At 56.2% G+C, this 115,343-nt stretch carries 92 protein-coding genes, 1 tRNA gene and 1 pseudogene (1 of these 94 running past the window's edge); 58 read left to right on the top strand and 36 right to left on the bottom strand.

The genetic code is table 11. The annotated features are described in order from the left end of the window. The first annotated feature begins 55 nt into the window (after positions 1–55). The 9 genes from ABD890_RS22495 to ABD890_RS22535 all read left to right on the top strand — a co-directional run bounded on the left by ABD890_RS22495 (position 56) and on the right by ABD890_RS22535 (position 15,762). The gene (locus tag ABD890_RS22495) at positions 56–829 is read left to right on the top strand and encodes an NTP transferase domain-containing protein (protein ID WP_345094783.1); all 774 of its coding nucleotides are present in this window, start codon (positions 56–58) and stop codon (positions 827–829) included. A gap of 190 nt (positions 830–1,019) precedes the next feature. Beyond that, complete coding sequence (locus ABD890_RS22500) at positions 1,020–1,253, top strand: hypothetical protein (RefSeq protein ID WP_345094785.1); 234 nt, start codon at positions 1,020–1,022, stop codon at positions 1,251–1,253. A gap of 148 nt (positions 1,254–1,401) precedes the next feature. Continuing rightward, positions 1,402–3,135, top strand: a complete 1,734-nt coding sequence (locus ABD890_RS22505) for an Nramp family divalent metal transporter (protein ID WP_345094787.1) — start codon at positions 1,402–1,404, stop codon at positions 3,133–3,135. Positions 3,136–3,276: 141 nt separating this feature from the next. Continuing rightward, positions 3,277–4,446, top strand: a complete 1,170-nt coding sequence (locus tag ABD890_RS22510; RefSeq protein ID WP_345094789.1) for a glycosyltransferase family 4 protein — start codon at positions 3,277–3,279, stop codon at positions 4,444–4,446. Positions 4,447–4,580: 134 nt separating this feature from the next. Further along, positions 4,581–7,385: a PD-(D/E)XK nuclease family protein gene (locus tag ABD890_RS22515; protein WP_345094791.1), complete on the top strand. Its 2,805-nt coding sequence runs from the start codon at positions 4,581–4,583 to the stop codon at positions 7,383–7,385. Continuing rightward, positions 7,382–10,549 carry a UvrD-helicase domain-containing protein gene (locus tag ABD890_RS22520; RefSeq protein ID WP_345094793.1) on the top strand — a complete coding sequence of 1,056 codons (3,168 nt, stop codon included), beginning with the start codon at positions 7,382–7,384 and terminating at the stop codon, positions 10,547–10,549. Before ABD890_RS22515 ends, ABD890_RS22520 begins: the two co-directional genes overlap by 4 nt. Next, positions 10,546–11,805, top strand: coding sequence for a metallophosphoesterase family protein (locus ABD890_RS22525; RefSeq protein ID WP_345094795.1), 1,260 nt, complete (start codon positions 10,546–10,548; stop codon positions 11,803–11,805). The genes ABD890_RS22520 and ABD890_RS22525 overlap by 4 nt, the downstream gene beginning before the upstream one ends. Beyond that, a complete protein-coding gene (locus ABD890_RS22530; protein ID WP_345094797.1) occupies positions 11,802–15,350 on the top strand; it encodes an AAA family ATPase in 3,549 nt (1,182 codons plus the stop codon). The genes ABD890_RS22525 and ABD890_RS22530 overlap by 4 nt, the downstream gene beginning before the upstream one ends. Position 15,351: 1 nt before the next feature. Then, a complete protein-coding gene (locus tag ABD890_RS22535; protein WP_345094798.1) occupies positions 15,352–15,762 on the top strand; it encodes a gamma-glutamylcyclotransferase family protein in 411 nt (136 codons plus the stop codon). On the opposite strand, the gene ABD890_RS22540 is transcribed toward ABD890_RS22535, so the two are convergent. From ABD890_RS22540 to ABD890_RS22550, 3 genes are all read right to left on the bottom strand, one after another. After that, complete coding sequence (locus ABD890_RS22540; RefSeq protein ID WP_345094799.1) at positions 15,747–16,769, bottom strand: helix-turn-helix transcriptional regulator; 1,023 nt, start codon at positions 16,767–16,769, stop codon at positions 15,747–15,749. The two genes, ABD890_RS22535 and ABD890_RS22540, sit on opposite strands and share 16 nt — an antisense overlap. 125 nt (positions 16,770–16,894) lie before the next feature. Continuing rightward, on the bottom strand, positions 16,895–18,280 hold the full coding sequence (locus ABD890_RS22545; protein WP_345094801.1) for an excinuclease ABC subunit UvrC: 1,386 nt from the start codon (positions 18,278–18,280) through the stop codon (positions 16,895–16,897). 146 nt (positions 18,281–18,426) lie between these two features. Continuing rightward, complete coding sequence (locus ABD890_RS22550) at positions 18,427–20,244, bottom strand: phospho-sugar mutase (RefSeq protein ID WP_345094803.1); 1,818 nt, start codon at positions 20,242–20,244, stop codon at positions 18,427–18,429. A 219-nt stretch (positions 20,245–20,463) separates the two neighbouring features. On the opposite strand from ABD890_RS22550, the gene glmM reads away from it, so the two are divergent. After that, complete coding sequence (gene glmM, locus ABD890_RS22555; protein ID WP_345094805.1) at positions 20,464–21,810, top strand: phosphoglucosamine mutase; 1,347 nt, start codon at positions 20,464–20,466, stop codon at positions 21,808–21,810. Here glmM and ABD890_RS22560 read toward each other — a convergent pair. The 3 genes from ABD890_RS22560 to ABD890_RS22570 are packed head-to-tail and all read right to left on the bottom strand — an operon-like array spanning position 21,807 to position 25,095. Continuing rightward, positions 21,807–22,391 (bottom strand): hypothetical protein, encoded by a 585-nt coding sequence (locus tag ABD890_RS22560; RefSeq protein ID WP_345094807.1) that lies wholly within the window; start codon positions 22,389–22,391, stop codon positions 21,807–21,809. The genes glmM and ABD890_RS22560 overlap by 4 nt on opposite strands. A 28-nt stretch (positions 22,392–22,419) precedes the next feature. Continuing rightward, positions 22,420–23,700: a serine--tRNA ligase gene (gene serS / locus ABD890_RS22565; RefSeq protein WP_345094809.1), complete on the bottom strand. Its 1,281-nt coding sequence runs from the start codon at positions 23,698–23,700 to the stop codon at positions 22,420–22,422. A gap of 24 nt (positions 23,701–23,724) precedes the next feature. After that, positions 23,725–25,095, bottom strand: coding sequence for a dipeptidase (locus ABD890_RS22570; RefSeq protein ID WP_345094811.1), 1,371 nt, complete (start codon positions 25,093–25,095; stop codon positions 23,725–23,727). A gap of 185 nt (positions 25,096–25,280) precedes the next feature. On the opposite strand from ABD890_RS22570, the gene ABD890_RS22575 reads away from it, so the two are divergent. The 8 genes from ABD890_RS22575 to ABD890_RS22610 all read left to right on the top strand — a co-directional run bounded on the left by ABD890_RS22575 (position 25,281) and on the right by ABD890_RS22610 (position 32,673). Continuing rightward, positions 25,281–25,640 (top strand): ATP-dependent Clp protease adaptor ClpS, encoded by a 360-nt coding sequence (locus tag ABD890_RS22575; RefSeq protein ID WP_345094813.1) that lies wholly within the window; start codon positions 25,281–25,283, stop codon positions 25,638–25,640. Between the two features lie 66 nt (positions 25,641–25,706). Further along, positions 25,707–26,987: a tRNA (N(6)-L-threonylcarbamoyladenosine(37)-C(2))-methylthiotransferase MtaB gene (mtaB, locus tag ABD890_RS22580; protein ID WP_345094815.1), complete on the top strand. Its 1,281-nt coding sequence runs from the start codon at positions 25,707–25,709 to the stop codon at positions 26,985–26,987. 137 nt (positions 26,988–27,124) lie between these two features. Continuing rightward, complete coding sequence (locus ABD890_RS22585) at positions 27,125–28,072, top strand: chemotaxis protein (protein ID WP_345094817.1); 948 nt, start codon at positions 27,125–27,127, stop codon at positions 28,070–28,072. 249 nt (positions 28,073–28,321) lie between these two features. After that, positions 28,322–29,443, top strand: coding sequence for a hypothetical protein (locus ABD890_RS22590; protein WP_345094819.1), 1,122 nt, complete (start codon positions 28,322–28,324; stop codon positions 29,441–29,443). A gap of 170 nt (positions 29,444–29,613) precedes the next feature. Then, positions 29,614–30,255, top strand: a complete 642-nt coding sequence (gene rdgB, locus ABD890_RS22595) for an RdgB/HAM1 family non-canonical purine NTP pyrophosphatase (RefSeq protein ID WP_345094821.1) — start codon at positions 29,614–29,616, stop codon at positions 30,253–30,255. A 134-nt stretch (positions 30,256–30,389) separates the two neighbouring features. Continuing rightward, a complete protein-coding gene (locus tag ABD890_RS22600; RefSeq protein ID WP_345094823.1) occupies positions 30,390–31,745 on the top strand; it encodes a M20 metallopeptidase family protein in 1,356 nt (451 codons plus the stop codon). Continuing rightward, entirely contained in the window at positions 31,745–32,116 is a 372-nt protein-coding gene (locus ABD890_RS22605) for a hypothetical protein (protein WP_345094825.1), read from the top strand. The genes ABD890_RS22600 and ABD890_RS22605 overlap by 1 nt, the downstream gene beginning before the upstream one ends. A gap of 50 nt (positions 32,117–32,166) precedes the next feature. After that, a complete protein-coding gene (locus tag ABD890_RS22610; protein WP_345094827.1) occupies positions 32,167–32,673 on the top strand; it encodes a hypothetical protein in 507 nt (168 codons plus the stop codon). On the opposite strand, the gene ABD890_RS22615 is transcribed toward ABD890_RS22610, so the two are convergent. The 5 genes from ABD890_RS22615 to ABD890_RS22635 are packed head-to-tail and all read right to left on the bottom strand — an operon-like array spanning position 32,670 to position 38,877. Then, positions 32,670–33,671, bottom strand: coding sequence for an ABC transporter ATP-binding protein (locus ABD890_RS22615; RefSeq protein WP_345094828.1), 1,002 nt, complete (start codon positions 33,669–33,671; stop codon positions 32,670–32,672). The two genes, ABD890_RS22610 and ABD890_RS22615, sit on opposite strands and share 4 nt — an antisense overlap. A 24-nt stretch (positions 33,672–33,695) precedes the next feature. Then, positions 33,696–34,751 carry an ABC transporter ATP-binding protein gene (locus ABD890_RS22620; RefSeq protein WP_345094830.1) on the bottom strand — a complete coding sequence of 352 codons (1,056 nt, stop codon included), beginning with the start codon at positions 34,749–34,751 and terminating at the stop codon, positions 33,696–33,698. 8 nt (positions 34,752–34,759) lie between these two features. Beyond that, a complete protein-coding gene (locus ABD890_RS22625) occupies positions 34,760–35,932 on the bottom strand; it encodes an ABC transporter permease (RefSeq protein WP_345094832.1) in 1,173 nt (390 codons plus the stop codon). A 24-nt stretch (positions 35,933–35,956) separates the two neighbouring features. Further along, positions 35,957–36,880 (bottom strand): ABC transporter permease, encoded by a 924-nt coding sequence (locus tag ABD890_RS22630; protein ID WP_345094834.1) that lies wholly within the window; start codon positions 36,878–36,880, stop codon positions 35,957–35,959. Beyond that, complete coding sequence (locus ABD890_RS22635; RefSeq protein WP_345094836.1) at positions 36,877–38,877, bottom strand: peptide ABC transporter substrate-binding protein; 2,001 nt, start codon at positions 38,875–38,877, stop codon at positions 36,877–36,879. The genes ABD890_RS22630 and ABD890_RS22635 overlap by 4 nt, the downstream gene beginning before the upstream one ends. 500 nt (positions 38,878–39,377) lie before the next feature. Between ABD890_RS22635 and ABD890_RS22640 the strand changes: the two genes are divergently transcribed. After that, positions 39,378–39,869: an ArsR/SmtB family transcription factor gene (locus tag ABD890_RS22640; protein WP_345094838.1), complete on the top strand. Its 492-nt coding sequence runs from the start codon at positions 39,378–39,380 to the stop codon at positions 39,867–39,869. A gap of 89 nt (positions 39,870–39,958) precedes the next feature. Here ABD890_RS22640 and ABD890_RS22645 read toward each other — a convergent pair whose 3' ends face one another. Further along, positions 39,959–40,549, bottom strand: coding sequence for a TlpA family protein disulfide reductase (locus tag ABD890_RS22645; RefSeq protein WP_345094840.1), 591 nt, complete (start codon positions 40,547–40,549; stop codon positions 39,959–39,961). A 127-nt stretch (positions 40,550–40,676) separates the two neighbouring features. Here ABD890_RS22645 and ABD890_RS22650 point away from each other — a divergent pair, with 127 nt between their 5' ends. Next, positions 40,677–41,180: a TrmH family RNA methyltransferase gene (locus tag ABD890_RS22650; RefSeq protein ID WP_345094842.1), complete on the top strand. Its 504-nt coding sequence runs from the start codon at positions 40,677–40,679 to the stop codon at positions 41,178–41,180. Here ABD890_RS22650 and ABD890_RS22655 read toward each other — a convergent pair. Next, on the bottom strand, positions 41,177–41,944 hold the full coding sequence (locus ABD890_RS22655) for an SDR family NAD(P)-dependent oxidoreductase (protein WP_345094844.1): 768 nt from the start codon (positions 41,942–41,944) through the stop codon (positions 41,177–41,179). The genes ABD890_RS22650 and ABD890_RS22655 overlap by 4 nt on opposite strands. Before the next feature lie 249 nt (positions 41,945–42,193). Between ABD890_RS22655 and ABD890_RS22660 the strand changes: the two genes are divergently transcribed. The 3 genes from ABD890_RS22660 to ABD890_RS22670 all read left to right on the top strand — a co-directional run bounded on the left by ABD890_RS22660 (position 42,194) and on the right by ABD890_RS22670 (position 44,351). Next, a complete protein-coding gene (locus tag ABD890_RS22660; protein WP_345094846.1) occupies positions 42,194–43,609 on the top strand; it encodes an ABC transporter substrate-binding protein in 1,416 nt (471 codons plus the stop codon). 70 nt (positions 43,610–43,679) lie between these two features. Then, a tRNA-Ala gene (locus ABD890_RS22665) sits at positions 43,680–43,752 on the top strand. Positions 43,753–43,970: 218 nt separating this feature from the next. Further along, a complete protein-coding gene (locus ABD890_RS22670; protein WP_345094848.1) occupies positions 43,971–44,351 on the top strand; it encodes a phage integrase SAM-like domain-containing protein in 381 nt (126 codons plus the stop codon). Positions 44,352–44,940: 589 nt separating this feature from the next. Here ABD890_RS22670 and ABD890_RS25570 read toward each other — a convergent pair. After that, a pseudogene (locus ABD890_RS25570) lies at positions 44,941–45,108 on the bottom strand (transposase); the annotation flags it as partial. 843 nt (positions 45,109–45,951) lie between these two features. On the opposite strand from ABD890_RS25570, the gene ABD890_RS22680 reads away from it, so the two are divergent. After that, positions 45,952–46,878 carry a hypothetical protein gene (locus ABD890_RS22680; protein ID WP_345094852.1) on the top strand — a complete coding sequence of 309 codons (927 nt, stop codon included), beginning with the start codon at positions 45,952–45,954 and terminating at the stop codon, positions 46,876–46,878. Between the two features lie 15 nt (positions 46,879–46,893). On the opposite strand, the gene ABD890_RS22685 is transcribed toward ABD890_RS22680, so the two are convergent. After that, positions 46,894–47,961 carry a polysaccharide pyruvyl transferase family protein gene (locus ABD890_RS22685; protein ID WP_345094854.1) on the bottom strand — a complete coding sequence of 356 codons (1,068 nt, stop codon included), beginning with the start codon at positions 47,959–47,961 and terminating at the stop codon, positions 46,894–46,896. Between the two features lie 616 nt (positions 47,962–48,577). Between ABD890_RS22685 and ABD890_RS22690 the strand changes: the two genes are divergently transcribed. Further along, positions 48,578–51,196, top strand: a complete 2,619-nt coding sequence (locus tag ABD890_RS22690; protein WP_345094856.1) for a glycosyltransferase family 4 protein — start codon at positions 48,578–48,580, stop codon at positions 51,194–51,196. 1 nt (position 51,197) lies between these two features. After that, positions 51,198–53,201: an FkbM family methyltransferase gene (locus ABD890_RS22695; RefSeq protein WP_345094857.1), complete on the top strand. Its 2,004-nt coding sequence runs from the start codon at positions 51,198–51,200 to the stop codon at positions 53,199–53,201. A 77-nt stretch (positions 53,202–53,278) separates the two neighbouring features. Here ABD890_RS22695 and ABD890_RS22700 read toward each other — a convergent pair whose 3' ends face one another. The 3 genes from ABD890_RS22700 to ABD890_RS22710 all read right to left on the bottom strand — a co-directional run bounded on the left by ABD890_RS22700 (position 53,279) and on the right by ABD890_RS22710 (position 58,864). Then, a complete protein-coding gene (locus tag ABD890_RS22700; RefSeq protein ID WP_345094859.1) occupies positions 53,279–55,921 on the bottom strand; it encodes a M1 family metallopeptidase in 2,643 nt (880 codons plus the stop codon). A gap of 104 nt (positions 55,922–56,025) precedes the next feature. Next, complete coding sequence (locus ABD890_RS22705; RefSeq protein WP_345094861.1) at positions 56,026–57,444, bottom strand: sigma-54-dependent transcriptional regulator; 1,419 nt, start codon at positions 57,442–57,444, stop codon at positions 56,026–56,028. A gap of 10 nt (positions 57,445–57,454) precedes the next feature. Then, a complete protein-coding gene (locus ABD890_RS22710) occupies positions 57,455–58,864 on the bottom strand; it encodes a sensor histidine kinase (protein WP_345094863.1) in 1,410 nt (469 codons plus the stop codon). A gap of 130 nt (positions 58,865–58,994) precedes the next feature. Between ABD890_RS22710 and ABD890_RS22715 the strand changes: the two genes are divergently transcribed. Together ABD890_RS22715 and ABD890_RS22720 are read left to right on the top strand one after the other, a co-directional pair. Further along, a complete protein-coding gene (locus tag ABD890_RS22715) occupies positions 58,995–59,258 on the top strand; it encodes a MoaD/ThiS family protein (protein ID WP_345094865.1) in 264 nt (87 codons plus the stop codon). A 47-nt stretch (positions 59,259–59,305) separates the two neighbouring features. Continuing rightward, entirely contained in the window at positions 59,306–60,457 is a 1,152-nt protein-coding gene (locus ABD890_RS22720; protein ID WP_345094867.1) for an FG-GAP repeat domain-containing protein, read from the top strand. Between the two features lie 38 nt (positions 60,458–60,495). Here the strand turns inward: ABD890_RS22720 and ABD890_RS22725 are convergent, their stop codons facing one another. Together ABD890_RS22725 and ABD890_RS22730 are read right to left on the bottom strand one after the other, a co-directional pair. After that, positions 60,496–62,337 carry a UbiD family decarboxylase gene (locus tag ABD890_RS22725; protein ID WP_345094869.1) on the bottom strand — a complete coding sequence of 614 codons (1,842 nt, stop codon included), beginning with the start codon at positions 62,335–62,337 and terminating at the stop codon, positions 60,496–60,498. Between the two features lie 139 nt (positions 62,338–62,476). After that, positions 62,477–62,971, bottom strand: coding sequence for an FKBP-type peptidyl-prolyl cis-trans isomerase (locus tag ABD890_RS22730; protein ID WP_345094871.1), 495 nt, complete (start codon positions 62,969–62,971; stop codon positions 62,477–62,479). A gap of 146 nt (positions 62,972–63,117) precedes the next feature. Between ABD890_RS22730 and ABD890_RS22735 the strand changes: the two genes are divergently transcribed. Continuing rightward, entirely contained in the window at positions 63,118–63,903 is a 786-nt protein-coding gene (locus ABD890_RS22735) for a VOC family protein (protein ID WP_345094873.1), read from the top strand. Here the strand turns inward: ABD890_RS22735 and ABD890_RS22740 are convergent. After that, positions 63,872–64,597: a CE1 family esterase gene (locus ABD890_RS22740; protein WP_345094875.1), complete on the bottom strand. Its 726-nt coding sequence runs from the start codon at positions 64,595–64,597 to the stop codon at positions 63,872–63,874. The genes ABD890_RS22735 and ABD890_RS22740 overlap by 32 nt on opposite strands. A gap of 541 nt (positions 64,598–65,138) precedes the next feature. On the opposite strand from ABD890_RS22740, the gene ABD890_RS22745 reads away from it, so the two are divergent. Continuing rightward, positions 65,139–66,425 carry a hypothetical protein gene (locus tag ABD890_RS22745; protein ID WP_345094877.1) on the top strand — a complete coding sequence of 429 codons (1,287 nt, stop codon included), beginning with the start codon at positions 65,139–65,141 and terminating at the stop codon, positions 66,423–66,425. Positions 66,426–66,597: 172 nt separating this feature from the next. Here the strand turns inward: ABD890_RS22745 and ABD890_RS22750 are convergent, their stop codons facing one another. From ABD890_RS22750 to ABD890_RS22760, 3 genes are all read right to left on the bottom strand, one after another. Beyond that, entirely contained in the window at positions 66,598–68,061 is a 1,464-nt protein-coding gene (locus tag ABD890_RS22750) for a DUF1501 domain-containing protein (protein ID WP_345094879.1), read from the bottom strand. Positions 68,062–68,095: 34 nt separating this feature from the next. After that, positions 68,096–71,191, bottom strand: coding sequence for a PSD1 and planctomycete cytochrome C domain-containing protein (locus ABD890_RS22755; RefSeq protein ID WP_345094881.1), 3,096 nt, complete (start codon positions 71,189–71,191; stop codon positions 68,096–68,098). Positions 71,192–71,409: 218 nt separating this feature from the next. Next, a complete protein-coding gene (locus ABD890_RS22760; RefSeq protein WP_345094883.1) occupies positions 71,410–72,984 on the bottom strand; it encodes a C25 family cysteine peptidase in 1,575 nt (524 codons plus the stop codon). A gap of 259 nt (positions 72,985–73,243) precedes the next feature. Here ABD890_RS22760 and ABD890_RS22765 point away from each other — a divergent pair, with 259 nt between their 5' ends. From ABD890_RS22765 to fliM, 14 genes are all read left to right on the top strand, one after another. Beyond that, a complete protein-coding gene (locus ABD890_RS22765) occupies positions 73,244–74,554 on the top strand; it encodes an adenylosuccinate synthase (protein ID WP_345094885.1) in 1,311 nt (436 codons plus the stop codon). A 96-nt stretch (positions 74,555–74,650) separates the two neighbouring features. After that, complete coding sequence (gene uppS, locus ABD890_RS22770; protein ID WP_345094887.1) at positions 74,651–75,445, top strand: undecaprenyl pyrophosphate synthase; 795 nt, start codon at positions 74,651–74,653, stop codon at positions 75,443–75,445. Beyond that, positions 75,427–76,344: a phosphatidate cytidylyltransferase gene (locus ABD890_RS22775; RefSeq protein WP_345094888.1), complete on the top strand. Its 918-nt coding sequence runs from the start codon at positions 75,427–75,429 to the stop codon at positions 76,342–76,344. Before uppS ends, ABD890_RS22775 begins: the two co-directional genes overlap by 19 nt. Positions 76,345–76,529: 185 nt before the next feature. Further along, complete coding sequence (locus tag ABD890_RS22780; RefSeq protein WP_345094890.1) at positions 76,530–77,492, top strand: PhoH family protein; 963 nt, start codon at positions 76,530–76,532, stop codon at positions 77,490–77,492. A gap of 84 nt (positions 77,493–77,576) precedes the next feature. Beyond that, positions 77,577–79,781: an HD family phosphohydrolase gene (locus ABD890_RS22785; RefSeq protein WP_345094892.1), complete on the top strand. Its 2,205-nt coding sequence runs from the start codon at positions 77,577–77,579 to the stop codon at positions 79,779–79,781. A gap of 10 nt (positions 79,782–79,791) precedes the next feature. Next, positions 79,792–80,274, top strand: a complete 483-nt coding sequence (ybeY, locus tag ABD890_RS22790; RefSeq protein WP_345094894.1) for an rRNA maturation RNase YbeY — start codon at positions 79,792–79,794, stop codon at positions 80,272–80,274. Between the two features lie 3 nt (positions 80,275–80,277). Next, a complete protein-coding gene (locus tag ABD890_RS22795; protein ID WP_345094895.1) occupies positions 80,278–81,567 on the top strand; it encodes a hemolysin family protein in 1,290 nt (429 codons plus the stop codon). A gap of 56 nt (positions 81,568–81,623) precedes the next feature. Continuing rightward, on the top strand, positions 81,624–82,376 hold the full coding sequence (gene recO / locus ABD890_RS22800; protein WP_345094897.1) for a DNA repair protein RecO: 753 nt from the start codon (positions 81,624–81,626) through the stop codon (positions 82,374–82,376). Between the two features lie 38 nt (positions 82,377–82,414). Then, complete coding sequence (locus ABD890_RS22805) at positions 82,415–83,698, top strand: tetratricopeptide repeat protein (RefSeq protein ID WP_345094899.1); 1,284 nt, start codon at positions 82,415–82,417, stop codon at positions 83,696–83,698. A 24-nt stretch (positions 83,699–83,722) separates the two neighbouring features. Continuing rightward, entirely contained in the window at positions 83,723–84,274 is a 552-nt protein-coding gene (gene lptE / locus ABD890_RS22810) for an LPS assembly lipoprotein LptE (protein WP_345094900.1), read from the top strand. A gap of 48 nt (positions 84,275–84,322) precedes the next feature. Further along, on the top strand, positions 84,323–85,237 hold the full coding sequence (gene folP, locus ABD890_RS22815) for a dihydropteroate synthase (RefSeq protein WP_345094902.1): 915 nt from the start codon (positions 84,323–84,325) through the stop codon (positions 85,235–85,237). Positions 85,238–85,288: 51 nt separating this feature from the next. Beyond that, entirely contained in the window at positions 85,289–85,753 is a 465-nt protein-coding gene (locus ABD890_RS22820; RefSeq protein WP_345094904.1) for a hypothetical protein, read from the top strand. A gap of 250 nt (positions 85,754–86,003) precedes the next feature. Then, a complete protein-coding gene (locus tag ABD890_RS22825) occupies positions 86,004–87,278 on the top strand; it encodes a glutamate-5-semialdehyde dehydrogenase (protein ID WP_345094906.1) in 1,275 nt (424 codons plus the stop codon). A 45-nt stretch (positions 87,279–87,323) separates the two neighbouring features. After that, positions 87,324–88,352: a flagellar motor switch protein FliM gene (gene fliM / locus ABD890_RS22830; protein WP_345094908.1), complete on the top strand. Its 1,029-nt coding sequence runs from the start codon at positions 87,324–87,326 to the stop codon at positions 88,350–88,352. Positions 88,353–88,354: 2 nt separating this feature from the next. Here the strand turns inward: fliM and ABD890_RS22835 are convergent, their stop codons facing one another. The 4 genes from ABD890_RS22835 to ABD890_RS22850 are packed head-to-tail and all read right to left on the bottom strand — an operon-like array spanning position 88,355 to position 92,670. Next, entirely contained in the window at positions 88,355–89,605 is a 1,251-nt protein-coding gene (locus ABD890_RS22835; RefSeq protein WP_345094910.1) for a GAP1-N2 domain-containing protein, read from the bottom strand. Between the two features lie 14 nt (positions 89,606–89,619). Next, positions 89,620–90,525: a TRAFAC clade GTPase domain-containing protein gene (locus ABD890_RS22840; RefSeq protein WP_345094911.1), complete on the bottom strand. Its 906-nt coding sequence runs from the start codon at positions 90,523–90,525 to the stop codon at positions 89,620–89,622. Further along, positions 90,522–91,739, bottom strand: coding sequence for a formylglycine-generating enzyme family protein (locus tag ABD890_RS22845; protein WP_345094913.1), 1,218 nt, complete (start codon positions 91,737–91,739; stop codon positions 90,522–90,524). Before ABD890_RS22845 ends, ABD890_RS22840 begins: the two co-directional genes overlap by 4 nt. A gap of 40 nt (positions 91,740–91,779) precedes the next feature. Further along, positions 91,780–92,670: a hypothetical protein gene (locus ABD890_RS22850; protein WP_345094914.1), complete on the bottom strand. Its 891-nt coding sequence runs from the start codon at positions 92,668–92,670 to the stop codon at positions 91,780–91,782. Positions 92,671–93,080: 410 nt separating this feature from the next. Between ABD890_RS22850 and ABD890_RS22855 the strand changes: the two genes are divergently transcribed. From ABD890_RS22855 to ABD890_RS22865, 3 genes are all read left to right on the top strand, one after another. Next, positions 93,081–93,506, top strand: coding sequence for a hypothetical protein (locus ABD890_RS22855; RefSeq protein WP_345094916.1), 426 nt, complete (start codon positions 93,081–93,083; stop codon positions 93,504–93,506). A 200-nt stretch (positions 93,507–93,706) separates the two neighbouring features. Continuing rightward, on the top strand, positions 93,707–94,087 hold the full coding sequence (locus ABD890_RS22860) for a hypothetical protein (protein ID WP_345094918.1): 381 nt from the start codon (positions 93,707–93,709) through the stop codon (positions 94,085–94,087). A 78-nt stretch (positions 94,088–94,165) separates the two neighbouring features. Continuing rightward, positions 94,166–95,293 (top strand): aminopeptidase, encoded by a 1,128-nt coding sequence (locus tag ABD890_RS22865; protein ID WP_345094920.1) that lies wholly within the window; start codon positions 94,166–94,168, stop codon positions 95,291–95,293. 4 nt (positions 95,294–95,297) lie between these two features. Here ABD890_RS22865 and ABD890_RS22870 read toward each other — a convergent pair whose 3' ends face one another. Continuing rightward, positions 95,298–96,317, bottom strand: a complete 1,020-nt coding sequence (locus ABD890_RS22870) for an SDR family oxidoreductase (RefSeq protein ID WP_345094921.1) — start codon at positions 96,315–96,317, stop codon at positions 95,298–95,300. A gap of 413 nt (positions 96,318–96,730) precedes the next feature. Here ABD890_RS22870 and ABD890_RS22875 point away from each other — a divergent pair, with 413 nt between their 5' ends. Beyond that, positions 96,731–98,365 carry an HD-GYP domain-containing protein gene (locus ABD890_RS22875; RefSeq protein WP_345094923.1) on the top strand — a complete coding sequence of 545 codons (1,635 nt, stop codon included), beginning with the start codon at positions 96,731–96,733 and terminating at the stop codon, positions 98,363–98,365. Here the strand turns inward: ABD890_RS22875 and ygfZ are convergent. The 3 genes from ygfZ to ABD890_RS22890 form a co-directional block, all read right to left on the bottom strand. Further along, positions 98,362–99,261, bottom strand: a complete 900-nt coding sequence (ygfZ, locus tag ABD890_RS22880; RefSeq protein ID WP_345094925.1) for a CAF17-like 4Fe-4S cluster assembly/insertion protein YgfZ — start codon at positions 99,259–99,261, stop codon at positions 98,362–98,364. The genes ABD890_RS22875 and ygfZ overlap by 4 nt on opposite strands. 22 nt (positions 99,262–99,283) lie before the next feature. Next, positions 99,284–100,513: a nickel-dependent lactate racemase family protein gene (locus ABD890_RS22885; RefSeq protein WP_345094927.1), complete on the bottom strand. Its 1,230-nt coding sequence runs from the start codon at positions 100,511–100,513 to the stop codon at positions 99,284–99,286. Between the two features lie 85 nt (positions 100,514–100,598). Continuing rightward, complete coding sequence (locus tag ABD890_RS22890; protein WP_345094929.1) at positions 100,599–100,928, bottom strand: Hpt domain-containing protein; 330 nt, start codon at positions 100,926–100,928, stop codon at positions 100,599–100,601. Between the two features lie 403 nt (positions 100,929–101,331). Here ABD890_RS22890 and ABD890_RS22895 point away from each other — a divergent pair, with 403 nt between their 5' ends. Both ABD890_RS22895 and ABD890_RS22900 read left to right on the top strand, forming a co-directional pair. Then, positions 101,332–101,811, top strand: coding sequence for a hypothetical protein (locus ABD890_RS22895; RefSeq protein ID WP_345094931.1), 480 nt, complete (start codon positions 101,332–101,334; stop codon positions 101,809–101,811). Positions 101,812–102,084: 273 nt separating this feature from the next. Further along, entirely contained in the window at positions 102,085–103,791 is a 1,707-nt protein-coding gene (locus ABD890_RS22900) for a DUF1598 domain-containing protein (RefSeq protein ID WP_345094933.1), read from the top strand. 14 nt (positions 103,792–103,805) lie between these two features. Here the strand turns inward: ABD890_RS22900 and ABD890_RS22905 are convergent, their stop codons facing one another. Then, a complete protein-coding gene (locus ABD890_RS22905; RefSeq protein ID WP_345094935.1) occupies positions 103,806–104,897 on the bottom strand; it encodes an FAD:protein FMN transferase in 1,092 nt (363 codons plus the stop codon). A 110-nt stretch (positions 104,898–105,007) separates the two neighbouring features. Between ABD890_RS22905 and ABD890_RS22910 the strand changes: the two genes are divergently transcribed. After that, complete coding sequence (locus tag ABD890_RS22910) at positions 105,008–105,982, top strand: cytochrome c (RefSeq protein WP_345094937.1); 975 nt, start codon at positions 105,008–105,010, stop codon at positions 105,980–105,982. A 44-nt stretch (positions 105,983–106,026) separates the two neighbouring features. On the opposite strand, the gene ABD890_RS22915 is transcribed toward ABD890_RS22910, so the two are convergent. Both ABD890_RS22915 and ABD890_RS22920 read right to left on the bottom strand, forming a co-directional pair. Beyond that, positions 106,027–107,352 carry a hypothetical protein gene (locus ABD890_RS22915; RefSeq protein WP_345094938.1) on the bottom strand — a complete coding sequence of 442 codons (1,326 nt, stop codon included), beginning with the start codon at positions 107,350–107,352 and terminating at the stop codon, positions 106,027–106,029. Between the two features lie 65 nt (positions 107,353–107,417). Continuing rightward, the gene (locus tag ABD890_RS22920) at positions 107,418–107,963 is read right to left on the bottom strand and encodes an ATP-dependent Clp protease proteolytic subunit (protein WP_345094940.1); all 546 of its coding nucleotides are present in this window, start codon (positions 107,961–107,963) and stop codon (positions 107,418–107,420) included. A 270-nt stretch (positions 107,964–108,233) separates the two neighbouring features. Here ABD890_RS22920 and ABD890_RS22925 point away from each other — a divergent pair, with 270 nt between their 5' ends. The 7 genes from ABD890_RS22925 (at position 108,234) to ABD890_RS22955 (ending at position 115,144) form a co-directional block, all read left to right on the top strand. Continuing rightward, the gene (locus ABD890_RS22925; protein ID WP_345094942.1) at positions 108,234–108,788 is read left to right on the top strand and encodes a hypothetical protein; all 555 of its coding nucleotides are present in this window, start codon (positions 108,234–108,236) and stop codon (positions 108,786–108,788) included. A 236-nt stretch (positions 108,789–109,024) separates the two neighbouring features. After that, complete coding sequence (locus ABD890_RS22930) at positions 109,025–110,524, top strand: hypothetical protein (protein ID WP_345094943.1); 1,500 nt, start codon at positions 109,025–109,027, stop codon at positions 110,522–110,524. A 127-nt stretch (positions 110,525–110,651) separates the two neighbouring features. Continuing rightward, positions 110,652–111,296 (top strand): hypothetical protein, encoded by a 645-nt coding sequence (locus tag ABD890_RS22935; RefSeq protein ID WP_345094945.1) that lies wholly within the window; start codon positions 110,652–110,654, stop codon positions 111,294–111,296. A gap of 444 nt (positions 111,297–111,740) precedes the next feature. Beyond that, positions 111,741–112,235, top strand: a complete 495-nt coding sequence (locus ABD890_RS22940) for a hypothetical protein (protein WP_345094947.1) — start codon at positions 111,741–111,743, stop codon at positions 112,233–112,235. A gap of 272 nt (positions 112,236–112,507) precedes the next feature. Beyond that, positions 112,508–113,176 carry a hypothetical protein gene (locus ABD890_RS22945; protein ID WP_345094949.1) on the top strand — a complete coding sequence of 223 codons (669 nt, stop codon included), beginning with the start codon at positions 112,508–112,510 and terminating at the stop codon, positions 113,174–113,176. A 19-nt stretch (positions 113,177–113,195) separates the two neighbouring features. Further along, positions 113,196–114,188 carry a hypothetical protein gene (locus tag ABD890_RS22950; protein WP_345094950.1) on the top strand — a complete coding sequence of 331 codons (993 nt, stop codon included), beginning with the start codon at positions 113,196–113,198 and terminating at the stop codon, positions 114,186–114,188. 47 nt (positions 114,189–114,235) lie between these two features. Further along, positions 114,236–115,144: a sugar phosphate isomerase/epimerase family protein gene (locus ABD890_RS22955; RefSeq protein WP_345094951.1), complete on the top strand. Its 909-nt coding sequence runs from the start codon at positions 114,236–114,238 to the stop codon at positions 115,142–115,144. Here ABD890_RS22955 and polX read toward each other — a convergent pair. After that, positions 115,141–115,343, bottom strand: partial view of a DNA polymerase/3'-5' exonuclease PolX gene (polX, locus tag ABD890_RS22960; RefSeq protein WP_345094952.1) — the end only. The gene runs 1,531 nt beyond the window's last position; the window shows 203 of its 1,734 coding nt (coding positions 1,532–1,734); the start codon falls outside the window, past its right edge — the gene reads right to left on this strand; its stop codon occupies positions 115,141–115,143. The genes ABD890_RS22955 and polX overlap by 4 nt on opposite strands.

A 115,343-nucleotide genomic window follows, 5' to 3' on the forward strand; every position in this document is an offset into this window, starting at 1 on the left:
CCCACCAATGCACAGTGTCGGACACTGCTCCCCCCGCAACAAAAGGATTGTCGCGATGAAGAATCTCGCCATCGTCCAAATCGACGACGAACTCTCTCCGCTACCGGCGACGAATAATTCTGCCGGTTTACTTCCTAGTAAGCTTGCCGGTCGCAAGCTGAACGCGGCCCCGCTGATCGAATGGCTGGTTCGCCGAATCTCAGAAGCGGAACTCATTGATGGCATTGTGGTCGTCATGCCCGATGCCCCGCAATATCGCGAACTCGCCTCGCTGGTTCCTCTGGATATTCCTTGCCATTTCAGTAACAAGAAGACACCTCTGGCACGTCTGGCCGATGCCTCGAAGGAATACCCTTCGGAAGCGATCGTTCGCGTTCCACTGGAAACGCCATTCTGCGATCCAATCTTGATCGATCGTTTGCTGACGACCGCCCAGGGACAGCCTGGTGCCGACTACATCGGCTTCTGCCTGGAAGGTGGTTGCCCGGCATCGCAGTCGAGCATCGGTTTGTTCACCGAATGGATCCGCCCCGCCGCCTTGGCGAAGGCCAACCGCGAGCTGAAATCGAAGAGCGATTCGTATCGCATCGATAGCTCGTTTTTGAACTATCCCGATCTGTTCCAGCTGGAAATGCTGCCGGTTCCACAGTCGCTCAATCGCGATGACCTGCGGTTCTCGGTCGTCGATGATGAAGACTGGGAACACCTGTTGGCGATTGTCGATGCCCTGGGAGCCGAAATGTTGCAGTGGCAAGATGTCGTCCGCATCATCGACACGCAGCCGACGATCCGTCATCGCATGGCTCAGCGTAATAAGCTGATTGCCTGATACCCTCCCCTCACAAGGTGCCGACACACCAGGGACGCTCCGGCGTCCCTATTTTTATGCTAGCGGGCCAAGGCCACAAAACCGACACAATCGTCAAATTCGGCTCAATTTAACAAGCGGCGATGGGCGATAAGAATTCTGAAACGACTCACTGAATCGATTGGGCCCCCTTTGTAAGGCCACCATAACCATGAAAAAGCTGCTTTCTGTTGTCGCTACGCTGATGCTTCTGGCCAATGTGGGATGCACCATGTGCAGCCATCCATTCGACTACGAATATGCAGCCTTCGACGAAGCGCAACTGAGCGGCCAGCGTGCCGGCTCGGCCTTCGCTCCGTACAGCTCGCAGTCGGTCGTAACCGAAGTCGGTCCCACGGAAGCTGCCATCGAAGAAGAAGTGATGTACTACGAGACCACCAACTAGGCTGGCTCTGGTTCTGAACCTCTCGCTCTCCCCACCTCCCAGTGGCAGGCATCTTCTTTTCAAGCCTGTCAAAATGGGGTAGTTTGTACCCCGACCTCCTCCATCATCCCCTGGGACACCCAGTCCCCACACCTCTGTATGCCCCTTCATGAGCGAAGCGACGCCTCCGTCCGGTGATGCGCCGGACGATATCGACATCACCGTCGAACCACCAACCCGTTTCTGGCAAACACTCTCGTGGTTAGGCCCTGGCCTGATCGTGGCAGGCTCGATCGTTGGCTCCGGCGAACTGATCGCCACCACGAAAACCGGTGCCGAGGCTGGCTTCAGTTTGCTGTGGCTCATCATCCTGGGTTGCATCATCAAGGTGTTCGTTCAGGTCGAATTTGGCCGTTATACCATCACCTCAGGCAAGACCGCCTTGGATGGTTTGAACGAGATCCCTGGCCCGGCCGTCAAGTTTCGTGCGTGGGGACAACCTTACCGGGTCAACTGGCTGATGATCTATTGGCTGGTGATGACGATCGCCAGCCTCGCTCAGCTCGGGGGAATCGTCGGCGCCGTCGGCCAGGCCCTGCAGATCAGCATTCCTATTACTGAGACAGGGCGAATCAGCAACGAATTCGCCAAAGCCCAGGCCGACTTTCAATTCCAAGAGACTCTCGCTCGACTAGCTGAGAATCGTGGCGATGCCGAAGCGGTCGTCCAGGCCCAGAACCATCTCAAAGAACTAGAAGCGAACCAAAGCCCAGAAGCTCTCGAGTATTTGAAACTGCGTCGCCAGGTACAAGCCCTTCAGCAAATCCCCACAACCGACGAAGTGGCCGCGACGGAATCGAAGGCGAAGATAGTCGAGATGCAAGCTTCCATGCAATCGATCCAAAGTCAGTTCTCCAGCAACGACGACAAAATATGGGCGGGCATCATCGCCGTGCTGACTGCCGGTTTACTCTACATGGGGCGTTACCATTTCATCCAGAACTTCTCGACGATCCTGGTCGCCGGCTTCACGTTGGTAACAATCGGCAACCTGGTCGCGTTACAGTTCTCGCCTGACTGGGCGATTTCGGGAAGTGAAGTCCTAAAAGGGCTCAGCTTCTCGCTGCCTGGCAATACACTGGCCGGGACCAATCCGGTAGTCACCGCCTTGGCGACCTTCGGCATTATTGGCGTCGGTGCGGCCGAGTTGATTGCGTATCCCTATTGGTGTGTCGAGAAGGGTTACGCTCGCTTCACCGGCAAGCGAGACGAAAGCGAAGGCTGGGCACGTCGCGCCACCGGCTGGTTGAAAGTGATGCAGTGGGATGCCTGGGGATCGATGCTGGTCTATACATTCGCCACGATTGCCTTCTACTTGCTGGGCGCCGCAATCCTGGGCCGATCTGGCCTCAATCCTGAGAAGTCGGAACTGATCCGCACGTTAAGCGTGATGTACGAACCAGTCTTCGGATCGATCGCTCCAACGCTCTTTCTGTTTGGTGCCTTCGCCGTGTTGTACTCGACCTTCTTCGTTGCCAACGCAGGGCATGCCCGCGTCGATGCCGATGGCATCCGATTGTTTGGCATCATCCCTCCGACGAATCGTGCGCTGCACAATACAGTCTCGGTGTTCAACATCGCATTTCCATTGTTCTGCCTGACCGTTTATGTGCTGATTCCTCACCCCGCGCAGCTCGTGCTGCTCAGCGGTGTGATGCAGGCGATCATGCTGCCGATGCTTTCGGTCGCGGCGCTGTTCTACCGCTATCGCCGCATCGACATGCGTCTGCGGCCAGGCCTTTTGTGGGACATCGGCCTTTGGGGCTCGTCGCTGGGAATGACGATCGCCGGTGGTTACCTGTTCTACTCGGAAGTCTCGAAGGTGATTGCGAAGTTGGGGTAAGCCAATGTGCCCGGCATAATCGCTACGACCTGAAAAACAGCTCCGACGAATCGCTATTGCCCAGCAATTGATTGCCGCTGGGCAGCGGCCTGTCACGTAGGTTTGAGAAACCATTTTGCTCAATCCTTCGAGGCCCCTCTCATGTCCGATACGGCCGTCAGCTCCTCATCCCAGCCATCGACCGCTTCCACCGACCAGGCTCCGCCAACGCTGGCCAAGGTGGTGCATGTGATCAATGGCGAACATTATTCTGGAGCGGAACGGGTTCAAGACCTTCTCGGAAAGTGCCTCCCGAAATTCGGCTACGACGCCAGCTTCGTCTGCGTGAAGCCTGGCAAGTTCGCCGAAGCTCGCTCGGCCAGCACCAGCCCGATCCACGACTTGCCAATGAAACACAAGTTCGATCTGTGGCAAGCCAAACGGTTGGCAGACCTCGTGAAGCAAGAGAACTTCGCAGTCATTCATGCCCATACCCCTCGGACCGCATTGATCGGCATGGGTGCCTCGCACCTGACCGGTGTGCCGTTTGTGTATCATGTACATAGTCCGACCTCGCGAGACTCCACGCGTCCCTGGCACAACTGGATGAACCAACGTATCGAACAGATGTCGATCGCGCGAGCCGTTCAGTTGGTCTGTGTTTCCAACAGCCTCGCCGGACACATGCGAACCCTCGGCGTCAAAGAAGACCGCATCACGGTCGTTCATAACGGTGTTCCTCAGGTCGACCATGTCGTCGATCGCGAACTGCCGAGCGGAACGTGGACCCTGGGGACCGTGGCCCTCTTCCGGCCTCGCAAAGGTCTGGAAGTTCTGCTGGAGGCGATGGCCCAGCTTCGTGACCGGGGACATATGATCCGCCTGCGTGCGGTCGGCCCATTCGAGACCCCCGAGTATGAAGCAGGCATTCACGCCCTAGTCGAAAAGCTGAACCTGGGCGATGCCATCGACTGGGTTGGATTTGCCCGCGACGTGAATGCTCAGTTCACCCAGATGGATCTGTTCGTTTTGCCAAGCCTGTTTGGTGAAGGCCTGCCAATGGTGGTCCTCGAATCGATGGCGGCCGGTACGCCGGTGGTGGCGACCGACGTCGAAGGAGTGACCGAGGCGATCGTTGATGGCGAAAGTGGCATTATTGCCAAGCCAAACGATCCAGAGCACCTCGCTCAACGAATCGAAGCGGTTCTGACCGGTCGCGAAGACTGGCGTGAAATCCGCAAGACCGCCTTGAAACGCCATGCTGATTTGTTCTCAGACGTCGCAATGGCCCGCGGTGTCGCAAGCGTTTACGACAAGATCCTGCAGAAATAGCTCTCAATTCGCGTCCGTGGACCAAACGTGTCACCGGGCTGTCCGAAAGTAAGAAGGCGTTGCCAATCGGTGGGGTGACTTCTCTTCCAGCGCGAGGAGTTGTATCCTACCAATGGCATGAACACGACCTTCCCATGGACGGCCTGATGGCGATTTCACGCGAGTTTTTATCTTGGGACCGACCCATTCTCCATTCGGCAGCCGAGTGGCTGATCGCGCGTGGAGCGGAGTCGACAGAAGACCTCCCCCTGGTCGACCTTTCGCAATGCCTGGTCGTCGTACCGGGTGGTCTGGCGGGTCGTAGGCTGCTGGAAATTCTGGTTCAACGAGTCGAAGGCACCGGCCGCTCGTTAATTCCGCCAGAAGTCATCACCGTTGGCTATCTGCCGGAACACCTTTACGACGCCAAGCTACCCTTCGCGTCGGAGCTGACACAGCAGTTTGCTTGGGGTGATACGCTGCGAAGTTTCTCGGCGGAAGTCCTCAAGCCGCTGATTCCCTTCCCGCCGGAGCCGTCCGATTTTGGCTCCTGGCGTGACTATGGCGATACGATTCGCCGCGTCTATCGCGAACTTGTTTCTGAATCACTCGACTTTTCGGAAGTCGCCCAGACGGCTCACTCGCTAGACGATTTCACCGAGCAACCTCGCTGGGATGTTCTGGCCAAGCTGCAGGAAGCCTATCTCCACAAGCTCGATACTCTCGAGATGTGGGACAAGCAGTCGGCTCGACTTTATGCCGTGAAGCATGGCGAGTGCCACTGCGATGCGCACATCGTTCTGCTCGGTACGGTCGACTTGAATCGCGTCACGCGGCAGATGCTCGACCAGGTTTCGGAAAAACAAGGTCAGGTCACTTCCCTTGTCGGTGCGCCAGCTGATTGGCAGACGCATTTCGATTCGCATGGCTGTTTGTTGGCCGATGCCTGGGCGGAAGAACAGATCGACATCGACTGGCACGACGTGGCGATCGTCGACGGCCCGACGCAGCAAGCCGATCACACGGCCGGGGCGATTGCCTCGGTCGCTCGCGATTACACCGCCAAGCAAATCATCATTGGATTGCCGGACGACTCGCTGCTGGGCGAAATCCGCCGGATCTTTCAACAGCACGGGCTCAACTGCCGTTATGGTCCCGGAACGCCGGTGGTCAGCACCCTTCCCTTCCGCCTGTTGGAATCGGTCGTGGAGCTCGCCCAGTCGCGGCAATACCACGCCTTGGCTTCTGCCATGCGTCATCCCGACTTGTTCGCGACCTTGCACCTTGATCAGTTGGGGATCGCGTCGCTCGATGCATGGTTCAATCGCCGAATGCCGAACGAAGTCGACAGTTCCATCAGCGACGAGAAGCTGCTCGATGCCATCCAACGACTGACCGAACTAACAGCACCCTTTGCCCGAGAAACGCATCCACTCCCAGAGTGGTCGAACCAGGTGCGCGACTTGCTGTTGATTGTGTATGGCGAACAGTGGGTCGACCTCGATACCTCGGCGAACTATACCCTGGCCCGGCCGCTGCAAGCGATCAACGACGCGATGGCCCAGTGGAACGAGATTCCAGCCTCGCTGCTTCAGCCCTGCACCGCTTCCGAAATGATGCGAATCTTGCGGAACCAATTGAGCAGTGCGATGGTTCCCGCAGAGCACGAACCTGATGCGATCGAAGCGTTGGGTTGGCTGGAGTTGCCGTTGATGGACGCTCCGGTTTGTGTCGTCACCAGCTTCAACGACGGCTTGATCCCCAGTGCCAACTCGGCCGACCTGTTTCTACCAAACACACTCCGCAAACTGCTGGGCCTGGAAGACGACTCGCTGCGGTATGCTCGAGACGCGTACCAGGTTCAAGTGATCCAGCACACGCGGGAGAAGGCCACCTGGATCGTTCCGAAACGAAGTGCAGACGGCGATCCACTGGCGCCAAGTCGGTTGCTTTTCACCGGTTCAACCGAAGACCTCCCGCAACGCGTGCAGAAGTTTTTCGGCACGCCCGAAGATCCAATCAATGCCGCCAAGTCGATCGGGGAAGACACACGCGATCATCGACAGCAAATCGAGATCCCGGTGCCTGAGTCGTTGAAGATTGAACGTTATCCCAGCTGGGAAAAGTTCTCCGCCACGGCAATCAACTTGTACCTGAAGTGCCCTTATCGATTCTTTCTGCGGTATGTGATGCAGCTTCGAGGCGACGACGACATTGCGACGGAGCTGCATGGTGGCGCCTTCGGGAATCTGGCCCACGATACGCTTCAAGCCTTCGGCACCAGCGACATCAAGAACTCGTCCGACGAGAAGGTGATCTTCGATTTCCTTTCATCGAAGCTGAGCGAGATCGCAGGCGGTAGCTACGGCAGTAGTCCGCTGGCCACCATCAAGCTGCAGATCGAACAGTTACGGCTTCGCATGCGTGCCTTCGCCACCGCCCAGTCCCGCCATCGCCAAGAAGGATGGGTGATCCATAAGTGCGAAATTGATGTCGCCGATCCAACGCGCACGCTGGATGTCGACGGCACGCCAGTCATTTTGGAAGGACGTATCGACCGCATCGACCACAATCCGCAAACAGGTGAATGGGCCGTTTGGGATTACAAGACGGGCGACAGTGTGAGCGATCCGGAGAAGGATCACCAGAAAGGGCCTCGCGGCGACAAAAAGTGGATCGGCGTGCAGTTGCCGTTCTATCGCCACCTGGTCCAAAGCGTTGGCGTGCGTGGCGAGGTTTCGCTGGGCTACATCACGTTGGCCAAGCTTGGCGAAGAGGTTCGTTTTCGTGCGGCTGGTTGGACCGACGAAGATCTCGACCAGGCCGACGCCACCATCGTTCAGGCCATTCGTGACATTCGCGAAGGCAAGTTCTTTCCTTCCGCCAACGTGCCTTACGAAGACGAATTCTCGCGAATCTGCCAGGACTCGGTCCTGGGCAAATGGGAGCCTGCCACATGAGCCCAACTTCAAGCCCTTTCCCCAACACTCTCATTCGGGCCTCGGCAGGTAGCGGAAAGACCTATCGGCTGTCGAGTCGTTATTTAGGCCTGGTCGCCCACAGCGGTCGCCCTGACGAAATCCTGGCGACCACCTTCACGCGAAAAGCAGCCGGTGAAATCCTCGACCGCATCATGATGCGTCTGGCCGCCGCCGCTGCGGACCCAAAACGTCTTAAGGAACTAAATGATTCGCTAGAAGGGACGCCGGTCACGCAAGAGGATTGCTTGCGAGCGCTGCACCAGATTCCGCAGCAGATGCATCGGCTGCAGGTCAAAACGCTCGATAGTCACTTCATCCGACTCGCTCAGTGCTTCAGCTTCGAGCTTGGCTTGCCGCCAGATTGGACGATTCTAGACGACGTCGACGACCAGCGAATCCGCATGGACGCCGTCAATCGTGTCCTGGCCCATCCCGAGACAAACGAAGTCATTCAGCTTCTGCACTTGCTGAGCAAAGGAAGTTCCGAGCGTAGCGTATCGCGTCTGGTGATGACATTGGTGAATGACCTGTATGGCATCTACCTCGACTCAGACGAGCAGTCGTGGCAGGTACTGACCGTCGCTGCCGCGCCGTCGGAACGGGAAGTCGAAGATGCGATTCATTTCCTCGACAGCTATCCGCCTGATTCCAAAGCCTTGAAGAAGGCCATGACCGCCGACGTCGATCGTTTTCGCGGTTCGCAGTGGGCCAAGTTTCTCGACACCGGTCTTCCGCCGAAGATCGTGGCCGGGGAAGACACCTACAGCCGCAAGCCAATCCCTGACGACGTCATGAAGGTCTATCAAACGCTGGTGCGTTATGTGCACAGCACACTGATCGGCCGGACTGTTGATCAGAACCGAGGGGCATACCAACTGCTCGATCGCTTTCACGAGCACTACGAACGACTCAAGTTTCTCCAGCGTGGCTACCGTTTCGACGACGTTACACGTCGTTTGAGCGATGCCTTGAAAACGAATGCTGAAATTCAAAATCAGTTCCGCCTCGATCGCAAGATTGAACATCTGCTGCTGGATGAATTTCAGGATACCGCCCCGGTTCAATGGGATGTGATTCGTCCCGTAGCCCGGAAAATCGCCGAACAGCCCAAGGATCGCTCGATCTTGTGCGTCGGCGACATGAAGCAGGCGATCTACGCCTGGCGTGGTGGCGTGGCCGAGATCTTCGATGCGGTTCAGGAAACACTGCCGGGTATCCACTGCGAAGACATGGACCGCAGTTACCGCTCGGCCCCGATCATCATGGAGACCGTCAATCAGATCTTCGGCAACCTTGAAAAGTTTCAGGGTGCCGGGAAGATGCGAAACGGCATCGAGCATTGGCTGAAGTTCTTCAATCCGCACAAGACGGCCCGAACGGAACTCTCAGGCTTTGTCACCGTCGACTCAGCGGCCTTCGATGCCGAAGGCAAGCCGTGTGACGATCAGGTTCTGATCGCTGCGGCCAACCAGGTCGCCGACCTCCATCACAAGGCACCGCATGTTTCGATTGGGGTGCTCGTTCGCCGAAACGCGACGATCGCTTCCATGATTTATCTGCTGCGGCAGCGGAACGTGATGGCCAGTGAAGAAGGTGGCAACCCGTTGACCGATTCCGCAGCGGTGCAGTTGATGCTCTCGCTGCTGGAATGGCTCGATCACCCGGGCAATACGTCCGCGCGGTTCCATATCCAGCACTCTCCCTTGTCGTCGCTGCTTCGACCTGCCGACAGTTCCAATGAAGCCTGGGAAGCGTTGGCGAACAATCTGAGACGCGAGCTGCTCGTTGAAGGCTATGGTGCCGCCCTGAGCCGTTGGGCGAAGTTGATTCAGCCAAAATGCACTCCGCGTGAACAACGCCGCCTGGAACAATTCCAACGCTTGGCATTTTCGTATCAAGGTAAGGCCACTCTTCGGTGCCGCGACTTCGTGCGCTTCATCGAATCGCAGCGCGTCGGCGATTCGTCGAGTGCCGCCGTTCGCGTAATGAACATTCACCAGTCGAAGGGACTGGAGTTCGACGCCGTCTTCCTGCCAGAACTCGAGAATCACATTCCGCCGCAATCAGATAGCTTCGTCCTACAGCGAGACCAACAGATTGGCCCGATCAACGGCGTAACGCATTACGTCTCGGAATCGCTTCAGGCCATGCTGCCGGACAATGTGCAACAGATCTTCGAGCAGACGCAGCAGAAGAACGTCGTCGAATCGTTGTGCGTGCTGTATGTCGCGCTGACTCGAGCCGTCCATTCGCTGCACATGATCGTCAAGCCACGCCCTCAGCCGAAGTCAGGCGGCGAAGGGCACTCGAAGTCGTTCTCTGGGATTGTCCTCAATGGCCTCGCCCCGCAAGCCCCCTACCCTGCCGAGCAGCAGCGGCTCTATAGCAACGGCGATCCTCGCTGGTACGAATCGGTTGAGAAAGAAGCGGCGGAAGAGGAAGCAAGACATGCCATCGCCGAAATTCGCCAGCCGATCCGACTGAAATCGGCAACGCACGAATCACTCAGCGAGTTCGTTTCTCCTTCATCGCTGGAAGGAGGCCGCCTGCGACGTGTGAAAGACTTGCTCAAGGCCGATTCAGTCACTGCTGGCATGCGGTATGGGTCGGCCATGCATCATTGGCTCGAATCGATCGCGTGGCTGGAAGATTTCCGCGCCGATCGCGATAAAATGATCGCTTCGGCCCACGGGCTATTCGGCGAGTTCCCTTACGAAAACGCGTTCGGGCACCTGACCAGCATTTTGCAATCCGATAAAGCCGTCAGCCTACTGCGTCGTGAACAATACGTCGCCGATGCCTGGTGGCCGGATGCCAGCGCCGACGATTCGCTGAGCGTTCATCGCGAATTTCCTTTCGCGATCACCTACGAAGACTCGATCTTGCGGGGCTCCATCGACCGACTTGTCTTGATAAAACAGAGGGGCAAAGTAATCGCCGCCGATGTCGTCGACTTTAAGACCGACGCCTTCGAGGATGCATCGGCCCTTAAGGAAAAGGTGCGGCATTACCGTCCGCAAATCGATTCCTACCGCAGTGCGGTATCGCAGATATTTAAGCTTCCGCTGAGTTCCATTCGCGGAGCATTGCTCTTTGTCCACGGCCCAGAAATCGTGGCCTGGCAGGACGAGAATCGTTCATGATCAAGTTTATTCACACCGCAGACCTGCATATCGATAGCCCGCTTCGCGGCCTGGCGATGCGCGACGAAGCGATGATGAAGCGTGTGCAGCGTGCCACGCGCACGGCGCTCGAACGCATCATCGACCTGGCGATCGAGCAGCAAGTCGCGTTCATCGTCGTCGCAGGCGACCTGTTTGATGGCGACTGGAAAGACATGCACTCTGGCCAATGGGCAGCCGGGCAGTTCCGCCGATTGGCCGATGCCAATATTGGTGTCTATTACATTCGTGGTAACCACGATGCCGTTAGCCAAATCCAACGTAAGATTCGTTGGCCTGATAACGTGGTTGAACTTCCCCACGACGAGCCAGCCACCATCACGCTCGACGATCTCGGCGTGGCCATTCATGGGCAAGGCTTCGCAGACCGCGAAGTAACCATCGACCTGGCGGCCCGGTACCCGCAGCGTGTGCCTGGCATGTTCAACCTCGGCATGCTGCACACCAGCCTCACCGGTAGCGAACATCACGACACGTACGCTCCGACGACCATCGAAACGCTACGTGCTCGGGGCTACGATTATTGGGCACTCGGCCACATTCACCTGCGAAATAATGATCCTCTCTCGACCGAACCGTACGTTGCTTACAGTGGCAACCCGCAAGGGCGTCATATTCGCGAGCCTGGCGCCAAAGGTTGCCTGCTCGGAGAGATCGACGGCGAAACGCTTAAGAACGTCACCTTCCACGCAACCGACTCGATTCGCTGGCAAGAACTGATTGTTGACGTTTCGGCCGAGAAGCACCTCGACGGCGTGCTGGCCAAAGCATCGGCTGCTCTGGAAAAAGGGCATCGCGGCCATGAAGGACTTAGCTCGGCATTTCGTTTGACCTTTCAGGGAGCAACGAAGGTCCATGACGAGCTTTCGGACCTGATCAAACGGGGCGAAATCCTACAGGAACTACATGGCTCGGCCGAGTCGATCGACGACGAGATCTGGCTCGAGAAGATCCGCTTCGAGTCCTCGCCGCTGTTGGCCGGGAACGTCCAAGACGCACACGACCTGTGGGGAGCCATCGCCATGCAGTTCGACCAGGTCCAAGACAACGCCGAAGCCTTGCGGCAACTGGAAGAACTGGTGAAACCGGTGCTTGATAAAGTGAGTGCCCAGCATGTGTCGATCAGCGAAGAGGGGACCCTGGACGAACGAATGCCACAGTGGATTGAAGCGGCCCAGCAGCTTTTACGAAGCCGATTGGGGGCACCCAGCGCATGAAGATTGAACACCTAGAACTCGAAAACTTCGGTATCCATACCGAGCAGTCGTTTGCGTTTTCGACCGATGGTCTGCACATCATTTATGGTCGCAACGAAGCAGGCAAGTCGACCTTGTTGCAAGCGGTTCGCCAACTGCTGTTTGGTTTCCAACACGCCAAAAGCAATCCGTTCGCACCGGACTCGTCGAAGAAGAAGATGAAGGCGACAGCCAAGCTCATCTCGGGTGAATCGCAACTACTGGAGATCGTGCGGCGGCAAGGAACCAAGAACACGCTCTCCGGCGAGTTCGAAGAAGGCAACGCCACCATTGACGAAGAACGCTGGCAGCAACTGATCAGTGGCGCCGACCAGCGACTTTACGAGCATGTCTTCGGATTCTCGCTGAAAGAACTAGCGACCGGCGAAGAGAGCCTGAAAGAGGCGAACCTCGACGAAGCGCTATTTGGCGGCGGCCTCGGGCGACTACACGATTACAAATTGCTCCTGAAAAATATCGACGAAGAAACGGAAGCTCTCTTCAAAAGTCGCGGTCAGAAGCAGCGCATCAACAGCATCCTTTCTGACATCAAGGCGTTGAAGTCAGAGCTTAAAGATTCGTCACTCCGCCCGGTTGAATACGAACAGTGGCTTGGCGAAGCCCAACGCTGTGAAGAAGAACTCACCCGGCTCAATACGGCCCTCGCTAAAGTTTTCCGGCGGCAGCAGCATCTCGAGCGTCTGAAGAAGGCACATCCGCTGTGGATCGATTGCCAGTCGAAACAGCAGCAGCTTGAACGCATGGAAACGCCGGAATCCTTTCCGGCCGAGGCCTTGGAAGAGCTGTCGCAAACCCGCAAGACAGGCACGAAGCTCTCAGCTGAAGTCGAAAGCCTGACTCAGGACCTGGATCGTCTCGATGCCGAGATCGCCGCGATCTCGTTCAATGAAGCGTTGATCGAATCGAACGAGGCGATCCGTTCGCTGATGTTCGGTATCAAAGAGATGCAGGGCTATCGCCGCGATATTCCTTTGCGAAAGCAAGACCGCCAGCACGAGCTCGATGGTGCCACGGCCCGCCTGAAACAGATCGGCCCGAAGTTAAAGCTGGACGAAGTCGCTCAGTTGGAACTCACGCTGGCCCAGCGTAAAAAGATCGAACAGTTGACCAAGACCTATCAACGGTTGCAGACGGAAATCCGTTCGCATGCCGGAGAAGTCGATCGTTTGGATCAAGACATTCGCGAACTCGAGTCGGCTCTGGGCGATCTGCCGTCGCAGTCGAGCGAGATGATCGAACATCTTCAAGCGGCCATCGATCCACTGCGACAGTCGATCGACCGCATCAGCGATATGCAACGGCAGCTTCGTAAGCTGCAGTCCGACATGGGACAACGCCGCGTCACCATCGAGACGATCGCAGGCAAAGAACTCGATTTCGCGGCCCCTTTACCGATGCCGCTGGAGCAAACGATTCGACGCTATGAAGCCGACTTTCAGGCGATTGCTGAACAGCTTCGTACGGCCGAGCAAGCTGCCCGGGAAACAACCGACGAGCTGACCTCGAAGAACGACGAGCTTCGCCGCTTGGAGCAAAGTGCCCGGCTGGTTTCGGAAGAGGAACTGAAGGCATCGCGAGATCAGCGTGACGCGACCTGGCAAACGCTGCGATCCGTGCTCGAAGGCACCACTCAGCCTGAAACGCCAACGACTAGCCAAGATGCCGATCGTTTCGAGGGTGAGGTTCAGCAGTCGGACGAACTAGCCGACCAGCGTCACCATCACGCTCAGATCCTGGCGGATCAACAAGCGATGAAGGGGAACATTCGCCTGCTGGAAGAACGCCTGGCCCAGCGTCAATCGTATGTTGCCGAGCTGATCGCGAGGCGGGACGAACTCCAACAGAGCTGGGAAACGGAATGGCAAGCGTGTGGCATCGTTCCCAAGTCGCCCCAGGAAATGCTTCCGTGGCGAACGACATTCTGTGCGCTGCAGGAAACGCAAACGGAAATCTCGCGGCTCGAAGAAGATCTCGCACCACATCAACAGCGTGTCGAAGCGGCGACGACGTTGGCCCGGACCGCGGGACTTCCCGAGTCGACAAGTTCCGCAGCGGATGTCGCGGCCTGGATTGCTTCGTACCTGAATCGGGCCCAGTCAGAACGGGACCGTCGCCAGCAACTCACCAGCAAATTACAGCTCAACCAAGATGCCCGACGTCAGAACTTCGAGCGAAACGAAAAGCGCCAGCAAGAGCTGGCAGGCATCGAAGCCGAGGCCAAAGAACTGCTGACCGTGTTTGCTTCGCTCGGCGAAGTCGACCTGGAGATGGCGGCCGAACTGATTCAAACGGTCGAGAAGATCCAAGGCACCCTGGCCGCGGCTGAGAGCATGCAAAAGCGAATCTCGGACATGGAGGCGGGACTGGCTCAGTTCGCCGAACAAGTTCAATCCGTGGTTGCCGCGACCGGCGAACCTCTGGGCGAGATGGCACCGGAACACGCTGCCCAACGCCTAGGAACGTTGCTCTCTGAAGCCGAGAATCAGCTTAGCCTTCGGAAAGAACTGGAAATCAAGCGTCAGCTTCGTGCCGAAACACTCGAAAAGAGCCGCAAGGAACTGGCCGACGTCGAAGCCCGGCTTTCGCAGTGGCGATCGCAAACGAATGTTGAAACCGACGACCAACTGGAAGTCGTTTCCCAAACGGTTCGGCAACGACAATTGCTTGAATCGGAAATTGCTTCGCTCGAAAACAGGTTGGCATTGGTTCGTGAATCGGAAGACGCCGAACGCTTTGCTGCGGAACTGGAAGCGATCGATGTCGATACCTTGCAACTCGATCTCTCCGGGGCGAAGACCGAATATGCCGAGACCGGCAAGATTCAAGCCGAGGTCAATCAGCAGCTCGGACAACTCAAGCTTCGCCTTTCCGAAGTCGACCAGACAAGCCGGGCCGTGATGGCTCAAGGAAAGATCGAAGCACTTCAGGCCGAACTGTCGGACTGCCTCGATCGACTGGGTCCGCTATTGATTGCCAAAGAGATGCTCGACCGAGCGATGGCCGCGTTTCGCGAGGAAAGCTCCGGACAACTGCTCGCGTTGATTAGCGAACTGATCGAGCAAATGACGGAAGGACGTTACACCCAGGTCGAGCACGACCCGGACCAGGAAGGGGGACTGATCCTCAGCGGTCCCAACGATCTGCGGCGGAAACCATCGGAACTGAGCACTGGGACGCGGGAACAACTTTACCTGGCCATTCGGCTCGCCTACATTCGACATTACTGCGAACAGGCCGAGCCATTGCCGGTGCTGATGGACGATATTCTAGTCAACTTCGACGACAGCCGTCAGTTGGCCACGTTACGCGTATTGATGAATTTCGATCCGCGAATCCAGATCATCATGCTGACCTGTCACGAGCCACTGGTGAGCAAGGTGCAGTCGCTGGAAGAATCGATCCGTGTGACGCGAATGGATGGCCAGCCGGTCGAAGTCCCGCCACCGAAAGCGAAGCCTGCTCGCAAGAAGTCGACCACCAAGTCCTCTACGCCGAGCTTGTTTTAACATGCCAGACATCGTTGCCTTCTTCGCCTACGGCACCTTGAAGCGGGGCGAATGCCGCGAGAAATGTTGGCCTTGCCGCCCTGTCGCGGTGCTGCGAGGTTCGACGCCAGGATCGTTATGGGAAGTCGCCGACTACCCAGGCCTGAAGCTCGAAGGTGAAACACGCGTGGTGGGCGAGTTGTGGCTGTTCGATGCCAAGCACGAGGCGAAACTGCTGGAAGTACTGGACGAAGTCGAAGGCTATCCGACCCTCTACACGCGCGAAGTGGTCGAGTGCGAGACGCTAGATGGCCAGCCAATTACGGCGACCACGTACGTCTACAATCGACCGATTCAGCCAACCTTTGAACAGGTGGAAGCCGATGCCCAGGGAATGATCAACTGGCGCGGTGACACTCAGCGTTTCTCATAGACTTCGGCCATCTTCATCACGCGAGCCTTGATCGCTTCCCGCGTCGACTTGGGCGAAAGAACTTCTGCCTCTGGCCCCAGGGCCAACACGCGGGGAATGATCTCTAGTTCGTGAGCCGCTTTCACGGTCAGCAGAACACTGCCATCGTCCTGGCGTTCTACCTTCTGCTCTGGGTGCCATGGGTCTTCGGTCACCCAATTGGCCGCGACTGCTGAGACTTTGATCTTAAAGTCCATCGATTCATGGGCGGCGAAGATCCCGATCGAGCCTCCCAGGTGCTCTTCCAAATCGAAATCTTTCGGCACCTTGAAGTAATCGTCGGTCACTTCCGCCTTCTTGAAGCGGTCGAGCTTCCAGTGACGAATGCGGTCGGGATCTTCCTCCGGCAGTTCGTTGGCGGCGGCCACGATATAGATACTGCCCTGATGGAAGACGATGCCGTAAGGTTCCAACCGACGCTGGCTTGGCGATGGTTGACCAGGCTTTTGATAGGCGACTTCGACGACGCGATGCTGATGAATGGCCCGGTTCAGGTTCTTTAACGCTCCTTCCTGGGCGGAATAGTTCTTCGCGGCCAGACCGGTCACATAAAGTACCTGACGATACTTGCGATAGTGATCCCAGGTCGTCTCGGGGAGTTGTTCTTGAATCTTCGTCCAGAAGGACTCGACACCAACCCAGAACGGCGTGCCTGACAAAGGCAGCAGCAGATCACGTCCGAGTGAAAGGGCAATCAACTCGGTCGCTGTCGCGGTGATCTTATGCATGCCGCGACCACTGGCGCCCAGCTTCCAGACGCGACCACGACCGGAGTCATGGACGTCGATATCGAGACCGGCAGATTGCAGCGATTCGATATCGCGACGCACGGTCCGAGTATGCAACGAAGTTAGACCAAGTTCGTCAACCAGCGCGTCACGGATTTCTTCCAGCAGGCATCCGTACCGATAACGTTCGAGAATCTGCAGGATCTTGTGCTGCCGAATGAGTTGCTCGTTACGAGCCATGCCGAATGCCTCCGTGCCGAAAGGGGGTGTCGCCGAACCAAGAGTTTACCCCAGCGCTGGTTTCGTTTCCATCGACCACAACCGGTTCGCGACCATCCAACTGGCCAGGGCGAAACCGATGCGATTTACTTCCCAAACGTCCGCTTTTCGCGTAACAGGTGATGGTAGTGCTGGGCGAAGCGATGCGACTCGTCCCGCACGTATTGCAGCAAACGCAGAGCGAACGAGTGACGACTCAACCGAATCGGTTCGCTCTCGCCAGGTCGATAGACTTCTTCTTCACGTTTGGCCAGCGAGATGACCGTCGGCGGCTCGATCCGCAGATCACGGAACGCCGCCATTGCTGCGTTCAACTGCCCTTTGCCACCATCGATCAGCAGAATATCGGGGAAGACTTCCGAGGTCTCGTTCAAACGTTTGAACCGTCGCGCTACGACCTCGTGAATGCTACGGAAGTCGTCGACGCCATCCACACCACGAATTTTGAAACGGCGATAGCCTGGCTTGAATGGCAACCCATCCAGAAACTGCACAAGGCTGGCGACCGTGTCGCTACCGCCCAAATGTGCGATGTCGACACCTTCGATCGTCCGCGGTGTGATCGACATCCCCAACACTTTTCGCAAACCAGCGAGCCCTTTTTTGGGGTCAACGTAGAACACTTCTGGCTGAGCGTGGGTTTCCAGTTCACCTCGTTCGTCGAGGCGTTCGATCATGCTGATCTCATCACGCAGCTTGGCGGCCTTTTCGAACTCCAGGTTCTTGGAAGCCTCCATCATTTCGTCTTGAAGCTGCTTGGTCAGACGCGATCGGTTCCCTTCCAGAAACATCTGCAACCGGCGAATGTCTTTGCGATATTCCTCTTTGCTGATCCGCAGATTGCACGGAGCCGTGCATTGATCGATGCTCGCCAGCAAACAGGGCCGGAACCATTTCCAGCGTTCGTCGTTCTCGTCGATATCGAGATCACAGGTACGGAACTTGAAGATCCGCTGCAAAACCTGAATGGCCCCACGCAAGGCGCTGGCACTGGTGAACGGTCCGTAAAGCTTGGCGTTCTTATCCTGCGGTTCGCGCGTGAACTCGACGCGGGGGAAGTCCTCGCGCTGGGTGATCATCAAGTACGGAAATGTCTTGTCGTCTTTTTGCTCTTTGTTGTACTTCGGCTGGACATCTTTGATCAGCCGCGATTCCGCCAGCAGGGCGTCGACTTCGCTCTCGGTTTCCAGAAAGTCAGCGTCGGCGATCTCGTTTACCCAATAGCCGGTCCGCTGATCGATGGCCGCTTCAGCCAGAAAATAGGAACCGGCACGCGATCGAAGGTTCTTCGCTTTGCCAACATAGATGACACGTCCCTTATCATCTTTGAAGATGTAGACGCCTGACGTAGTCGGAAATTTACGGACCTTGTCCGCAGTCAGCGTAAAGGCGACATGCTCGGCAGGCCGACCTTGGCTGTCCGATGATTCTGGCGGGGTCGATTCGGCTTCCGGATTCAGATTTTCTGCCATGACTCAACGAGGCTAGGGTGTACAAGATTCCATCATTGGATTTTAACCCTAACCCGCAGTTTTGGCAGTACGAACAACCGCGAACCAGAGAGGACTGCATCGATTGCCCCCGCCCATGGGGCAGGGGCAACGTGTTTACAATGCTCTTAGACGCTTTCGGCAAATGCCTTCAGGTCGTTCTCGAAGGCATCGAGACGGGCTTCCATCTCTTCCTGGGCAGCATTCATCAGCGAAAGCTGCTCGGCCGGAACGTACGAGAACATATAGAACTTGACCTTCGGCTCGGTTCCGGAAGGACGCACAGCGACGTAATTGTCGTCTTCCAGATCGAGGATTACCATGTTGCCCTTGGGACCGTTCAGCTTCGAGGTCTGACCGTCTGCGGTGGTGATCGTGTCGTTCAAATAGTCGCGAACCTGGACCAGCTTCAAGCCCCCCACCGAAGCTGGTGGTTCAGCGCGGAACTTGCCCATCAGCTTCTGCATGTTGGCCATGCCTTCGCTGCCAGGCATTTTCTGGTTGAGCAGACGTTCGGCATGGTAGCCATGTTGCCACCACAACGACTCGAGCTTCTCGTGCAGCGACTTGCCTTCCTTCTTGCAATTGGCAGCCAACTCGGCCAGCAGCATTGCGGCGACCGAAGCATCTTTGTCGCGAGCGTATTGTCCGACGAGGTAGCCGTGCGACTCTTCACAACCGAACAGGAACTTGTCGGGACCTTCTTCGTCCATCGTTCCACCGATGTACTTGAAGCCGACCTGCAAGTTGCCACAAGTCCGCACGCCGTAGCTTTCGGCAATCCGGCGAACCATTTCGGTGGTGACCAAGGTCTTCACAACGTAGTGATCGGCCGTCAGACCGCCACCTTTCTTGCGTTCCGACAGAACGTGATCGGCCAGCAGGACGGCGATCTGATTGCCGGTGAAGGTGCCCCATTCGCCGGTGGTGTCCATCGAACGAGGAGCAGCACACCCGAGCCGATCGCTATCGGGATCAGTCGCCAGGATCAGCTCCGAGTCGTCCTTCTTGGCCTGATCGATGATGATATCGAAAACGGCCGGATTCTCGGGATTCGAGACGTGGCCTGGGACGTTCGGGAAGTCGCCGCTTTGTTCAGCATGCGGACCAAAGAGGGCAACGTCTTTGAAGTTATCCGCGGCCAGGACTGGCAGCACGGCCGAAGCCCCCACACCATGCAGCGGCGAGTAAAGGATCTTCACGTTGCGTGGACCGTCGAACTTCTGCTGCGAAACGGCACTGACGAAAGCGTCGTCCGTTTCCTGCGTGCACAGCACAACTTTGTTTTCCGAAACCGCGGCGTCGAACTCGACACCTAGCGGAATCTCTTGCACGTTCATCACGTTGTCGATGATCTTCGCATCGTGCGGAGGCATCACCTGACCACCGGTCGACCAATAGACTTTCACGGCGTTGTCGCTTGGTGGATTGTGGCTGGCGGTGACCATGATCCCGCACGAACACTTCTTGTAGCGAACCAGGAACGAGAGTTCTGGCGTGCTGCGATAATCATCCAGGAAATAGACCGTGAAGCCGTTCGACACCATGATCCGAGCACAAAGCTCGGCAAATTCACGCGAGCGATGACGGGTATCGTAGGCAATCGCACACGAAAGATCACCGCTGACAGTCGCCTTGACGTATTCAGCGAGGCCCTGGGCACTTTCGCCGATGGTGCGTTCGTTGATGGCATTCGAGCCGATCGGGTACATTTTGCCGCGGCGACCGCCGGTTCCAAACGGAATGATCGTCCAGAAGGCGTCGTCCAGCTCTTTCCACTTGCCCGAGGTGATGTGCTCGGCGACCTGGTCGGCATAGCGAGCGTATCGGGCTTCGGTCAGCCAGATTTCGATGTTATCGGCCGCGCTAGCGGTGATCTTGCCGTCGACGGTGGCCTGTTTGACTTGCTCGAGAAGAGCACTGGTATCGAGATCGCTGCCGCTCATAGGTTGTCCCCATTACAAAGTCTTTCGGAATCACCCGATTTTAAGGCAACCCCCTCACAATCATCAATTGGGCGAACTGCCCCAGGGGGAATTCTTCACTTTCATGAAGTGCCGATCGAATCGATCACGCCAACAACGCGGTTTTTGTTTTATAGTAGGTGGGATGTGATCGTACGCCGCTGGCATTAGCAACCACCACCATCGAACCATCGCTCAGGCATGACTCAACAACCGATCATCAGTGTTTCCGGATTGCGAGGAATTTTAGGGCTGAGCCTCTCTCCCGAGACAATCAGCCGCTATGTCGCCGCCTTTGTCGAGCAGCTTCCCGACGGAAGTATTTTGCTGGCCCGCGACGGAAGACCTAGTGGCCATGCCATTGGTCAAATTATCCAGGGAACTATCAATCTGCTTGGTCGTGACGTGCTGGACGCTGGCGTGGCGGCCACCCCAACCGTGGGTGTTCTGACGCGGCAATACCGCTGCACCGGTGCCATTCAGATTTCAGCTAGTCACAATCCCCCTGAATACAATGGATTGAAGCTGATGGGAGCCGATGGTCGGGTGATCTCGGCCGAACGTGGTGCCCAGGTCAAAGCTGCCTATCTCGCCCAGCCAATTACCTGGGCTCCGTGGAACGAGATCGGCGTCACAACCCGCTGCGAAGAAACCGTCAACGAGCATATCAAGAAGGTCCTTGCGACCATCTCGGCTGGCCCGATCCAAAAGAAGAAATACAAAGTTCTGCTCGACTCGAATGGTGGAGCCGGAAGCATTGTTGGAAAGAAGCTGCTGCAGGAGTTGGGCTGTGACGTCGAAGTGCGTGGCGAAGAGCCGAACGGAGACTTCCTCCATTCTCCGGAACCGACGGAAGCCAACTTGCGAACGGTGGCTGAGGACGTTCGCGAAGGAAAATATGATGTTGCCTTCTGCCAAGACCCCGATGCCGACCGCCTGGCGGTGATCGACGAAACAGGTCGTTACATTGGTGAAGAGTACACCGTGGCACTTTGCCTGCAGAATGTTCTTTCGCAGCGAAAAGGTGCGGTGGTCATCAATGGTGCGACAAGCCGCATGAACGAAGAGATCGCGGCGAACTTCAAGTGCCCGATCTATCGCAGCGCCGTCGGCGAAGCGAACGTGACCCAGGAAATGATGTTCCGCGATGCCGTCTTCGGTGGCGAGGGCAATGGTGGTCCGATCGATCCGCTGGTTGGCTACATTCGCGACAGCTTCGTCGGGATGGCCAACATCCTGGAACTGATGACCAAAAAGAAGAAGCCAATCAGCAAGCTGGCCGACGCGCTCCCCCGCTACGAAATCGTAAAACACAAGGTCGAGCTGAACCCGGAAGAACTTCCGGCAGGCTTCGATCGCCTGAAGCATCAGTATGGCAATGCTCAACTGGACGAAGGGGATGGTCTTCGCTTTACCTGGAAAGATCGTTGGCTGATCGCCCGAGCCAGCAACACCGAACCGATCATTCGCGTCATTGCCGAGTCGAAGTCGCTGGAAGAGAGCGAAGAAATGTGCATCAGCGCGGCTCGCACACTCCGCGGGATTTAGTCGACCATCGGGTAGATCTGGTATTCCTCGGGAAACCAGTTGGCGAGCAAGTAGGCCGGTGTTTCAGGAAATCGGCGTAGGACCTCTTGTGGTTTCCCTTCCACCAGGTAGCCCTTTCCCTCTGCGGGATCGAGCTGCGTTTCCTGGCACTGTCGGGCAAACTGTTCCAGCTCCGATGAATTCCAGGCGGCAGAGTTCACGGGAACTTCACGCATCGAATCGAGTGGTGGTTGCTGCGAGAGGTCTTCCGCAGTCCACCAGATCCGTCGCCCTTCTTTAGGCGAAGGACTCTCGACGAGAAACGTCCCACGCGAGATCTGCTGCAACTCTGGAAGCTTATCAGGCGAGATGCACCGTCCCTGAGCCACTAGTGAAAGCCTCAGGGATTCGTCTTCTTCTCGCAATCGCTGTCTCGCCCGGCGATGGGCAGGAAAATTCAGCAGCGAATAGAACATGATGATCGGGCCAATGACCATGATCGCGATCAGCAGAGCCATCATCACCACGACCGCGACTGGAAACATCAGTACGATCAGCGGCCATGCCCACCAGGGAGGCAGTTCTAACTTGGGTGATGCCAAGATTCATACCTCCCTGATGCGATGACGACTAACGCGGGCCAATCTTATCGATACCCATGTACGGTCGCAGCACTTCTGGCACTTCGATCGTGCCGTCGGCCTGCTGATAATTTTCCAGCACGGCAATCAAACCACGGCTCAAGGCGATGGCCGTTCCGTTGAGGGTGTGCGCGAAGTGTGTTCCCTTCTCGCCCTTGACCTTGTAGCGAATGTTGAGTCGACGAGCCTGGTAGTCGGTGCAGTTCGACGTGCTGGTCACTTCGCCCCATTCGCCTGCTTCGCCACGTCCTGGCATCCAGGCTTCCAGGTCGAACTTACGGTAAGCAGGTCCGCCCAGATCGCCGGTAGCCGTGTCGACGACGCGATAAGGGATCTTCAGGCCATCGAAGATCTTGCATTCCAGTTCACAGAACTTGTTGAGCGTCGCTTCGCTGTCTTCTGGCAGCGTGAACGCGAACATCTCGACCTTCGTGAACTGATGCACGCGATAAAGACCACGCGAAGCGCGACCGGCGGCCCCTGCTTCGGTGCGGTAGCAGTGGCTGATCCCACAGAACAGCTGCGGCAGTTGCTCGGCTTCCAAAACCTTACCGGCATACATGCCGCCCAAGGTGATTTCGGCCGTTGCGACCAGGTTCAGGTCGGTATTCTCGATGCTGTAGATCTGCGTTTCAGGACCACGCGGAATGAAGCCGACCCCGTGCAGAATCTCGGTGCGAGCCATGTCGGGCGTGATCGTCGGGACAAAGCCTTCCTTCATCAACAAGCTGAGCACATATTGCTGCAGCGCGAGCTCCAGCAGAACGGCTTCGTTCTTCAAATAATAGAACCCTGCCCCGGCGACCTGAGCCCCTGCCTCGAAGTCGATCAGGTCGAGCTTTTCGCCCAGTTCGACGTGGTCGAGAACCGGGAAGTCGAACTTGCGGGCTTCGGTCGCACCGCGGCGCAGTTCGAGGTTCGCCTTGTCGTCTTCGCCGATCGGAGCATCGGGATGCGTCAGGTTCGGAATGATCCGCAAGATGTCGACGATCTGAGCTTCGAGCGAATCGACTTCGGTCGAAGCGGCGTCTTTCAATTCTCGCAAGCGTTTGCCTTCGGCCACGATCTTCGGGCGATCTTCGGCCGAGGCCTTGCCGATCGACTTATTGATCTCGTTGGCCTGGCGGTTGAACTCTTCTGCTTCCTGCAGCTTGGCCTTGCGTGACGTTTCTAGCGAGACGACTTGGTCGACATCTGCCTGAACGCCACGATCGACGCAGTTCTTCTTTACGAGTTCGACGTTTTCGACAACAAACTTCCGGTCGAGCATGGGTGAGGTCTTTTTGGTTGAATCCTACTTGGTGATTTTTGCGATTTCCGCCCAGAGCAGAGCGCTGGCTTCGATGCCACGCTGAAAGTCGCCGAGGTTGAATTTTTCGTTTGGGCTGTGGGTGTTATCGTCATCCAGGCCCCAGCCCAGCAGCAATACGTCCGACTTCAATTGTTCGGCGAAGTTGGCAACGATCGGAATCGATCCACCTTCACGAATCAAGACAGGAGCATTGCCGAAGCCCTGCTCGATGGCATCCTTCGCCGCCTGGATGTAGGGGCTATCGGTCGATACCACAAAACCAGGCGAACCATGATGTGCCGTCAACTCCATCTTCATCCCTGGAGGGCAGATCTTGGTGAGATGTTCACGCAAAGCATCCGCGATCTTGTCAGGGCACTGATCCGGGACCAGGCGGCAACTGAACTTGGCCGAAGCGACGCCCGGCAGAACGGTCTTGGCGCCTTCCCCCTGGTAACCGCTGGTCAGACCATTGATATCGAGGGTGGGACGAGCCCAGCGACGTTCGAGCGTCGTGTAACCTTCTTCGCCATGGACCGCGTCGATACCGAGTTGCTTTTTGAAGCTCTCCTCGTCGAATGGCAGTTCGGCGAAGTTCTCGCGTTCGTCCCCGGTCAGCGGCTTCACGTCGTCGTAGAAGCCAGGGATATGAATCCAACCATGTTCGTCGACCAGCGAGCCCAGCATGGAGCACAGCGTATTGGCTGGGTTACGCACACTGCCGCCGAACGTTCCGCTATGCAGGTCGCGGTTGGGGCCAGTCAGCTTCAATTCAAAGTAAGCAATCCCCTTCAGCCCGTAGGTAATCGCAGGCTGACCTGGGCCAAACTGGCTACAGTCGCTGATTACAACCACATCGTTGGCCAGCAGCTCTTTGTTTTGCTCGATGAAAGGACCAAGGCTGGCACTGCCGATTTCCTCTTCCCCTTCGATAAGGAACTTAACCTGGATTGGCAGCTCGCCGACCGATTTCATCCAGGCCATTGCTCCCAAAACATGAGTCAGCATCTGGCCTTTATCGTCGGTGGCCCCTCGGGCGACGATGTTGCCGTCGCGGACCGTGGGCTCAAACGGGGGGGTCGTCCACAGCTCAAGTGGTTCTGGAGGCTGGACGTCATAGTGTCCATAAACCAGGGCTACTGGTTTGCCAGGAACTGGTGGGCTTTGTGCGAAGACGATCGGATGTCCCTCGGTGGGAATCACTTGCGTCTCGAACTTGAGTTCTCGGAAGCGATCCGCCACCCACTCGGCAGCGGTCTTCACGTCACCTTTATGCCGACTGTCGGTGCTAACACTGGGAATTCGGAGCAGCTCTTTCAGCGACTCGACGAAGGCTTCGCGGTTCTCTTCCAGAAAAGTTTTCAGATCCGGCATGTCTTATCCAATCGAACGTGAGCGAGACCGGCTTTGCGTCGGGAAACGGCGAAATTAACTTCCGACCCGCAAAGCCGTACAATATAATACGACTCGCAGGAAATGGACATTGCACAGGGGCCCCCCGCGATCAATTCGAGGTTTCTTATTGGGCCCTTTTCCCGTTGATTTTTGAGATTTTGCCCGTGGGTGACTCCAATACGTCCGTAGCTGAACCTCAGGAAGAGACTATCGTCAGAACGAAGTCGAAGCCGAAGAAGAAGCCAAAACCGAAGCGTCAACCGCGGTACCACGTTGTGCTGTGGAACGATGACGACCACACCTACGAATACGTCATCCTGATGATGCACGAACTGTTCGGCCACCCGGTCGAAAAGGGGTTCGAGATCGCCAAAACGGTCGATGCTGATGGAAAAGCGATCTGTCTGACGACCACCAAAGAGCACGCCGAGCTGAAACGGGACCAGATCCATGCCTATGGCAAGGACGAACTGATTGCCCGTTGTCGGGGTTCGATGTCTTCCACGATCGAGCCGGAGTGCTAAAATCGGGGATTCCCCTGTAATCTCCGTCTTTCATGGGGCGTTGCCACGTCCCAGATCTGTCTGCCGATGAGCGATCTCAAGCTGAAGACCCTGACGCTAGGGTGCAAGGTCAACCAATACGAAACCGAACTCGTTCGCGAGGGATTGGTACGCGGTGGCTACCGAGACGCGGTCGATACGGAATCGGCCGATGTGTGCGTGGTGAATACCTGCACGGTCACCAACGAGGGGGATTCCAAGAGCCGCCAGGCCATTCGTCGTCTGGCTCGGGACAACCCGAACTCGCGGATCGTGGTGATGGGCTGCTATGCGACCCGGGCCCCGGAAGAGCTGAAACAGCTACCCAACGTTTCCGAAGTCGTCACTGACAAACGCGAGATCCCAGACCTTTTGGGCCGCATGGGTGTGATCGATATCCCGGATGGCATTTCTCGCTTTGGCGATCGGCACCGTGCGTATGTGAAGGTGCAAGATGGCTGTCTGCTTCGCTGTAGCTTCTGCATCATCCCTTACGTCCGCCCCGAGATGTACAGCCGTCCTTCGCCTGAGATTGTCGACGAAGTCCGACGTCTGGCCGAGAACGGATTCCGCGAGATTGTGCTAACGGGCATCCATCTGGGACATTATGGGGTCGATCTGAACAAGGGGAAGCCGAAAGCCGATTGGGTTCGCTTGGCCCAGTTGATGGCTCAGCTTTCGCAAATCGACGCGGACTTCCGAATCCGACTGTCCAGCATCGAAGCCACCGAAGTCACCAAAGAGCTAATAGAAGTGATGGCTCAGTACCCCGACAAGATCTGTCCGCACCTGCATATCTCGATGCAAAGTGGATCAGACTCGGTGCTGCGGCGGATGCGTCGCCGCTGGGGCAGTCAGCGTTTTGTCGATCGCTGCAAGTTGCTGCAAGACTCGCTCGACAAGCCTTCAATTTCGACCGATATCATCGTCGGCTTTCCAGGGGAGACCGAAGAAGAGTTCCTCGAGACATGCGCCGTTTCTGAAACGGTGGGCTTCTCGAAGATCCACATCTTCCCTTTCAGCCCCCGCAAGGGAACCCCGGCCGCCGAGATGACCGATCAGGTCCCTGGCGACGTGAAATCGGATCGTCGCGCCCGACTGGCCGCTGTGGAAGACCGCACCCGCGAGGCTTATTACCAGAGCCTTGTCGGGGATACGCTGGACGTGCTGATTGAAGCGGAAGATCGTGACAATCCGCTTTTGGCAACCGGAACATCTTGTCGGTACGCTCAGACCTTTGTAGACCGCTCGCAGGTCGAAATTGGCCAGCGTTATCAGGTCAAAATCGATCGTGCCGCTTCGCACGGAATCTTCGGATCGATCGTTTAATCGATCCAATTGGCAAATTTCGCCGCCCTCAAAAAATGCTAGCATCTGTGTGCTAGCTTTCCGATTAGAAGATCGTTGAATCAACCGTTTTCGGCGAACGTTCTCCAAAGTCGGTCTTAGTGGGCAGCAGCGAAATCATGACATCACAAGCATCTAAAATCGGAATTAATACCGGCATTCTGCTGGAAGCAGGCACCAACGAAGCAGAAATCCTGGTCTTTGAAGTCGGTGGCCAGACCTTCGGCGTGAATGTGGCGAAGGTGAAAGAAGTTCTGGGCATCACCCGGGTGACCAGCCTTCCCGAAGGACACCCTTCGATTGAAGGTGTGGTCCGCATTCGCCAGGATGTGGTCTCGCTGATCAACCTGGGCCATTTCCTGTATGGCGACACAGAAGAAGCCGCCTCGCACGAAACCGATTGTTTGCTGTTGCTGGAATTTAACCAGCGTCCCCTCGCCTTCCGCGTCAATCGCGTCCATCGCATTTATCGCGTGAGCTGGAAAGCAACACGACCGCTGCCAAACACGTTAGGCATGAACGCCCCGATCACCAGTGTGGTGTTGATTGATGGCAAACTGGTCCAGATCCTCGATTTCGAGTCGATCGGAACCGAAGTTGCCGGCATCAGCGACGAAACCATGCCCGGTGTCAACCGGATCGACGCTCCGAACATTCCTGTCGTCTTCGCCGAAGACTCGCGGATGATCTCAGAGATGATTCAGGATCACCTGCAAGAGTCAGGCTTCTCGAACATCCACGGCTTTGTCGACGGTCAGGCCGCCTGGGAATACCTGGAAGCCCTCGCCGAAGACGAAACGGTTGATTCGATCCTCGACAAAGTTGGCATTTTGATTACCGATATCGAAATGCCACGCATGGACGGTTTCAGCCTCGCCAAGAACCTGCGGATGCACCCGGTCCTGGCACGCATTCCGATCCTGATCTTCTCGTCGCTGGTTTCTAAAGACAATCAGAAGAAGGGCCTGCAAGTCGGGGTCGACGCTCAGGTCTCGAAACCACGCTACGGTGAACTGGTCGAAAAGGCTCGCCAGTTGATTGGCTTGTCGGAACTGGTCGAGGCATAAGCGAAGTCGCTATCTGCCTGAGATGGATGGGCCAACGATCTGATTTTAGATTCGGTGCACCGATCCGACTTGCCATGAAAGCCACTCCGCTAGCAGTCTAGCGGAGAGATCGTCTGAATTCAGGGCGTTTTCTCTCAAGATTCGCCTTGTCGTGACCGACACCGACTTGCTACTGTTCCCCGACACGAAACCGGTCCAGGCTCGGACCGGCGCCGACGTATTGTTGTCACATGAGGGGAACAAGCAAGGATGTTTGTCCACACTAATTTGCGCCAGGCTCTTGCGATCGCCCTGGTTGCCGCTGCTGCTTCGACAACCTGGGCCGCGCCTCCTTGGGCCAGCCTGATTCCATTCCAGCGTGTGGAAGCGAGCAACGAGAAGAAGTACGAACTGACCGAAGCGAATGGTCCTTGGATGATCATGGCGACCAGCTTCACCGGTACCGGTGCCGAAAAGGATGCCAACGACCTGGTGCTCGAGCTTCGCAAAGACTTCGGCCTCGAAGCTTACGTCTGGCATCAAAAGTACGACTACACCGACACCGTGGTCGGCAAGGGCTACGACCGTTACGGCGGCCCGAAGAAGATGAAGTACATGAACGATGTTTCGTACACCAGCTATGCGGTGCTAGTCGGAAACTACGAATCGGTAGACCAAAACGGTCTCGAAGGCATTCTGTCGAAGGTGAAGACCATTCATCCGAAGGTGTTCAAGACCGGTTACAGCGTCAAAGACGACACCATCAAGTCGATCCGCCGTCAGATCACCAACGCGATGAAATCGGAAGAGAACAAAGAAAAGGGCCCGATGGGCACTGCCTTTGTGACCCGCAATCCTCTGCTGCCGGAAGAATACTTCCGTCCTAAAGGCATGGACGAGCTGGTCATCGCGATGAACAAAGATTCGAAGCACAGCCTGCTGAACTGCCCTGGCAAGTACACCGTTCGCGTTGCCACTTTCCGTGGTGCCGTCGAAATGGATCAGAAGAAGATCCAAGAGATCGAACAGAAAAACATCGTCAGCGGGACCCGCCTGGCGAAAGCCGCTGAAAAGGCAGAGACACTCGCCTCGGCCCTCCGCGGTCAGGGCGTCGAAGCCTACTGCTTCCACGATCGCTCGGAGAGCATTGTGACCGTTGGTAGCTTCGAGACCGTTGGCTCGCCTCGCCGTGACGGCAAGATCGAGATCAATCCTCAGGTCAAACGCATCATGGACGGCTACAAGGGTTCGGAGACGGCGAACACCAGCACTCTGACGCCAGGCTTCAAGCCGAAGTCGCTCGCCGGGATCATGTTTGACGTGCAGCCTGTTCCTGTGGAAGTCCCACGTGTCAGCATCGCGGCGAACTACGCTCGCCCACCGGTTCGCTAATCGCCGCCAGCGAAAGCCTCCAGAACGGAAATCATCGAAAGGTTCCACCTATGTGTGGAACCTTTTTTATGCGCAGTTTTCCCGTTACGATGGCCCTCTCGGCGTGGTCCTACCCGCCGATCTGTTGTTGAACCTTCCCCGCTGGAAACCTGGCCCGAAAGACTTGCCCGATGCCTGATGCACGGCAGATGGTGCTTGGCACCTACAACCAAAAGAAACGAAACGAACTTCAGCAACTGCTGGCCCCGTTGGGGATCGAACTGAAGTCGCTCCAGGACTTTCCGGCCGCTATCGAAGTCGTCGAAGATGGGAACTCGTTCGGTGAGAACGCCGCCAAGAAGGCCACCCAACAGGCCGTGCACCTGAACCAGTGGGTCCTGGCGGAAGACAGCGGGCTGTGTGTCGATGCCCTGAAGGGAGCCCCAGGGATCTACTCAGCCCGGTTCTCGGGCGACGATGCGACCGACGAAAAGAACAACGATCTGCTACTCGAAAAGCTGGATGGCTTGCCGCCCGAAAAGCGTGGCGCTCACTATGTCTGCCACATCACCCTTTCCAACCCGGCCGGCGAGGTGATCCTGGAATCGGAAGACAAGTGCCACGGACGGATTATGACGGAGCGACACGGCACGCACGGGTTCGGCTATGATCCGCTCTTTCAGATTCGTGAGTACCACCTGACCTTCGGCCAACTGGGCCCAGCCGTAAAAGGGCTGATCAGCCACCGAGCGAAAGCCACGCGTGCTTTTTTGGCCGGTCTGCGCCAGATGCTGGATCAAAACCCAGAACTTTTGCGGCAAGAAACAAAATAAGCAGACGCCGTTGGATGAATCACCGACGTCTGCTCGTATAAAATTAGACCGTGCTATAATCTACCGGGGATCTTAATCTCTTTTTCCCCGACATTGCAAGCCTTAAACCGCACCTTTTTCTGAGAAATTCTCCCATGAGCCGGGCTCACGTTCTTCTGCGCATTGCTGGGCTGTTGCTTCTTACCTCGACCACACTGGGCACCCCCTCGCGTGCGATGGCCGATCCCCCAGAACCGCAGATCGAGACGCTCAAGACTTGGGTGAAGAATGAACACGACTCGCTGATAGAAGTCTATCGCCACTTCCATACCACCCCGGAGCTTTCGTTCGAGGAGGTCGAAACGGCCAAGCACCTCGGCAAGCTGCTCTCCGAAGCAGGCTACGAAGTGACACCATCGATCGGCGGGAATGGATTGGTGGCGATCCTGAAGAACGGCGACGGCCCGACCGTCATGCTGCGAACCGACTTGGATGCCCTGCCGGTGACCGAAAACACCGAGCTTGTCTACGCCTCGAAGAAGGTCGTTCAGCTTGAAGACGGGACCTCGACCGGCGTGATGCATGCTTGTGGTCACGATATCCATATGACCAACGTCGTAGGTGTTGCCCGCTTCATGGCGTCGCATCGCGACTACTGGAAAGGGACGCTGATGATCATTGGCCAGCCGGCCGAAGAGAAAGGCGAAGGGGCCAAAGCGATGCTCAAAGGTGGCCTGTTCGAGCGTTTCCCAAAGCCAGACTTCGCGATTGCCCTGCATGTCGATCCGAATCTGCCAACCGGCACCGTCGGCTACCGCAGCGGCTACGCGATGGCCAACGTCGACAGTGTCGACATTCGGATCAAAGGAAAAGGTGGCCATGGCGCTCATCCCGATGCCACAGTCGACCCGATCGTGGAAGCCGCTCAGTTGATCCTCGATCTACAAACGGTGGTCAGCCGCGAGTTGGATCCCGCAGAGCCCGCCGTGATCACGGTCGGGGCCATCCATGGTGGCACGAAACACAACGTTATCGGGGATGACTGTTTGTTGCAGTTGACCGTTCGTAGCTATGGGGACGAAACACGCAAGCATCTGATTGAAGCCATCAAACGGAAGGCTAAGGCGGTCGCGATCAGCTATCGTGCTCCGGAACCAGAGATCACGGTCTCGGAAGGGACGCCCAGCCTGTTCAACGACAAGCAGTTGACCTGGCAGATCGTTCGCACGTTCAACCATGCCCTCGGTGAGGATCAAGTCGTCCCGGTCGAGCCTTCGATGGGAGGAGAAGACTTCAGCCGCTATGGGATCGCCGGCGTTCCGATTTTTATGTTCCGCTTGGGGTCGGTCGATCAGAAGCGTCTGGCTCGTTTCAAGCAGTTGGGACAAGAGCCACCATCGCTTCACTCGCCTCTATATTACCCCGATGCCGATGAGTGCCTTTCCACGGGGGTCACGGCCACGTCGATCGCGCTGCTGGAACTCTTCCAGAACCCCGCGGAAAAAGAGTGATGCCGGGACGGACGTGGGTTGTTCTGGGTATTGTGTATGCCCTTCTGGTAGCACTGGGCATCACCGGCTTGGTGCATGCGCGCACGTGGGTGCTGGCAACGTACGACACCCCCAGCGAGACAGAAAAGTGGAACGATTTTCGTCAGGCGATTAGCGAAGGGCAAAATGAAGGCCATTCGCCCGTCAAACGAAGGACACCAGGTAGCCAGCAGCCCCCTATCAAGATTCTGTTTTCAGAGAACTTTGCTGCTATCGTCATCTGGTCGATCGTTTTTCTGAGTATCCTATATTGGAGCGTGGGAATAATGATGGTCGGTGCACTGCGAACACCTAGTCATGTTCCTGCGTCGGATGATGACGCACCCCATTGATTTAGACACCAGAACGCCCCGTTTCATCGGGAAGTATTGATCGGCGATTTATGGCTCCATCCAGCCGGGAATTCGAGACCCAATCGCCGGAGTTATCCCTGGTAAGGCTGCCGATCCGCGACGACCACTTCGCTCAGGCCGCCATGGCCGTGATGCTGGTCGTGCTGGCTTCGTTGACCTACTCGGGGACCGTCAGCGTCTGGATCTCTTTAGTCGTCGTACTGGCCTGCCTGGTCGCCAGTTGGAAGATGTTCGTTCCGGTGAAAATCGACCTGGGACCACGCGGCATAATTCAGACATCGTTCCTCGGAAGCCGAAAGACCCCCTGGCGCGAAATCGCCCGGTATGAGCTACACGAGCAAGGGGTTGTCCTCTATCTGACACAGGACGAATCACCTTTGGCCGGCTTCACCTCGATCGATCTCGCTTGCCGGAAGATGCGGCCAGAATTGGAATCGATCGTCCGCTTCTACATGGAATCGCGTCGCCTGCGAACGGGCTCTTCGATTGTTCGCATGGCAGACGACTTCTCGAACTCGAAGTCGGAAGCGTCTTAGACGCCTGGGGCTTCTTTGCCGGCGAAGTAGCAAGCAGCCGGATGCGGCGTGCCTTCCAGCGGAGGTGCCCCATGGGTACACACCTCAGGCTGAACAATCGGACAGCGATCAGCAAACGGACAGCCAGGATAAAACGTGTCTGGCGACGGTACTTCGCCCTGCAGAACGATACGCTTCCGCTTGCGTTCGATATCAGGATCTGGCACAGGAATCGCCGAGAGCAACGCCTGGGTGTAAGGATGCATTGGATGCTGAAACAGTTCCTGCGACTGCGAGACTTCCACGATCCGACCAAGGTACATCACGGCGATACGATGCGAGATGTGCCGCACGACACTCAAGTCGTGGGCGATGAACACATACGCTACGCCCAATTTCTGCTGCAGATCCATCAGCAGGTTAATTACCTGAGCTTGAATCGAAACGTCGAGTGCGGAAATCGGTTCGTCACACACGATCACCTTGGGGCGTGCTGCCAGCGCCCGGGCAATGCCGATACGCTGACGCTGACCGCCAGAGAACTCGTGCGGGTAGCGATTCACGAAGCGGGGATTCAACCCGACGATATCCATCAACCGCATCACTTCCAGCTTACGATCGATGCCGCTCTTCAGTCCAAAGATCGTGAGTGGTTCACCAATGATCGAACCGACCGTCATTCGCGGGTTCAGCGAAGCGTACGGATCTTGAAAGATCATCTGCAGGTCGCTGCGATAACGTCGCATGCCGGACGGGGAAAGACCATCAATGCGTTTGCCATTGAGATAGATCTCGCCGTTGGTCGGCTTCACCAGGTTCATGATCGCGCGCGCCGTGGTCGACTTGCCGCAACCACTTTCCCCCACCAGGCCGAAGGTTTCGCCTGGCTTGACGTCGAACGAAACTCCATCGACAGCGCGCACCACTTCAGTCTGCGAAGCAAACCAGCTGCCACGACGAACTGGGAAATGTACCTGCAGATCGCGAACTTCGAGAACGGGCGTGATATCTAGGGACATGAATGCAATCGTGGATTGGAGTCGTTAGATGTGAGCACTTTGCGAAACCGGCGGGTCGAGCGCTGTCACGTCGCGAAGGCACGCGTGCTGCGTTCCGGAATCAACTTGAATCAGCGGTGGATCGATCTGCAAGCATTGCTCGATATGATATGGGCAGCGCGGGTAGAACGAGCACCCAGGAATTGGTTGACTCATCTCTGGTGGCTGGCCACTGACGGGCGAAAGCTTCGCACCGACTTCTTCGTCGATGCGTGGAATTGAGTTCAACAATCCCAGCGTGTAAGGGTGCCGCGGATCGGCGAACAAATCGTGAACCTTCGCCTGCTCGACCTTGCGGCCGGCATACATCACCAGCACGTCATTTGCCATGTTGGCAATCACCCCCAGATCGTGCGTGATCATCACGATCGCGGTGTTGTGCTCTTCCTGAAGCTTCTGCATAAGCTCCAGAATTTGGGCCTGAATCGTCACATCCAAGGCGGTGGTCGGCTCGTCGGCGATCAGAATCTCAGGATCGCAAGACAAGGCCATCGCAATCACCACCCGCTGACGCATACCGCCAGAAAATTCGTGCGGGTAATTGAAGACGCGACGCTTTGCCCCGGGGATGCCGACTTTTTCGAGCATCTCGATCGCACGATCTAGTGCTTCGTTGTACGACAGCCCGAGGTGCTTGCGAGTCACCTCGGTCAACTGCTCGTCGATGGTCAGAAACGGATTGAGCGTCGTCATCGGATCCTGGAAGATCATGGCGATGCGGTTGCCTCGAATTTTCGAGAGCTCTTTATCGCTCATCTTCAGCAGGTCTTTGCCGGCGTACATGGCGGACCCGCTGGTGATCTTTCCGGGAGGTTGTGGGATCAGGCCCAGCATGGCCAGGTTGGTGACCGACTTGCCCGAGCCAGACTCGCCCACGATGCCCAACGTTTCACCGGCACGCAGGTCGAAATTGACGCCGCGAACCGCCTTGTAGATACCATCGTCGGTACGAAACTCGACCGCCAGGTCACGCACTTCCAGCAGCACTTTGCCGCTGGAAGAATTCGTCGAGGAGTGATTCGTTGTTGTTTCTTCAGCCACGACTTACCTCATCGATTCTTCATTCGCGGGTCGAGAGCATCACGCAAGCCGTCCCCCAGGAAGTTCAGGGAGTACAGCGTCGATGCCAACGCCAAGGCAGGAAACACGATCAACCACCAATAGATCTTCACCGGTGTGATCACGCGAGTACCTTCTTCGGAAAGCATGCCCCAGCTCACGTCAGGCGGCTCGACTCCCAGTCCTAGGAACGAAAGAAATGCCTCGAACAGCATCACGGCCGGAATCGTCAACGTGAGGTACACAATCACGATACTCAGCACGTTCGGCACCAGGTGCAAAAAGACGATTCGCAGACCACTTGCTCCGATCGTGCGAGCGGCGTCGACAAACTGTTCGTTCTTCAAACTGATAATCTGACCACGAACCACGCGGGCCATCGTCAGCCAGTAAACGGCACCAATCAAGATATACAAGATCACGATTCGGCTGATGCCGTAGCTTTCGAGCTGGGCTTTCACCGAGTCTTCGCTGAGGATCGTAATTACAAATAGCACCAGGAAGATGAACGGCACCGAATACATGATATCGACGATTCGCATCATGAAGTCGTCGACAATCCCGCCTGAATAGCCAGCAATCGCGCCGTAGCTAACCCCAATGATCAACGAGACGAGCGTTGCCACCAGACCCACAATCAACGAAACGCGAGCTCCGTAAAATAGTCGCGCCATCAAGTCACGGCCCAGCAGGTCGGTCCCGCAAAGGCTCGGCATGCACCAGTCGTGAAACAAAGCCAACCGCACGCTCAACAACACGCGATCGAATGGACTTGGTTCTGACCAAAGTTCCCCAACGCGTCGCTCAAATTCCTCACCTTCCAAGTCTGCCAGGTTCAAACTAACGGGCACGGTTTCATCGTCTCCGGCCTCGTTGGTGGTCTTGGTGGTAGAGCTGAACTGAGGTGGCAAGGCTACGCGTGTTGCCAGGTATTGTTCCCGTGGCGATTGCAGCGGTAACAGTGGTGTGAAGATCGCTGCCAATGCCAGGCATATCAGAAAACAAAGTGCCGTCATCGAAACCCAGTCACGACGCAATCGTCGCCAGGCATCTTGCCACAACGAGATACCGCGAATCGATTTCGCCTCGTTGTACATGTCCCGATACTTGTCGATCGGCGGCAATGCAGCTGCGTAGGGATCGTTCTTTTCGAGGGAATCCAAAGCTCTGACCTTCGCAGAGAGTAATTACTTGTCCAACTTCACCCGAGGATCGATCAACCCGTACGAAAGGTCGACCAGCGTATTCATCGAGAACAGCACGAACGTGTAGACCATCACCACAGCCAGGCTGACCGGGTGATCTTTTTGCAACACGGCCTCGATAAAGTGACTTCCCAAACCAGGGATAAAGAAGATGCGTTCCAACACGAGCGAACCGGTCAAGATACCTGCCGTGGCAGGCCCCAGGTACGAAACGACCGGCAAGATAGCCCCGCGAAAGGCGTGCTTCAGCACGACCGTCGTCGGCATCAAACCTTTGGCGTAAGCGGTTCGGATATAGTCTTGCCCCAGCACTTCCAACATGCCCGTTCGTGTCAGACGAGAAATATAGGCCGCAAACGGAGCCGCCAGGCACAGCGATGGCAACACCAGGTCGATTGGCCGTCCCCAGCCACCAGCCGGGAACCAGTTGAGCGTAAACACAAAAATGATGATTGCGAAGCCTGCTAACACAAAGTTAGGAATCGCAATCCCGAGTGTCGCGATCATGCGAAAGCTGACGTCGATGAGTGACTGCCGCCTTAAGGCAGATACAATCCCGGTGCCAAAACCAATCAGCAGCGCGAAGCTCAGCCCGAGTACCCCCAGCGAAACCGAAATCGGGAGACCTTCCTTCAGGATTTCGAACACTGATTTGTCGATCAGCTTCATGCTCGGTCCTGGATTCAACATCAAGTAGTTGCCCATCACCTTGAAGTAGCGCGTGGTGAGCGGTTTGTCGAGGTCGTAGTATTGCTCGAGGTTCCGTTTGATCGCGGCTGGCAACTGGCGTTCGCTCAGCAATGCCCCTTCCGGCGAGACAGTCCACATCAAATAGAAGCTGATGGTGAAGACGACCCACATGGTGATCACCATCCACATCAGCCGCTTCAGCAGAAAGCGAATCACTTCAGCCCCTCCATCTCGCGAATCTTCTCGCGTTGTTCTTCGTCAATTTCCAGGATGTGCAATGGATGGAGATCCTGAAGGTTGGGATAAAAATTCTTTACGTACGGTCGAACCATGTTGATCGAAACATAGAAGTAGACCGGCAAGATCGGCATCTGATCGACCAGCAGTTGCTCGGCGTCCTGCATGATCTTCATGCGTTTCTCGGGATCTGGCTCCGAGCGAGCTTCTTCGATCAACTTATCGTACTCGGGATTACTCCAGCCGGTCTCGTTGTTCTCACCGTCGGTGATAAACATATCGAGGAAAGTGTTCGGATCTGGGTAGTCACCAATCCAACCGGCACGGCAGACGTCGTAATCCATTTCCCGCTGCGTGGTCAGATAGACCCCCCACTCGACGTTTCGCAGTTGAACATCGATGTGCAGATTCTTCTTCCACTGCTGCTGAATCACTTCGGCAATCGACTTATGCCCTTCCGAAGTGTTGTACAGAATCTGGATCGGTCGCATCTTCTTGCCGCCGGGGCCAAAGCCTGCCTCGGCCAACAGTTCGCGAGCTCGCTCTGGATTGTAAGACTGCGTAACGGGACCTTCATAACCAGTGATCCCGGGCGGAACGAGCGAGCCAGCGGGAATCTGACCACCACGCGTGACGTGATCGACGATCTCTTGTTTGTTGATCGCCAGGTTCAAGGCCTGACGCACGCGAGGATCATCGAGCGGTGGCCGCTTGGTATTCACCCGATAAAAGTAAGTCGACAACATCGGAGCGATCAGCAGGTCGTCCCGTTCTTCTTTGCGCTCCGGGTCTTCCTTTTTATCGACGTCCCGTTCGCGAAGCTGGTCGAGCACAGAATTCGGCACCACGGTTGCCCATTCCATCTGACCGCTCATGAACATGTTAAGCTGCGTCGTATCGGACTGAACGGCCAGGGCATCAATGGTTTCCAGGCTGACTTCGTCGGCGTTCCAATAGGTTGGATTCTTCGTCAAACGAATTCGGTCACGAATACGACGTTCTTTAATTTGATAAGGCCCGCACGTGACGATGTTTTCAGGCTTGGTCCAATCGGGGTAACCGAACGTTTCGACACAAGTGCGATTGACGGGATGCATGGGGTAGAAGGACGCCAGCTCCAGGAAGTAAGGCGTCGGTGCTTCCAGTTCGACAATCAATGTCTTTTCGTCAGGAGCTTTGATCCCAACTTCGCTGAAGTGCAACAGCACATGCATGGCAGCTTCCGCACCTGGGAACTTGGTCAGGTACTTCGCAGGTGTGCCTTCGGTATAGAAGACCCGCTGTTTGACAGGGCCGTCCCAATCAGGCTCTCCATCTTTCTCCGGGACACAGTCCACCGTGTAGACGTGATACTTGATCGCTTCTTCTTCATCATGCCCGCCACTCGACTGCTTACCTCCTTCTTCGAAGGTATCAATCTTCTTCACGATCCCCGAGACCATCGTGCCTCGTGGGAACATCTGGGCTTTATCTTTTCGATCGGCCAATTCGACTTCAACGCGATCCCCTTCTTTCAGGTCACCGGTCGTGTAGCGTTTGGCGTTTTTGATGTACCACAATTGGTAGGCGTACTGGGTCCCCGATTCGGGATGCAAGAATCGCATCCAAGAGAAGGTCCAGTCGTAAGCGGTTACCGGTTCGCCGTTAGTCCACTTGGCCCCCTCCCGCATGTGGAAGGTATAGGTCTTCAAGTCTTCGGACAGGTCATGCGACTTGGCCATTCCAGGCAAGGGCACCATGTCGTCGGGGCTTGTCGGATCAGGCAGTTTTCGATAGAGCCCCTCGAAGATGGCATCGATAATCCGTCCTTCCGGGGCACCCGTACTTTTCGCCGGGTCGACCGATTGAATTTCGGTACCGTTCGAAAAAGTGAAATCGGCCGGGGGGAGCGACCCCATCCGGAACGCGAAAAAGAGGGCGACTACGAAGACTAGCGGGATAACGTAAGGGAACAATCCACGCAATGACCATTTCATCCGGTGATTTCTCGCTCGATCAGGCAGTCGGCAGCATGTAGTGCAAGGGCTTATTATCACCCGAATTAATGATTGTATCAAATCCCGCAAGAGATGACGATATGCTGATCTCAATCGAACCACCCGCAACAAAGGCGCAACAGCACCCCCTCAAATTTCGATGGAATGTTGCAGTTTGATGTGAATTGTTCGATACTCCGGAAATGAGCGAACCCCTTCGTCATGTCGGTCGTACCGTGTGGCGAGGCTCGATTTTGGTAAGCGAGCCGTTAGCGCTTGGTTCAACTACCGAATTTGGGTTTGCTCAGCGCCGCTTGGTTTAACTTTACGCGTCTTCGTTGGAACCTGCATTTCTCCGTTTCGCCATCATTGGGCGAATACGAGTTAAGCATTGGCCGCGTCAAGCTATCTCCGAGGCGTGACTTATCCAGTTTATGGGGCCAGTTGACTTAACTTTTCAGGTAGGGGCCCAAGCCTTACTCTCACGGAGAAGATCTACCATGATGTTCTTGGCCACACCAGCCAACGGACAATCGCTGTCCAAAGGGTACTACGCCGATGGCGATAGTCCCGCTCACGTTTCCGAGCCTGTTGATTCAGGCAAAGAACCCTCGCCTTACGAACCCTTGAACGAAGACGTTGCCCGCCAGTTGGTGCAACTCTTCAAGCTTCTAGCCGACGAAACTCGGCTGAAGATCCTCAGCTACTTGCTGCAAGCTGGGGAGTTGAATGTTCGCTCGCTTTGCGACCTGCTCGACCAAAGCCAACCAGCCGTCAGCCATCACCTGGCACTGCTGAAGACTTGTGGCTTGATTGAATCGCGTCGCGATGGCAAGAACAACTTCTATCGCGTGATCCCTGAACAATTCGGCCGCTTTGCGGAAGTGTTGTTCCGTCGCGTCCCAGGCCTCGAAGACGACAAGATCGACTTCGGTGAAGCCATGATGGTACGCCTGGAAACGGAAACGCCAGAGGTTGCCGCTGCCCGGTAAGAACCCTCACTCCTCATTACGAGGCTCGCAAGAAGGCTACCTGAACGTGTCCTCAGGTAGCCTTCTTTGTTTCTTGTGCCACTCGCAGGCTACTTCTTCTGTGTCAGCTCTGCCACCAGCGGCTGCACATCTTTGGCATAGGTGAATTCGTCCCCTTCACCAGTCGCGTTCTCGTTGTCAAAGCGTTTTGCCAGCTTGCCATCTTTTCCGTAAACATAAACGGCCGGAGGAGCACTCAGGTCGAGCTTTTTCAGCATCGCTTCTGAATCATCGGCTGCAATGATATTGTCGAAGCGTGCATCGACATGCTTCAAGATCCGCATAACCGCTTCGGTACTGTCTTCCGGCTTTTCGTCGGCGGCACCGGTGTAATCGAGACTGACCGTCACGCACTTTACTTCGCTGGCCGGAAATTCTTGCGACAGCTTCACCAGCCCTGGCAGTTCCCGAATGCATGGCGGGCAATTGGTCGACCAATAATCGACGACCACAACCTTGCCCCGGTACGACTCAATCAGCATCTGAATTGCGGTGTAGTCCATTACCTTTGTGGTCACCTCGGCCGGGGCAGGTTCCGGAGTCGAGGCGACTTCAACCGGCGAACTCATCCCTTCCGGAGACTCGGCATTGCAGCCACAAACAGCCGCCAAAAGTAAGATGGCATACCAATGGGATTTCATATCTCGCCCCGCCTTCCTCGATCAATTGTCCGCAGATTACGATATCCCCATGGGATATCTACCAAACTCGTTTGTATCGTAGCGACTGGGCCCCAAGCAACCCAGTCCTGCCCAAGGCCGATTGACCATGGATTCCGATTTCGAACACCTTCGCCACAAGCCACCCACCGTGCTGGACAAGCCGCGTGACTTGATCATCGCTTGCTGTCCGATGCGGAGTAACGTCAACGTTTCTCGAATCGTTCGAGCGGCCTCGTGTTGTGCGGTCAGCAAAGTGATCGTGTGCGGAAACGTAAAGATCGATCCGAAGATCGCCCGCGATGGTGCCGAAAAAATTCCAATCTCGAAACACCGTAGCCTGGCCCCTGTGCTGCGAGACTATAAAAAGGAAGGCTACACGCTGGTCGGTCTGGAACAAACCACCAACTCGCACGATATCCATCACTTCGCGTTCGTCAGAAAGACGATCCTGGTGATCGGCAACGAACGCCTAGGTATCACCGAAGAAATCTTGAGCCTGCTCGATGCCACCGTCGAGATTCCGGTTTATGGCATGCCTTACAGTTACAACGCCGCCACGGCGACCTGCATGGCGTTATACGAGTTCTGCCGACAGTTTCCTGGCGGCTAGTAGTCGAGACTCGCGCCGCCGTCGACTTCGATTCCCTGACCGGTGATGAAGCTGGAGTCTTCGCTCGCCAGAAACAGTACGACGCGGCCGATCTCTTCTATTGAAGCCATCCGCCCGAGCACTTGCAGTTCGGCAATTTGCTGCAGGGCCCCCTCAGGATTATCGAGCGTGTTCGCCCAGCGATGCATCATGGGGGTATCGACGTTACTGGGAAGAACCGCGTTGACGCGAATTCCTTCAGGCCCCAGTTCCAGGGCCAAGGCTTTCGTGAAGCTAAGTTGAGCCCCTTTCGTCGCCGCGTAGACCGTCGAATCTTTCTGCCCGAGAACGGCCGTCATCGAGCTGATATTGATGATGGTTCCTCGCGAAGGTCGCAAGTGTGGCAAGGCGAACTGACAGGCAAAGAAGGTGCTGTCGAAATTGATGGCGAAGGTTTCTCGCAATAGTTCCGGCGTCGATGCCTCCAGTGAAGTTGCCGGTGGATGATACCCCGCATTATTGACCAGGCAATCGATCCTTCCCCAGGCCCGCGACGATTCGTCGATCGCCTCGCGAAGTTCTTCACGGTGGGTCACATCGCACGGCACAAAGAACGCCCGACCACGTCCGGCGGAATTGATCTCGTCGGTCAGAGAAGAGGCGACTTCGCGGTTGACATCCAGAATGGCAACATGAGCACCTTCGCGTGCTAGAATCTTAACACAGCCTGCCCCGATGCCCTGAGCGCCGCCGGTGACAACCGCCACCTTCTCGTGCATTCGCATAACCAACCGCCCTGCCGTAACCGAACTTGCCGGATCGTTCCTTTTGCCTGGCTGGCCAGTCTATCAGCGGACGGATCGAGACGCACGCCAAATCTTTTTCTACGGGTTGAACGGGCTAGGTGTTCATGACTTTTCTGAACTTATCGCGAGCGATGAAGGAAGCCCCCTGGAAGCATTGTGGCCCATCGATAATCGGACTACGATGCGGGTTCTCTATTGGTGAACAACAGCTTATCGTTTGAAAATCTCATGACGTTTCGCATCTCGCTGCTGCTATTTCTGTCTGCCTGGTTTGTAGGTTGTACTGGCCGTTCCGGCTCGAAGGACCTGCCAGAAATCAAGACACCACCGCTGTCCATCGCCATCGTCGGTGACCAGGCAATTGCCGAGACGATTCGCCGCGAACTGGCAGCCCGTAGTGAAGACGCCATCACGGTCGATGTCGTGTCGTCGGAAGTGCTGTTCAACGAGAAGCGGTTCACGAAGGACATCTTGATTTACCCGCCAGCGATGATGGGCGACCTGATCGCACGCGACTGGATCGTTCCGGTTCCCAGTGCGACCCTCAACGGCGATGTCGTGCAGATGCCCGACATCGCCCAGGGTATCGCCCACTCCGAACTTCGTTGGGGCGCGAAGCCCTATGCTCTTCCTCTCGGCAGCCCCGTCCTGATGCTGATGGCGCGGACCGACATCCTGAAACAGTTCGACCTTAAAGTTCCTCAGACCTGGGACGAGTACGCCTCCGCAGTCGAGAAGATCCATAACAGCGAGTTCCTGAAGACGAACGACGTGATCGCCGCCGCCACGCTCGAGCCGCTCGACGAAGCCTATGTGCCAAGTCTCTGGCTCGCCCGCAGTGCCTCGTATGTGAAGCATGGCGAGAACCTCTCGACCTACTTCGACTTCACCAGCGGTAAGGCCCGGATCGATACGCCCGGCTTCACGCGTGCCGCGAAAGAACTCGCCCAAATCGCGGCCACCATTCCAGACGAGTACAACTCGCTTGATCCGAAAGCCTCGGCCGAAGCATTCCTTTCCGGCAAGTCAGTGCTGGCCTTGGGTTGGATCTGCAAAGAAACGATCGTGGCCGATACCGTGCCGGACGACATCGTTTTCGCTCCGATCCCCGGTTCGAAAGAGACTTACCAAACCTCCAACGGCCAGTGGCTGCCTCGCCCAGGCGGCGAAGTCGTAAGCGTTCCGCTGCTGTCGACCTCGGGCCTGGTCGGCTCGGTCTCGTCCTCCAGTGGGCAGACGGTCAAAGCCGCGGACCTCTTGGCTTTGCTTACCAGTGCGGAGGTATTGCCGCTGATTTCTCCTGCTTCGTCGCGAACCACATTGTGCCGAATCTCCTCTTTACCGATGTCCGATGCCTGGATGCCAGGCAACTTGCCAGGGACAGCCTTGCGGCAATACGCCCAGGTCTCGATGCAACAGCTTCAGTCGCCCAAGCACCTATCGGCACTGCGAATCCCCGAGCGGGATGCCTATCGCCAGGTGGTTGCCGAAGCGATTGAGAAGACAATTGCCAAACCAGCAGATGTCGACGCCATCTGGAAAGAGGCCGCTGCCGGATGGGATTCGCTGTCCGAAAAACAGGGCATGCCAACGCATATCAAGTCGTTTCGCAACAGCCAAAGCATCGGCGACAATGCCTTTTAACCGGATGGTTTTCCTCCAGCTTTCATCTGGACGACACCATTTCACCAACCTAAAATTAAAACGAAACCAAGGGGCTGTAGCTCAGCTGGGAGAGCGCTGCGTTCGCAATGCAGAGGTCGTCGGTTCAATCCCGATCAGCTCCACTCGCATGTCTCGGTACTTTCTTGCCTTTTAACAGTTGCCTCCAATCGTTAGAACGTTCAATGCACGTTTTAATGCACGAAATGGAGAGCAACTCATGCCCCGGCAACCGAAGCCTTTCTTCCGCAAACAAACCCAAAGCTGATACTGCTCAGTTGGAGGTCGTCAGATCCCATTGGGGAAGACCCGCGAAGCCGCCTTCGAGAAGTTCCATGAACTGATGGCCAATCGCGAGCAAATCAGAAGCGATTTGACCACCCTCTATGAACTCTCCCAAGCCTATCTGGACTGGTGCGAGGCCAATCGCAAGCCAAATACTTACGAGCGTCATCGGTACTTTTTAAAGTCGTTTGTCGAGCATATCGGAAAACGCCTTCGCCCTTCACAACTTCGTGTCCATCACGTTCGCAAGTGGCACGAAGGCCTGGGGGTTGGAACGACAACGCAAAACGACGCCGTAGGCATTGTCCAACGCATGCTCAACTGGGGGGTCGAGCAGGAATACCTCGACCGAAATCCCATCGCAGGCATGAAGAAGCCCCGGCGCAAACGTCGAGATGTGTTCTATACGCCGGAACAAATGAGGGCAATTGACAAATGACGGTGTCCAGTATATCGCGCAGAGTATCACTGTTGGTAGCAATGACATTTCTGGTATGGGGCGCGGTTGGGGCGTGTTGCACGAGCCGCGAGTACGAAAGAAGCGTCAAAGTACTTCAGGAGTCGAAAAGGCTTGACCGTGTGTTTGTGCATTTCCTCTACGATCTATACGATCACGTGAATGTTCGCAATCTTGAGGATCCGTGTGACGACTGTTCTCTAGCTGAAGTTGTATTTCAGGTATCTCGCAGTAGTGACTTAAGAGATATCGATGAGCTATATCGCAGCGAGCTGGCTGACGGCAAAGATGTTTGGGGGCATGCTATTCTCTTCTGGGAGGAAAGGGATGGTGTTTGGAAGATTAGAAGTGTAGGTCCAAATGGATTGGACGAGGGCGGGAAGGGTGATGACGTGGAAGCATCTATCGACCTGCATAGGGAAGTCGACGAATTGATAAGGTAGGTTATGGCTTGGGATTGCATGAGAGAGAAATGAATAGGAGACTTCTGACTGAGAAATTCGTCGGTCCTCGGCTCGGTTCGAAAGTGGCGGATTGACTTCAACTCGTGCCCTTCCATGTTTGCAGGGCATTTTTTTAAAGACAGGGGTTCGCCTGGCTCATCAAACTTCTTCTTCCAGCGATAGAACGTCTGTTGGCTGATCCCCAGCTTTCGACAAACCTCCTCCACCGGTACGCCCGACTCGGCCTGCTTGAGGGCGAAGGCAAACTGTTCATGCGTGAATCGAGACTTCTTCATGGTCATCTTCTCCTCGAATAAGGATGGCCCAATTTTATCTCGATTTTCTCATTTTGAATGGCTCAGTTTTTGGGTTGCAGGTCAGTCGCGACCGAGATGCCGACGAAGAGTTGCACTACAATCGAGCCCGGCACTACGACGCCACGCCTGGGCGATGGATCAGTGATGACTGTGATTAGCTCAACGGCAACGACTGCCGCTGGATAAAACGGCATCCAAAGTGTCCACCCCAATACTCATGCACGAATTAATGCACGAAACGCACGACAAATCGTGTATAGTCGTGGAAATCTTGGAACCGAAAACGGCAAAAACCTCGGAAAAACAGGCCCTCAGCACTATCTGGGCTCCATTCGCAATGCAGAGGTCGTGAGTTCAATCCTCATCAGCTCCACTTTTATTTTCCTTCCATCTCCCTCGGAAGGTATTCTTCAAGTGAGTCCGTTGACTCACTTCATCGCGGCGTCAGAGTTGTTATCTGGCATTCTAGCCTGAAATGGGCAGTCGCCGCGTCTCTCGCTTGGTAATTGCATGCACTGCTGACAATCGCTGGGGACTAGGTCTTTCGACTTGCAACCACCGTGTTTTTCCGTGCAAACGAAACTGCACCTGGCGACTCTTTCATTTATCCGCGGCAACACGAGAGAAACGCTGCGGATAGCAGCAGGGCAGGTTCCGGCACTTTGATATCGACAGCCGTGGTGACAGTCTCTTATCGTGCCTTGCAGAAGTGCTAGACGATACCTGAATTGAATTTGTCACCCCAGGAAAATTCGCTGTCCCAAGTTCCAGTGCTGAACGCCCCCTCAGGTTTTCACATCACTACGACAAGGACTGTTGTTTATGGCCTATTTCGGAGTTTTCATTCCCAACGATCAACCTCGTCACGAGCAGGCACTCATGGCATTTGCCGAAGGCTTGCGATCGCTCGACGTTTCTTGTTCGATCTTTCCAATTGAAAAGGGCTATTCACCGTGCGAAGTTGCCGTCACATTTGGCCTGGCAAGAACGATCCCGGCCGCCAAATGCGTTAATAGTTCGATCGTTGCTCAGCACAAATCAGCTTCGCGGACCGGGCAACACATCGTTGTCGAAGAGGGAATCATCCATCGCGAGCACTACTTCACTGTTGGCTGGGGCGGACCGGATGGTCGTGTGAACTTTTGCAATTGGAATTGCCCGGCCGATCGCTGGGAGCTGCTGAAAGTTCGCGTGATGCCCTGGCGAAATACGGGCAAGCATGTACTGCTTTGCGGTCAGATTCCCTGGGGCAGTTCGGTCCAGCATACCGACCACGCCCAGTGGTGCCGAACGACCGCGATGCAGTTGCGTTACCTGACCAGTCGCCCAATCGTCTTTCGACCGCATCCCTTGCACCGCGATGCGATCGACATGCGAAGTGTCGACGTGCAGCTCTCCACCGCCCCCAGTTTGCAGGAAGATCTGTACGACGCCTGGGCGATCGTCACGTTCAACTCCAACGCCGGAGTCGAAGCCACCCTGGCCGGAATCCCGGCATTCGTCGCGGAAGATAGTGAGAACGGCGACGCTGTGCTGAACCGTCGTCTGGAAGAGATCGAAACGCCGTCGATGCCTCCACGTAGCCAATGGCTCTACAATCTGGCCTACACCCAGTGGACACCGACGGAAATCGCCGACGGCAAGACCCTCAAACACCTCCACCGAGGCGTCCTAGGCTCGACCGGCAAGCTCTACCAATCAGCCAATCGCGTAAAAGAGACCAAGCCCGGGCAGCGCTGGGCTGGTTAAAACCATTGACGGGAATTAGGGAGTAAAACCTGCCCGATAGGCCCCCAGGACCTGGCTTTTGAGTTCCGACAGTTTTGCTGGACTGGGGCAGACCGTCTTCAAAGGTGAACGGCGTACGTCGAGCCGTGTCCAAGGCAAGCCAGCCAGTTTGTGGACCGCTTCCATCTTCCAGGTATTAGAGCTTCGAGCAGCCGTCTGGGTCTGCATGAGCCAGGCATAAATCGTCAGGTGATATCGCCCACCCAAGACCGCAAAGCTCTTCCCCAACAATTCCATAAACTGCTCCATCGTTTGGGATGCCATATCGGCCAATGGAATTCCCAAGCCTTCGGCGATGCTTGCATGTCTTCGGTCCGAGTCCTCCATGATGATATAAATTGGCTCGAAACCATTCTGCTGGATTGCTTGCAGTTCGCTGATGATCTCGGCTTCAGAAATCATATGGGAATCCGCAAGTGCTCCAGGCGAATACAGGCAATAAGGTCGCTCGGTACTGGCAGCGGGCAACGCGTAGGCGAACAAGCAGTCTGGCACGAGTTGCGAGTCGATCGACAGACGCTTCAGGTATCGCAGAGAGAACGGCTCGCGCACGAAGACTTTCCAACAGCCTGGCAGCACTTCACGTAGCACTCGCGGATCCATTGATTGAAAGGTTCCGTTGACCAACGAAACCTGAATTCCCTTGATCTGCGCGATCTTGGCGAGCCCCAAAAGCGCAAGGGCTGAGCCTTGATTGTGGTGGATCGTTCCCTCGGCGTTGATCACGACGTGGTCAGCTCCCGACAGATCAACCGATTCACACCAAGTTTGAACAGCCGTGTGCCAGGCCGACAGATTTACCTTGGCGGGATGAAACGCCCATGGCTGAGTTCCGTAGATTAAACGATCGAACCAACTTCGCTCCTTCCACGGATTCCATGGCTCTTCGTGGCACTCTTGAAAGTACTCTTTCCCAGTTCCAACCGGCAGCGCCGCGACTTCCTTTAAACCACAACTTGCCAGGCAAGACCGCAACACGGCGACAGTTCCCTTGCAGCCGGGGTTCATCGAATTCGACGTATCGTTTGCTAGCAGGTAATTCATGGGCCTCATTGCCGCAAATGGGTGGTGGCGTCGACAAGCAGTCAAGGCTCATCGATGTGCTCTTAAGTAGCTTTTATCCTCTCGATTCAGCAGTTTGGCTGCATTGTAAAGGCAACCTGAAAACGGCGATACGGAAGTCTGAAGTGGTCAATACATGAGGTGCTAGCATTCTATTTTCACCTAATTTGAGGTACTCGCTCTTTCACCTCTCAGCTCCGCCCCCGGCGGTTAGCCACGGGGCTACTGGCTCTTTACTCGGCACCACGCAATCGCAAGGGGTTACGTGTTCCCAAGATCACCTACGCCCAGATGGACCTCGGTCTTTGGTCCTGAACCTTGCCTTACGGCGTCGCGGCAACTCCTTTCGACAGGTAGTTCGGAAACCCGAACCAACCTTCGAGTTGGCTCGCTGCAAGTCCTTGTTTCGCGGGGATTTTGCATGTTTCGTGCGATGATTTTTGAGACACTTTTAACATTGACACTCGCGAGGCGATTGGCTCATACTGCCCCCTTCTTACCGAGAGATCGCTTCGCCGGACGCATGCTGAGATCTCTGTGGTGGAATGATTTGCGGGAGGCAAATCATGCAGAGGCAACGGAAAGGACTCGAATCACGATGCATTGGGACTCTAAAACGGTTGACGTTACCGATCTGCTGAAAGAGCATTCGGATCTGAACAATGGCGTCGTAGTCATCCTTGATCGCATGGGAGAGACCCTGGAGCACTACGAATGGCTCCGGTCCTCTGGCCTGCGTTACGAAGTCGTCACGGAGTATCATCCGGACTGGGTGCCCCCGGCTAACGCGATGTTGATCGTCACGGCCCAGCATTACGAACAATCAGCGGTTCACCTTCTGCTTCGTCTTCAAGAGGAAAACAATGTTCCGGTCCTGATTCTGGCAGACGGAATCCTGGAATATCGCAACACGTGGCATCGCCCCGACTCGACCCCGGGCTGCATTTTTCAGCCCGTAATTGGTCATAAGATCGCATGTCTGGGACGTTCCCAGGCCCGATTTCTCGAATCATGGAATAACCAGGGTAAATGCGAGATCGTCGGAGCTCCCCGATTCGACCGCATTATTCCCAAGAGCACTTCTCCAAATACTAGATCGAAGACTTGCAAAGTGCTGGTGATGACGGCGAAGGTTCCAAGCTTCGACTATCACCAGCGCCAAAACGTCCGCCAAAGCCTGCGAGACCTGGAAGCATTCTTCAATGTGAACCCAGACTTTGAACCCATCTGGCGTTTGACAGACAATCTCGATTGTGAACTTGGCATCAAGAATACGGAATTCACGTTCGGCACCATGGGGCTGTCGGAGCAACTTCAGCAGGTCGATGCCGTCGTCACGACGCCTTCGACTGCAATGCTTGAAGCGATGATGTACGGCCTGCCAGTCGCTCTGCTCGACTACAACAACGTTCCCTATTACGTGCCTGCGGCTTGGAATATCTCGGCCCAATCACATATAGATGCCACGATGAAGGAACTTCGCAATCCACCTGAAACGAGGATGCTCTTTCAGGACTACCAATTGCACGATGGCCTGGAATGTCGTTCACCAGCGAAGCCTCGAATGTTGAAGCTGGCAATCGAAATGATTCGCTACGGGCAAAACCAACGAGCAGCGGGTCAGCCGATCGACCTTCCTCCGGCAATCTTGAGTTCCGATGATTATCGAGCTCACGCCCCGGAAACCCGATCGCCATTGGAACTGCTTTACGCCGAACATGCTCCGATGAAAGAGTTGGGACGCAAGGAACTGCTCATGGAGATTGCGAACCTGAAGCGTCAGGTCGCCGATCCCAATCTGGCATCGATCCATAATTTCCTTGGCAGCCTGACCGAAGCATTCCAGGACTACGAACAGGACATCAATCTGCTGCACGACTTCCTTGCCGATCACAAGCCAGAGTCGTGGCTGCAGCGTAAAGCTCGCCAATACCGCGTCGTCCGCAATATCATTCGGCTGTTCAATCCTGAAATGGCCCGAGCAGCGAAAAGGGTTTCCCAGCGACAGTCACCAGTTCGTCACTATGAAAACATCGGTCAATCTGGGGGTGACTTGGCACTTAGGGCCCTCCTGAATTTGGCGATCAAACAAAAAGCCTCGCCGGCCACCGCCAAAGTAGATCGTCCTGAACGTGTCGTTCATGTTTCTCCATCCTACTTTGACGACAACGGTATCATCGGTGGTGGCGAACGATATGCCCAATGGCTTGCTCTGGAGATGGCGAACCTGACAGACACTGTTCTGGTTACCTTTGGCCAGAAACGTGAAACGAAGCAGATGGGCCACCTGCGGATTGAGATCTATCCGACACTCGGCCCGATCTCTTCGCGAGAGAATCCAATGTCGCTCTCCTTCCTGGAAGAGCTACGTCACGCGACCGTTGTTCACTGCCACCAAATTCATTCCGTATCTGCGGCTTTTGCGATTCCATTCGCCAAGGCTTGTGGCTGTCGCGTATACGCAACCGATCTTGGCGTTGGCCCAGGTCCATGGTCGAACACCCACTTTGAACTGCTGGATGGTATTCTTCCAATCAGTGCTTTCTCGGCAGAAGGCTCACCAGACCACCCCAACGTCCAGGTGATCTACGCGGGCGTTCAAAACGAATTCATCTCATCGACTCCCAGCAATAAGCCGCGTGATCGCGTCGTTTGTGTTGCTCGGCTGATGCCTCATAAAGGTTCCAACTACCTGGTCGAAGCAGTCGACGCCACGACACGTCTCGAACTTATTGGCCGTCCGTACAATCAACGATATTGCGAACTACTGGATAAACTGGCCGAGAACAAAAACGTCGCGATCCGGACCAACTGTTCCGACTCCGACATTCGCGAGGCTTACAGTCAGGCCATCGCCGTGGTACTGCCCTCGGTTTCCAAGGATGTGTTCGGCAACGAAGTCCCGAACGCAGAACTGTTCGGCCTGGTTCTAGCCGAAGGCATGGCTAGTGGAGCTCCGGCGATTTGTACATCGGTTGGCGCAATGCCGGAAGTTGTCGTTGACGGCGTTACAGGCTTCGTCGTTCCGCCCAACAATCCCGCCGCTATCCGCGAAAAGATCGACTTCCTCGTGAATAACCCAGAACGTGCTCGCGAAATGGGCGAAGCAGCTCGCCAACGTGTCATTGAACATTTCACCTGGGGTGCGGTCGCTCGCCGTTGCCTGACGATCTACAAAACACCGGCCCAACCCATGATGCGCAAGGAGGCTGCTTAACATGCGTGACCTCGCTTTTATTACGATTTCAACGTGCAACTACCTGCATTCCGTTTCCTGCCTTGCCGAATCGCTGATGCAGCATCATCCCGAGGCTCCACTGTACGTGGGTCTTGTCGATGCCCCGGGTGAGATCAAACTGCCCGAGCACGAGAACATTCGCTATTTCCAGGCCAAAGATTTAAATATCACCAACTGGAAACGATACAGTTTTCAGTACTGGAACTTCCCACTTTGTGCGTCGCTGAAAGCACCAGCGATTGAGATGGTGCTGGATCTTCAGTACGAGAAGGTCATCTTTATCGATGCCGACACGTACGTGTATCGCCCCATGACCGAGGTCCTGGATCGGTTGGATACGCACGATATCATCATTACACCGCATCTCAGCGATCCGGCTAATGGCGACGAAGGGCCAGACGTCGAAATCTCGCTACGCACGACCGCCGGTACTTTCAACTCCGGCTTCCTGGCACTTCGCAACAACGCCAACGGTCGGTCGATGGTAGCCTGGTGGAAGCATCGCAAAACCAAACACTGTCTGCACAACACTCCTCATACGTTTGTTGACCAGACCTGGTTTGACTTTGTTCCGAACTACTTCGAGAACTTGTGGGTTGAACGGCACAAAGGCTACAACGTTGGCCATTGGAGCCTGCCAGAACGCCCCATTACGCTTTCCGAATCCGGCGAACTGCTGGCCGATGGCCAGCCGCTGGTGTTCTATCACTTCAGCGGTTTCGAGCCGGAAAATCCCTATTCAATCTCGAAGTACATGCTAAGCGAGCGGCGAGGTTGGTGGAATCGGTACGACGTCCAACCGGCGTTGGTTGTGCTGGCTGAAGGCTATCGCGAAGCACTTGCCCGAGCCAATCCAGATTACTACCGATCATTTCCCTATGGCCATGCCACGCTGAGCGATGGCACTCCGATATCGAACGAGTGGCGAGAAGCCGTCCGCCTGGAACACCCGCTGTTGGCTGGCATCGAAGATCCGTACGACACCTCAGCCACGCCAGAACTGGTCTCACTTCTGAATCAAGCCTCGGCCCAGGTCCAAACCAAACGGCCGACATGGGGACGACGAATCAAGTCAATTTACAACTCGGTCACTCGTCGTGTTTCGCTAAAACAGCTGGCAGCCAAGCCGAAACCTCAACCATCTGCCGCTCCTAGTCAGAAGGTGGAACCGGTCGCTGCCGTTTCTCCCCAGCCAGGACCGACGCCCAAACGACGTGTCCCTGCATTCAAAGCACCGAAGATGGTTTCTTCTGCGATGAATCGGGAAGACGTGCTGCTGTTCCGAGCATTTCCCAAATCGCAAGGCTTTTACATCGATGTTGGAGCCGCCCATCCTTCAGTCGACTCGTCGACGAAATGGATGTACGACATTGGCTGGCAAGGGATTAATCTGGAACCATACGCCGAATCGGCAGAACGATTCCGTCAAGAGCGGCCACGCGACGTCAACATCCACTGCCTGGTAACAGACCAGGTAGGCGAAATCAGCTACGATTCCGGCAATGGTTCGGAAAGTGGTGCGAAAATTCAAGCCACAACGCTGACCAAGGTTTGCGAAGCCCACGTCGCCGGAGAAGTCGACTTCCTACGAATCGATGCCAATGGAAACGAACGTGCCGTTCTGCTTGGTATGGATTTCGATCGCTACCGTCCCCGCGTTCTAGTGATTGAGCACACGCACAGCGAAAGCTGGAATCACCTCGTTTTGGAAGCTCGTTACCATTTGGTGCAGTTCGACGGCATTTATCGCTTCTACGTCCGTGAAGAAGACTTGCACGACCTGGCACCGCGATTGGCAGCTCCGGTTAACTGCATGGATGAGTTTACCACCAGCTGCGAGCCGATTCCAAACGAGCATACGCAACTCGCTCGACTGAGTCAGCTTGAGACGCTACTTGATTCGCTGAAGAACAAGCCCGTCATTGGACAGGTACTGCAGTTGAGCAGTAAGAAGTTCCGCCGAGCCACACGCCAAGCGGCCTAACCCAAACGAAAAGGTCCTGGTCTCGCGTTTACGTGACCAGGACCTTTTCTTCTTCTTGAACGATCGTCTGCCGTGCTTTAGCTTCCGGTGGCTTCCAGTTGCTTTTGCAGGTCTTTGACTTTCTCTTCTAGCGACTCGCTCGACTTTTCGAGTTCTTTGAGTTGCTTGCGGAGTTCGACGATCTCGGCTGGTTTCAGGTTGCGATCTTTGTCGAGGGCCGTGATGGCGCCTTCTGCCGCTTTCGACAGTTCTTCGTCATTCGACGTTTCGGCAAACGACTGCAGAATCGGCTTGGCTTCTTTCACGCCGAGCTGCCCCAGGGCGATGATCGCTGCCTTTTGAATGTCGGTGCGTGGGTCGTTGACGAACGGCGTGACGACGTCCATCGTCTTGCGGCTTTGTTCTTCGTCGTCGCTCAACAGAGCCAGGCCTGAGAGCAACTTCACGACACCGCGATTGGTGTAGTTCTCGGAGTTCGACTTCAGCTCTGCGGTGATGTCGGCCACGTACTCCGGCGACCCGCTGGCAATCATCGCTTCGACCGCCGATTCGGCGATTTCGTTGCGGAACGATTCCTTCTTCAACGCGGCCCGCAGGTACTGACCAACGGCCGGATCCGAATACTTCGCCATACCAGCGATCCAAGCCGATTCGATCGCTGGATTCTTTTCCTTCTGGGCACCGGCGATCAACTGATGGACCATCTCTGGCTGATAGCCACGCACCAGGCTCTTCACCACCTCCAGGCGAACGCGTGCGTCCTCCTGGGCGGGAACCTGCTGCAGTGCCTGGCGAGCGTCATCGTTACCGATCTTGCCGAGAGCCTGGGCAGCTTCGATCCGCACGCCGTAGAACGGGTCGGATTCCAACGCCTTGGCGATCGCTTCGATTCCTTTGTTCGTCTTCTTTTTCGCCAAGGCCTCGATCGCAAAGATACGGCCGATGGCACGCTTCGAGTTTTCGAGTTCCGCTACCCACAACTCTTCTGGCTTGTCGAAGTCGACTGTCGCCAGCAAGGTGTATTCCGGATCGAACTGCACCATGGTCGGCTTTGAAGGAAGCGACACGTAGAATTCGCTCTTTGGTCCGGTGATGTCCTCGGTATGCAGCACGACTTCGCCATCGCAAAGGAAAGCGAACGTCGCAGGGAAGTGGAACATCATCACGTCGTCTTCGACCTTGTGGGTCTGCTCGAGCGTGATCTTGGCCAGCGATAGCTTCGGATCGAAGCGGTAGCGAATCTTCACGTCGGGATGGCGACCATGATAAACCCATTGATCGAAGAAACGATCGAACGTTCGACCGCTGGTTTCTTCGATGGCGGCCTGTAGTTCAGGCGTCGTCACGGTAGTCAAACCATGACGTGCCAGGTAGGCCTGGATCGCCTGGCGGAACATGTCGTCGCCGAGCTGGCTTCGCAGCATATGCAGAACCCAGCTTCCTTTCGGATAAGCTCGGAAGTCGAACTGGTCGCCTGCGTTCGAATAACGCTTCCAGACAATCGGACGATGGTCCCGGGCCCCACTCGACAGGACGCGGTTCTTGGCGTCTTTATACAAGCCGTACAACGTGGCATCGCGACCGAACTTCGAGCCTTCGTAAAGGTGCGTGTAGTAGGTTGCGAAACCTTCGTTCAGCCACAGATGGCTCCAGTCTTCACAAGTCACATAGTCACCGAACCACTGGTGGGCCAGTTCATGGGCGTCGAGACCACGCGACGAACGGATGTTTTCCGTTTCCGATGAAAAGATCGTGTTATGCGTCAACGTAGTGATGGTCGTGTTTTCCATCCCACCGGCCAAGAAGTCGCGGATGGTGGCCTGATCGTACTTGTGCCATGGGTAAGGAACGCCGATCTCTTCCTGGTAGAACTTCATGATCGAAGCCGTATCCTGGAACGAATTGGCCGCGTACTTCGACAGCGTTGGCTGGCTGTAATAACCGAGGGCAATATCGCCCGCCTTGTCTTCCAGCTTGTCGAAGTAGCCTGCGACGACGCAGATCAGATAATTCACGTGCGGCTTATCTTGCAGCCAGTGGACCGACTTCAGCTTGGTGTCGGGATTGACGCTTTCCCCCAGCAGACGACCATTCGAAACCACCGTCATTTCTAAAGGAACGTGGCAGATGACTTCGGTCGTCGACTTTTCGTTCGGGTAGTCGAAGCAGGGAAACCACTGACGGGCATAGTGCGATTCACCTTGGGTCCAGCAGTGAGTGTCTTCTTCCGGGTAGCCCAGTTCAGCGGTTCGGAAGTAGAAGCCACCCTTCGGCTCGCAGTGATGTTCGATGCTAACCCACGCTTCCTGACCCACCGGAATCGGCTTTTCGAAGGCGATCGTCAGGTCGGAGTTGGTGCTTTCAAAATCGGCAACTGGCGAAGAACCTTCGACTTTGTTGATCGTCAGTTCGACTGCGTCGAGCTTCAAGCTTTCCAACGGCTTACGCAGGGGTACAAATCGAATGGTCGTCGTTCCACCGACGGTTCGCTTTTTGAAATCGGGGGTGATGTCCAGCTTGATATGCTGAATATCGACTTCACGAATCGGGGCGTAGTGCGGCCCGTCGTTCCCCAGATCGACCCCAAACGCAGCTCGCGCGGCAGCCGACTCGCAATAGCGACAAGTACAAAAAGCTTCTTCAGCCAAAGCAATCGACTGAACCATCGGCGCCGCCAGAATCGCGGCCGCCACAATAAGAACGCGGAAAATAGATTTCATATCGAATCGACTTAGAGGATTAGTGCGGAAGCGCTACAAGCATGCGTCTTACTACCGCAGGCCCGTCGATTTAGTGCGCTTTTTCGTAGATGGACAAGTCCAGCCTAATCATCTTTCTGATCAGGGGAAAGGAGTCCGTACTGTTCGCACTTCTTTTTTACGGTAGTTCGATGGATACCTAAAACTCTTGCAATTGCTAAATATTGTCCATCACACTGTTGAAGCAGCTCTTGAAGCATCTCTTTCTCGGCCAAAGCCTGGAAACGTGCCCACAAATTCTCCGAATCCCCCACCGATAGCTGGTTCCGCGTCCACGATCCGATCTCGCGAGCCAGATTCTCCTCGATGCTCCCCTCATCGTCGCCCCGATCGAACCAGGCCTTCGATACGGCCGGAGGCAAGTGTTCCAATTCAATGACGCCGCTTCGCGCCAGGATGTGAGCATGCTCGATCGCGTTCCGCAGTTCGCGAACGTTCCCATACCACGGTCGCCCCTGCAGTTCATCCATCGCGGCCGCTGAAATCCGCAGCGGCTTGCCATACTCTTTCTCAAGCAAATGCAGGAAATGATGCACCAGCGGCGGCACGTCTTCACGGCGGTCGCGCAGCGGCGGCAGATCGATACGAAACGTATTCAGCCGGAACAACAAGTCATGCCGAAACGTTCCTTGCTTGACGCAATCCGACAAATCTTGATGCGACGCACAAACGATACGGAAGTCGGTCTTTTCGCCGACGGCGCCACCGACAGGTACCACTTCTCGCTGTTCGAGGGCCCTCAGCAGCTTGGCCTGGGTTGGCAACGGAATCTCGGCGACCTCGTCCAGGAATAACGTTCCGCCATTCGCAAGCTGCAGAAAGCCTCGCTTGTCTTGAATGGCATTGGTGAACGCTCCACGCACGTGGCCGAACAGTTCGCTCTCGATCAGCGACGGCGCGAGCGAGGCAATGTTCACGGCGACAAAGGGACGTTCGTGACGAGGGCCATAGCGATGGATGGCCTGAGCGACGAGTTCCTTGCCGGTTCCGCTTTCCCCTTGAATCAAGATAGGGGCAACGCTACTGGCGGCCAGGGCAACTCGCTTGAAAACCTCTTGCATCGACGACGACGTACCGACCAGATCGGCCGAGACAGTTGCGGGGCGAACCTCGGTAATTTCCGACTGCTGAGCCAGTGCTCGATCGATGACCGTTTGGATATCTTCGACCGAGAATGGTTTGACCAGGTAGTCGAACGTTCCTTGACGAACTGCTTCAACGGCAACTTCCAGATCGCCAAACGCAGTGATCAGAACCACGGGCGTGTCAGGGACAATCGACTTGACCTTCGGAAGCGCTTCCAGCCCCGACATCCCCGGCAGGCGGACATCGAGAAACATCAGGTCAGGGCGAGACTCTTCGAGCAGGTCGAGGCCTTGCTCAGCGGTCGAAGCGACACGCACTTCGTGACCGAGCTTGGTACCAAGCTTTTCAATTGCCCAGCAGACGCTTGATTCGTCGTCAATTACGTGGATGTTCGCCATAGAGGGACCGCTATTTCGATTCGGCACGAGGAAGGGTGATTTGAAAACACGTTTTCTCGTCGACTCGGTACCACTCTATCGTTCCCCCGTGCAGCTCGACGATCTCACGAACGACTGGTAAGCCAAGGCCGGTCCCTTCCTGTTTGGTAGTGACCAGCGGCTCGAACAGTTGTTCGGCGATATTCGGAGACGGGCCCATTCCCTCGTCGCATATTCGAATTGTAATCCAATTTTCCCGTTCATGGGGAGCCGCTTCAATATCCAGCCCGCCCGGATCGCCGCCCCCCTGCCCTTCCCCAACGCGAATCGCTTGGGCGGCCAGCATCGCTTCGATGCCGTTGAGCAGCAGGTTCATCAGGCAGGTTTGCAGCAGCACGAAGTCCCCGGGAATCGTTGCGTCACTGGGCAACGTGATTGATTGCCGAATCGCCAGGCTATGATGCTGGGCCTGCGGGGCGATCATCGAAACGGTGTTCTCGATCAACTGCGGCACGTTGATCGGTTTGCGTTCGATCTGCTGCTTGCGACCAAGACGAAGCATCGACTGAACCATATGCTCGACCATCGCCATCTGCCGCTGAGCGACCTCCAGGCTTTCGCAATTGGGGATATTGCAGTCGAGTCGATGCAGTCCCAACGCCATCTGTCCCCCGGTCATGGCATTGCGAATCTGATGCGAGAACCCGGCACCAATTTGCCCTAATACCTGGGCCCGTTCCATTGTGCGGACCTTGGTCTCGTAGCTCTGCAGTTGCTGCGACATCTGATTGATCGCGAGCGAAAGATCGCGCAGCTCGTCTTTCGTGTTGCCTGGTGGCACTTCGACAAAGTCACCTTCGGCAATTCGCCCGACCTGCTTTTGCAAACGAGCGATCGGGCGTGTAATGCGTGCGGCGAGAAACGACGCAACCAGCAGCATCGGTCCGACAGCAACCAAACCCAGTAGCATCAATGGCCAGAACGACTGCGCGACGCGGCGGTCGTAGTTTCGTTTAGGAAACAGAAGGTGGACCGTTACTTCGCCGCTTCCGGTGAAGCGAGAGCGCGTCGTGCTGTGGAAGTACGAGTGGCCGTCGATCTCGATCACTTCCGAAAGGTCGACGACGCCTGGCTTTTCTTTGGTGACCAGCCGCGGCAATTCTTCAGGAGACACTTTGGTGGTCGAGCGAAGCAACTTCCCTTGGCTGTCGGTTACGGCCAGTTCGGTTCCGGTCAGCCCTTCGATTTGCTCCAACACCGGTTGCGAGAGGGGAAAACGAACGTCCGCCAGTTGCTGGCTGATCGCCACCAGCCGGGCCTCGACTTCTTCCCCCGTTTCGACCTGGGCATACCACAGATTCAGCAGCGAAAGCGCGAAGACGGTAACCAGCGTCCAGAACGCCAGCGGCAAGGTTACCTGATAAATCAACGGCCAACGCATCGTGGCTTTCACCCGAGGGGAAGCAGGAAGATTGCTGAAAACTTGCCCTAGATGCTAAAACCAGGGTCCCAAACCCTTTATTATAGTTCGTAGTTGAATTTCCGTCGTTCCATTCCCCTTGGTGCCGCCGATGGCAACGGTTTTCATTCCGGCTCAATGGCGCGATCTGACCGATCAGCAAAGTCGCGTCGAAATCGAGGCCCCTTCCCTGCGAGAGCTGGTCGACCAGCTTGATCGGCGGTTTCCGGGAATTCATACTCGTTTGTGCCAGGGAGATGCCGTCCGTCCCTCGATTCAGATCTCGGTCGATGGCATCCTCACCTCCCGCAACCTCCGCACGCCACTCACCTCGGAAAGCGAAGTCCATTTCCTTCCCGCTATTGGCGGAGGCTAGTCCTGGCCACCCCCCCTCACCATTTCCCACCTTCAGGAAAACTGACCATGCGATCCCTTTTCTCGCTAACCCTTCTTTGTGCTCTCCCCTGCCTGGCGATAGCAGGCCCGCCGGAAAACTTCCGCGTTCAAGTTCTCGGCGTCGATGCGAACGAAGGGTGCGATGTGGCTGACTTCGATGGCGACGGCAAGCTCGACGTCGTTGCTGGTCGCAACTGGTACCGCAACGGCGATTGGCTTCCTCGTCCAGTTCGCCTGATTGAAGATGCTAACGGGTACGTTCACTCCAACGGCGACTTCGCCATGGACGTCAACGGCGATGGCAAAGTAGACGTTGTCGCGGGCGACTTCTTCCAGGGCAAAGTCAGTTGGTTCGAGAACCCTGGCAACCCTGGCCTGACGCAAGGTTACCTTTGGAAAGAACACAACCTGATCGATACCAAGCTGACCACCAACGAAGCGACCATCATGGCCGATCTGGATGGTGATGGTGTCGCCGAGTGGATCACGAACCAATGGAATCCGTCAAACCCGCTGCTCGCTTGTCGCTTCGACAAAACCGAGAAGGGCGAACCGAAGCTGGTCTCGTTCAAGATCGGTGGCCAGAACGGCCATGGCATCGGCGTCGGCGACATCAACAATGACGGCCGCACCGATATCCTGGTGGGTCAAGGTTGGTATGAAGGGCCTGAGCAAGGACCGTTCTCCGGCGAGTGGACTTTCCACGCCGATTGGAATGAAGGCCTTCCTTGCCCGATGCTGGTGACCGACGTCAACGGCGACGGCAAGAACGACATCATCGCCAGCAAGGCGCATGGTTTCGGTCTGTGGGTTTGGCTCGGACAAGGCGTCGACAAAGATGGCAAGCTTGCTTTCGAGCAGAAGATGATCGACGACACCTTCAGCCAGGCACACTGCCTCCACCTGGCCGACCTGGATGGTGACGGCAAAGAGGAACTGATCACCGGCAAACGCGTTCGTGCCCACAACGGCAACGATCCGGGTGGCAAAGAACCGCCTGTGGTCAGCTACTACAAGTGGGATGGCGAAGGCAACTTCACTCGTCACTTCATCAACCGGGGCGAAGTCGGCATCGGCCTGCAGATTCGCACCGCGGATATCGACGGCGATGGCGACATCGATATCGTCGTCGCCGGCAAGGATGGTACGCAGATCTTGTACAATCCGCTGAAGGACTAGTGCGAGACTCGCACGGGTGATTGTCCTTGGGGGCCTGATTACAGGAACTTGGCCAACGGGCCCCCTGCGGCTGCCATCGCATCGACTTTCGCGGTGACTGCTGGATCTTCGATCAGCGGTGGAGCATTCCAAGGCTTCAGCCGAGCATCGATGATCAGCGAACCTTCGCAGCCCCAATGCTTCTGACGCGTCGAGCTGCCGATACCATGCACATCGGCAGCCGGATTGCTGCGGGTAAACGTCACCCAGAGCAAGTTCTCAAGCGACTTCGCAGTGAAGTCGCTGTCGTCGACCACCAGGATCAGAGGAAACTGGTTGATCGGATCGCTGGTCGAAAACGCCCCGGCGAAACGCTCGATCGCAGGCTCCACCTCTTGAAGCGCCGCCGTATATTTCGGTCCGCAAACCGCTAACACGCCAGGCATCGCCACCTTTGGCGTATGGAAACCATCGGGCAGATTCAATCCCGACGGTAGTTCGGTAGATAGCTCTCGAATCGGTGGACCCACCGCAGCGATGATCGCCTTCGAGCCATGATTGAACTCGCCACTAGAGTAGTCGAGCGTATCGATTGTGGTCTCGGTAAGGAAATGAATATCGCGTCGCCAGTTCACACGCCGCAGCATGTGCAGCAGGAAAGGTGCGATCTCGTGCAGATCAAGATCCGGAGCGTCCTGTTCGGCGGAGATCCACAGATACTTGGCCAGCGACATCTGCCCTTGCCCGAGGATGGCCGACGCCTGAGTCATCAACTCTTTGGGGCGTCGTCGTTCTTCGTAAGGTACGTAGCGTTCGCTACCGATCGCGAGCAGCAGTGGATGCACCCCGGCAACATCGACCGCGTGCACCTCTTTCACGCCGGGCAGCACCGTGGGAATGACCGGCCCGGTGATCTCGTGAATCAGTTCGCCAAACGTCGTGTCTTCTTGAGGAGGTCGCCCAACGACGGTGAATGGCCAAATCGCTCCGTTGCGATGATAGACCTTCTCGACGCGCATCGTCGGGAAAGGATGCTTCAAACTGTAATAGCCCAGGTGATCGCCGAAGGGCCCCTCTGGCTTCTCTTCGCCAGCGTGGATTGTTCCTTGGATGCAGAAGTCGGCTTCGGCATAGATTGGCAGGGGCGAACGCGACGCTGTCATCGGAATTCGATGCCCAGCTAGTGCACCTGCGAAACCAAGTTCTGACAAACCTTCCGGCAGCGGCATGACGGCCGACAAGGTCATCGACGGCGTGCCACCAACAAAGATGTTCACTCGCAGAGGTTCTCCCTTGGCAATCGCGGCGGCATGATGCACCCCGATCCCGCGATGGATCTGATAGTGCAGGCCAACTTCACCAAAGGGATCGAACTGATTGCCCGCCAACTGAACGCGGTACATCCCAAGGTTCGACTGCGCGAGACCGCCGCTGCGTGGATCTTCGGTGTAGACCTGCGGCAAGGTGACGTACGGGCCGCCATCGTCCGGCCACGAAACCAACTGCGGTAATTCACTCAGCGGGATTTCATTTTGAAAGATCGCCCCACCGCGGACCTTCTTCGGCAACATCGACAGGGCCCCTAGCGGAGCCCTGGCATAGCGAAACGGCGACTTGAACAATTGATTTGGATCGATCTTCAATTCGATCAGGCGACGAACCGTTTCGAGCGTATCGCGAAAGATGAACCGAGCCCGTTCGATCGAACCGAATAAGTTGCCAAGCATCGGAAACTTACATCGCTGGACGTTCGTGAACAGAACCGCTGGACCACCATTCGCATAGATACGACGCTGAATCTCGGCAATTTCGAGTCGCGCATCGACTGGCGCATCGACCACCACCAGGTGACCATGCCGTTGCAAGTCGTCCACGCACGCTTTAAGAGTTCGATAACCCATCGTCTTGGGATCCATTACAGCGGGAATTCCCCGCAGCGCAGGGAATTCCGCAGATTGAATATCAATCGGAAACCAAGGAAGTTACCGCGAACCCAGGCCGGTCGCAACCAACCTTAGCCGTTTGAAGCAGACCGACGGATTAACCGTGGTCGTGGTCGTGAGCACTACCGGGGCCGTGAGCATGGCCATGTTCAAGCTCTTCTGGCGTGGCATCGCGGACTTCGAGCACGGTGATCTCGAAAAAAAGTGTCTCGTCGGCGAGTTCGTGATTTCCGTCGACAATCACGACTTCATCACGGATTTCAACCACAGTCACCAGAACCTGGTCGTCCTCGGTTTCCAGAACAAACTGAGTACCGACTTCCACTTCGCCAAGCTCGCCAAACTGGTCTTTGTCCAGTTCCCAAACCAGGTCGTCGTCGAAGGCGCCATAGCCTTCTTCCGGAGGGATGACGGCCTCGAAGGTTTCGCCAGAATCGCGATTATCTAGAGCCTTTTCCATGCCGGGAATCAAGTTTCCGATACCATGCAGATAGGCCAAAGGTTCGGAAGTATCGGCAGCGTCGAGGACGTTCCCTTCCGAGTCTTTCAGCGTGTAGGCAATGGAAACAACCGTATTCTTGGCAACTTTCATCGAAATATCCCAGGCAATGCCATGAAGGCCCAACGAATCAATGGGGCGCGATGTCCTCAGCATACTGCGCGAGGGGGTCGGGCTCAATCTCGGCTCATAGGAAAGTCGAGGGAGAAACCATAGGATTACTAACAAAGGCCCCTGTCATGCGTACCATCCTTCCCGGAAAGCTCTGGATTGCCAATGCCCGTCAAGTGCGCGACATCCGAAATGTCCTGGCAGAAGGGGTTACGGCCGTCGTCGACCTGGCAATGGAAGAGCCGCCCATCGCTTTTCCGCGAGATATCTTGTATGCCCGCTTTCCGCTGCTCGATGGAAGCGGAAACACGCTGTCCGTTCTTAACTGTTCGGTGCTCTCGCTCGTCGAACTAATCCAAGACGAACGCCCTACCGTGGTTGCTTGTAGCGGCGGCATGAGTCGTTCGCCAATCATTACTGCGGCAGCTCTTGCCCAGGTCAATCGGATCTCCCTCGAGTCTGCCATCCGGCAAGTCACCGCGAGTGGTCCTCACGATCTTTCACCTGGATTGTTGTCCGAAGTCGCGATGACCTTTCCAGACGCGTCCTCTCGCGCCTCTCGCCCGAACTTGATGGTCATTCGCACCACCGAGCCGAATCGCCTTGTCGCTTTCTATGAACAACTGGGACTTACGTTTGAAGAAGAACGACACGGCTCTGGTCCTTTGCACTGGTCAACCACGGTTGACCAGTTTGTCTTCGAGATCTATCCGCGAAACGCAGGCGTTGTAGAGAAGCCAACGACGAGCATTGGTTTCAGCGTGATCGAAATCGACAATATGGTTGCCGGGCTAATCACGGGGGGAACGGAAGTTGTCCGGCAACCTGAATCGATGGCCTGGGGCCGCCAGGCAATCGTTCGCGATCCAGATGGTCGGACAGTTATTTTGGTTGAGTCCGAGCGCTTAACTTGAACGACTTTAGATAGGTCCACATCGCGTTGTTGTACCGCGTTGACCATTGATGCCCGATCCCTGGCACTTCGGTCATCTGACAATGGACCCCAGATGCCGCGAGTGACTCGGCATCTTCTCGCATCGCTCCGCAAACGAGATCTTCCGTCCCGGCAATCATGAACAGCGGCGGCATCGTCGCATCGAGTTTCATTCCACGCGGCATACTCGCAGAGTGCACCACCGCCGCCGCAATCTCGTCTGGTCGCTGCTTTGCCAAGGCATAGACAAAGATCGCTCCCTGCGACATTCCCATGACATAGATACGATCGCGGTCGACCGGAACCTTACGGGCAACATCGTTCACCAGATGATCGAAAAACTTTATATCGCGAGATGTAGCCTCGCCATCATCATCCGTGGCCAGAATCTGCCACATCTTTCCTCCGGAATCAGGCACGGCCAACAGGAAGCCTTCCTTCACCGCGAGCTGATCCCACTGCGAATACTGCATGAACGAATCGGCGGAATCACCGACCCCATGCCAGGCAATCACCAGAGGCAGCGCCCTGGACGTGTCCAAAGGCACCCTCAATTGATAACGTCGCACTTCGTCGTCGACCGTCAAGGTCTGCGTCGGCAGTTGCGGTGGTGAATCAAACTGACAACCAACGACCGCAACGGTGATGATCAGCAGGAGAATGGTCTTGCCCATGCGTAGCCGTAACGAGAATATCGATTGAACCCATCGTAACGATGTAAAGTTGGCCGATTATACCTGTCAGCCTACCTCGAACGAATAAGCATGACCACGAATTGGTCAATCGCGATGTGTCAGCCCCTTGAACGACTGAAACGAAGCCGATCGCTGCGTGAAAAGTGACCAGAGACCGCAAACACTAATCACAAACTACTAAACACTTTTTCACAATCACCGCAACTTCATAAGTCGCCCCTACTTGCCATCGAAACGGGTTCGACCGTTTGAAAACGCTTAACGATTAGAGCCTTTTAGCATGCCCGGGGGAGATCGCGACTTGAGCGAAAACCGCGAGTTTTACGGCTCGGTAAAGAGATTTGTATCGCCTTAACATAACGGTCAGGCTGTGTCGGTTATTTGGGTGATGGGTGCGGGGTGCTAGTAAACCTTTGGGAATTGGTAGGGGATGACTTTTCCGAACGAGGCGTCCTTTTCGATAAGATAAGTGCTCACGAGGAGCACGGACGTTGCCAATCAAAACACGGAGGAGTTTCATATGCCGATTAACGATCACTACTCAGACGATGCCGATCTCGGTTGGGCCACGCACAACCCAGGCATCATTGGCGGTTTCTGTCTCGTACTTGGAATCGCTCTGGGTGTCGCCTTCACCCAGTACTGGCTGCAACAAGATCTGGTCAAACAACTGGCTGCGGTTCAACGGGATGTCAAAGCAACACACCACCCGCTCGACCAGCTGACTGGATTCCGCGACGCCACCCAGCGAACCAATTCGCTTCTGGCACAACTCGAATCGCAGAGCGGCATGCTCTACAAGTCGGGTCAAACGATCCAACGCTCGAGCAACCTGCACACCGAAATCGGCGTGCTCGCTACGAAGCTCGGCTCGGCAGAACAAACGGCCGAAAAGCTGGCCACCCTTCAGTCGAACCTCGACTACGCCAACATGAAGCTGGCCGCCGCCCAGCAGCGAGTTGACGAACTGGAAACCCTGGCAGCTCGCCTGGAAAAGAGTGGTCCACAGGTCTACAAAGCCCAGGAATCGCTTGCTTCGATCGAACTCGTCCAGCAGCAGCTGATCAACCAGCAGTGCCTCATGCCAGAATTGACCGCCACCGTCGATTCGCATTGGAAGTTGCAGAGCAGCCTCTGCGATCTGGCTTCGCAAACGGACGAAACGCGTCGTGCTCTCGACATGATTGCCAAGCACCAGGATCGCGTGCAGCAATTGGCCGTGAACACGGAAGAATCGAACGTTGTTCTGGGCAATGTCCAAGCCTTGCTGGAAGACCAGAAGTCGATGGACCTGCAGGTTCAGAAGCTGGCCGACACGCTCGATTCGGCAACGCAGTTGTCTTACGACGCGATCAGCTTGAACTCGCGTATCCTGGACGTTCACGAGCAAACCACCACCGCCTCGAAGAATCTGGACGAAATGGCCTGGTTGGTTGACTACTTGAACTCGCAGGAAGACAAGATCGCGACTGCTCAGACCAATCTGCAGAAGATCGATCAAATCGAAGAACAGGTTGCCCGCCTCGACCAGTGCGTTCCCGCCCTGGTGGAAAACGTCGACCTGGTCAAAGGTTTGAACGAAACTCTGGTCGCAGTCCTGGGAAGCTCGGCGGACCTTCGCTCGCAACTGGCTGAAATCGTGCTGATGCAACCGGCAGTGCAGCAGTTGGCCTCGCAGTTCCGCTCGCTGACCTCGCCGCAGGAATCGGGAACCCTGGTTAGTGCGAAAGATCGTGCTCGTGCCATGATCAAGCCTTCCAAGGAAGACCTGCAGATTCCTGCTTACATCAGCCGGGCTACCAAGTAGTTCGGCGATGGAAATCGCCGCCTGATTGCCCTTGCCGCCGACGAACCGTGGCTAAAACTTTGGGATTCGCTTGCCCCCGTGGCAAACCGTGGCTCTCCTCTTCTGGCGAGCGAGTTCCAAACAGGAAGTATCGTCGGCGGCTTCGATCGACGTCGGATCCATCGATCGAAGGCTAAATCAGAAGTTCTTTGACCGGGTGTCGCTCTTCGACCCCGGTGAGACGGACATCGAGCCCCTGGAACGGAATCGAAAGCTTGCGATGATCGATTCCCAGGCAATGCAAGATGGTCGCATTCATATCCGAAATATGAACCGGATCTTTCACGATGTTGTAGCTGAAATCGTCGGTCTCGCCATGCACAAGACCTGGCTTGATCCCGCCACCAGCCATCCAAACCGTAAAGCAGCGTGGATGATGGTCGCGACCGTAGTTCTGCTTCGACAACCCACCTTGGCTATAGATCGTACGCCCGAACTCGCCACCCCAGACCACCAGCGTGTCGTCCAGCATGCCACGCATTTTCAGGTCTTGGATTAAAGCCCACGCCCCTTGGTCGACATCTTTGGCCTGGGCTGGCAAGTCGCCAGCCACGTTGCCATGTTGATCCCAACCACGGTGGAAGATCTGCACAAACCGCACATCCCGCTCAACCATCCGGCGAGCTAACAAACAGCTTGCCGCGAAGGTACCTGGCTTCGAGACATCGGGGCCATACATATCGAGCGTGGCTTGCGATTCCTGACGGAGATCGACCAGTTCTGGCACCGAAGACTGCATTCGGAAAGCCATTTCGTACTGCGCGATACGCGATTGCGTTTCCGGGTCGCCCGACAAGCGATACGTTTCTTCGTTAATGCGAGAAACACTGTCGAGCATTCGCCGACGGAGCGAACCGTCGATTCCTTCCGGATTGGAAAGGAACAAGATCGGGTCGCCCGACTTGCGAAGGGTCACCGCGGAATGCTTCGAGGGCAAGAAGCCTGCTCCCCAAAGGCGGTTATAAAGTGCCTGAGCTTGCTGGCGACCACTCCAGTTGGGAGTCATCACCACGAAAGTTGGCAGATTGGCGTTCATCGAACCCAACCCATAGCTCAACCACGAGCCAAGGCTCGGGCGACCAGGCAACTGATTGCCGGTGCAGATGTAGGTGATGGCCGGATCGTGATTGATCGCTTCGGTATGGACCGACTTCACGATGGCGATGTCGTCAACCATCTTGGCGTGGTACGGCAACAATTCGCTGACCATCGTGCCGTTCTCGCCGTGGGGCGAAAACTTGAACTTCGAGGGTGCGATCGGGAAACGTGACTGGCCAGAAGTCATCGTGGTGAGACGTTGTCCCTGACGAACCGATTCTGGCAGGTCTTTGTCGTACCACTCGTTCATTTGCGGCTTGTAGTCAAACAAGTCCATCTGGCACGGAGCACCGGCCATGAACAAGTAGATCGCCCGTTTCGCCTTCGGCGCGAAGTGCGGCAACGTCGGCAAACCACCGATGCCGGAACTTGGCAACTTGGCGGCTTCAGCTGAATCGCCAGTCATCGAAGCCAACGCCGCGGCGCCGAGCCCGAGTGCTCCTTGCTGAAAGAAGTGCCGACGTGTGATCGCACGGAAATATTCTTGGCGAGGATCCATCACTTGGTCCTTTGAATGTTCTAGGGCCCTGCGATTAACGCAGCGTAACTACTTCGTCGAGGTTCAAAATCGTGTTGCAGACAATCGCCCAGGCAGCCAGTTCGGCCGGGTTCTCGTCTTTGCCAACCAGCTTGCTCGCCGCTTCCGGGTTGTCCTGGAAGTAGGTCAAGCTATCGAAGTAGAGCGATTCGAGTTCTTTTCGCAGAACCTGGTTCTCGGGATCGAGCAGGCAGAGCGAAATCAGATAATCAATTTTCGAGACGGGATCGGCACCACCGGTATCCATCGTCCGGCCTGCCAAAGCGACAGCCGCTTCGACGTACTGCGGATCGTTCAGCAGCAGCAATGCCTGAAGCGGCGTGTTGGTTCGCTCGCGACGCACGGTACATGACTCGCGATTGGGCGCGTCGAACGTACTAAGCTGCGGAGCCAACGCGGTTCGCTTGATGAACGTGTAGAGCGTTCGGCGATGGATCTTCTCGTGACCTTCGTCCGCCTTGAACTGCACGGTGTTACTGCCAGAGTAACCGACTGCCTTCCAAAGTCCATCGGGCTGGGGCGGCTTCACCGATGGACCACCGACGGTATCCACCAGCAGTCCACTAACAGCCAACGCTTGATCTCGGAGCGACTCGGCATCCAGACGGAAGCGAGGGCCCCGAGCCAGCAGGCGATTCTCAGGATCACGCTTGGCCATCTCGGGCGAAATATCCGACGATTGGCGATAGGCGGCAGTCATCACCATCCGTTTCATCAATCGCTTGATGTCCCATCCGTTCTCGCGGAACTCGACCGCCAGGTTATCCAGCAGTTGCGGATGGCTGGGGACACTTCCCTGGGAACCGAAGTCTTCCGAAGTCTTCACCAGGCCCGTTCCGAAAACATGCTGCCAGTAACGATTCACCGCAACGCGGGCGGTCAGCGGATGGTTCGGAGCCAACAGCCACATGGCCAGCCCCAAACGATCGCGTGGCATTTCTTCGGTCATTGGCGGAAGGAACGATGGGACTTCGCGAGTCACTTCTTCCCCAATTTGATCGTATTCGCCACGTTCCAGGATGAAGGCCTTTACCGGCTTGGCCGCTTCCTTGTAGATCAACGTCGTGGGGGAATCCTTAACCACGCTGCTGCGTTGATCGGTCAGCGACTTCAGGTCGGCACGTAGCTTGTCGAAGGTTTCCTGTGTGTCGGCACAGACAAACTCGAGGAAGTAACGCTGCAGTTTCTTACCGTCTTCTTCGTTGCGTTGATCGGCAGGCTTCTTCAAGATTTCGGTAACCTGCTTGTTTTCAGGAATGACCGTATCGAGATTCTTCGCGGCGTATTCGCTCCAGGCCACCATCGACTTGAACTGCGGCGACTTGCCGTACTTCGTCACGACGCCAGCCTTATCCCAATACACGGTTCCGTCAAACTGCGTGAATGCCCATCCGTTGATCTTGGCACCTTCCTTCAGCTTGACCTTGTCGATCGGAATCTCGAGACGAACCCACTTGCCCGCTTCGGGTAGATCTCCGAGGCGATGCTTGGTCGAACCATTCTTGCCGTAAGGGATGAGGTCTTCGCCCCAATAGGCCCGTTGATCCCAGTCGCCATCGTTCCACTGGAACATGATTTCACGTGGCGGGTTCTTTGGGTCGAGGTAGACGTAACCGAACATCACGTCCCCTTTGAAGATCGTCAAAGGTGCCTTCGCCCCGGTGAAGAAGACCTGATCGTTGCCGGTCGAAGTTCGCTTGGCAGACTTCTCGCCACTAAAGACAGGCTCCGGTGCGGCAACCCAGTTGTAGTTGCCACTGACCGCGCCACCTTCGGGCGGAGCATCGTCAATCCAGACAATCTCTTCCGCTTTCACTTCCGGATTGTCGACACCGGGACCTGGGTCCTGGTAGTCGATCTTGGCGAGTGTGGCCTGGGTTTCTTCTTTCTTCGCTTTGATTTGCTGGTCGAACGACGCAATCTGCTCGACCGCTTCTTTCGAGTAGATGGACGGGGCATGATCTTTCACGTTGCCATCCATCGGGCTGCCATCAATGCTGTTGAAGAACGCGTACATCGCGTAGAAGTCTTTTTGCTTCAGCGGATCGTACTTATGGTCGTGGCAACGGGTGCAGTCCATGGTCAGCCCCATGAAGACCGTGCCCGTGGTGACCACGCGATCGTTGACGTTTCGCATCTTGACTTCTTCCGTGATCGAACCACCTTCGTTGGTCGTCACGTTGCAGCGATTGAAGCCGGAGGCCACCTTCTGTTCCCACGATGGATTGGGCAACAGATCGCCTGCCAACTGCTCGGTCAGGAAGACGTCGTAAGGCTTATTCTCGTTCAAGGCCTGAATCACCCAGTCACGGTACATCCACATCTCGCGGAAGTTATCCAGGTGCAAGCCATGCGTATCGGCGAAGCGTGCCGCATCGAGCCAATGCCGGGCCATGTGTTCGCCATACTTGGGAGACGCCAAGAGACGGTCGACCACTTTCTCGTAGGCATCGGGGGACTCGTCCGCCAGAAAGGCATCGACCTCTTCGATCGTGGCAGGCATGCCGGTCAGCGTGAAGGTCACCCGGCGAATCAGTGTTCGCTTATCTGCTTCGGCAGAGGGAATCAGCTTTTCTTTTTCGAGACGAGCCGCCAGGAAACGATCGATCTCGGTTTGCCCCCAACCGGCGACCGTGGTTTGTGGTGGATCGCTTTTATGGGGAACTTCAAACGACCAGTGCGACTGATACTTGGCTCCCTGAGCGATCCAACGTCGCAGGATTTCGATCTCTTCCAGACTCAACTTCTTATTCGAGTCTGATGGAGGCATCTGAATTGATTCGTCGTGACTGATAATCCGGGCGATCAGTTCGCTTTCGTCCGGCTTGCCTGGCACGATGGCGATCTCGCCCGAATCCGCTTCGCCGTAAGCACTTTCGGCCTGATCGAAACGAATCCCCCCAGCCCGGTGATTTTCGTCAGGGCCATGGCACGCGTAGCATCGATCGGACAGCAGCGGACGAATATCGCGGTTGAAATCAATTTCGTCGGTACCTTCGGCATTGGCCATCTGGGCCGAACCGGCCAAGGTTACCAAGCAAACGCTGAAAGCCATCCAGCGCCAATTGCCACGAAGTAGCCGCGATCTCATAAGAACGTCCCGTTCTGCGGAAGGTTGGTAGTTCAGGCGGGAGGTCGGCTGACATCTCTGGGGGTAAGTGCCGACCACTAGGAATCCGGGCGGGCAACGCCCGATTTGCAATTTACTCTACCTTGATCCTACAGCATGAATCAAGCGTTGTCGGGGCAGAAATTCCCGAAAAGCAACTTAGCGGCGATCTTCCCGCATTTCTGTGACCGATCGAGGCGTTACTGGTCGGCCAGTTCCCCTTCGACTTCCGGCTTTCCAGGGCGCGATCGGATCTCGATATCGTGCGAACCTAACCCGACTTGCGAAGCACCTTCCACCCAAACTCGGACATGACATGGCCCCTCGCACGCCTCCGGAACCAACAAACGGGTGGTGAAGTTGCCGTCCACCGGCAGCACGTCAATCGATTTCCAACAACGATCGTTGGCCGATTGATAGGTCTGGTTGTAGCTGGCCAGTTGATCGTGGCGAGCATCGTAGAGTCCGCGTTTGGCCAGCGTCTCGACACAGCCATCGCGACGACAGACTAATTCCACATGGACCTTACCCGCTATTTCGGTGGTGCCGGCGATTTCAATCGTCTGCCCTGACTCGGCTACTTTGGGTGCCAGAATCTGGACGGGCGAAGCATGCGGCAGTTTCAGCAGCGGGTCACCGAGCAGGTTGAACAAGGCCATGTGTTCAAGTCGTTCTTCCCGTAGCAGTTTCGGCTTGGGACTGACCAGGCTGGCCATCGTATCGAGCATCTTACGATTGCCTGACTTACCACTCTGGCGAATGGTTTCCTGCTTGGCATGCAAAATCAGTTGCCCCAGCGTCGGTTGTTTCTCGACGAAATACTGCTGCAGCATCTCCGTCCCCATTACACCCATGGCGTAAGGCATCGTCACACGCGATCCGGCGTAAACCGCGACCGGGCCACCTTTCGCTCGGTGAAGTCGCTCCGCCAGGCAGTCTCGCGGGGCATCGAAAGCCCCCGTGTAACAGGCTAGGAAGATCGCGATTGGGTTCGAGCTTTCGTTTCGCAGGGCGAGGGCATCGTTGTTCGAGAAAATTGGGAAGGCGTCATTCGGAACGCGAACGTAGTCGAGGTGCTCGACATGCCCATGCCCCATATAAACCCAGAACAAGCCGCCATCGTTGAGTTGCTTTAGGACTTCATCGCGGAACTCGCGAGGGTCGGGGCAGTAGATACTTTGCCAGCTTCCCTGGGCCACGACGGCATCGAAGTGGGCCGGGATTTCGTCGGTCAGAAACTTCTTAGTGACCGATTCCATCAAGGTATCGACCACCGAGCCAAAGCCCCCGAGTCCTGCCACAAAGTGCAACCGCCGTTGCCAGTCGCCGGAAGGAAGCTTGGTTTCATAAGCCAACGTCTTGGCCACGATCGTCTTCAATTCTTCTTCGCTACTCACCGAAAACCGCCCGACCGCGATGTCCGGGATTTGGTCGTCGTTCAGGTCAGCATAGAAGTTGTCGGTCGGGATTTCTGGCTCCGAGCCGAACAGGACATTCACGACCGCCTTCTGGTAATGAACCGGCACACCGATGGCGCCCGATTGATCGGCGATTGCGTCCCCCACTAACAGCACCTGTTGGAGAGGACCTGCCTTGGCCGCTTCGCGAATGGTCGTTCGGATTGCTTCTTTCGAGGACGTATCGGTGACCACCCCAATCCGGTGCCCCTGCTTCATTCGATAGTCAAACCAGGGCTGCATGGCGGCAACGTAGGGCTGCGGACAGACCACCAGCGTATCGAAGCCTTGGTTTCCCGGGGCTTCGGGAGTGGCCATCAGAAGTGCCATTACAAGCAGCGAATTCATGGCAGCAGCGAGTGAAGAAGGTTGAAAATTGTGATAAATGCCCAGAATTTCGGGAATTCGAGAGCAGGCTCCCGGTATCGGGAAGTGTATCGGTTTGGCCTGTTGGAATGAAGGTTAATTCCCCCAGATTGGCGTTTCCGAGGCGGTTCGCCTCGTTGACCACCTCCCCCGATTCGCGCTACACTAGGTGGGTTCGTCCTGAATTGATTGCTATCACTGGAGAAGGTTTGTGGCTGGTTCGTGTGTTATTGGTTTGCAGTGGGGTGACGAGGCTAAAGGTAAGCTCGTCGATCTTTTGACCCAGCAGCACGATATCGTGGCCCGTTTTCTGGGCGGAGCGAATGCCGGTCACACCGTCGTCGACGGCGAGAACGTCTACAAGCTGCACCATATCCCCAGTGGTATCTTGCGCAGTGACGTACTGAACGTCATCACCGCCGGGGTGGTCATCAATCCACCCATCTTGCTTGGCGAGATGGACGGCCTGACTGATCGCGGCGTTTCGATCGACAATTTGCGTCTCAGCGATCGCTCGCACATCATCTTCCCTTGGCACATTGCCGAAGACCGTGCGATGAACCAGGGAACCGCCGACGGCGAGAACATCGGCACCACGTTGCGTGGTATCGGCCCTTGTTATCGCGACAAAGTGGGCCGCAGCTATGCGATCCGCCTCGGCGACATGATGCGACCGAACTTCAAAGACAAGGTCTACATGATCTGCGAGAAGAAGAATCGCACGATCGCCAGCATGTACGAAGACGGCCAGTTCGAACCGCTCGATCCCGATAAAATCTACGAAGAATTCGCAGCCTATGCCGAACGCCTCCGTCCGTTCGTCTGCGATTCGACCGACTTGCTGCTCAACGCTGTCGACGAACAGAAGACCATTCTCTTTGAAGGTGCCCAGGGCGCTTTGCTCGACGTCGACCACGGGACTTACCCGTTCGTGACTAGCAGCAACAGTTCCGGCGTCGGCGCCTCGGCCGGTGCCGGTGTCCCCGCCAAGCACATCGATCAGGTGATTGGTGTCGCCAAAGCCTACAGCACCCGCGTTGGTGGCGGCCCCTTCCCCACGGAGCTGCACGACGAAACAGGCGAAAAGATTCGCAAGCGTGGCAATGAATATGGCACCACCACCGGCCGTCCACGACGTACCGGCTGGTTTGATGCCGTCGCCGTTCGCTATACGGCCCGTGTGAGCGGTATCGACGTCCTCTCGCTGATGATGCTGGACGTCCTTTCGACGTTCGACGAAATCAAGATTTGTACCTCCTATGAACTCAATGGCGAGCAAATCACCCGCTTCCCATCGCATGTCGATGACATCCGGAATCTGAAGCCGATTTACGAAACGATGCCAGGCTGGGCCGAAGAAATCACCGGTGCTCGTAGCCTGGACGACCTGCCAGCCAACGCTCTGGCTTACGTCCGTCGGATTGAAGAACTGGTTGGCTTCCCGGTTGGTGTGGTCTCAGTTGGTCCAGACCGCAAGCAAACCATTTTCACCAAAGACGTTCTGAAGCTGGCGGTAACCTAAATCCCGCGTTGAAATCGAACCCAGGGAACCGTCATAATAGGTATCGAGATTTAACGTTCCCTGGTTTTCGTTCCTTTTATTGGCCCACGAAGCGACGTGTCTAAAACGGCGACGACAGCGCGACATCCGATCGAGGACCTTCCTCGCGACCGCTTTCCGAATCACATAGCGGTTATCATGGATGGCAACGGCCGTTGGGCTCAACGCCAGGGATTGCCTCGCATTGAAGGACATCGGCGCGGCGTGACTTCGGTCCGTTGCACCGTCGAGGAATGTGCTCGCCTTAAGATCGGTCAGTTGACGCTGTACTGTTTGTCCAGCGAGAACTGGAAGCGACCACAGCACGAGCTCGACTTCCTGATGCATCTGCTCGAGCAGTACATGATCGAAGAACGCTCGACGATCATGAAGCAAAACGTTCGTGTCCAGATCATCGGACGCCGCGATGGCATCCCCGAGCAAGTCCAGCGCGAGATGGACAAGACCATCGAGATGAGTGCCAACAACACCGGCACCACGCTTTGCCTGGCCATCAATTATGGCGGCCGGGCCGAGATGGTCGACGCGGTTCGCTGCATCGCGGAAGGGGTGAAAGAGGGAAGGCTCACCACCGAAGAGATCACCGAAGAAACGATCGCCCAGCATCTTTATACCCGCGGTATGCCTGACCCGGATCTCATGATTCGCACAGCCGGCGAGATGCGGATCAGCAACTTCCTGCTCTGGCAGATCAGCTATTCCGAACTGTGGGTTACCGACCTTTGCTGGCCAGAGTTTCGCGAAGAAACCTTGCGAGATGCGATTGAAAACTTCGCCTCGCGAGATCGCCGTTTTGGTGGCCTTACCAACCAAGGTCCCTCAGGAGTTGACGCGTGCTCAAGTGGCGATTGATTGGATCGATTGCCATAATTCTGCCTCTTTGCGGACTTTGTTGGCTCGACTTCAACTTGAACTTTGGCCGCCCGGGATTGTGGCTGCTTCCCCTGGTCATCCTGCTGGCGGTTCTCGCCGCGGAGGAAGTCCTGGACCTGCTGCGGGCAAAACAGCTTCGACCGATTGGCTGGTCGTGCCACCTCGGTACGCTGACGGTCATGCTTACGGCAAGCCTTCCGATCTGGTGGCCTAGCTCGCAGATTCCCTCGCAAGCCGATCAATCGGAATGGGTCCTCTATGCGCTGGCCTTCGGGGCCATATTAGCGATCGTGGGAGAAATGCGCCGGTACGAAAAGCCGGGCGCCTCAATGATCCACCTTGGCCTCACCATCTTTGCCATCTTTTACGTGGGCGGGCTATTAAGTTTTGTCGTTCGGCTGCGACTGGTCGAGCAAGGCTCACCGCAAGGAAATGCGTATGGCATGGTCGCGTTGCTGTCGATGATCGTCGTCGTGAAGATATCAGATATCGGTGCTTATTTTATTGGTTCGAACTTTGGTCGCACCAAACTTGTCCCCAGGCTAAGTCCTGGAAAAACGCTGGAAGGTACGCTCGGCGGATTGGCCACGGCGTGCCTCGGAAGCTACCTGGTCTTTCAAGTCATTGGCCCGTGGATCGCTGGAGCACCGATCCCATCGATGCCGCTAGGTTGGCTTCTCTTTGCTTTGTTGGTCTCGCCAGCTGGCATGATCGGAGACCTGGCCGAGTCGATGTTCAAGCGAGACATGGAGACAAAAGACTCCAGCAAATGGCTCGTCGGTCTGGGCGGCGTACTCGATGTTCTCGATTCGATGCTGCTGGGGGCACCTGTCGCCTTGCTGTGCTGGGAACTCGGTATTGTCGGTCCCGGCTGGTAAGTTGTGCCGATTAAGCACAATTATCCCATTCGCCAATGATTTGCCAGACACGCCTAACCCTATTCTAATACTAGGGTTACAACCAAGGTGCTAACAGCGCTGATTCCCACGACTGAAACATTGTCTATATTTTGACGTAGGAATTCTTCCTTTCCGGCATAAGGCGATAGGCCCTGCCTACATCGATGTACGAAGCAACGATCAAATTTTTGGACCATGCCTCGGTCCTCCAACTTTTCGGTAGTCGCGACCAACATCTTCGACGTATCCGCGATTCGCTGAACGTCTCGATCACCCATCGCGACGAACGTGTGAGTATCTCAGGCGAAGAACGCGCCGTAGCCAAGGCGATTCGTGTCGTGGAAGATCTGCGCCATCGACTGGAACGCAACGGAACGCTCGAAAAAGAGGACCTGGACGAGGCGCTCGGAGAAGTCAGCGGCGAGCCGACCTTTCGTCGAACGATACCCATTGCCACATTCCAGAAAGGTGGTGGGGTCAAACCAAGGACACCAGGCCAGGTCGCCTATGTCGAGGCGATCCGCAATCACAACATGGTCTTTGCCCTGGGACCTGCCGGAACGGGAAAAACTTACCTGGCCGTGGCCCTGGCGGTCGAGGCGCTACTAGAAAACCGCATCGGCAAGATTGTTCTTGTCCGTCCCGCCGTGGAAGCTGGTGAGCAACTTGGCTTCCTTCCCGGGACGTTGTATGAGAAGATCAACCCCTACCTGCGACCAATGTTGGATTCGCTTTCGGAAATGATGGAGCCCAATCTCATCACGCAGTACATGGCGACCGATGTTATCGAAGTCGTTCCGCTGGCGTTTATGCGTGGACGGACGCTGAAGAATGCCTTCATCATTCTGGACGAAGCCCAAAATACGACGTCGGCCCAGATGAAGATGTTCCTGACCCGTATGGGCAAGGACTCGCGAATGGTCATCAGTGGGGACATCACCCAGAACGACCTTCCGCCTCGAGTACGAAGTGGTTTGACCGATGCCTTGTATCGGCTTCGCAACATTGATGGAATTGCCCGCGTCGAGTTAAGCAACGCAGATATCCAGCGTCATCCGCTGGTGCAAAAGATTGTGGATGCCTACGAAACGAGTTCAGAAAACGAACTTGGAAGCGAAGGCGGCTAAATCATGGCGCAACCCGGTAAGTCGAGAAAACGAGCCAAACACGTCGCCTCTTTGGAACTTCCTCCAGGAACGTTTCGGCGGTTCGTGTCGGAGCTCTCGCACCCAGACAAACTCCTTTACCTGGCATGCGCCCTCTTTGCGGCGGTTGCCCTTTGGTTGGTTACCGGGGCCTGGAATCCTGCGATGGACTATCGCCTGGGTTACGTTCCGCCAGCCGAGATCCATCCCCGGGTTCAATTCTCCGTTCCCGATCCACTGGCGACCGCCAAGGCGCAGCGCGATGCGGAAAATGAGTCGATGTCAGTCTACATCAACGACCCGACTCGACTCGATAACATGCGGACCGAGTTGCAGACCACGATTGCCCGGCTGCAAAGCGCCAAGCAGTTCGATGCCGAAGTCGAACGACTCTGGAACGAGTTCTTCCCGATCGCCGACGACAATGTCGCTCCACTCGATCCGAAAGAACGCGAAGCGCAGTTCACACAGTTGAAAGCTTTGCTTGGTCGCGATGGCATGCTCAATGCCTTTCAGCAGCGGATCGAAGCGGCGATGAAGCCTTACGCTTCCCGCGGTATTCTGGCACCGGACCAGTTGGAACAGAAACAAGGCCAAGCCGCGAGCATTATTGTGGTCTCGGCCGGACCGAATCCCAATCAGCAGATCATTTCGCAGAACGATGTTCTGAAAGCCCAGGTCCTGGAAAAGATTCGCCGCAGTTTGCAATTGGAACTGGAAGAACTGGTCAAAGACGAAGACATCAAGTTCTTTGTCCGCGCCGTCGACTTCTGGGTCGAAAAGAATCTGCCTGGCACGCTGACCATGGATAAAGCCGCGACGGCGAAAGAACGCGAGAAAGCAGTCGCCGCGGTCGAGCCGGTGATGCATATCTATTCGACGAAAGATGCCGTCGTTATCGCAGGCAAACCGCTCAACGACATTGACATCGACCTGCTGCACGCCGAGCACGCCGCCTATTGCCAGCAACGTAGCTTCTTCTCGAAGACGATCTATTCGCTGGCAATCCTGGGGATGTACTACGCCCTGGGAACGTTGTGTGCGATTTACCTGGTCTTCAAATGCCCAACCATTTTGCGGGACCTGAACGAATACCTGCTGTTCCTGGTTCCGGTCTGTGCGACAGTCGCGCTTGGCTATTGGTTCGACGATCGCTGGCAGGCCGAGATCATCCCGACAATGCTGTTGGCCATGACGATCTCAATCGTCTATCGCCAGGAGTTCGCCTTGCTGGTGACGGCCTGCGTGAGCCTGGCCATCGTGCTGACAACCGGCAGCGGACTGATCGCGTTTGTTACGATTACTGCGACCTGTAGCGCCGCGACGCTGTCGATGAATCGCATCCGCAGCCGCAACAAGCTGATCTTCGTTGGCTTGTGGGCTGGCGTGGTCGCCTTCTGCACAAAGTATGGTGTCAGCATCGTCTCTGGACAGCCCGTCACGATGTCGCTGCTGCAATCGGCGGCCTGGCAAGGTGGCTTCGCCATCGGTGCTGGCTTCGTGATGACCGGTCTGCTGCCGTTTATCGAAAAGGCGTACGGTGTGCTGACCGACATCAGCTTGCTGGAACTGGGCGACGCGGCCGATCCATTGCTGCAGAAACTAGCTCAGCGAGCCCCAGGTACTTATAACCACTCGATCACGGTCGCTTCGATCGCGGAGTCAGCCGCTGAATCGATTGGCGCCAATGGCCTTCTGGTTCGCGTCGGTGCCTACTTCCACGACATCGGCAAGATGATGAAGCCGGAGTATTTTGTCGAAAACCAGAATGCATCCGACAATCGTCACGATGGCTTGAACCCGGCGATTAGCACGCTGGTGATTATCGCCCATGTGAAAGATGGGGCCGACCTTGCGCGGCAGCACCGATTGCCGCGAGCGATCATCGACTTCATCGAACAGCATCACGGGACAACTCTGGTCGAATACTTCTACCGTGTCGCCAGCGCCAAGGTTGAAGCGAACCCAGACGAACGGGAAGTGGACGAAACGATCTACCGCTATCCAGGTCCGAAACCACAAACCAAGGAAGCCGCGGTGCTAATGATTTGCGACGCGGTGGAAAGTGCCTGCCGGACGCTGGTCGAGCCAACTTCGGCCCGCATCAGTGCTCTCGTCGAAGAACTGTCCATGAAACGATTGCTCGATGGCCAGTTCGACGAATGTGGTCTGACGCTACGCGAACTGCGTCAAATTCAATCCAGTGTGACCAAAAGCCTCACCGCCGTTTATCATGGTCGTGTGAAGTACCCCAGTTCGCAGCCTGCTTAAAGCGAGACCGATGTCCTCCGACTACGAAGTCAATTTATCTAACCGCCAAGAGGAATTTAACGTTCCCGAGGCGTTGTTCGTCCAGGCTGTCTCTCAAGTCTTCTCTGGGGAAGGATACCCACGGGGCGAAGTCGGTATCGCCATCGTGGACAACCAAGAGATCCACGACTTCAACGTTCGCTTTCTCCAGCACGATTACCCCACCGATGTCATCACGTTTCCGATGGACGACGAAGATGGCTTTCTGTCTGGCGAGATCATGCTGAGTGCCCAATACGCTGCCGATGAGGCCCAGCAGCATGGCTGGTCGGTAGAAGAAGAAATGACCCTTTACGTCGTCCATGGCTGCTTGCACCTGGCTGGCTACGACGATCACGAAGACGACGATCGCCTCGAGATGCGTCGGCTCGAGCAGCACTATTTGGAAAAGCTGGGCATTCAATACAACGGCCAGTCCCCAGCGACCGGTACCCCGAATCAAGGAGCGACTTAAGCGATGGGACCCACGTTATTCGTCTGGCTGTCCACATCCAGTCTGTTGATTCTGATCCTGTCGTCGATCGCCGCAACGATTCTGCCTGACATGTTGTGGCATGATCTGGAAGAGTTTTGCGAAAAGCGAAACCGGCCCCGACTCTTCAGTACCATTCACGAGCACCACGAACTTGCCGCCCTGGCTGCCCAGGCCCTGCAAGTGCTCTCGTTGGCCTTGTTCCTGATTTCGAGCCAGGCCTGGCTGTTTCGTGAAGAGTCGCTCCTCGATCCACTCACATTCACCGGCGACGTCGTCGGCGTTACGGCCGTCTTGATGGTGTCGATGGTCTGGCTGCCGTGGGCCATTGCCGAACATTTTGGGCCAGCCTTCATTTACTACACCTGGCCCGTCTGGTCGATGGTCAGCACGGTCCTGTATCCCATGACCTTCGGCGTTGACCTGCTAGGGGGGCTGCTGAAGCGTGCCGCTGGGATCGAAGACGAACCGACCGATGAAGAAGAAGACTTTGAAGAAGAGATCCGCACGATCGTGACCGAAGCGATCCGCGAAGGTCATATCGAAGAAGATGCCCGCGAAATGATCGAAGGGGTGATGGACCTCGACGACACCGAAACCGCCAGCATCATGACCCCTCGCAGCGAGATCGATGCCCTGGCCGCGACGACGCAGTGGTGGGAAACGGTCGAGTTCATCTCGAAGACCGGTCGCACACGAATTCCGATCTGGGATGGCAACCGCGACAACTTTGCGGGCCTCTTATATGTGAAAGACCTGCTTCCCGAGTTGGCTCGCCCTGAGTCGACCCGCAAGTCGCTGCTGGAACTTTCACGTCCGGTCATTCATGTCCCGCAAAGCATGACGGTGAGCGAACTGCTGAAGTACTTCCTTCGCAAACGAACCCACCTGGCTTTGGTTGTCGACGAATACCATGCGGTCACCGGCCTGGTTACCATTGAAGACGTGCTGGAAGAAATCGTCGGCGAGATTGTCGACGAACACGATCTCGACGAAACCGACAACGGAATCGTCCAGATCTCGAACGAAGAAGCGGACGTTACCGCCAAGGCCCACGTCGAGGACATCAACGAAGTCCTGGGCATGGAACTCCCTGAAGATGACGATTACGATACGATCGGCGGGCTGGTGATCCACGAGATGAAACGGATTCCCAAACCAGGCGAGAAGCTGCAGGTCGGCGACGTCGAGATCCAGGTCACCGCCTCGGATCGACGTCGGATTCACCAGCTGCGACTCATCCGAACTCGGCAAAACAAGCCCTTGCCAGCATAGCCACCAGATCGGGCATGGTGACTTGAACGCGGATTCTCTCAGAAAATTCACATCTTATGTCGGCGGAAAAGACGCTAGCAATCGTTATTCGAACCGTCGACTTCAGCGAGACCTCGGGCATCGTCACGCTATTTACCGAGGAATTCGGAAAGATCACGGCACTAGCGAAGGGATGCAAGCGTCCCAAGAGCCCCTTCGAGTCTGGCCTTGACCTGCTGACTGTAAGTCGAATAGTCTTCCTCCACAAAAAAAGCGACAGCCTCGACTTGCTTACGGAAGCGAAAGTCGAACGACGTTTTCGTGGTGGGCAGAAGAGCACCGAACATCTTTACGCCGGTTACTATGTGGCCGAGTTGTTAGCCGAGATGACCGATCGCTCCGATCCGCACCCGGAACTGTTTCATTTGGCCGACGATATCCTTTCGCGGCTGAACCGGTTGGAAGAGGTTGCTCGCTTGGTGTTGCGGTTTGAAATGATGCTGCTCCGCTACCTTGGCCAGTTGCCTGAGTTGACCCATTGTGTCGAAACAGGTGAACCGATTGCCGAGCGGGGGCGTACTCCTTTTGGACTGCTCGCTGGTGGCGTGCTTTCGCGAAGAGCCCGCAGTGGGCATCGTCAGGTCATCGACGTGGCGATTGAAACATTGCACTTATTAGCGACGTATGCCGCGGAGGACGAGCGGTGGCAATCGACTGAGATTCCATCACGTCTGGCCATGGAGGTCCGGGCACTCGTCAACAGATACCTTAGCCATACCCTGGGCAAGACACCCAGATTGCGAGAATACCTTAGAATTCTGGCGATCTGATTTCGGGATGGACCACGAGAAGGGCAAGGAAGTCCTCGATGATGAAAACAACATGGATCGTCTCCCTTGGCATTCTGCCGGCTCTTTGCGCGCCGGGTTGCATGAACTTCGGCCAGCGAGACCCGGTACCACCGTCCACGGTCTTTAACCCGTCGGATGGTGCTGTCGCCCAGGTCAGCTACGAAGAAGAAGTTCAGCGAGGCCAATCGCCAGAAGCTGAGCCCGCCCAAGAATCTTCTTGGTGGGACCCAACCGGTGTCGGTGCCAAGACGCTCGAGGCAACCGGCAACACCTCCGAAAATCGAGCCTTGGCCAAGAAGCTGTTCGCTCAAGCCGAGAGCATCTACGAACAAGGGATGACGCAAGAGGGTGCCCAACGCGCCGCCAAGCTGAACCAGGCCGCAGGCTTGTTCCTTCGCGCTGGGCTCTATCACCAGAACTCGACTCTGGAAGAAGACGCGTTGATGTATGCCGGTGAATGCTACTTCTTCGTCGACAACTACCCCGAGGCGACCAAGCAGTACGACAACCTGGTGAAGAAGTATCCCAACACCAAACATCTGGACGTGATCGGAACGCGCCGGTTCAAGTTGGCTCGCTACTGGCTCGATCGTCATACGACCGAACGCACCTGGGCGTTGCAGCCGAACCTGACCGACTCGCAACTGCCGCTGTTCGATCGGTTCGGCAACGCGGTCAAACTGTTCGACCTGATTCGCTTGGACGATCCAAGTGGCGACCTGGCCGACGACGCGACGTTGGCAGCCGCCAATGCTCACTTCCGTGAAGGCAACTTCGAGGCAGCCGACCGCTTCTACTCCGACCTTCGCGAAAACTTCCCCACCAGCGAGCACCAGTTCAATGCTCATTACCTGGGAGTGGTGACGAAGCTGAAGGTCTATCAAGGACCCGAATATGACGGCAAGCCTTTAAACGATGCTGAAACCTTGCTGACTCGCTTGAAGCGTCAGTTCCCTGATAAGACTCAAGAGAACATGCAGGTTATCGAGAAACTCGACTTCGATATCCGTGCCTCTCAGGCCGAACGCCTTTGGTTCAAAGCGGCGTTCTACGATCGCCGCCGCGAATACGCCGGGGCCCGTCACTACTATCAACAAATCATCGAGAAGTTCCCATCGTCGAACATGGCGGACGAAGCCAAGAAGCGAATTGCCGAGGTCCAGGATCGACCTGCCACGCCAACGCCTCCGGCCGAGTTTCTGTATAGCTGGCTCGAACGCAAGAAGGATTTGCCCCAGGCCGCTCCTCAGCCGATCGAAAGCCTGGCCACGAAACCTGAAAACGATACGACTTCGCGATAACGCCTTCCCTGGCGAACCGACGATATGCCCAACCTGAATGCACACTACCGACGGATCTTGACTGCCTTGCTACTAGTCGTAGCGGGCAGCACGGTAGGCTGTGTGCACTATCAGTTTGGCAATCGCAGTCTCTATCGACCTGACATTCGGACTGTCTACGTTCCGGTCTTCAAATCGAACTCGTTCCGAACCGAGCTTGGCGAAAAGATCACCGAAGCGGTCATCAAAGAAATCGAGGCGGTCACCATCTACAAGGTCACCGACGAAGCCTCGGCCGATACGGTCCTTCGTGGAACGTTGGTGGTCGACAACAAGATCGTTCAGGGGCTTAACACGCTGGACGAACCACGGATTCTGCAAGAGAGTTTCCAGATCCGTTACGAGTGGCTCGATCAGCGCGGTCAGTTGATTCGCCAGCCTGCCACACTCGATCTCGCCCCGGTCCTTCGCAGCCAGACGATTACCGCCAACGGGCTGCTTTATCCGGAACCTGGTCAATCAATGGTCACTGCCCAGCAGGATGCCATCGATCAGTTCGCCCAGGAAGTGGTTCGGAGCATGGAAGCCCCTTGGTAGGCGCCGCCCTACTCCTCTTCTCGTGTCAAAGTTTGCTAAAATGTTGGCATGAGACCCATCCCACACAGCACCACTCTGGCCCAACGATATCCGTACCGCGCAATCTCGTGGCAGCTTCGTACCCAGACGCTTCGCTTCTCGCGAACTCCGATGCTGATGGGGATCGTCAACGTCACGCCTGACAGCTTCTCGGACGGGGGTAAATGGTTCGATAAGAACGCCGCCATCGACCACGCTTTGCAGTTGCAAGCCGACGGAGCCGAGATCCTCGATATCGGTGGCGAGAGCACACGTCCTTACTCGGAACCTGTCGATCCGGCGGAAGAACTGCTACGAGTCATTCCCGTGATTCAAGGGATCGCCGAACAGGTCTCCATTCCGATTTCGATCGACACCACCAAAGCTGCCGTCGCCAAAGAAGCGATCGCCGCCGGCGCGGAAATCATCAACGATATCAGCGGCATGGAAGCAGATGCCGCGATGGTTCCGTTGGCGATCGAAACAGGCGTCGGTGTGTGTGCCATGCACATGCAAGGGACTCCGCAAACCATGCAGGACGATCCCACCTACGACGATGTCGTGCTCGATATCTTCGACTACCTTCAGAACCGTTATCGCCAGCTTCGTTACCAAGGGATCGACCGGGCCAAGATCTGTCTTGATCCAGGCATCGGCTTTGGCAAGTCGCACCAGCATAACCTCGACCTGATGGCGAAGTGCGACGAGTTCCATACGCTCGGCTGTCCGCTCTTGGTGGGCCATTCGCGAAAAGGGTTTCTGGCCAAAATCCTGGGGGACAAAGACAAAGACCGTACCCTTTCCACTGTGGGCGCGACGCTGACCCTGGCTCGTTTAGGCGTGCAGATCATTCGCGTTCATGACGTGAAAGCGAATAAAGAGGCTCTCGACGCCTTCATCGCCACGGGCGGAATCGATGGTATTTCGGCCGAACTTCCGACTTAACCCTTTACCCCAAAGCCCTCCACCATGTCGCATCCTAACGATACGGCGACAATGGCAAGATTCGATGACTGGTGGGCCTTGAAACGAGGGCTTCTTCTGCACACGGTCTATGGCGGAATTTCGATGGGCTTTGCTCTGCTGATTGCCCTGGCAATCTCGACTCCGTCATTGTTTCTGCAGCCACCAGAACTGTTGATGAGTTTGGGGATGATGCTGACAATCGGTGCCGCGATTGGCCTCTTCACCGGGTTAGTTTCGTCCCTGATCGCCGTGGTGTTGTCCCGGTCTTTCAGCACGAATCCATCGGTATTCGTCGCAGCGATAACGATCGTACTATCCATGCTGCTGATGTCTGCCGCGACAATTGCCATCGTCTTAATACTTCAGGTCGATTTTCCTTCGGAACCAGACAAGTGGATTCTATGGCTTTACGCGGCGGGCTTAACGATCGGTTCCGGGACCGCAAGTTGGTTTCATCTGGCATCGATTTGGCGGCAGTCTCAGGCTAATCCGTAGTTCGCAAAGCTGCTTTGCTCTCTTGCCCCTCCGAGGAGCCTGCCCTTGAAAACGTTATTTGGGTAGAAAACGACTGACAACCATTCACCAGCGTCCCCCTGGAATTGCCCTCACGATCGCCACAAACCATAACCACGATAGCACTTACGGCGATCTCGTGTCTGTCACCGAACGAACCTTTCGCATTGACCCCATGTCCTCTTCCAGGGATAATCGTACGTTGGACCAATGATTTCGCAAGGTTTGAAGAATGGCGATTGCTGACGATCTCGACTTAACCACCTACTGCCTGGAAACGGCCCAACGAGCCAAAGCGGCTTCGCGGGTGCTGGCCACTGTATCGGGTCAGGCCAAAAACGATTGGCTGAAGGCCTCGGCCGCTGCCCTGCGCGAGAACTTCGAGACCATCGCTCTGGCCAACGAACAAGACCTGGCCAATGCTCCGCAGTATGGCTTGACCGATGCCGCGATCGATCGCCTGCGACTCACCCAACAACGTGTCGACGGCATTGCCTCCGCGTTGGAAGAGATCGCGATGTTCACCGATCCAATCGGGGCCACCATCGAGTCGTCGATTCGTCCCAACGGTTTGGCGATCAACAAGGTTCGCGTTCCGCTGGGCGTAGTGTTTTTCATCTACGAATCGCGTCCGAACGTCACCGCCGACGCCGCCGCGATCTGCGTGAAGAGTGGCAACGCGGTCATCCTGCGTGGTGGCAAAGAAGCGATCCATTCGTCGCAGGCAATCGTTTCGATCCTGCAAGAGAAGGCGGTCGAGTTTGGCATTCCGGCCGACGCCTTGCAGTTGGTCTCGACCACCGACCGAGCCGCGGTCGGCCACTTTTTGAAATTGAATCAATTGATCGACGTGGCCATCCCACGCGGCGGCGAAGGTTTGATTCGTCGCGTCAGCGAAGAGGCCACGATGCCGGTCATCAAGCACTTTGCCGGCAATTGCCACGTTTACGTCGATCAAGCAGCCGACTTGGACATGGCCATCCAGATCACGTTCAACAGCAAGTGCCATCGTTATGGCGTCTGCAATGCGGCCGAATCGCTGGTCGTCCACCAGGCAGTCGCCGAGAAGTTTCTGCCGAAGATGGCGGAAGCGTTCGCTTGCGAATCGGTTGAAATCCGCGGGGATGAACGAACCTGTGCGATCTTGCCATCTGCCGTAGCCGCAACCGATGAAGACTTCGGCACCGAGTATCTCGGTCCGATCATCTCGGTAAAGATCGTCGACGACATCGACGAGGCGATCGCCCACATTAATCAGTACAGCTCAGGTCATACCGAATCCATTGTTACCGAGAGCCTGTCGGCGAGCCGCAAGTTTACGGCCCAGATCGATAGTTCGGCCGTGATGGTCAACGCCAGCACGCGGTTTAACGATGGTGGCGAGTTTGGCTTGGGTGCGGAAATTGGAATCAGCACCGACAAGTTTCATGCACGCGGTCCATGCGGCATCGATGCCCTGACCAGCTACAAGTACATCGTCATGGGAGAGGGACACGTCCGTAAGTAATCGAGACGACGGAGTCCCTGTTTTCGTGAATCGAGGGAATGATTCATGGCAGACAACGTTCTAAGCCAGGCAGAAGTCGAAAGCCTTCTCAATGCAATGGAAACCGGCAGCGAGCCGTCCAAGGCTACCGCTGCGGCTCCACCGGAAACCAACACGCAGCGTGCCGTGCGTGGTCGCGAGAAGATCACGCCATACGACTTCAAACGGCCCGAACGCGTCGGTAAAGATCAGATGCGGGCCCTTCAGTCGATGCACGAAGGGTTTAGCCGGAACTTCGGTGCGGCTCTCTCGGCCCTGCTTCGGTCGATTGTCGAAGTGAAGCTGACCAGCGTCGACCAGTTGACCTACAGCGAATTCGTTTTCAGTCTCGAAAACCCCAGCTGCTTCAATCTGCTGACGGCCGATCCCTTGGAAGGGAACCTGATCCTCGACATCAATCCGTCAATCCTATACCCGATCATCGATCGTCTATTGGGTGGTGGTAAAGAGAGCACCCCAGCCACACGTCGTCCGCTGACAGAAATCGAACTGACGCTCGTCTCGCGGATCTCGGATTTGTTCCTGGTGGAACTGAAAGATGCGTGGGAAAACGTCCTGCCGCTCGACTTGAAAGTGGTTCGCGTCGAAAGCAATCCGCAGCTGGTTCAGATCGTACCGCCGAACGAAGTGGTCGTGCTGGTCAGCTTCGAGTTGGCGATCGGCGATGTCCGCGGGATGATCAACTTGTGTATCCCGTTCAATTCGATCGAACGCATCAGCAATAAGCTGACGGCCAACTCGTGGTTCGCCTATGGCAGCACCGAAGCGACACCGCAGTCGAAGGCGGCCATCGGGATCCACCTCGATCAGGCCCCAGTTAATCTCGACGTCGTGTTAGCCGAAACGACGATCACCATGGAAGAACTGCTCGACCTGCGCGTGGGTGATGTGATTACCACCGAGAAAGATTCGCGAACCGCATTGCAGGTCAACGTGAACGGCACGCCAACGTTCCAGGCCTTCGCCGGGGCATTCAAAGGACGCAAAGCGATTCAGATCGAACGAAGCTACGAACGCAAAACAGCTACGCCGTAGCGTTAGATGCTCGTTCGCAGGATTAAGCTAAGAATCTCGATCGCGACGGAAGCCCTCGTTCCAGGCTCGATCGTACGTTCCTGGGTCAGCTTCACAAAGTGCCGGGCACATTCTTCCCGCAACGATTCCATCTGACGATCTGGCTGAGCACACCAGGTCGAGTTAAGCCGCTCGAGCGCCGCGACATCGCCTTCCAGTGCCCGCTCGACCAGGGTCAGCAATTCGTCGCGATCAGCGTTCGTTTCCGGAACCACAACCGATTCGACTGGTGCAGGACTGGCCGCCGCTTCTCGCATCCGTCGACCAGACATCGCCACACGGAAGCGATTGCCAATCGAGGGCAGATCTTCCAGACGTGCCGACAGTGGGACCTCGCCAATCATCCGTGCCGCTTCGTCAGGTTCTCGGTGGCAAAGTGCCACTTGAACCCAAGTCGCCCACGGATGACGCGACATCTCGGGACTGCGAGCAGGGGCATCAAACTGAAAGACACTGCATCCTTCTTGACGCGATGCCTTCTTTTGTTCCTCCATGTCGCTTCCCAAACCGATCAACCGAAAGTCGCGGCGGGGTGAGTAGCGAAGTCGCGTCGAGAATGAAAACTGCGGTCGCACCGATACCGGCAAGAGATTGAAAAAGACCGCCAGGAACCGATCGTTGTAGCTGCCGGTGAAGGTCAGCTTGTTCGTCGTCAGGGCCATGTGCGTCCACGACACCAGCATCTGCTGTTGCAGCGGAGCATCGAACAGCCGAATCATCGCAGGCTCGACCGGGGGTCCCGATGGTAGCATCTTCAGTGTCGGCAGATCGGTGGGTAGTTCGGAACCAGGTCGTAAATCTCGAATGGCAAGTGCCGCCGATACCACCCGAAACGGATCGTTCTGGAATCGAGCGAACCCTTCCGCGCTGAGAATGAAGCAGTGCGTGTAAACCTGGCGGCCACCTCGCCCGCTGTATTCGGCCGTGCCGAGCATCGTTCGTGAGACGCAGAACTTGCCTTGTCCGAGAGGATGAAAGTTCAAACTTACATCGCTCGGGTCAGACACAATCATCGAGTCGTGAGCCGGTCCCCAGACCGCCAACAGTCGCGCGTCTTCGGCACTGATGCCGGGGCTCCACGCGACCAGTTGATAGCCATCTTTATTCGACGTACGAGCCGACGTGAAGATCGCCTGTTCGACGGCAACCGTGCCGGCAGTGTCTTGCGACTTGGATACGGATAGGTGGAGATCTTTGGGCGAGAGCGTAGCCATACAAGGTTACCAGGTCAGATTTTGCGGACGAGCCATTCGAACGGTTCGACGATTCCGCGCGGCTCGATTCGCAGCGGTACGGCGGTCGGACCTTCGCCGGGGGTATCCCGGAAGCCGACCGAACCGGCCACGCCCGAGGCGAAGAAGCCGTAGTTCGTGAAACGCTGCTGCACCTGCTGCCAAAGATTCGGAGTCTTCTCGCGGGCATACAGTTCAGGATCGTCGAAGCAAGGCTCGCAACGATCTGCCTTCGAGTACACAATCGCGACGGGACGCGTACTTTTACCGCGTACCTTGCGGTTATCCTGTTCGCTGAGATAGGTGATCAGCTTCATCAGGAAGTAATTCTGTTCGGCGCCGCCTCGTTCAATCCGATCGGTATCGGCCAACAAAATTACGGCGGAACATTTTTCCAGGAACGAGTGGATTGCCGGATAGGCATTGGGGTGATCGATCTCTTCCAGGATCGCTTCCCCAGCCATGTCAGGCATGATCAATTCCATCGGGTTCTTCTTCGAGTTGATCTTGGCCTGGCAATGCACCCAGTTCCAGCGATCAGGCTCGTTCGGCGTCTTTTCTGGGAAGCGGCAGTTCGACAGCGCCATCATGGTGCGCTGCTGCAAAGTGATCGAAAACGCACCTCGCGCGAGCACCTGAACGCGACCGTTTTGACGTGTCAGCATGTCAAGCAACATGCCCAGGTAAACGGTCTTGCCGGCCGCGGCCGTTCCCAAGACAGCAACCATTTGCGGACGCAGTCCCTGGGTTCGAGCCTGGTGCGAAAGTGCCAACGGAGCGGCACAATGGCGGCAAAGCTCGGTGTTGTAGTTGTTATCGACACCACAGATATAACAGGATACCGGTACCGCACACTCAGCGAGGCGATACGAGTCCATAGCTACCAATACGCGTTTGGTCATGAGGTCACCTCTGCAAGTTCTTCATAGGACTCGACCTGGGCCGGAGCCTCCTCGGCTTGCATCGACTCGTCAGGGATCAAATCGCAAATTCCAATCGCACAGCGGAAGCCAACATTTCGCTTCCGGGCGATCGCCTTATCGCCGCTCTGGAAATCGCACGTCGATTGGGTTTCAAAGTAGGTGTCGAAGGCTCCACCACGCAAACTGCGCATCGAAGCGTCGAGCACCAGTGGCGTCGAGCCTGACTGCCAGGCACCGAAGCGGCTGGAAGTCCACTCCCAAACGTTGCCAATCAATTGATGGGCACCGCCGACACTCATGCCATCCTGGAACTGATCGACCGGTACCGTGGCACCACGACCGCAGCCCCACAAGTTGCACCTGTTCTGATCGAAGGCATCGCCCCAGGGAAACTTTCGTTGAATCGGTCGCGCGCCCGGCAGCGGTACCGGCCAGCTTCCAGACTTCACCCATTCCGGGTCGGTTGGCAAGCGTTTGCCAACCCAGCGTGCGTACGCGGCCGCTTCGTACCAACAAACACCCACCACCGGATGCTTACCTTGGCCATGGGCATATTTGCCATTCATCCAAAAGCGTGGACCTGGCTCGCCCGTTTGATCGACGAACTCGAGCAACGCGGGAACGATTTCGGGATCCCAAAGCGAGATCTGTTCGTAACCACCACCTTCGACGAAGCGATGGAACTGTTCGTTGGTGACCTGGTAACGATCGAGGTAAAAGCCTTCGACTTGAACGACGCGGCCATCCAGATATTCAGGCGTTTCCGTCGACGTGCTCACGCCACGTCCCAGAATTGTTTCGCCCCCTGGGACCAGGGTCATTTCTTCGTCGAGAAGGTCTTGGGCCTGCTGCAAAAATTTAGGTGGAATGCTCTGTGCGATCTGCGGGCGCAGTAGCAATGAATAGCGTCCCTGATCGAGCATCTGCCTGGCCAACGACTGCGAGTCTTCGGCGGTTCGCTTGGTTGATGTGCGTGTCGAATTGCTGGGAGTCGATCCTTCCGATCGAGCACCGCCGGAAGCATGGGATGCGGGAAATTTCAGCGTGTACTGCCGATAAGCGAGATATCCACCGCCGAGGGCCAGAAGAAGCAAAAGAGTTGCCAAAGCCATGAAGAAAATACCGCAGAGCCAGCCTACCGCCAATACGGCGACACCGGCTACGCCAGCTACCCCTACTACATAGCGATTCATAGGATGAGTCCTGAATAGGAATTAAGGAAAAGTCTGTGAACTAACTGCGCTGGCTACGACGTTTGTTCACATCCCGCTGCAATTTGGCGAACTGAGCCATCACCGAATCGACTACCGTGTTGTTGTTGTTGGCACGATATTCAATCTCGTCCCGACAAACGGTTGCCGTATCGGAAATCACGGACGTATCGGCGAAGGAATGCTGAGGGGCTGCGGTCTCTGGCGTAGAACTACCACGACGCTCGAGCGCGGTTCGCATCGTCTGAAGCTCTTCGCTCCAGGCACTGCGCTGCTGATTAAGCTCGCGTCGCTGCTGGTCGATCGTTTCGGTCAAACGCATCGCGTGCCCACGGGCCTGATGCAATTCGCCCTCCAAGGCTTGGTTCTTTTCGACGAGCGAATCGAGGTTGTCGTCAGCTTGTCCGCCGACCGGTTCCTGATCGCGTCGCATCAGTTCGAGCTTGGTCGCTGCCAAATCCCGCCGTAACTGCTCGACTTCGGCCAGAAGCTGCGCATCGGGTGCGCCGGCGGCTGGACGTTCGCGCAGTTGGCGTTCCAAATCAGCGATACGCTGTTGGCTGCCTGGATCTGCGACGGACGAGTGCTGCGCGGCGGTGAGTTGCAACCGCAGTTGAGCGATCTCGTCGTTCGCTTTCTTCAGTTCTTCCTGTCTTTCATGCACTTGCCGCGAAAGACGCAGGTTTTCCTCTGCGGACTGCATCGAAACTTCCGACGAGCGGTCCAGGTCTTGCCGAGCCCTGAGTAGTTCCGTTGCGCGTGACTCTACCTCTTGCCCGAGGTTGGCAATCTCGCTGAGAAGCTGATCAATAAAGCCCTCGAGTTCGCCATTGTGGTGGCGAAGCTGATTGAGTGCCTGTTCGAGCGGCGTATAGTCGGGGCTCAATTCCGGAGCCATTGCGTGAGCATTCACGTCAACCCTGCCTTCCGCCAGTCAGTTGGGAAGATTTCGGCCATAAACCTATGGTCCTTTCACGGGACGCCTCGGAGTCGGGGCCAAATCGAATAAGTAGGGAAGGGAAAACGGAGACCGTTTTCCGCTAAAAATGAGGAGGTAAGCTGGCTGGTTTACCAACTGCCATTGAAAAAGTAGGTCGAAACCGCCCCGGTGGCAAAAGAATCCCCAGAAAATACCTCTCCATATCCTGCCAACTGCGCCTTTTACTCAGTTCCAGCAACCGAAAACCTGGATTTAAGCTCCCCAGTTGCCCCTGCGGGTAGAGATGATAGGCTGAAAGAAGTGTTTGCGCTTGCTGGGAATGCAAGCGATCTTGCGAGAGAAGGATTCTCGCAGTTCCCCCTGAAGACTTTGGAGTCACCCACATGATCAGCCTCGCCAAGCCACTCTCCGCACTGTTCGCAGTTGCCGTTCTGTTGACCATGGCGGGTCAAGCATCCGCCGCAGCAAAGCACGTCGAACCGACCTGCTGCGCTCCGGAACCACCGAAGCCATGCTGCTACGAGCCATGCTTCAACTACAAAAATCATCGTCTGTTCACCAAGAAGGCTTGCCCTTGCGATTGCTGCCCACCAACCGAAGCAATCCTGCAGGTCGTCGATCCACGCTGCAACTGCTTCGTTGACGTTCCGGTCTGCCTGCCAAGCTGCTGCACTGGCGTCCCTTGTATCGACAGCCGCTGCGGCATGTTCAATCGCGGCATCGTCGAGTACGAATGGTGCTGTGGCTTTAAGATCAAAATGGTCTTCAAGAAGTGCGGCAACGTCGACGTTCACTACTACGGCCTGTAGTCAATAAGAACGTTCGGCAGAGCATACCGGTGACAAATTTGCATCGGGCGCGAATCATTTGCCACAGGACGTCCCTCGGGGCGTCCTTTTCTTTTGGTCCCCTGCCCCGTCAAGCAGGGCAAACATCGTTGACCAATCGGGAGGCTCCCCTCATACTGGGCGAAACCCCATCATCCCTTCAGCTCGTCCCAGGCCTTATCGTGTCAAAAAAACGGCGGAGCCCCAAAAAGCTGACCCGCCACGAAGCTCCCCCTGCTTCGGGCGAATCGCGAGCGATTGAATCGCTAACGGTATTCTGGAGTTTGTGCATCTTTTCGACCCTGCTTATGGTCGTGCTGTTTGTACTGCTTCGAGGTATCGCGGCGGCTGGTCAGTGGGAAGAAGGCCCTTACAACGCGATGACGGGCTTTTCGACGTTGTTGCTATTCGCGTCGATCATCTCCGGTAGTATCGGCGGGCTGTTGACCCCCATCATGCAGTCACGCCGAAAGCGCCGGGCCCCCAAGTCTTTGATTCTGGCCGCAGCGGCAATTGCTTTATCTCCTTGGTTTTTACTTGCATTTGTCGTCGGTCGCATTTGATTTCAAAATAGGGCCCTCTCTTCGGGATTCGTCTCGTTGTTGTCTACCTGGCCCTGCTCTGCGAAAGGAAAGGTCTGTATGGACCCGCGGTACCAAAAGCTCGCTCAAGTTCTCGTTCAATATTCTGGCAGAGTGAAGCCAGGTCACCTGGTTCGTATCGCTGGTTCGACCGTTTGCGAACCGCTGCTAATTGCCATCTATCGCGAAGTGGTCAAAGCAGGTGCCCATGCCGACGTGGTGATGACTCCGGACGAATGCAAACGAATCTTCTTTGACGAAGCGAGCGACGAACAACTCGCCTACGAAAATCCACTTCAACTGCAAGCGGTCGAAGCGATTGACTGCTCGATCTCGATGTGGGGTCAGAAGAACTCGAAGGCGTTGTCGACCGTTCCACCACAAAAGAGTGCACTCGTCAGCCAGGGCCGCAAGAAGTATTTCAGCCGCTTCCTCGGTCGTGCTGCTGAAGGAACGCTGAACTGGGTCGGCACCCAGTATCCGTGCGAATCGTCTGCCCAGGATGCCGAAATGTCGTTGAGCGAATACGAAGAGTTCGTCTTCCGTTCCGGCTTTCTCTACGAAGACGATCCGGTCGCCATGTGGAAGAAGCTGAGCGTGCAGCAGCAAAAGCTGGCCGACTTCCTGATGACCAAGAAGGAAATTCGCTTCGTCACGCCGCAAGGCACCGACCTGACCCTCGGCATCGACGGTCGTAAGTGGATCAACTGCGATGGGCACGAGAACTTCCCCGATGGCGAAGTCTTCACTGGTCCTGTCGAAACGGCTACCCAGGGCGTCGTGAAGTACAGCTTCCCCGCCGTGCATGGTGGCCGCGAGTCGGATGGCATCGAGCTGACCTTCGAGGCCGGCCGCGTCGTCGATGCGAAAGCGAGCAAAGGGGAAGAGTTCCTGTTGGCGATGCTCGACCAGGATGCCGGTGCACGTGTCCTGGGGGAAATCGCGATCGGCACGAACTACGCCATTCAGCAGTACAGCAAGAACACCCTCTTCGACGAGAAGATTGGAGGAACGTTCCATGCTGCCGTTGGTGCGGCCTATCCCGAATCGGGCGGCACCAATGAATCAGGCCTCCACTGGGACATGGTTTGCGACCTGCGCGAAGGGGGTCAGATCTTTGCCGATGGCGAACTGATCAGCGAGAATGGCCGCTTCTTGAACCCAGAGTTCCCGCAGCCGCTCACCTGATTCGCTATCCCTTGAAGGGTGGTCGTACGGTGCCTTTCACCCGGAGCGGATTGCAATACAAAATCTGCTCCAGCAATTCGGCGGATCCGGGCTCGAAGCCGGACCGCTCGTAGTGCCACTCGCGATGCGTCGGAATGTATCGCGAGTCGTAAGGCCAGCTATGGAACGGCTCGAAGCCAAGATGATCGGAGAGTTTCTCCGAGTTCATCGCTACATTGCCTGCCCGAGGTGGAATCGGACCGGCTTCGAGACGCATGCAGCCCATCAACAGGTCTGGCTCATAACCGCCGACCAGGTTGATGACCTGGGCGATCTCGTACAAGCTCAGCCGCGTTGGTCCGCCGGCATGATAGATTCCCGGCATCGACCGCTGCAGCACTTCTTCAAACGCCAGATTCATGCAGTCGGTATAGGTCGGCGTACGAACTTCATCGAAGTATAGCGTGGCCGGCCGCTGCTTCTTGAACCGCGACTGAATCCAGTCGATCGCTCCAGCGTGACCATTGAAGCTGACACCCATCGGTAACGAAATTCGCAGGATCGAGGCATCGGGACGCATCAACGTCACCAGGCTTTCCGCCGCCGCCATCGTCTTGCCGTAGACAGTAACCGGATCGGTCGAGTCGGTCTCGAGCATGTTTCCTTCGCCCGAGGCCCCACTGAAGACCAGGTCGATCGAAAGATGGATCAGCCGCGTATCGGTTCCCTCCAGGATATGCAGTAGATTCCGCGTCCCTTCCAGATTGATCCGCCACGCCATGGCCGGGTCGAGTTCGCACGACTTCAAGGCGCAGCTACCGGCACAGTGCAGCACGCTCTTGAATTGATGCTCGTCGAACAATCGCTTCAGCGAGTCGACATCTTCCATGTCGCACGCCACGATGTGGTCCCCTTCCAGTCGCCAGTTGTCGGTCGGTCGCAATCCAACAACCTGGCCGGGGAACTTGTGGCCAAAGTGATACAGCGCGTTGTATCCCGGAACGCCAGGAACACCAGTAATGAGCAGTGGAAGGGGGAGAGCCATGATGTAAAGCGATTAACTTGCGCGAAAAACGTAGCGAGGATCTCGATGAAACCTAGGACTTACCCGCGACTTACCGCAAGGCATCACAATCGATCCGTCAACCTTTTTTGAATTGGTCGAGGTCCAACAAGCGGCATAATCCGCATCGTAAGAATTTTCGATCGCGGCGATAGCCCAGGTTCGGGGTGTGTGGCCTCCAGAATGCCCGAATCGCATCAATCACCCGGCATAACCCTTCATACAGCATCGAAATCAGCGGGTATTGTCATTTGCCGTGTTAATACGCTGATCTGGGAGTGACCTAAGTTTATTACAGGCGAGTTCCAAACCGCCCGAAGGATTCACCGCTCGATCAAGTCAGGAAAGCCGGTATGTCTGTGCCCCCCATTTCCCTTCCGCAAACCGGAAACGCCGTGAGTACGTTTGTACCCGCCGTGCGTCACCGGTTGAAGCAAATGAGCTCGGAGTTGCGTAGCTACTTCGGTGTCCCATTTTGCATGCGCGACGGACACACTGGGGAAGTGATCCTGGTTTCGGAAGGCCATTGCACCGGTGACGATGCCATTCTGGCGTCGGTTTGTTCCGGCATTCGCCGTGAAGCAACGCCTGCGATTGTCGTGGAGGAAGTCGGATGTGCCTGGCTGGCCATTCCTTTAAAAGATGGTTCGCAAGACTTTGTGGCCATGGCCCCGTTCCGACTCCCAGCGACTACTTCTTCGTCCCCCAACTTTACTCGCATCGCACATCTGCTGGGGGTCACGACGAAGGATGCCAAACGCTGGTATCACGCTCAGACCGAATGGACGATCACCTCGCTCGAACGGATGGCGTCGGTCGTCATCGAAAAGATGGCGTCCGATCTGGAAATTGGCCGCCTGACCGAAGAGATCGACAAGGTCTCGGACAGCTTGTCTTCGACCTATGAAGAAATCAGCCTGCTGTATGGGCTGACTCAAAATCTCCGTATTTCGAGCAGTGATTCGCAACTGGGCGACCTCGCCTTGAACTGGTTGCTGGAAGTCATCCCGTGTCGCGGCTTATCGATTCTTTATCAAGAACCGAAGTGTCACAACGGAACTTCGCCAACTCTCGAATCGTGCATGCTGATGGCTGGCGAGTGTCCGGTCGATGCCCGCATACTCTCGAAACTGGTCGATCAGTTTCACTTAAATGATAAGCGTTCGGCGTTTGTCGCCAACCAACGAATCACCGAGCGTGCCGACTGGCCGCTGCACGAAATCCGCCAGGTAATCGCCGTTCCTCTGGTCGAAAGCGATAACATCTTCGGCTGGTTGTTTGCGATCAATCACACGGAAGACAAAGGCTTCGGCACGGTGGAAGCCAGTCTGCTGAGCAGTGTCGGTACGATCCTGGGCATCCATAGCGGCAACATCGAGTTGTATCGCCGCCAATCGGAATTCGTCACCAGCGTGGTCCGGGCCCTCACTTCCGCCATCGACGCGAAAGACCCTTACACTTGCGGTCACAGCGATCGCGTGGCCCGACTGGCCGTGCGCCTCGCACAAGAGCTGAACCTGGATACCGAAACGCTGAACCTGCTGTACATGGCTGGTTTGCTGCACGACGTCGGCAAGATCGGCATCGACGACAGCGTGCTTCGAAAGCCAGGCCGCCTGACCGACGAAGAATACGAACACATCAAGCTGCACCCTGAATTGGGCTGCAACATTTTGTCTGGCTTGAAGGAGCTGGAAGATGTGTTGCCGGTGGTGCTGCATCATCACGAACAGTGGGATGGCCAAGGCTATCCGCACCGGCTCTCGGGCGAATCGATTCCACTTCTGGCCCGCATCACAGCCGTGGCCGATGCTTACGACGCAATGTCGAGCGATCGTCCTTACCGCAAAGGCATGCCGATCGAAAAGGTCAACCAGATCTTCCTCGAAGGTTCCGGTACCCAATGGGATCCCGATGTGGTCGAGGCGTTCTTCTCGGCCCGCGAAGATATTGAATTGATCATGCGAGAAGAACGAGCCGGAATCGGCTTTGATGTCAACAGTTGGATCAAGTCGCTCCAGGAAGCCTAAGCGACGATTTCCACCGTCCCCAGATCACATGTCAGCTTCGATCCTGCTGCATTCATGCCGCGTCGGATCATACCTAGCCCTCTCCATTTGCCATCTGCCAGGCAAAGCGACGTGATCCGGCCGACTTCTTTTCCTTCCACGACCAGGCTTGCCGGCAACTCTGGCATCTCGCCGGAAGGTTCCATTGCAATGGAAACCAGCTTCTTATTCACGTGCCCCATGGCGTCGATCCGCGCGACCGTTTCCTGACCGAGATAGCAGCCCTTCTTAAAGCTGATGGCCTGATTGTCGCGGTTGACTTCCTGGGCCAGGTGATCGGCCGAGATGTCGACGCCATGCAGCGGGAAGCCGTTCAAAATCCGAAGCGTATCCCAACTCTCCGCAGACGACGGGATGCCTTCGACCAGTTTTAAAACGCCAGGGCCCCGTAGTTCAAACGAATCGGCTTCCAGCAGCGTCGTCCGGAAGAGTTCGACTGGTTCGCCTTCGACCTCAAACGATGCGTGGCGAAGCGGCGCCGGTAGATCGGTTTGCCCGATCTGCTGAGCGACCCAAGCCGCTGCTTCATTGCCCCAGACCAGAATGGCCGGCACCTTGGTTCCGTGGTCGATGACTTCGACATCTTCGATCATCGCGTATTTCTGCAGATGCGGCAGCAGATCGGTCGCCTGCTTCCCTAGCCCGGCGAAGACGACGCGGCTTTCGTCTTTCAGCAGATAGCCATGCGCCAGCACCTTCCCTTGCACGGTCGGCACATACGCTTCGCAGGCCACACCAACACCCAATGCGACCACATCGTTCGAGCAAAGCCCCTGCAGGAAGCGGACATGGCTCGGGCCATTCACTTCAATGCGGGTGGTCAGTGGCGAAGGTGCCCAAGAAATAGAATCACTCATGAAAGTCTCTTTCGCGAAGTTGCTAGGCAACGCTCGTATCGGCAACCTGGACCGACATACTTTGGGCGTCGTGTACAACGACCACCTCTTGGTAATGCTCGCAGATCTTGCGGCACTCTTCATCCGACTCAACCGGGATCAAGTCGAGTTGATCGAGAATCTCTTCCGACAACAAGCTGCGGAAGTAGATCTTGCACTGCGAGAGAGTCTTTGCGAATTGCAAGGCGATCGCGGCGTCGGCATGACGCGACTTCCGCATCTCGGTTTCAAAATCGGTGAATTCCAACGACTCGGCCATCTGAGCCATCGCGGCTCCGGGACGCTCTCGAATTTCGGTCGCTAAAATGATCGCGCCCCCGGGACGAACCAGGTTCTCGACATTGGCGAGTGCCCGAGCCGCGTTCTCCCAGGTCTGCCCCATCCGGCCGCCAGTTACTAAAGCGATCACAGCGCCGGCCAACGACGGGACATTCGGTTCCCAATGTTCGATCATCTGCGAAGCGGCAGCTGCTTCTACGCTGGCAGCTTCTCCGAAGATCGCCGAATGGTATCCACCACCGGAAGCAGGCAGCAGCAGCATATTCACGACGATTCCGAGCAGCGATCGCACTTCTTCCACGTCCGCCACGCGCCGTTTGCGACGCTGGACTCGGGTCACGAACAAGGGCGAGTTCCAGCGTTTGATCGAGTCGATGTCGGAAAAGGTCGGATAGATCGAAGAGAACGGACCGAAGTAGCTAAACCCACCTTCGCTGCGAGCCACGTCGATCGGCACCACCATGTCAGCATCGCACAAATGGCGATTCAAAATAATGGCACGACTGTCCTGAGTGGAAGTCAGAAACGAATTGGCTTTCTGATCTTGTGGCTGATGGACGACAACTTCCGTCCCTTCCCCCAGCGGAGCGACAATTTCTTGCAGCCGATCAACTTGCCCCGGCAAAACACCAGGTGGCAAGAGGAACTGGATGGTCCGCTCGGTCAGCTTCGCCTCTTGGACATGGAGGACAATTCCGCGAACGACCTCTTCGACCGCGATAACGTTTTTCCCAATGGCAAATAAAACCACGTCGCCGGGGACGGTGGCCTCAGCCAGGTTAGGGAAATCGCGCGGTTGGCTGAGAGCTGCAGAAACAGCCTGAGCAAGATCGGCGGTAGCCAGAGCGTCGGATTGAAGGTCGGCGAGGACCAGTTCTGGTGCAAGATCGCACTGAGAAGCTGCATTGTCGCCGAACGGAGTCGATCGGGGCATCGATACCTGTATGATTCGAGAAACGTCGTGAAACGATTCCCGAATCATAGGTGGATCGACAATGCGCGGTCAACCAGACGCGGCCTTAACCAGGCACGCCAGATCGCATTCGCAAGCACATGCTGACCAGGTCTTGAAGACCTCGTTGAATCGTTTCAGAAGGTGCACTCTCGCGACAAGCCGTTTCCAGAACAGCCGCCACGCAGGTCACTTCGCCAAAGCCATAGCTTCCAGCGGCACCTTTCATCTGGTGAGCGATTCGACCTAACTGTTCCCAGTTGGAGGTATCCGCGGCGTCGAGCATGCTCTGCACGCGATCAGGAATCTCGTCCACGAACATTTCGACCAATTCGCCGAGATCCTCATCGTCACCGAATTCGGAATAGATCAGCGAATGCTGATTCGTCACAGTCATTTCATTTGCCCCATGCGGCCGGTATCCATTCATTGGATCTGAGGACAAACGGCCTAATTCCATTGGAAACACAAGATGTGTTGGTACTTAACCGTGGGATATGAATGTGGGTCCGTCAGGTGTGGGAGAGTGTAAAATGGCCACCCATCCCCCCCGGATGCAAGCATATCCGGGGCATCCGTTACGACCTGAACTGTGAAGATACTCCGGCTAGACAATTTGGGTATTTTGCTAGAGGGTTTCGTTTTGGGTAGTCGATAGCGAGTGATAGTTCCTTACCAAGGATAGTTACTTGCGAGGTCACGCGCCCGAATCTGGGATTTGTTGCCCAGTGTGTGCAAGGTGTACGACCCGTAAGAGTTGTTTTTTCTGGTGGTTAATGAGTCAAGTTGGAGTCCTCTCGATGAATGCCCGTTTTGCTCTCCCTGCGTTGTTGGTTGTCGGTTTGTTCTTCGCCGCTACCTCCACCGCCCAGGCCGGTTTTTTCGGCCACTCGCACGGCTGTGGCTGTGCTCCTGAACCTAGCTGTTGTGCTCCAGAGCCAACCTGCTGTGCTCCGGAACCTTCGTGCTGCGATCCTTGTGCCAAGAAGTGTGGCCTGTTCCACCACCTGAAGCACAAGCTGCACAGCTGCTGCAAGCCAAAGTGCTGTGCTCCAGAGCCAACCTGCTGCGCTCCGGAACCTACCTGCTGTGCACCTGAACCAACCTGCTGCGCTCCAGAGCCAACTTGCTGTGCTCCAGAGCCATCGTGCTGCGATCCATGTGCCAAGAAGTGTGGCCTGTTCCACCACCTGAAGCACAAGCTGCACAACTGCTGCAAGCCAAAGTGCTGTGCTCCAGAGCCAACCTGCTGTGCTCCAGAGCCAACTTGCTGCGGCTAGTCCGGTTTCAGGAGATCCCAACGGTTCTCCTACCTAGCTAAAACTCAAGACAGCCAGGCCATTCTCAAGCAGAATCCTGGCTGTTTTTATTTTCTTGCGGCAGCTACCACCTAAATGGTGTCGTTTTTCCACCCTGCCTTACCAATCGCTTGACGAACTCCTGGAAACAGGGGAATCTAAACTTCTCCTTCAAAGAACAGAGAAGCCCTAATCTTGGAGACCGTTCCCGTGCTCAACCTTTTCCGGGCTGGGATTTTTGCGAGCCTTACGCTCGTGCTGTCCACTTATTCGATCTCGCTCCGCCCTGCCCTGGGCGACGATGCTTCCACTCCGCAAGCGACTTTGGAAAGCGTCGAGTCGTACAGCCGCGTTGGTGAATTCACGCGTGCGTTCGAACAGATCAACAAAATCGAAGATCCCAAGCTGCGCGACCAAGGGCACACTGCCATCGCCCGCAGCCAGATGAAAGCAGGTTTGATCCGCGCCGCTGTCGAAACCTCTTCGTACATCGAAGACGACATGCAGCGTTCCGACCTGCTGAATGCCGCCTCGGAAGCACGAAGTAAAGTTCCCGCAGGCCGTGGTGGTGGTATTACCCCCGACTTCGACCAGTTGATCGACCTGATCACGACGACCGTCGATCCCGAATCGTGGGAAGAACTGGGCGGCCCTGGTTCGGTGGCTCCTTTTTCGACTGGCGTTTATGTCGACTCGCAAGGAACCCTGCACCGCGTCACGCAGCAAACTCAAGATTCGCTACTCACGAAGATTCACGACGCCTCGAAGGTCGCGATGGCCGAGCAGGACCTGGCGAATGAGTCGGCCCTGCGGAAGGTCTCGCTCACGCGGCTCGAAAAGGAAACCCAATTGCTGTGGGCGGTCGGTCGAGTACCTACGGACGAGATGAGCAACCTGGCTGGGATCTACGAGATCAAGTATCTGCTCGTCTACCCAGAGCAAGGGGAAGTTGTCCTGGCGGGACCAGCCGGACCTTGGAAGGTCGATGGCGAAGGTCGCCACGTGAACATTGCCACCGGTCGCCCAGTGCTGCAGCTAGACGACCTGGTCGTGCTGATGCGAAATGCCATGGAAGAAAAGGGCAAATTCGGCTGCTCGATCACTCCAACTCAGGCCGGCCTGAAAGCGGCCCAGGAATATATCACCCAGACCTCCCAAAAGCCGCTGCATCCTCGTCAGCGAGATTCATGGCTAGAGGGCCTTCGCACCGCCGTTGGTCGACAAGACATCACGGTGCATGGCGTTTCGCCTGATACCCGCGTCGGTCAGGTCATCGTAGAAGCGGACTACCATATGAAGCGAGTTGGCATGGGACTGGAAGATGGCACGGCGGGCGTTCCGAGCTACCTGGAAATGGTCACCATCCCCCCTGGCGGCTCGCCTCCGCCGATGGACGTGCTGCGTTGGTGGTTTGCGTTGGATTACCGCAGTGTGAATGTCACCGAAGAACGCAATGCGTTTGAACTGGCCGGTCCTGGCGTTCAAGTCCTTAGCGAGAACGAATTGCTGGACGAGCAAGGTCAACGGGTTCACACCAACACCAGTTCCACCCTCAACGAAACGTTCGCCCACAACTTCTCGCAGCATTACGACAAGCTGTCGGCAAAGTATCCGATCTATGCCGAAATGAAGAACATCTTCGACATGGCGATGATCTGCTCGTTGATCGAGAAAGAACGCCTGGCCGATGTGGCCCATTGGAACATGACGCACTTCGGTCCTAAGGGTGGCTACGAAGTGGCGACCTCCAGTGCACCAACCGATGTCGATTCGATCATGAACATGCGGGTGATCAACAACAAGCACATCATCGCTGGTGTCAGCGGTGGCGTGTACTTCGATCCCGCCAAGGCTCTGGCCGACGATCAATTGAAGGTCGACGACTACGGTCTCATGAAATCAGATCGCAAGGCGAGCACCCTTCCCAAGACCATCAAGCATCATGGCTGGTGGTGGGACTAGTTTCCGCTTGGCGTTTAACAGAGTGTTAAACGCTGCTCCATTTCGCCGAGCATGATCGTTTCGACCGATCCTCGGCGTTTGCCCTCTTGGACCATCAATACCGAGACGCCCGGGTACTTCGGCAGCAGTTCTTCGGTTTCCTGCGGTCCCATCACGTAGCATGCCGTTGCCAAGGCATCGGCCAGGGTGGCATTCGGGGCGATCACCGTGGCAGAAAGCACACTTGTCGCCGGCCTTCCGGATCGAGGGTCGAGGACGTGGCCGTACTTCTTCCCTTGATGGATGAACGCCTGAAAGGCCGCACCGGAAGTTCCCAAAGCCTCGTTCTTCAGATGGACGGTGCCAATACGGCGATCAGGCCGCAAAGGATGAGGCACGCCGACCTCCCAGCCGTCTCGTTCGACGCCGTCCTTGCGAATGCCCTGGGCAATCACGCTACTCGTTCCGCCATGAATCAGAAAGTCGGCAACCTCCGCCTCCACCAGCGTGTCTCGGCAGCGATCGAGGGCGTACCCTTTGCCGATACTGCCGAGGTTCAGTTCGACACCTTCCTGGGTAAAGAAGACCGTGCGTTGATCGTGATCGAGCACTAACTGATTACTGCCGACCAGTTGCATCGCTTCCGCCAGATCGGTATCTGCCGGCACTTTGCCGTCACGATCGAAGAACCCCCACACTTTGCTTAAAGGACCTGCGGTGATATCGAAGGCCCCACGGGTATCGCGATGAAGCTGAACGCATAGCTCGAGCAGCCTAAACAACTGCGGCTCGACGACCTGAGGCCGGAGATAGGCAGTTACCCCCAGCCGGCAGATCTCGCTGTCGTACCGGTACGCGGAAAGCTGGGCTTCGAGCTCGGTCACGATATCGAGGGCAGCGATCCCGGCTTCCGTTTCGGTGCCTGGCCCCAAAGCGTTCAAGTAAACCTCGAACTGGCAGGCCATCGCCTTGCGAGAAAGCTGGATCAGGTAAGCCCCTGGGGCGACCGACGACTCGGCAATCGGACCAGTTTCCGGTGCTTCTTCGCCCGCCTCTTCCTGGGGAGCGAAGATCTTTCCCCGCAAAAAACTGCGGCGGCTGGCTCGTCTTTCCTCTTCAGACGTCACGATTTGTCTTTGTTTTTCCAGGAGCGGGGCGGATTGACCGAAATTCTGTCCCTGATTCGACTTCAGGGTTATACTAATTGTGAACGCAATTCCCCTGGAGGCAACTATCGATGCGACAATTGAGTCTGGTTCTTACCGTTGGCATTCTCGGAACGATCGCTTGCGAATCGGCCTTGATGGCTCAATCGACGGAAAAAAGAGCCACGCCTCCTACCTTCGATAACACCGCGACCAGCATCTTCTTTTTCAAAGATGTTTTCGCCGAAGGCTTGTCCGGAGAACGTCCTGCGGTCCTAAGCGAGAATCGCCAGCAAATGATCGCCGGTCCTGCCGGCGGCGGTATGAGTGGCGGTGGCGGGGCCGCACCGGCTGCTTCTGGTGGAGGTGCTGCAGGAGAATGGGCCGACATTATCTCGCCCACCACCATTCAAGACGAAGTGAAGAAGCTCAACAATCAGCTGACTACAACCGTCGAGAACGTCCGCAAGTTCAACGGTGGCGGCTTCGAGGAAGCCCGTCGCGACTTCACGGAACTGGCCATGCTGTTCGAAATCATCGCGGAACATGACGGCGATGTTCGCTGGAAAGAGTACGCTTTGACGGCCCGCGATGGCTTCGCCCGTGCCGGCTTCAACTCGAAGGTTGGGACCGACAACTCCTTCAAAGAAGCCAAGCTGCGAGCTGAAGACCTGCAGCAACTGGTCCGTGGCGGTACGATCGATACCCGCGAAGCCGATCCGAAGGCGACGTGGGACGCGATCGCTGACCGCCCACCGCTGATGCAGCGACTCGAAATTGGCTATCAAAAGAAGCTGAAGCCGATGACTGCCAGCGAATCGGAGTTCAAGTCGAACATCGAAGAGATTCTGCACGAAGCGGAAGTGATCGCCGCGATTGCCCATGCGATGCAGAAAGAAGGCTTCGAGTACCACGACGACGAAGACTATGTCGGCTTCTGTCAGCAAATGCAGGAAGCGGCCTTGAACGTCGTGAAGGCGGTCAAAGACAATAATGCCGACGCGGCCCGAACGGCTGCCGGCGATGTCGGTCAATCGTGCAGCTCGTGCCACGAAAGCTATCGCTAAACCGGTTCGCTTTGCGAAACCAGCCAGGCGACACTTGGCTGCTGCTAATTCTCGTTGAGCGGCAGCTTGCGGACTTCCAGGTTTGGAATTTCGCCAGGGAGTCCCTCAAACGATGCGATCACGCGTCCTGGTTCTTCCTGAATCACGATCGGCTTGCCGGAGAAGTCGCTAATCGGCATCGCGGCAGGTGGGTGGCCATTCGCCGCTTGTAGTGCCGTTAACCAGATGATGGTGCGGGTCTTGTCCTTCGAGAACTCTGCCGAGCGAGCATGGATCTCGCTCAGAAGAAACTCGCCAGAGATCGTGGGAAAGCTGCCGGAACTCTCTGCCTGATTTAAAGCATCCGAGATCGCAAACAGCCCTGCGGCTCGCTCGTGATATGGCTTCTCCGACGACTCGACGACATCGCGCATCGCATCCAGGTAGAAGGCCTGATCCATCGTCAGACTACGCATGATCTTGCTTTGCAGCATGCCAAACTCGCCGCTGGCCATCATGGCGTCATACTCTTCACGCGTCAGAACTGAGGCGAAATTCCCGGAGCGGATCACTTCCAGGAAATGCAACCCAAACGCCCTATCTGCTTTCCAAAGCTCGGCATCGCTTGGCCAGGCTTGCACCGTTTGCTGCAGCACCGTTTCCAGCGTCCGCTGCGAATCACCGGAGAACTGCGGGTGACGCATCAAGGCACGCAGCGTCACGAATGTCTCTTCGCGAATCGCAACCGCTGCATTCCGTGCTGCGAGCGAAGGTGCCTGATTCAACTGATCGGCATACGCCAAGGCATACGCCGCCGCGGTAACCGCTTCGCTCATGTTGTTCTGGCTGGCCTGACTGGCGGCTTCCAGCAGTTCCGCACGAGCCAGGCAATGCATCGTTCCAATCCAGGTCGGATCGGCAAAGGTTCCTTGTTCCATCTCGACCGGAAACCGAGCTCTCGGCTGCAGCAGGACTGCCCGAGCAGCCGTTCGCTGGACGTTCCACTTCTTCAGGAAGTCTCGACCTTGAGCATCGATCAACAGTTCCCGGCCCGGTGACTTGATATCCCACCAGTGTGCCGTTTCAGTCAAAGCAGCGTCGATGTAGTCCGGGTCACGTCCTCGCAGAAACTTGACGATCTGTTCGCCACTGGTCGGTTCGGTGCGAGCACGGTACGCTTCGGCCAATTGGACCGGAAGTTCCTGTTTGTTCTGAAGTCGTTCGAGTTCGTCTTTCACGCGGGGATCGTTCACGGTGAGCGACAGCCGCAGTTCGGCGAAGTCTTCTGCCGTCGCATCGGGGCCGTACGGATCGGCTGGCTTGCCGCTGTCACACCCCAGCGAGAATGCCAGCAGCGTGGACGCGATGAAAAATACCGAGCGACAAGTCATGGGGTGTCTTTCAGGTCGGAACCGTGGGCCAAAGGACGCCCGTATGGTACTGCGTTGTTTCACGATCAGAAAAGCTCGATTAACTCGGCCAGGCCTGTTTCGGCTAGTTCGGTCCCGGTTACGAATCGGCCCGGATGCGTCCACTGGGCAATAAGCTCCGGCTTCGCTTTGAACAAACCGGCCAGCATCTCGTCCATCTCGGAATTGAGATGAGCATAGTGACGAACCCATTCCGCCGCTTCAGTCACCGGAATGTTCTCTTCGCTTTGCCATCGCATTGGATGGAACAGCAGCACACTCCATGGCGTTACATACCGTTTCTTACAGGCAGCAAAGGGCCAAATCGCGGCCGAGGAACACTCGCCGATCACATACCCGGTCGCTTCAATCTTCCGCAGCTTGAGCAAGCTGACCAGGCCGATCGCCGCGTACGAGCTTCCGCCGGGCGAATCGAAAAAAAGTGTGCATTCGCCACCGGGTGGTACTTCGAGGATCTTTTCATAGATCTCGGTGCACGACTCGCCGAACTCTCCGGAAATCACGATCTCCAAAGGGCCCGATTCTTCTTCCTGCTCTTCGCTGGGACGGGCCGACTTAGGTGGCGTCTTCATGGTGATATCCTTGTTGTAGACTTCGCTTTAGGGCGATCTGCCGTTCGGCTGGGTTCCGTTTATGATACCGCAACCGACTCTACCAATCAGCCGGCCTCGTCTGGAGCGTCGTTCTTCCGCGAAATTCTGAACACAGTCACCAGGTACGACGTAAAATTTCTCAGACTTCGCCTGCTCTCCAGGCAATATGGATGATCTGATTGAACTTTAGCGATATCATGGGTGAATTCTCCCCCGGAAGATTTTGCCCCATTTCAGGAGCTTTTTGTGATGAAACGTTTCGCGCCGCTGTGTCTCGGCCTTGTCGTTCTGACTGCCTTTTCGGCCCTGGCTGAAGAGAAGACTGCCGAAGAAAAGAAGCCGGCTACCATCACCTTCAGCGAAGGCCAGCTGGAAATGACCGTTCCGGAAGGCTGGAAGACCATCAAGCCTCGCGTGAACATCATCGAACACGAATTCCGCGTTCCTGGTGCCAACGGCGACGAAGATTCTGGTCGCGTGACCATGATGGGTGCCTCGGGCGGTGTCGAAGCGAACGTCCTTCGTTGGAAGGGCCAGTTCACCAAGATGTCCAAGGACGCCGTTGAAAAAGAAGAAACAATCTCGAACACGCCAGTTCACATTGTCGAACTGACCGGTGACTTCAAAGACCAGCGTGGTCCTTTCGCTCCGGCGGAAGTCAAAGAGGGTTACACCATGCTGGGTGCAATTTTCACCACCGAAAAGCAGGGTGAGTACTACCTGAAGTTCTATGGCCCTTCCGACACCGTCGAGAAGAACAAAGAAAAGTTCATGGAGATGGTCAACAGCTTCAAAATCAAATAGCTGGTCACCGTCAGGCCCTAAGGCAAAGATAAGGGAGTTGAAATCGTGGTTTCAACTCCCTTTTTTCTTGCGCAACCGGCAACAACTTGCCTGAATCTTCTACTTTTCCCGAGCCTGATCGTCCGCGCCTTAGGCCAGGGCTATATTAGTGTGATGTAGAGGGCGGAAACTCGATCGGTTTTCGGGGTTTCGTCGATGGTAACGAGTTTGTCGATTCTTCCCCGACGTGCACATCCATGAAGATTCACCAGTTCCTCGAACACTACGGCATCCAGTCGAACCCTTTCGCCGTAGAAGACGCCCAGACCGACACCGTATTCAAAAGTGGCTGTATCGACACCACTTACCATCCGGCCTGGCAAAAGGTCTATGGCGACCCAGCAGAGCCCTCGACGTCGATCGTCTTCGGTGAAAAGGGTGCCGGCAAAACGGCCATGCGTCTGCAGATCGTCGAGCACATCGCCCGCTACAACCGAGAAAACCCGACGCAGCAGATCTACGTCATCGAGTACGACGACTTCAACCCGTACCTCGATCGCTTTCGCGAACATCAGATGGGCCGCGGTCGTCGCCCAGACCGCACGCTGAAACGTTGGAAGCTGTGGGATCACATGGACGCCATCCTGATGATTGGCGTAACGAGCCTGATCGACCGCATCTTGACGACACGCAACAGCATGGCGACCCCCGGCTGCGATATCAACGATTCGGCCGTCTCGAAGCTCGACCAGAACCAGGCCCGCGACCTGCTGCTTCTGGCCGCCTGTTACGACGAATCGACGACCGAAACCTTCAAATCCCGCTGGAAAGCCCTGCGAAAGAAGCTGCACGTCTGGTCGTTCCAGTCGTGGGCCTCGTTCTCGCTGGGGGTCGGCGTCTCGGTCGCTTTGGCTGGCATTCTAACCGCCTTGCTGCTGGGCCCTGGCGATATCTTCGCCCCCTGGTGGTTGTACCTGATCGGCTTCATTGGCGGCTGGATGCCTTGGCTTACCAAGGCCACGCGAGCCCTGTGGAAAGCACACGCGATCTATCGCAATGTGAAAGTGGGCAATCACGAACGCCTGCCTCTGGCCCGCACGCTGATGGACTTCCCGCTCGGGGAACTTGCCTCACAGCCGCTGCCAATGCACCACCGGACCGACGATCGCTATGCGATGCTGAACAAGTTTGCCGGCATCCTCCGTTCCCTGGATGTGACCGGCATCATTGTGATCGTCGACCGCGTGGACGAGCCGCACCTGATCAACGGCTCGCCAGAACTGATGCGTCTACTGCTCTGGCCGATGCTGGACAACAAGTTCCTCAAGCAGACCGGGATCGGCGTCAAGCTGTTGCTGCCGATCGAACTGCAGCAGTTCGTCGAACGCGAGAACAAAGAGTTCTATCAACGGGCTCGTCTCGACAAGCAGAACATGATTCCTTCGCTCCAGTGGACCAGCGAAGCGCTGTACGACGTGGCCAGTGCCCGTATTCAGGCGGTCTCCAACGGCGAGGCCCCTTCGCTGCAAAGCATGTTCGACGAAACGATCTCGAAGCAGCGTATCTTCGAGGCCTTCCGTCAACTCCGCGTGCCGCGGCACTTGTTCAAGTTCCTGTATCGCTTGCTGGTTGCCCACTGCAACAACTACACCGATCAAGACCCTAGCTACAAGATCTCGAGCCAGACTTTCGAGTCGACGCTAGCAGTCTATCTGCGCGAGCAGGATGCTTTCGACCGAGGCCTCGGGGCAGGCTAACCTTCCGTCCTGAAAAAACCGACGTTGACAGCAACGGAGGCTTTTGCGAGATTCCCGTCTGGTCTTCTATCCAAGCCGGACGAGATCGGATTGATCCGGCGCGAAATCTCAGTAAGGAATGAGCGTCATGCAGGGAAGCAAGCACGCGTGGCTGTTGCTGATCGCGATCGTTTTCTTCGGTTGCAATCAATCTAACGATCCATCGAACACCGCCCAGAGCGGTTCCGATACCGGTCAGCCGAACGACGAGCAACTGGTCGTCGAACAGGTCAACGATGAAGTCCAGAAGGCAGTTCGCGATCCGAAGGCGGTTGTCGAATTGTTCCTCGTCTCGCTTCGTCAGGGCGACGCCAACACGACCAGTCGACTGCTGACCACGAAGGCTCGCACCGAAACCGCTAAGCATGACTTGACCGTGCAGCCTCCGGGCAGTGCTACCGCCAAGTTTGTCGTCGGCCAAACGATCTATACCACCGAAACCCGCGACATTTGCCACGTTGAATCGAATTGGACTGACGTCGACGACGCTGGCCGACGTCAGACGTACGAGATTGTCTGGATCCTCCGCAGGGAATCCTTCGGCTGGGCGGTTGCCGGCATGGCGACCGAATTATTTTCCGGAGAACCCCCTTTGGTCATGAATTTTGAAGACCCACTGGACATGCTGGCTCAGCAGCAACGGGCTGAACTCGAACTGACCCGTCGTGGAAACGCCGCTGCCGGAAGCCCGCAAGTGATGCCAGCATCACACTCCTCGACTCTCAACCGCTAACCAGCTGATAGCGGCAAAGATAAAGACATAAAGCCTCGTAAGGGTGATTTCAGTCACCTTGTCACGAGGCCTTTTCCATGCGCCACCTGCACTTTTTGCGGGTAGCCGACTTCAGATTTGGGTCAAGCAAAGGGCAATTCTGGACTTGAGTCCATTTTGGAAAATCTTCTCTAAACGCTCCAAATCCCCTTCGCACTGCTTGACTTGGCTTTCAGGCTTGGTAATTTTACGGCCTATGCTATGTAACGCATAAATTCCGCGTAATCACCACAGTTTCACAACAGGGTAAGCTGAGTTGGTTCGCGGGATTTCCGGTGTCCCAACAAGTCACCGGAATCAGTCCTCCGACGTTTTGCCGTCGTGGTCGGGGGATCACGTCGGACGGCGTCTTCGTGTTTTACTCCCTTGCGCTTCGGTAAGTGAAGTAGTTTGGAGGATTCTCAAATGAATCGTGTTTTCACTCTCGGTATCGCGATCTTTTTCGCGGTTGTTGGTATGGCCCTGATCGGCGGCGAACGTCAAGCTGACGCCGGTTTTGGTTGCCATGGTTGTGTTGGTAAGAAGCATTGCGGTGGCTTGTTCAGCCATCACCGTAAGGCTTCGTGCTGTGCTCCAGAACCTAGCTGCTGTGCTCCGGAACCGGTTGCTTGTGCACCGGAACCGACCTGCTGCGCTCCTGAACCAGCTTGCTGCGGTAAGAAGAAGCATTGCTGCGGTCTGTTTGCTCGCCTGAAGGCTCGTCGTAGCTGCTGTGCTCCGGAACCAGCTTGCTGTGCTCCAGAGCCAACCTGCTGTGCTCCAGAACCAGTTGCTTGTGCTCCAGAGCCAACCTGCTGCGCTCCGGAACCAACTTGTGCCGCTCCAGAAGCTGCACCAGCTCCGGCTGCTGAAGAATCCCCATCGGAACAGGCTCCTCCAGCTCCACCAGCTGAAGCCTAGTTCTGGAATCGCTTCTCAAGATCGACCTGGCCTGCGGTCGCTTGAGGAGTTCGGATGATAGTGTTGCGGGATTTGCCCTGTTGCCCGCCCGCTGTCAGAAGATTCAACAAAAAGACCCGGTTTTCCGCCTTAGGAACGCCGGGTCTTTTTTTGTTCGCTCTTGCAATCTTACGCAGTTTGCACATTTTACGGAAACAGGTCGATCCTGCCTGTCTACGAACTACAATTGAAGTTCCAGCCCTTCCGGATGCTTTAGAAGAAGAAATCGGTTCATGCCCGCCAACCAATCCCCCAACGTTGGTCCCACCGACGAGCAAGGTCTTAGCCCAACGACGCGCAGCATTTTCTCGCTGCTGTTGTTTGTCTACCTGTTTGGCATGTGGGTCGTGGTTTCCAGTTCGCTGGGTGGAGCTTACTCGTCGCAGCTTCACGAGAAACTGCTGAACTTGTTTCAGCTCTACACGGAACCCTTGAACCTCGAAGTCCGGGCCTCGCCTTACAACTTGTACTCCGGCACGCCGGCCGATTACGAGCACTTCTTCCGGGTCGAAGTCACCAACCCGGCCGGCGAAGTTCAAACCTACACGGTCCCTGGTCCCGAGCTTGGTTCGGGTTTGAAAGATCCTTATCGCTACGAACGACTCGCCAAGATCGTCGGCGTGCAAGCGGAAGTCGACGATGCCACCATCCCTGCCGAGATCTCGAAAGGGATCGGGCAGTACTTCCTGCGACAAGCGGGCGGCGGCAAGGTTTTGATCGAATGCGTGCGACGACGACCTCAGCCGATGGAACTGGAAATCGAAGGCCAACAATTCGCGGCCGATCCGCGTGATGCGTCTTACGAAAACGTGCTTTACCGGGCCACCGTGCTGGTCGACTCGGAAGGTGCGTTTCAGGTGATTAAAGAGATGGCGACCGAACACGTCGCTCCCGTCGAGTAACCCTTCAGGAATTCAACGCGTGGTTGGCGCCTACTTCAATCGACTTTGCGAATCGGTCACCAATGGTTGGGATCGATTCTGGTTTCGTCCTGATAGTCCGCAGACGGTTAGTGTTGTCCGTATCGTGGTCGGCGCGGTCGCGTTGATCTATGCGTTGTCGTTCACTTCGGAACTGGCGATCTGGTTTTCCGACGGTGGCGTGCTGCCCATCGATCGGACTTATCGCTTGACCGGTGCCGACGATCCCTCCGCCGCGGTTCGCTATTGGTCGTTGTTCTACCTGGCCCATACGCCGCTGCATCTGTATGTGCTGCATGCGATTGGTTTGCTGTCGATCGTGGCGTTCTTAACCGGTTTTCAAACGCGCATCTCGACGATTGTGGCGACCATCTTCGTCCTGTCGTATGCCGAACGGGCCCCAATGCTAACCGGCTTGATCGAGCCCCTGCTCTGCCCGGTGATGCTGTATTTGTGCCTGGCTCCGTGCGGTGCGTATTACTCGGTCGATGCCTGGCTTCGTCGCCGCAAAGGAGACACGCAGCCGATTGCACTTTCATACGCGGCGAACATTGCGATCCGCTTGATTCAGATCCATGTTTCGGCCTTCTACCTGATGATGGGCTTGAGCAAACTTGGCGGAATGGTCTGGTGGAACGGCGAAGCGATGTGGTGGATGATTGCCCAGCCCGATACACGGTTGATCGATCTCACGTTCCTCCGTGACAAGAACCTGCGATTGTTCGTGTTCGGCTGGACCCACCTGGTGGTGTTTTTCGAGCTCGCCTTTGGACTGCTGATCTGGTTCAAGATCTGGCGGCCCCTGTTGACCGTTTTGGCGACCCTGCACTGGCTGGGACTGGGACTAGTTACTGGGCACTGGGAATTTGCTATCCTGATGATTGGCCTCAGCCTGGCATTCGCTCCGTGGGAAGTTTTGACGCCTGCGACCGAGCCTGACGAGGCGACCGCGAAAACGCAATCGACGCCGAAGCCTGCCCAGGCTGGCGTTTAGCGTCCCTTCCCCTCCCCTGCTCAAACACCCTGCCAGGAGCCTCGTCGATGGAAAACGACCGTACCCTCACGCGCCGTCACTGGCTTGCTGCGACTTCGAGTCTTACCGTCGCAGGCATGATGGGCCAGCAGGCCACCGCCGCCGAGCCTATCCCAAATCGCTCGGCTCCAAAGTTCAAGCTCAGCCTGGCCGCGTACAGCTATCGCAAGCTGCTGCAGGATCCGAACTCCGGCGTCACCCTCAAAACCTTCATCGATGACTGTGCCAAGATGCAGCTCGATGGGACCGAGCTGACTTCGTATTACTTCCCAAAGGATGTGACCGCCGACTATTTGTACGACCTTAAGGCCCACGCCTTTCGCCAAGGTCTGACGGTCTCTGGCACGGCGATCGGTAATGACTTCGGTCATCCTCCCGGTGAGAAGCGAGACGAACAGATCGCGCTGACCAAGACCTGGATCGAAAACGCCGCCAAGCTGACTGCCCCGGTGATTCGTGTCTTCGCGGGCCATCAGAAGAAAGGCGTTTCGGCAGAAGAAACACACGACCTGATGGTAGAAGGCCTGACGGAAGTTTGCGAATACGCAGGCCAGCACGGCGTGTTTCTCGCTTTGGAAAATCACGGCGGACCAACCGCCACCGCGGAAGGCTTGTTGAAACTGGTTAAAGCAGTCGACAGTCCTTGGTTCGGCGTGAACCTCGACTCGGGCAATTTCCACAGCGACGACATCTACGGCGAACTCGCCCAGGTCGCTCCTTACGCCTTAAATGCCCAGATCAAAGTGGTTGTGTCGGGGCCGGACAAAAAGAAAGTGCCGACCGACTTCCGCCGCGTCTTCGAGATCCTCTCGGCCGCCAACTATCGTGGGTTCGTTGTCCTCGAATACGAAGAAAACGAAAACCCACGCGAGGCCTGCCCCGAGTTCGTCAAGGTTCTGCGGGAAGCGATGGCTTAGTCGCGTCCCAGAAGCTTACGGATCTCTTTCCAAGGCCGGGTGTTCACCACATCTTGCTTGGTCAGCCCTGCTCGACGTGCCTGCATCATTCCATAACGCATCACGTCGAGTCCGTCGATCTTGTGAGCGTCGCTATTGATACCGATCGGAATGCCACGCAATTTGGCGGCGTGGCATTGAATATCGTTCAGATCTAGCC

This window comes from Bremerella cremea (genome assembly GCF_039541315.1).
In the GTDB taxonomy this organism is placed as follows: Bacteria; Planctomycetota; Planctomycetia; order Pirellulales; family Pirellulaceae; genus Bremerella; species Bremerella cremea.

Bases quoted from the DNA above. Each gene is read 5' to 3' on its own strand.
- ABD890_RS22495 (WP_345094783.1), top strand. From the start codon at position 56: ATGAAGAATCTCGCCATCGTCCAAATCGACGACGAACTCTCTCCGCTA.
- ABD890_RS22500 (WP_345094785.1), top strand. From the start codon at position 1,020: ATGAAAAAGCTGCTTTCTGTTGTCGCTACGCTGATGCTTCTGGCCAAT.
- ABD890_RS22505 (WP_345094787.1), top strand. From the start codon at position 1,402: ATGAGCGAAGCGACGCCTCCGTCCGGTGATGCGCCGGACGATATCGAC.
- ABD890_RS22510 (WP_345094789.1), top strand. From the start codon at position 3,277: ATGTCCGATACGGCCGTCAGCTCCTCATCCCAGCCATCGACCGCTTCC.
- ABD890_RS22515 (WP_345094791.1), top strand. From the start codon at position 4,581: ATGGACGGCCTGATGGCGATTTCACGCGAGTTTTTATCTTGGGACCGA.
- ABD890_RS22520 (WP_345094793.1), top strand. From the start codon at position 7,382: ATGAGCCCAACTTCAAGCCCTTTCCCCAACACTCTCATTCGGGCCTCG.
- ABD890_RS22525 (WP_345094795.1), top strand. From the start codon at position 10,546: ATGATCAAGTTTATTCACACCGCAGACCTGCATATCGATAGCCCGCTT.
- ABD890_RS22530 (WP_345094797.1), top strand. From the start codon at position 11,802: ATGAAGATTGAACACCTAGAACTCGAAAACTTCGGTATCCATACCGAG.
- ABD890_RS22535 (WP_345094798.1), top strand. From the start codon at position 15,352: ATGCCAGACATCGTTGCCTTCTTCGCCTACGGCACCTTGAAGCGGGGC.
- ABD890_RS22540 (WP_345094799.1), bottom strand. From the start codon at position 16,769: ATGGCTCGTAACGAGCAACTCATTCGGCAGCACAAGATCCTGCAGATT.
- ABD890_RS22545 (WP_345094801.1), bottom strand. From the start codon at position 18,280: ATGGCAGAAAATCTGAATCCGGAAGCCGAATCGACCCCGCCAGAATCA.
- ABD890_RS22550 (WP_345094803.1), bottom strand. From the start codon at position 20,244: ATGAGCGGCAGCGATCTCGATACCAGTGCTCTTCTCGAGCAAGTCAAA.
- glmM (WP_345094805.1), top strand. From the start codon at position 20,464: ATGACTCAACAACCGATCATCAGTGTTTCCGGATTGCGAGGAATTTTA.
- serS (WP_345094809.1), bottom strand. From the start codon at position 23,700: ATGCTCGACCGGAAGTTTGTTGTCGAAAACGTCGAACTCGTAAAGAAG.
- ABD890_RS22570 (WP_345094811.1), bottom strand. From the start codon at position 25,095: ATGCCGGATCTGAAAACTTTTCTGGAAGAGAACCGCGAAGCCTTCGTC.
- mtaB (WP_345094815.1), top strand. From the start codon at position 25,707: ATGAGCGATCTCAAGCTGAAGACCCTGACGCTAGGGTGCAAGGTCAAC.
- ABD890_RS22585 (WP_345094817.1), top strand. From the start codon at position 27,125: ATGACATCACAAGCATCTAAAATCGGAATTAATACCGGCATTCTGCTG.
- ABD890_RS22590 (WP_345094819.1), top strand. From the start codon at position 28,322: ATGTTTGTCCACACTAATTTGCGCCAGGCTCTTGCGATCGCCCTGGTT.
- rdgB (WP_345094821.1), top strand. From the start codon at position 29,614: ATGCCTGATGCACGGCAGATGGTGCTTGGCACCTACAACCAAAAGAAA.
- ABD890_RS22600 (WP_345094823.1), top strand. From the start codon at position 30,390: ATGAGCCGGGCTCACGTTCTTCTGCGCATTGCTGGGCTGTTGCTTCTT.
- ABD890_RS22605 (WP_345094825.1), top strand. From the start codon at position 31,745: ATGCCGGGACGGACGTGGGTTGTTCTGGGTATTGTGTATGCCCTTCTG.
- ABD890_RS22610 (WP_345094827.1), top strand. From the start codon at position 32,167: ATGGCTCCATCCAGCCGGGAATTCGAGACCCAATCGCCGGAGTTATCC.
- ABD890_RS22615 (WP_345094828.1), bottom strand. From the start codon at position 33,671: ATGTCCCTAGATATCACGCCCGTTCTCGAAGTTCGCGATCTGCAGGTA.
- ABD890_RS22635 (WP_345094836.1), bottom strand. From the start codon at position 38,877: ATGAAATGGTCATTGCGTGGATTGTTCCCTTACGTTATCCCGCTAGTC.
- ABD890_RS22640 (WP_345094838.1), top strand. From the start codon at position 39,378: ATGATGTTCTTGGCCACACCAGCCAACGGACAATCGCTGTCCAAAGGG.
- ABD890_RS22645 (WP_345094840.1), bottom strand. From the start codon at position 40,549: ATGAAATCCCATTGGTATGCCATCTTACTTTTGGCGGCTGTTTGTGGC.
- ABD890_RS22650 (WP_345094842.1), top strand. From the start codon at position 40,677: ATGGATTCCGATTTCGAACACCTTCGCCACAAGCCACCCACCGTGCTG.
- ABD890_RS22655 (WP_345094844.1), bottom strand. From the start codon at position 41,944: ATGCGAATGCACGAGAAGGTGGCGGTTGTCACCGGCGGCGCTCAGGGC.
- ABD890_RS22660 (WP_345094846.1), top strand. From the start codon at position 42,194: ATGACGTTTCGCATCTCGCTGCTGCTATTTCTGTCTGCCTGGTTTGTA.
- ABD890_RS22670 (WP_345094848.1), top strand. From the start codon at position 43,971: ATGGCCAATCGCGAGCAAATCAGAAGCGATTTGACCACCCTCTATGAA.
- ABD890_RS22680 (WP_345094852.1), top strand. From the start codon at position 45,952: ATGGCCTATTTCGGAGTTTTCATTCCCAACGATCAACCTCGTCACGAG.
- ABD890_RS22685 (WP_345094854.1), bottom strand. From the start codon at position 47,961: ATGAATTACCTGCTAGCAAACGATACGTCGAATTCGATGAACCCCGGC.
- ABD890_RS22690 (WP_345094856.1), top strand. From the start codon at position 48,578: ATGCATTGGGACTCTAAAACGGTTGACGTTACCGATCTGCTGAAAGAG.
- ABD890_RS22695 (WP_345094857.1), top strand. From the start codon at position 51,198: ATGCGTGACCTCGCTTTTATTACGATTTCAACGTGCAACTACCTGCAT.
- ABD890_RS22700 (WP_345094859.1), bottom strand. From the start codon at position 55,921: ATGAAATCTATTTTCCGCGTTCTTATTGTGGCGGCCGCGATTCTGGCG.
- ABD890_RS22705 (WP_345094861.1), bottom strand. From the start codon at position 57,444: ATGGCGAACATCCACGTAATTGACGACGAATCAAGCGTCTGCTGGGCA.
- ABD890_RS22710 (WP_345094863.1), bottom strand. From the start codon at position 58,864: ATGCGTTGGCCGTTGATTTATCAGGTAACCTTGCCGCTGGCGTTCTGG.
- ABD890_RS22715 (WP_345094865.1), top strand. From the start codon at position 58,995: ATGGCAACGGTTTTCATTCCGGCTCAATGGCGCGATCTGACCGATCAG.
- ABD890_RS22720 (WP_345094867.1), top strand. From the start codon at position 59,306: ATGCGATCCCTTTTCTCGCTAACCCTTCTTTGTGCTCTCCCCTGCCTG.
- ABD890_RS22725 (WP_345094869.1), bottom strand. From the start codon at position 62,337: ATGGGTTATCGAACTCTTAAAGCGTGCGTGGACGACTTGCAACGGCAT.
- ABD890_RS22730 (WP_345094871.1), bottom strand. From the start codon at position 62,971: ATGAAAGTTGCCAAGAATACGGTTGTTTCCATTGCCTACACGCTGAAA.
- ABD890_RS22735 (WP_345094873.1), top strand. From the start codon at position 63,118: ATGCGTACCATCCTTCCCGGAAAGCTCTGGATTGCCAATGCCCGTCAA.
- ABD890_RS22740 (WP_345094875.1), bottom strand. From the start codon at position 64,597: ATGGGCAAGACCATTCTCCTGCTGATCATCACCGTTGCGGTCGTTGGT.
- ABD890_RS22745 (WP_345094877.1), top strand. From the start codon at position 65,139: ATGCCGATTAACGATCACTACTCAGACGATGCCGATCTCGGTTGGGCC.
- ABD890_RS22750 (WP_345094879.1), bottom strand. From the start codon at position 68,061: ATGGATCCTCGCCAAGAATATTTCCGTGCGATCACACGTCGGCACTTC.
- ABD890_RS22755 (WP_345094881.1), bottom strand. From the start codon at position 71,191: ATGAGATCGCGGCTACTTCGTGGCAATTGGCGCTGGATGGCTTTCAGC.
- ABD890_RS22760 (WP_345094883.1), bottom strand. From the start codon at position 72,984: ATGGCCACTCCCGAAGCCCCGGGAAACCAAGGCTTCGATACGCTGGTG.
- ABD890_RS22780 (WP_345094890.1), top strand. From the start codon at position 76,530: ATGTACGAAGCAACGATCAAATTTTTGGACCATGCCTCGGTCCTCCAA.
- ybeY (WP_345094894.1), top strand. From the start codon at position 79,792: ATGTCCTCCGACTACGAAGTCAATTTATCTAACCGCCAAGAGGAATTT.
- ABD890_RS22795 (WP_345094895.1), top strand. From the start codon at position 80,278: ATGGGACCCACGTTATTCGTCTGGCTGTCCACATCCAGTCTGTTGATT.
- recO (WP_345094897.1), top strand. From the start codon at position 81,624: ATGTCGGCGGAAAAGACGCTAGCAATCGTTATTCGAACCGTCGACTTC.
- ABD890_RS22805 (WP_345094899.1), top strand. From the start codon at position 82,415: ATGATGAAAACAACATGGATCGTCTCCCTTGGCATTCTGCCGGCTCTT.
- lptE (WP_345094900.1), top strand. From the start codon at position 83,723: ATGCCCAACCTGAATGCACACTACCGACGGATCTTGACTGCCTTGCTA.
- folP (WP_345094902.1), top strand. From the start codon at position 84,323: ATGAGACCCATCCCACACAGCACCACTCTGGCCCAACGATATCCGTAC.
- ABD890_RS22820 (WP_345094904.1), top strand. From the start codon at position 85,289: ATGGCAAGATTCGATGACTGGTGGGCCTTGAAACGAGGGCTTCTTCTG.
- ABD890_RS22825 (WP_345094906.1), top strand. From the start codon at position 86,004: ATGGCGATTGCTGACGATCTCGACTTAACCACCTACTGCCTGGAAACG.
- fliM (WP_345094908.1), top strand. From the start codon at position 87,324: ATGGCAGACAACGTTCTAAGCCAGGCAGAAGTCGAAAGCCTTCTCAAT.
- ABD890_RS22835 (WP_345094910.1), bottom strand. From the start codon at position 89,605: ATGGCTACGCTCTCGCCCAAAGATCTCCACCTATCCGTATCCAAGTCG.
- ABD890_RS22840 (WP_345094911.1), bottom strand. From the start codon at position 90,525: ATGACCAAACGCGTATTGGTAGCTATGGACTCGTATCGCCTCGCTGAG.
- ABD890_RS22845 (WP_345094913.1), bottom strand. From the start codon at position 91,739: ATGAATCGCTATGTAGTAGGGGTAGCTGGCGTAGCCGGTGTCGCCGTA.
- ABD890_RS22855 (WP_345094916.1), top strand. From the start codon at position 93,081: ATGATCAGCCTCGCCAAGCCACTCTCCGCACTGTTCGCAGTTGCCGTT.
- ABD890_RS22865 (WP_345094920.1), top strand. From the start codon at position 94,166: ATGGACCCGCGGTACCAAAAGCTCGCTCAAGTTCTCGTTCAATATTCT.
- ABD890_RS22870 (WP_345094921.1), bottom strand. From the start codon at position 96,317: ATGGCTCTCCCCCTTCCACTGCTCATTACTGGTGTTCCTGGCGTTCCG.
- ygfZ (WP_345094925.1), bottom strand. From the start codon at position 99,261: ATGAGTGATTCTATTTCTTGGGCACCTTCGCCACTGACCACCCGCATT.
- ABD890_RS22885 (WP_345094927.1), bottom strand. From the start codon at position 100,513: ATGCCCCGATCGACTCCGTTCGGCGACAATGCAGCTTCTCAGTGCGAT.
- ABD890_RS22890 (WP_345094929.1), bottom strand. From the start codon at position 100,928: ATGACTGTGACGAATCAGCATTCGCTGATCTATTCCGAATTCGGTGAC.
- ABD890_RS22895 (WP_345094931.1), top strand. From the start codon at position 101,332: ATGAATGCCCGTTTTGCTCTCCCTGCGTTGTTGGTTGTCGGTTTGTTC.
- ABD890_RS22910 (WP_345094937.1), top strand. From the start codon at position 105,008: ATGCGACAATTGAGTCTGGTTCTTACCGTTGGCATTCTCGGAACGATC.
- ABD890_RS22915 (WP_345094938.1), bottom strand. From the start codon at position 107,352: ATGACTTGTCGCTCGGTATTTTTCATCGCGTCCACGCTGCTGGCATTC.
- ABD890_RS22920 (WP_345094940.1), bottom strand. From the start codon at position 107,963: ATGAAGACGCCACCTAAGTCGGCCCGTCCCAGCGAAGAGCAGGAAGAA.
- ABD890_RS22925 (WP_345094942.1), top strand. From the start codon at position 108,234: ATGAAACGTTTCGCGCCGCTGTGTCTCGGCCTTGTCGTTCTGACTGCC.
- ABD890_RS22930 (WP_345094943.1), top strand. From the start codon at position 109,025: ATGAAGATTCACCAGTTCCTCGAACACTACGGCATCCAGTCGAACCCT.
- ABD890_RS22935 (WP_345094945.1), top strand. From the start codon at position 110,652: ATGCAGGGAAGCAAGCACGCGTGGCTGTTGCTGATCGCGATCGTTTTC.
- ABD890_RS22940 (WP_345094947.1), top strand. From the start codon at position 111,741: ATGAATCGTGTTTTCACTCTCGGTATCGCGATCTTTTTCGCGGTTGTT.
- ABD890_RS22945 (WP_345094949.1), top strand. From the start codon at position 112,508: ATGCCCGCCAACCAATCCCCCAACGTTGGTCCCACCGACGAGCAAGGT.
- ABD890_RS22955 (WP_345094951.1), top strand. From the start codon at position 114,236: ATGGAAAACGACCGTACCCTCACGCGCCGTCACTGGCTTGCTGCGACT.